The sequence below is a fragment of the Campylobacter showae genome, from assembly GCF_900699785.1.
GTDB classification, from domain to species: domain Bacteria; phylum Campylobacterota; class Campylobacteria; order Campylobacterales; family Campylobacteraceae; genus Campylobacter_A; species Campylobacter_A showae_D.
Genome location: NZ_LR535679.1, coordinates 1,946,397 through 2,060,684, shown reverse-complemented (window position 1 = coordinate 2,060,684; position 114,288 = coordinate 1,946,397). Strand labels below are relative to the sequence as shown.

108 protein-coding genes, 3 tRNA genes, 3 rRNA genes and 1 pseudogene (1 of these 115 cut by a window edge) are annotated in these 114,288 nt (G+C 45.9%); 24 read left to right on the top strand and 91 right to left on the bottom strand.

Annotation, left to right across the window (positions count from 1 at the left end; translation table 11 throughout):
• Nucleotides 1-30: 30 nt before the first annotated feature.
• Both E4V70_RS10125 and E4V70_RS10120 read right to left on the bottom strand, forming a co-directional pair.
• Nucleotides 31-1,494: pseudogene (locus E4V70_RS10125) on the bottom strand (DNA translocase FtsK); the annotation flags it as partial.
• A gap of 823 nt (nucleotides 1,495-2,317) precedes the next feature.
• Complete coding sequence (locus E4V70_RS10120; protein ID WP_232037863.1) at nucleotides 2,318-4,567, bottom strand: flagellin N-terminal helical domain-containing protein; 2,250 nt, start codon at nucleotides 4,565-4,567, stop codon at nucleotides 2,318-2,320.
• 126 nt (nucleotides 4,568-4,693) lie between these two features.
• On the opposite strand from E4V70_RS10120, the gene E4V70_RS10115 reads away from it, so the two are divergent.
• From E4V70_RS10115 to E4V70_RS10105, 3 genes are all read left to right on the top strand, one after another.
• Complete coding sequence (locus E4V70_RS10115) at nucleotides 4,694-5,431, top strand: YaaA family protein (RefSeq protein WP_122862798.1); 738 nt, start codon at nucleotides 4,694-4,696, stop codon at nucleotides 5,429-5,431.
• 120 nt (nucleotides 5,432-5,551) lie between these two features.
• The gene (locus E4V70_RS10110; protein ID WP_002950674.1) at nucleotides 5,552-5,854 is read left to right on the top strand and encodes an HU family DNA-binding protein; all 303 of its coding nucleotides are present in this window, start codon (nucleotides 5,552-5,554) and stop codon (nucleotides 5,852-5,854) included.
• Nucleotides 5,855-5,944: 90 nt separating this feature from the next.
• Nucleotides 5,945-6,031, top strand: a tRNA-Leu gene (locus E4V70_RS10105).
• A gap of 474 nt (nucleotides 6,032-6,505) precedes the next feature.
• On the opposite strand, the gene E4V70_RS10100 is transcribed toward E4V70_RS10105, so the two are convergent.
• The 33 genes from E4V70_RS10100 to E4V70_RS09940 all read right to left on the bottom strand — a co-directional run bounded on the left by E4V70_RS10100 (nucleotide 6,506) and on the right by E4V70_RS09940 (nucleotide 37,121).
• Nucleotides 6,506-7,387, bottom strand: coding sequence for an EamA/DMT transporter family protein (locus tag E4V70_RS10100; RefSeq protein WP_122862797.1), 882 nt, complete (start codon nucleotides 7,385-7,387; stop codon nucleotides 6,506-6,508).
• Nucleotides 7,388-7,637: 250 nt separating this feature from the next.
• Nucleotides 7,638-8,291 carry a thiamine phosphate synthase gene (locus tag E4V70_RS10095; protein ID WP_122862796.1) on the bottom strand — a complete coding sequence of 218 codons (654 nt, stop codon included), beginning with the start codon at nucleotides 8,289-8,291 and terminating at the stop codon, nucleotides 7,638-7,640.
• 64 nt (nucleotides 8,292-8,355) lie between these two features.
• The gene (gene thiH, locus E4V70_RS10090; protein ID WP_232037891.1) at nucleotides 8,356-9,489 is read right to left on the bottom strand and encodes a 2-iminoacetate synthase ThiH; all 1,134 of its coding nucleotides are present in this window, start codon (nucleotides 9,487-9,489) and stop codon (nucleotides 8,356-8,358) included.
• Nucleotides 9,490-9,729: 240 nt separating this feature from the next.
• Complete coding sequence (locus E4V70_RS10085) at nucleotides 9,730-10,506, bottom strand: thiazole synthase (RefSeq protein WP_122862794.1); 777 nt, start codon at nucleotides 10,504-10,506, stop codon at nucleotides 9,730-9,732.
• Between the two features lies 1 nt (nucleotide 10,507).
• Nucleotides 10,508-10,702 (bottom strand): sulfur carrier protein ThiS, encoded by a 195-nt coding sequence (gene thiS, locus E4V70_RS10080; protein WP_122862793.1) that lies wholly within the window; start codon nucleotides 10,700-10,702, stop codon nucleotides 10,508-10,510.
• Nucleotides 10,703-10,790: 88 nt separating this feature from the next.
• Complete coding sequence (locus tag E4V70_RS10075) at nucleotides 10,791-13,022, bottom strand: MMPL family transporter (protein WP_122862792.1); 2,232 nt, start codon at nucleotides 13,020-13,022, stop codon at nucleotides 10,791-10,793.
• Nucleotides 13,019-13,540 (bottom strand): LolA family protein, encoded by a 522-nt coding sequence (locus E4V70_RS10070; RefSeq protein WP_122862791.1) that lies wholly within the window; start codon nucleotides 13,538-13,540, stop codon nucleotides 13,019-13,021. Before E4V70_RS10070 ends, E4V70_RS10075 begins: the two co-directional genes overlap by 4 nt.
• Nucleotides 13,515-13,946 (bottom strand): acyl-CoA thioesterase, encoded by a 432-nt coding sequence (locus E4V70_RS10065; protein ID WP_122862790.1) that lies wholly within the window; start codon nucleotides 13,944-13,946, stop codon nucleotides 13,515-13,517. Before E4V70_RS10065 ends, E4V70_RS10070 begins: the two co-directional genes overlap by 26 nt.
• Nucleotide 13,947: 1 nt before the next feature.
• On the bottom strand, nucleotides 13,948-15,645 hold the full coding sequence (locus E4V70_RS10060; protein ID WP_122862789.1) for a glycosyltransferase family 2 protein: 1,698 nt from the start codon (nucleotides 15,643-15,645) through the stop codon (nucleotides 13,948-13,950).
• The gene (locus tag E4V70_RS10055) at nucleotides 15,642-17,330 is read right to left on the bottom strand and encodes an AMP-binding protein (protein ID WP_122862788.1); all 1,689 of its coding nucleotides are present in this window, start codon (nucleotides 17,328-17,330) and stop codon (nucleotides 15,642-15,644) included. The genes E4V70_RS10060 and E4V70_RS10055 overlap by 4 nt, the downstream gene beginning before the upstream one ends.
• On the bottom strand, nucleotides 17,320-17,856 hold the full coding sequence (locus E4V70_RS10050; RefSeq protein ID WP_122862787.1) for a COG4648 family protein: 537 nt from the start codon (nucleotides 17,854-17,856) through the stop codon (nucleotides 17,320-17,322). Before E4V70_RS10050 ends, E4V70_RS10055 begins: the two co-directional genes overlap by 11 nt.
• Entirely contained in the window at nucleotides 17,840-18,091 is a 252-nt protein-coding gene (locus tag E4V70_RS10045) for an acyl carrier protein (RefSeq protein WP_122862786.1), read from the bottom strand. The genes E4V70_RS10050 and E4V70_RS10045 overlap by 17 nt, the downstream gene beginning before the upstream one ends.
• 2 nt (nucleotides 18,092-18,093) lie before the next feature.
• Complete coding sequence (locus E4V70_RS10040; RefSeq protein WP_122862785.1) at nucleotides 18,094-18,351, bottom strand: phosphopantetheine-binding protein; 258 nt, start codon at nucleotides 18,349-18,351, stop codon at nucleotides 18,094-18,096.
• Nucleotides 18,348-19,100: a lysophospholipid acyltransferase family protein gene (locus tag E4V70_RS10035; protein ID WP_122862784.1), complete on the bottom strand. Its 753-nt coding sequence runs from the start codon at nucleotides 19,098-19,100 to the stop codon at nucleotides 18,348-18,350. The genes E4V70_RS10040 and E4V70_RS10035 overlap by 4 nt, the downstream gene beginning before the upstream one ends.
• Nucleotides 19,078-19,758: a beta-ketoacyl synthase chain length factor gene (locus E4V70_RS10030; RefSeq protein WP_122862783.1), complete on the bottom strand. Its 681-nt coding sequence runs from the start codon at nucleotides 19,756-19,758 to the stop codon at nucleotides 19,078-19,080. Before E4V70_RS10030 ends, E4V70_RS10035 begins: the two co-directional genes overlap by 23 nt.
• 16 nt (nucleotides 19,759-19,774) lie before the next feature.
• Nucleotides 19,775-20,194, bottom strand: a complete 420-nt coding sequence (locus E4V70_RS10025) for an excinuclease ABC subunit A (RefSeq protein WP_122862782.1) — start codon at nucleotides 20,192-20,194, stop codon at nucleotides 19,775-19,777.
• Between the two features lie 9 nt (nucleotides 20,195-20,203).
• Entirely contained in the window at nucleotides 20,204-20,656 is a 453-nt protein-coding gene (locus tag E4V70_RS10020) for an excinuclease ATPase subunit (RefSeq protein WP_122862781.1), read from the bottom strand.
• Nucleotides 20,657-20,672: 16 nt separating this feature from the next.
• Nucleotides 20,673-21,914, bottom strand: coding sequence for a beta-ketoacyl-ACP synthase (locus E4V70_RS10015; protein WP_122863152.1), 1,242 nt, complete (start codon nucleotides 21,912-21,914; stop codon nucleotides 20,673-20,675).
• A complete protein-coding gene (gene fabG, locus E4V70_RS10010) occupies nucleotides 21,914-22,627 on the bottom strand; it encodes a 3-oxoacyl-ACP reductase FabG (protein ID WP_122862780.1) in 714 nt (237 codons plus the stop codon). Before fabG ends, E4V70_RS10015 begins: the two co-directional genes overlap by 1 nt.
• Nucleotides 22,620-23,060: an ApeP family dehydratase gene (locus E4V70_RS10005; protein WP_122862779.1), complete on the bottom strand. Its 441-nt coding sequence runs from the start codon at nucleotides 23,058-23,060 to the stop codon at nucleotides 22,620-22,622. The genes fabG and E4V70_RS10005 overlap by 8 nt, the downstream gene beginning before the upstream one ends.
• A complete protein-coding gene (locus E4V70_RS10000; RefSeq protein WP_122862778.1) occupies nucleotides 23,057-24,223 on the bottom strand; it encodes a beta-ketoacyl synthase N-terminal-like domain-containing protein in 1,167 nt (388 codons plus the stop codon). Before E4V70_RS10000 ends, E4V70_RS10005 begins: the two co-directional genes overlap by 4 nt.
• Nucleotides 24,210-24,605, bottom strand: coding sequence for a hypothetical protein (locus tag E4V70_RS09995; RefSeq protein WP_122862777.1), 396 nt, complete (start codon nucleotides 24,603-24,605; stop codon nucleotides 24,210-24,212). Before E4V70_RS09995 ends, E4V70_RS10000 begins: the two co-directional genes overlap by 14 nt.
• Nucleotides 24,606-25,192: 587 nt before the next feature.
• Entirely contained in the window at nucleotides 25,193-25,774 is a 582-nt protein-coding gene (locus tag E4V70_RS11245) for a helix-hairpin-helix domain-containing protein (protein WP_122862776.1), read from the bottom strand.
• 795 nt (nucleotides 25,775-26,569) lie between these two features.
• Nucleotides 26,570-26,688, bottom strand: a 5S ribosomal RNA gene (gene rrf, locus E4V70_RS09985).
• Nucleotides 26,689-26,857: 169 nt separating this feature from the next.
• Nucleotides 26,858-29,763, bottom strand: a 23S ribosomal RNA gene (locus E4V70_RS09980).
• 482 nt (nucleotides 29,764-30,245) lie between these two features.
• Nucleotides 30,246-30,321, bottom strand: a tRNA-Ala gene (locus tag E4V70_RS09975).
• A 12-nt stretch (nucleotides 30,322-30,333) separates the two neighbouring features.
• Nucleotides 30,334-30,410 (bottom strand) — tRNA-Ile (locus E4V70_RS09970).
• 306 nt (nucleotides 30,411-30,716) lie between these two features.
• Nucleotides 30,717-32,227 (bottom strand): 16S ribosomal RNA (locus tag E4V70_RS09965).
• Together the 16S, 23S and 5S rRNA genes with 2 tRNA genes alongside form the textbook arrangement of a ribosomal RNA operon.
• A 268-nt stretch (nucleotides 32,228-32,495) precedes the next feature.
• Entirely contained in the window at nucleotides 32,496-33,809 is a 1,314-nt protein-coding gene (locus E4V70_RS09960) for a DUF945 family protein (RefSeq protein WP_122863627.1), read from the bottom strand.
• A complete protein-coding gene (locus E4V70_RS09955; RefSeq protein WP_122863626.1) occupies nucleotides 33,806-34,378 on the bottom strand; it encodes a DedA family protein in 573 nt (190 codons plus the stop codon). Before E4V70_RS09955 ends, E4V70_RS09960 begins: the two co-directional genes overlap by 4 nt.
• A 9-nt stretch (nucleotides 34,379-34,387) precedes the next feature.
• On the bottom strand, nucleotides 34,388-34,978 hold the full coding sequence (locus E4V70_RS09950; protein ID WP_122863625.1) for a lipid-binding SYLF domain-containing protein: 591 nt from the start codon (nucleotides 34,976-34,978) through the stop codon (nucleotides 34,388-34,390).
• A gap of 18 nt (nucleotides 34,979-34,996) precedes the next feature.
• A complete protein-coding gene (rny, locus tag E4V70_RS09945) occupies nucleotides 34,997-36,550 on the bottom strand; it encodes a ribonuclease Y (protein WP_122863624.1) in 1,554 nt (517 codons plus the stop codon).
• On the bottom strand, nucleotides 36,483-37,121 hold the full coding sequence (locus E4V70_RS09940; RefSeq protein WP_122863623.1) for a 5-formyltetrahydrofolate cyclo-ligase: 639 nt from the start codon (nucleotides 37,119-37,121) through the stop codon (nucleotides 36,483-36,485). The genes rny and E4V70_RS09940 overlap by 68 nt, the downstream gene beginning before the upstream one ends.
• A 52-nt stretch (nucleotides 37,122-37,173) precedes the next feature.
• Between E4V70_RS09940 and E4V70_RS09935 the strand changes: the two genes are divergently transcribed.
• The 3 genes from E4V70_RS09935 to E4V70_RS11170 all read left to right on the top strand — a co-directional run bounded on the left by E4V70_RS09935 (nucleotide 37,174) and on the right by E4V70_RS11170 (nucleotide 39,149).
• Entirely contained in the window at nucleotides 37,174-37,755 is a 582-nt protein-coding gene (locus E4V70_RS09935) for a TlpA family protein disulfide reductase (protein WP_122863622.1), read from the top strand.
• On the top strand, nucleotides 37,755-38,624 hold the full coding sequence (gene ftsY / locus E4V70_RS09930) for a signal recognition particle-docking protein FtsY (protein WP_122863621.1): 870 nt from the start codon (nucleotides 37,755-37,757) through the stop codon (nucleotides 38,622-38,624). Before E4V70_RS09935 ends, ftsY begins: the two co-directional genes overlap by 1 nt.
• A gap of 108 nt (nucleotides 38,625-38,732) precedes the next feature.
• Complete coding sequence (locus tag E4V70_RS11170; RefSeq protein WP_314300625.1) at nucleotides 38,733-39,149, top strand: suppressor of fused domain protein; 417 nt, start codon at nucleotides 38,733-38,735, stop codon at nucleotides 39,147-39,149.
• Nucleotides 39,150-40,010: 861 nt separating this feature from the next.
• On the opposite strand, the gene ftsZ is transcribed toward E4V70_RS11170, so the two are convergent.
• From ftsZ to E4V70_RS09905, 4 genes are all read right to left on the bottom strand, one after another.
• Complete coding sequence (gene ftsZ / locus E4V70_RS09920; protein WP_122863620.1) at nucleotides 40,011-41,159, bottom strand: cell division protein FtsZ; 1,149 nt, start codon at nucleotides 41,157-41,159, stop codon at nucleotides 40,011-40,013.
• 17 nt (nucleotides 41,160-41,176) lie between these two features.
• Nucleotides 41,177-42,610 (bottom strand): cell division protein FtsA, encoded by a 1,434-nt coding sequence (gene ftsA / locus E4V70_RS09915; protein ID WP_122863619.1) that lies wholly within the window; start codon nucleotides 42,608-42,610, stop codon nucleotides 41,177-41,179.
• 22 nt (nucleotides 42,611-42,632) lie between these two features.
• Nucleotides 42,633-44,096 (bottom strand): peptidylprolyl isomerase, encoded by a 1,464-nt coding sequence (locus tag E4V70_RS09910; RefSeq protein WP_122863618.1) that lies wholly within the window; start codon nucleotides 44,094-44,096, stop codon nucleotides 42,633-42,635.
• A gap of 122 nt (nucleotides 44,097-44,218) precedes the next feature.
• On the bottom strand, nucleotides 44,219-44,806 hold the full coding sequence (locus tag E4V70_RS09905; RefSeq protein ID WP_122863617.1) for a class II aldolase and adducin N-terminal domain-containing protein: 588 nt from the start codon (nucleotides 44,804-44,806) through the stop codon (nucleotides 44,219-44,221).
• Between the two features lie 54 nt (nucleotides 44,807-44,860).
• Between E4V70_RS09905 and rsmH the strand changes: the two genes are divergently transcribed.
• Together rsmH and E4V70_RS09895 are read left to right on the top strand one after the other, a co-directional pair.
• The gene (gene rsmH / locus E4V70_RS09900) at nucleotides 44,861-45,793 is read left to right on the top strand and encodes a 16S rRNA (cytosine(1402)-N(4))-methyltransferase RsmH (RefSeq protein ID WP_122863616.1); all 933 of its coding nucleotides are present in this window, start codon (nucleotides 44,861-44,863) and stop codon (nucleotides 45,791-45,793) included.
• Entirely contained in the window at nucleotides 45,783-46,067 is a 285-nt protein-coding gene (locus E4V70_RS09895; protein ID WP_122863615.1) for a hypothetical protein, read from the top strand. The genes rsmH and E4V70_RS09895 overlap by 11 nt, the downstream gene beginning before the upstream one ends.
• Here the strand turns inward: E4V70_RS09895 and E4V70_RS09890 are convergent, their stop codons facing one another.
• Nucleotides 46,068-46,577, bottom strand: coding sequence for a hypothetical protein (locus E4V70_RS09890; protein ID WP_122863614.1), 510 nt, complete (start codon nucleotides 46,575-46,577; stop codon nucleotides 46,068-46,070).
• A gap of 130 nt (nucleotides 46,578-46,707) precedes the next feature.
• Between E4V70_RS09890 and E4V70_RS09885 the strand changes: the two genes are divergently transcribed.
• From E4V70_RS09885 to E4V70_RS09875, 3 genes are all read left to right on the top strand, one after another.
• Complete coding sequence (locus tag E4V70_RS09885; protein WP_122863613.1) at nucleotides 46,708-47,562, top strand: D-amino-acid transaminase; 855 nt, start codon at nucleotides 46,708-46,710, stop codon at nucleotides 47,560-47,562.
• Between the two features lie 152 nt (nucleotides 47,563-47,714).
• Nucleotides 47,715-48,212 (top strand): 2-thiouracil desulfurase family protein, encoded by a 498-nt coding sequence (locus E4V70_RS09880; RefSeq protein ID WP_122863612.1) that lies wholly within the window; start codon nucleotides 47,715-47,717, stop codon nucleotides 48,210-48,212.
• Nucleotides 48,190-48,513 (top strand): hypothetical protein, encoded by a 324-nt coding sequence (locus tag E4V70_RS09875; protein ID WP_122863611.1) that lies wholly within the window; start codon nucleotides 48,190-48,192, stop codon nucleotides 48,511-48,513. The genes E4V70_RS09880 and E4V70_RS09875 overlap by 23 nt, the downstream gene beginning before the upstream one ends.
• Before the next feature lie 333 nt (nucleotides 48,514-48,846).
• Here E4V70_RS09875 and E4V70_RS09870 read toward each other — a convergent pair whose 3' ends face one another.
• A complete protein-coding gene (locus tag E4V70_RS09870; protein WP_122863610.1) occupies nucleotides 48,847-50,916 on the bottom strand; it encodes a bifunctional C40 family peptidase/M15 family metallopeptidase in 2,070 nt (689 codons plus the stop codon).
• Nucleotides 50,917-50,966: 50 nt separating this feature from the next.
• Here E4V70_RS09870 and E4V70_RS09865 point away from each other — a divergent pair, with 50 nt between their 5' ends.
• Nucleotides 50,967-52,289 (top strand): ATP-dependent DNA helicase, encoded by a 1,323-nt coding sequence (locus E4V70_RS09865; protein WP_122863609.1) that lies wholly within the window; start codon nucleotides 50,967-50,969, stop codon nucleotides 52,287-52,289.
• A complete protein-coding gene (locus E4V70_RS09860) occupies nucleotides 52,286-52,789 on the top strand; it encodes a hypothetical protein (protein WP_122863608.1) in 504 nt (167 codons plus the stop codon). The genes E4V70_RS09865 and E4V70_RS09860 overlap by 4 nt, the downstream gene beginning before the upstream one ends.
• Before the next feature lie 553 nt (nucleotides 52,790-53,342).
• On the opposite strand, the gene lolA is transcribed toward E4V70_RS09860, so the two are convergent.
• The gene (gene lolA / locus E4V70_RS09855; RefSeq protein WP_004321189.1) at nucleotides 53,343-53,855 is read right to left on the bottom strand and encodes a LolA-like outer membrane lipoprotein chaperone; all 513 of its coding nucleotides are present in this window, start codon (nucleotides 53,853-53,855) and stop codon (nucleotides 53,343-53,345) included.
• 89 nt (nucleotides 53,856-53,944) lie between these two features.
• Between lolA and secA the strand changes: the two genes are divergently transcribed.
• Nucleotides 53,945-56,530, top strand: coding sequence for a preprotein translocase subunit SecA (gene secA, locus E4V70_RS09850; protein ID WP_122863607.1), 2,586 nt, complete (start codon nucleotides 53,945-53,947; stop codon nucleotides 56,528-56,530).
• 242 nt (nucleotides 56,531-56,772) lie between these two features.
• The gene (locus E4V70_RS09845) at nucleotides 56,773-57,969 is read left to right on the top strand and encodes an ABC transporter permease (RefSeq protein WP_122863606.1); all 1,197 of its coding nucleotides are present in this window, start codon (nucleotides 56,773-56,775) and stop codon (nucleotides 57,967-57,969) included.
• Nucleotides 57,970-58,367: 398 nt separating this feature from the next.
• On the opposite strand, the gene E4V70_RS09840 is transcribed toward E4V70_RS09845, so the two are convergent.
• From E4V70_RS09840 to rpmH, 18 genes are all read right to left on the bottom strand, one after another.
• Complete coding sequence (locus E4V70_RS09840; protein ID WP_122863605.1) at nucleotides 58,368-58,661, bottom strand: metal-sulfur cluster assembly factor; 294 nt, start codon at nucleotides 58,659-58,661, stop codon at nucleotides 58,368-58,370.
• Nucleotides 58,658-59,860 (bottom strand): peptidase M50, encoded by a 1,203-nt coding sequence (locus E4V70_RS09835; RefSeq protein WP_122863604.1) that lies wholly within the window; start codon nucleotides 59,858-59,860, stop codon nucleotides 58,658-58,660. The genes E4V70_RS09840 and E4V70_RS09835 overlap by 4 nt, the downstream gene beginning before the upstream one ends.
• 8 nt (nucleotides 59,861-59,868) lie before the next feature.
• On the bottom strand, nucleotides 59,869-60,207 hold the full coding sequence (locus tag E4V70_RS09830) for a hypothetical protein (RefSeq protein WP_122863603.1): 339 nt from the start codon (nucleotides 60,205-60,207) through the stop codon (nucleotides 59,869-59,871).
• A gap of 235 nt (nucleotides 60,208-60,442) precedes the next feature.
• Nucleotides 60,443-60,628 (bottom strand): peptide ABC transporter ATP-binding protein, encoded by a 186-nt coding sequence (locus tag E4V70_RS09825; RefSeq protein WP_122863602.1) that lies wholly within the window; start codon nucleotides 60,626-60,628, stop codon nucleotides 60,443-60,445.
• A gap of 218 nt (nucleotides 60,629-60,846) precedes the next feature.
• Nucleotides 60,847-62,385, bottom strand: a complete 1,539-nt coding sequence (purH, locus tag E4V70_RS09820; RefSeq protein ID WP_122863601.1) for a bifunctional phosphoribosylaminoimidazolecarboxamide formyltransferase/IMP cyclohydrolase — start codon at nucleotides 62,383-62,385, stop codon at nucleotides 60,847-60,849.
• 410 nt (nucleotides 62,386-62,795) lie between these two features.
• Nucleotides 62,796-63,551: a TerB family tellurite resistance protein gene (locus E4V70_RS09815; RefSeq protein ID WP_122863600.1), complete on the bottom strand. Its 756-nt coding sequence runs from the start codon at nucleotides 63,549-63,551 to the stop codon at nucleotides 62,796-62,798.
• A gap of 4 nt (nucleotides 63,552-63,555) precedes the next feature.
• On the bottom strand, nucleotides 63,556-64,614 hold the full coding sequence (locus tag E4V70_RS09810; protein ID WP_004320299.1) for an SDH family Clp fold serine proteinase: 1,059 nt from the start codon (nucleotides 64,612-64,614) through the stop codon (nucleotides 63,556-63,558).
• Between the two features lie 209 nt (nucleotides 64,615-64,823).
• Nucleotides 64,824-67,013, bottom strand: a complete 2,190-nt coding sequence (gene purL, locus E4V70_RS09805; RefSeq protein ID WP_122863599.1) for a phosphoribosylformylglycinamidine synthase subunit PurL — start codon at nucleotides 67,011-67,013, stop codon at nucleotides 64,824-64,826.
• A gap of 312 nt (nucleotides 67,014-67,325) precedes the next feature.
• Nucleotides 67,326-67,892 carry a hypothetical protein gene (locus E4V70_RS09800; protein ID WP_122863598.1) on the bottom strand — a complete coding sequence of 189 codons (567 nt, stop codon included), beginning with the start codon at nucleotides 67,890-67,892 and terminating at the stop codon, nucleotides 67,326-67,328.
• A gap of 82 nt (nucleotides 67,893-67,974) precedes the next feature.
• Nucleotides 67,975-68,727 (bottom strand): hypothetical protein, encoded by a 753-nt coding sequence (locus E4V70_RS09795; RefSeq protein WP_122863597.1) that lies wholly within the window; start codon nucleotides 68,725-68,727, stop codon nucleotides 67,975-67,977.
• A gap of 2 nt (nucleotides 68,728-68,729) precedes the next feature.
• Nucleotides 68,730-69,476, bottom strand: a complete 747-nt coding sequence (locus E4V70_RS09790; protein WP_122863596.1) for a hypothetical protein — start codon at nucleotides 69,474-69,476, stop codon at nucleotides 68,730-68,732.
• A 32-nt stretch (nucleotides 69,477-69,508) separates the two neighbouring features.
• Nucleotides 69,509-70,246 carry a hypothetical protein gene (locus tag E4V70_RS09785; RefSeq protein ID WP_122863595.1) on the bottom strand — a complete coding sequence of 246 codons (738 nt, stop codon included), beginning with the start codon at nucleotides 70,244-70,246 and terminating at the stop codon, nucleotides 69,509-69,511.
• Nucleotides 70,247-70,274: 28 nt separating this feature from the next.
• A complete protein-coding gene (gene mnmE, locus E4V70_RS09780; RefSeq protein ID WP_122863594.1) occupies nucleotides 70,275-71,594 on the bottom strand; it encodes a tRNA uridine-5-carboxymethylaminomethyl(34) synthesis GTPase MnmE in 1,320 nt (439 codons plus the stop codon).
• The gene (locus E4V70_RS09775; protein ID WP_122863593.1) at nucleotides 71,591-72,718 is read right to left on the bottom strand and encodes a Jag N-terminal domain-containing protein; all 1,128 of its coding nucleotides are present in this window, start codon (nucleotides 72,716-72,718) and stop codon (nucleotides 71,591-71,593) included. The genes mnmE and E4V70_RS09775 overlap by 4 nt, the downstream gene beginning before the upstream one ends.
• Nucleotides 72,718-74,268 (bottom strand): membrane protein insertase YidC, encoded by a 1,551-nt coding sequence (gene yidC, locus E4V70_RS09770; protein ID WP_232037890.1) that lies wholly within the window; start codon nucleotides 74,266-74,268, stop codon nucleotides 72,718-72,720. Before yidC ends, E4V70_RS09775 begins: the two co-directional genes overlap by 1 nt.
• Before the next feature lie 11 nt (nucleotides 74,269-74,279).
• Nucleotides 74,280-74,621: a membrane protein insertion efficiency factor YidD gene (yidD, locus tag E4V70_RS09765; RefSeq protein ID WP_232037862.1), complete on the bottom strand. Its 342-nt coding sequence runs from the start codon at nucleotides 74,619-74,621 to the stop codon at nucleotides 74,280-74,282.
• Between the two features lie 2 nt (nucleotides 74,622-74,623).
• On the bottom strand, nucleotides 74,624-74,968 hold the full coding sequence (rnpA, locus tag E4V70_RS09760) for a ribonuclease P protein component (protein ID WP_390886757.1): 345 nt from the start codon (nucleotides 74,966-74,968) through the stop codon (nucleotides 74,624-74,626).
• Complete coding sequence (gene rpmH / locus E4V70_RS09755) at nucleotides 74,956-75,090, bottom strand: 50S ribosomal protein L34 (RefSeq protein WP_002946826.1); 135 nt, start codon at nucleotides 75,088-75,090, stop codon at nucleotides 74,956-74,958. The genes rnpA and rpmH overlap by 13 nt, the downstream gene beginning before the upstream one ends.
• 136 nt (nucleotides 75,091-75,226) lie before the next feature.
• On the opposite strand from rpmH, the gene E4V70_RS09750 reads away from it, so the two are divergent.
• Genes E4V70_RS09750 through E4V70_RS09740 form a run of 3 tightly spaced genes read left to right on the top strand, consistent with a single transcriptional unit; the run spans nucleotide 75,227 to nucleotide 77,568 of the window.
• Nucleotides 75,227-75,703, top strand: coding sequence for a GNAT family N-acetyltransferase (locus tag E4V70_RS09750; protein ID WP_122863589.1), 477 nt, complete (start codon nucleotides 75,227-75,229; stop codon nucleotides 75,701-75,703).
• 39 nt (nucleotides 75,704-75,742) lie between these two features.
• Nucleotides 75,743-76,372 (top strand): uracil-DNA glycosylase, encoded by a 630-nt coding sequence (locus tag E4V70_RS09745; RefSeq protein WP_122863588.1) that lies wholly within the window; start codon nucleotides 75,743-75,745, stop codon nucleotides 76,370-76,372.
• Nucleotides 76,369-77,568: a hypothetical protein gene (locus E4V70_RS09740; protein WP_122863587.1), complete on the top strand. Its 1,200-nt coding sequence runs from the start codon at nucleotides 76,369-76,371 to the stop codon at nucleotides 77,566-77,568. Before E4V70_RS09745 ends, E4V70_RS09740 begins: the two co-directional genes overlap by 4 nt.
• Here the strand turns inward: E4V70_RS09740 and E4V70_RS09735 are convergent.
• The 19 genes from E4V70_RS09735 to E4V70_RS09645 all read right to left on the bottom strand — a co-directional run bounded on the left by E4V70_RS09735 (nucleotide 77,556) and on the right by E4V70_RS09645 (nucleotide 97,615).
• Nucleotides 77,556-77,954, bottom strand: coding sequence for a YbgC/FadM family acyl-CoA thioesterase (locus E4V70_RS09735; RefSeq protein ID WP_122863586.1), 399 nt, complete (start codon nucleotides 77,952-77,954; stop codon nucleotides 77,556-77,558). The genes E4V70_RS09740 and E4V70_RS09735 overlap by 13 nt on opposite strands.
• Before the next feature lie 9 nt (nucleotides 77,955-77,963).
• Nucleotides 77,964-79,052 (bottom strand): hypothetical protein, encoded by a 1,089-nt coding sequence (locus tag E4V70_RS09730; RefSeq protein ID WP_122863585.1) that lies wholly within the window; start codon nucleotides 79,050-79,052, stop codon nucleotides 77,964-77,966.
• Nucleotides 79,053-79,061: 9 nt separating this feature from the next.
• Nucleotides 79,062-79,880, bottom strand: a complete 819-nt coding sequence (locus tag E4V70_RS09725) for a cell surface protein (protein ID WP_122863584.1) — start codon at nucleotides 79,878-79,880, stop codon at nucleotides 79,062-79,064.
• Nucleotides 79,881-80,157: 277 nt separating this feature from the next.
• The gene (locus E4V70_RS09720) at nucleotides 80,158-80,685 is read right to left on the bottom strand and encodes a threonine/serine exporter family protein (RefSeq protein WP_122863583.1); all 528 of its coding nucleotides are present in this window, start codon (nucleotides 80,683-80,685) and stop codon (nucleotides 80,158-80,160) included.
• The gene (locus E4V70_RS09715; RefSeq protein WP_122863582.1) at nucleotides 80,678-81,460 is read right to left on the bottom strand and encodes a threonine/serine exporter family protein; all 783 of its coding nucleotides are present in this window, start codon (nucleotides 81,458-81,460) and stop codon (nucleotides 80,678-80,680) included. Before E4V70_RS09715 ends, E4V70_RS09720 begins: the two co-directional genes overlap by 8 nt.
• Nucleotides 81,457-81,924, bottom strand: coding sequence for a DUF4149 domain-containing protein (locus E4V70_RS09710; protein ID WP_122863581.1), 468 nt, complete (start codon nucleotides 81,922-81,924; stop codon nucleotides 81,457-81,459). The genes E4V70_RS09715 and E4V70_RS09710 overlap by 4 nt, the downstream gene beginning before the upstream one ends.
• Nucleotides 81,925-82,076: 152 nt before the next feature.
• A complete protein-coding gene (prmC, locus tag E4V70_RS09705; RefSeq protein ID WP_122863580.1) occupies nucleotides 82,077-82,925 on the bottom strand; it encodes a peptide chain release factor N(5)-glutamine methyltransferase in 849 nt (282 codons plus the stop codon).
• Nucleotides 82,912-84,117 (bottom strand): M48 family metallopeptidase, encoded by a 1,206-nt coding sequence (locus E4V70_RS09700; RefSeq protein ID WP_122863579.1) that lies wholly within the window; start codon nucleotides 84,115-84,117, stop codon nucleotides 82,912-82,914. Before E4V70_RS09700 ends, prmC begins: the two co-directional genes overlap by 14 nt.
• Nucleotides 84,118-84,125: 8 nt before the next feature.
• On the bottom strand, nucleotides 84,126-85,256 hold the full coding sequence (locus E4V70_RS09695) for a WD40 repeat domain-containing protein (RefSeq protein ID WP_122863578.1): 1,131 nt from the start codon (nucleotides 85,254-85,256) through the stop codon (nucleotides 84,126-84,128).
• A 5-nt stretch (nucleotides 85,257-85,261) separates the two neighbouring features.
• Entirely contained in the window at nucleotides 85,262-86,623 is a 1,362-nt protein-coding gene (locus tag E4V70_RS09690) for a sodium-dependent transporter (protein WP_122863577.1), read from the bottom strand.
• Between the two features lie 169 nt (nucleotides 86,624-86,792).
• Nucleotides 86,793-88,733, bottom strand: coding sequence for a BCCT family transporter (locus E4V70_RS09685; protein ID WP_122863576.1), 1,941 nt, complete (start codon nucleotides 88,731-88,733; stop codon nucleotides 86,793-86,795).
• A 138-nt stretch (nucleotides 88,734-88,871) separates the two neighbouring features.
• Nucleotides 88,872-90,329, bottom strand: a complete 1,458-nt coding sequence (locus E4V70_RS09680) for a DKNYY domain-containing protein (protein WP_232037861.1) — start codon at nucleotides 90,327-90,329, stop codon at nucleotides 88,872-88,874.
• An 8-nt stretch (nucleotides 90,330-90,337) separates the two neighbouring features.
• Nucleotides 90,338-90,559, bottom strand: coding sequence for a hypothetical protein (locus E4V70_RS09675; protein WP_122863574.1), 222 nt, complete (start codon nucleotides 90,557-90,559; stop codon nucleotides 90,338-90,340).
• A gap of 401 nt (nucleotides 90,560-90,960) precedes the next feature.
• Nucleotides 90,961-92,256, bottom strand: coding sequence for a histidinol dehydrogenase (hisD, locus tag E4V70_RS09670; RefSeq protein ID WP_122863573.1), 1,296 nt, complete (start codon nucleotides 92,254-92,256; stop codon nucleotides 90,961-90,963).
• Entirely contained in the window at nucleotides 92,253-93,287 is a 1,035-nt protein-coding gene (locus E4V70_RS09665; protein WP_122863572.1) for a 1-aminocyclopropane-1-carboxylate deaminase, read from the bottom strand. The genes hisD and E4V70_RS09665 overlap by 4 nt, the downstream gene beginning before the upstream one ends.
• A 40-nt stretch (nucleotides 93,288-93,327) precedes the next feature.
• Complete coding sequence (locus tag E4V70_RS09660) at nucleotides 93,328-94,395, bottom strand: OmpA family protein (protein ID WP_122863571.1); 1,068 nt, start codon at nucleotides 94,393-94,395, stop codon at nucleotides 93,328-93,330.
• Complete coding sequence (locus E4V70_RS09655) at nucleotides 94,382-95,719, bottom strand: MotA/TolQ/ExbB proton channel family protein (RefSeq protein ID WP_122863570.1); 1,338 nt, start codon at nucleotides 95,717-95,719, stop codon at nucleotides 94,382-94,384. The genes E4V70_RS09660 and E4V70_RS09655 overlap by 14 nt, the downstream gene beginning before the upstream one ends.
• A gap of 8 nt (nucleotides 95,720-95,727) precedes the next feature.
• Nucleotides 95,728-96,792 (bottom strand): class II fructose-bisphosphate aldolase, encoded by a 1,065-nt coding sequence (gene fbaA, locus E4V70_RS09650; protein ID WP_122863569.1) that lies wholly within the window; start codon nucleotides 96,790-96,792, stop codon nucleotides 95,728-95,730.
• 10 nt (nucleotides 96,793-96,802) lie between these two features.
• Nucleotides 96,803-97,615, bottom strand: a complete 813-nt coding sequence (locus E4V70_RS09645; protein ID WP_122863568.1) for a peptidylprolyl isomerase — start codon at nucleotides 97,613-97,615, stop codon at nucleotides 96,803-96,805.
• 109 nt (nucleotides 97,616-97,724) lie between these two features.
• Here E4V70_RS09645 and nth point away from each other — a divergent pair, with 109 nt between their 5' ends.
• Nucleotides 97,725-98,360: an endonuclease III gene (nth, locus tag E4V70_RS09640; protein WP_122863567.1), complete on the top strand. Its 636-nt coding sequence runs from the start codon at nucleotides 97,725-97,727 to the stop codon at nucleotides 98,358-98,360.
• Nucleotides 98,361-98,749: 389 nt separating this feature from the next.
• Here the strand turns inward: nth and E4V70_RS09635 are convergent, their stop codons facing one another.
• The 8 genes from E4V70_RS09635 to E4V70_RS09595 all read right to left on the bottom strand — a co-directional run bounded on the left by E4V70_RS09635 (nucleotide 98,750) and on the right by E4V70_RS09595 (nucleotide 105,799).
• Nucleotides 98,750-100,027 (bottom strand): M20/M25/M40 family metallo-hydrolase, encoded by a 1,278-nt coding sequence (locus E4V70_RS09635; protein WP_122863566.1) that lies wholly within the window; start codon nucleotides 100,025-100,027, stop codon nucleotides 98,750-98,752.
• Between the two features lie 15 nt (nucleotides 100,028-100,042).
• A complete protein-coding gene (locus E4V70_RS09630) occupies nucleotides 100,043-100,303 on the bottom strand; it encodes a heavy-metal-associated domain-containing protein (protein WP_122863565.1) in 261 nt (86 codons plus the stop codon).
• Nucleotides 100,296-100,625 carry a hypothetical protein gene (locus tag E4V70_RS09625; protein WP_002946762.1) on the bottom strand — a complete coding sequence of 110 codons (330 nt, stop codon included), beginning with the start codon at nucleotides 100,623-100,625 and terminating at the stop codon, nucleotides 100,296-100,298. Before E4V70_RS09625 ends, E4V70_RS09630 begins: the two co-directional genes overlap by 8 nt.
• On the bottom strand, nucleotides 100,622-101,695 hold the full coding sequence (locus E4V70_RS09620) for a transglutaminase-like domain-containing protein (RefSeq protein WP_122863564.1): 1,074 nt from the start codon (nucleotides 101,693-101,695) through the stop codon (nucleotides 100,622-100,624). The genes E4V70_RS09625 and E4V70_RS09620 overlap by 4 nt, the downstream gene beginning before the upstream one ends.
• A 726-nt stretch (nucleotides 101,696-102,421) precedes the next feature.
• Entirely contained in the window at nucleotides 102,422-103,294 is an 873-nt protein-coding gene (locus E4V70_RS09610) for a carbon-nitrogen hydrolase (RefSeq protein ID WP_122863562.1), read from the bottom strand.
• 100 nt (nucleotides 103,295-103,394) lie between these two features.
• Nucleotides 103,395-103,862, bottom strand: a complete 468-nt coding sequence (locus tag E4V70_RS09605) for a low molecular weight protein-tyrosine-phosphatase (protein WP_172603257.1) — start codon at nucleotides 103,860-103,862, stop codon at nucleotides 103,395-103,397.
• 14 nt (nucleotides 103,863-103,876) lie between these two features.
• Nucleotides 103,877-104,797: a cation diffusion facilitator family transporter gene (locus E4V70_RS09600; RefSeq protein WP_122863560.1), complete on the bottom strand. Its 921-nt coding sequence runs from the start codon at nucleotides 104,795-104,797 to the stop codon at nucleotides 103,877-103,879.
• Nucleotides 104,798-105,799, bottom strand: a complete 1,002-nt coding sequence (locus E4V70_RS09595) for an agmatine deiminase family protein (protein ID WP_122863559.1) — start codon at nucleotides 105,797-105,799, stop codon at nucleotides 104,798-104,800. It lies immediately after the preceding gene.
• A 155-nt stretch (nucleotides 105,800-105,954) separates the two neighbouring features.
• Between E4V70_RS09595 and E4V70_RS09590 the strand changes: the two genes are divergently transcribed.
• The 4 genes from E4V70_RS09590 (at nucleotide 105,955) to E4V70_RS09575 (ending at nucleotide 109,171) form a co-directional block, all read left to right on the top strand.
• Nucleotides 105,955-106,608, top strand: coding sequence for an amino acid ABC transporter permease (locus E4V70_RS09590; protein ID WP_122863558.1), 654 nt, complete (start codon nucleotides 105,955-105,957; stop codon nucleotides 106,606-106,608).
• A complete protein-coding gene (locus E4V70_RS09585; RefSeq protein WP_122863557.1) occupies nucleotides 106,595-107,269 on the top strand; it encodes an amino acid ABC transporter permease in 675 nt (224 codons plus the stop codon). Before E4V70_RS09590 ends, E4V70_RS09585 begins: the two co-directional genes overlap by 14 nt.
• 8 nt (nucleotides 107,270-107,277) lie before the next feature.
• Nucleotides 107,278-108,012, top strand: coding sequence for an amino acid ABC transporter ATP-binding protein (locus E4V70_RS09580; RefSeq protein WP_122863556.1), 735 nt, complete (start codon nucleotides 107,278-107,280; stop codon nucleotides 108,010-108,012).
• A 322-nt stretch (nucleotides 108,013-108,334) separates the two neighbouring features.
• A complete protein-coding gene (locus E4V70_RS09575) occupies nucleotides 108,335-109,171 on the top strand; it encodes a cysteine ABC transporter substrate-binding protein (protein ID WP_122863555.1) in 837 nt (278 codons plus the stop codon).
• Between the two features lie 27 nt (nucleotides 109,172-109,198).
• Here E4V70_RS09575 and E4V70_RS09570 read toward each other — a convergent pair whose 3' ends face one another.
• Nucleotides 109,199-110,410 (bottom strand): Wzz/FepE/Etk N-terminal domain-containing protein, encoded by a 1,212-nt coding sequence (locus E4V70_RS09570; RefSeq protein WP_122863554.1) that lies wholly within the window; start codon nucleotides 110,408-110,410, stop codon nucleotides 109,199-109,201.
• A 451-nt stretch (nucleotides 110,411-110,861) separates the two neighbouring features.
• Between E4V70_RS09570 and E4V70_RS11010 the strand changes: the two genes are divergently transcribed.
• Nucleotides 110,862-111,434 carry a sugar transferase gene (locus E4V70_RS11010; protein WP_232037860.1) on the top strand — a complete coding sequence of 191 codons (573 nt, stop codon included), beginning with the start codon at nucleotides 110,862-110,864 and terminating at the stop codon, nucleotides 111,432-111,434.
• On the opposite strand, the gene E4V70_RS09560 is transcribed toward E4V70_RS11010, so the two are convergent.
• The 3 genes in view from E4V70_RS09560 to E4V70_RS09550 are tightly spaced (each overlapping or abutting the next) and all read right to left on the bottom strand, a layout consistent with a single transcriptional unit that may run on beyond the window.
• On the bottom strand, nucleotides 111,431-112,639 hold the full coding sequence (locus E4V70_RS09560; protein WP_122863553.1) for a glycosyltransferase family 4 protein: 1,209 nt from the start codon (nucleotides 112,637-112,639) through the stop codon (nucleotides 111,431-111,433). The genes E4V70_RS11010 and E4V70_RS09560 overlap by 4 nt on opposite strands.
• Nucleotides 112,636-114,159 carry an alginate lyase family protein gene (locus tag E4V70_RS09555; protein ID WP_122863552.1) on the bottom strand — a complete coding sequence of 508 codons (1,524 nt, stop codon included), beginning with the start codon at nucleotides 114,157-114,159 and terminating at the stop codon, nucleotides 112,636-112,638. Before E4V70_RS09555 ends, E4V70_RS09560 begins: the two co-directional genes overlap by 4 nt.
• Nucleotides 114,152-114,288, bottom strand: the 3' end of a protein-coding gene (locus E4V70_RS09550; protein ID WP_122863551.1) for a bi-domain-containing oxidoreductase. It continues 2,005 nt past the right edge of the window; 137 of the gene's 2,142 nt are visible here — the last part of the coding sequence; its start codon lies off the right edge, out of view — the gene reads right to left on this strand; it ends in the stop codon at nucleotides 114,152-114,154. Before E4V70_RS09550 ends, E4V70_RS09555 begins: the two co-directional genes overlap by 8 nt.

The following is a 114,288-nucleotide window of genomic DNA, read 5'->3' as shown; positions in this document are numbered from 1 at the left end:
GCCGATACTCGCCTGTAAATTTGAGCAAATTTACAAAATATCCCTCTGCCCTTTTGCGTTTACCGGGCCTAGCACGCCCATTTGTTCCATCTGTTCGATGATCGTAGCTGCGCGGTTATAGCCGATTTTTAGGCGGCGTTGCAGATAGCTGATCGAGGTTTTTTGCTCGCTTAATACGATCTCTTTGGCCTCTTCGTAGAGCTCGTCTAGCTCGCCCGCTACGGCGCCGGAGCCTGTACCCGCACCGCCGCTAGAGCCCTCTTCGGCTAAAAATCTCTCGTCATAGACAACATCTTGCTGAGATTTTAGGAAATTTACGATCGTGTCAATCTCTTTTTCGCTAGCAAACGGCGCGTGCAGTCTGATGACGCCGGGGCTTCCCGGAGGCGTAAATAGCATATCGCCGCGTCCTAGCAGGCTCTCCGCGCCCATTTGATCTAGGATTACCTTGCTATCGATGCGCTGACCGACGCGGTAGCTGATGCGGCTAGGTAAATTTGCCTTGATTAGCCCCGTCACGACGTCCACGCTCGGGCGCTGGGTGGCGACGATGAGATGTATGCCGCTAGCCCTAGCCATCTGAGCTAGACGCCCGATGTATAGCTCCACGTCCTTACCGCTAGTCATCATGAGATCGGCTAGCTCGTCGATGATAACGACGATGTACGGGAACTGCTCGCCGCCCTCCTCTTTCATTTTTTCGTTGTAGCTTTCGATATTTTTGGTGCGCGTATGACTCATGATCTTGTAGCGGCGCTCCATCTCGGCGACCATATTTGATAGCGCGGTGATGGCCTGCTTGGCCTGCGTGATGACGGGCGTTAGCAGGTGCGGGATGTCGTTATAGATGCTAAACTCAAGCATCTTTGGATCTATCATCATCAGGCGCAGCGTCTGCGGACTGTTGCGATATAGCAGGCTTAGCAGCATCGCGTTTATACCCACGCTCTTGCCAGATCCCGTCGTGCCCGCGATTAGCAGGTGAGGCAGCTTTTTTAGATCGGTGACAAAGGGCGCACCGACGATATCCTTGCCTAGCGCGATAGTTAGCGGACTGCTCGAGTTTTTAAAAACTTCGCTATCTAAAATTTCTTTTAGGTATACGGTCTCGATGTTTTTGTTCGGAACCTCGATGCCTACGACGTCCTTGCCCGGTATGGGCGCTTGGATACGTATAGTCTGCGCGCGCAAAGCCATCGCGAGGTCGTCTTGTAGGGTTAAAATTTTACTCACCTTGATATGAGGCGCCTGACGAAACTCAAACGTCGTAACGATCGGACCCGTGTAAGTGCGCACGACGTCGCCGTCTATTTTAAATTTGCGCAGCTTATCGAGCAGATCGGAGATCTTTTGATCGATCTCGGCTTCGTTTACGCTGTGCGAGCGCTTTGGCGGATCGTTTAGAAATTTAAGCGGCGGCAACGCAAAATCCTTAGGCTTTTCGACCTTGCCTTTTTCCATTTGTTCGAGTAGCTTTTTATTTTCGGCGACTTCGTTTAGGATCTCGACGCCGTTTATCGTGACCGTACTTTTTTCTTCTAAATTTAACTCGACCTCATCCTGCGCTTCGTTTTCTTCGCCTTGGCTATCTTCGTCCTCTAGCTTTTCGCCGTTTTCCTCGCTCAAATTTGACTCGCTTTGAGCTTTAGGCTTTTTGATTTGCCTAGGCTTTTTTTGCGTTTTAGGCTTAACCTCGCCCGCGTTTTCAAATTTATCTTCGTTGGTACTAGGTTCAACGAAAGCCTTTTTTAGTATAGCTATGATGTTATCTTGCGCGATAAGGCCAAAGCTCAGCACGAAAAGCATCACGATAAAGACCCACATACCTATCACGCCCGCAACGTCTTTTAGCGCCTCGTTTGCGCTATTTGCAATCAGTCCGCCGTAGTTAGCGTCCGCGCCTGATTGAAACATCAAAAACGCCAAAAACAGTAGCGCCGCACCAAGCGTCGTCTGGGCAAATTCGGCATTAAAACCGTTAAAGTATTTGTAAATATAATACGCAAAAAATATAAAAACAAAAGGATAAACGTAAGCTATAAAGCCGAAAAGCTTGAAGTTCCAAAGTCCGATCGCATTGCCGAAGCTACCGACGAAATTTGCCGCAGGCGCGATGGTAGCGATCCCAAAAAATATCAAAAAACAAACGACTACGACTAAAACCGATTCTCTTAAAATGGCGCGTCCTTTTAAATTTAGTAAATTTAAATTTGAGGGAAAGCGAATTTTAGAGCCGAATTTACCAAATTTGACCCCATTTTCGCTCCACCCACTTTGATAACGAAACTTTAATAAAACGGTAGATTATAGCGAGTTTTTACATATAGTTTAATAACGAGAGCTGATTTATCTTCGCCACGGACTGCAACATCGCCTGATACGACATCATTTTTTGCATGAGATTCATATAGGTCTCGCCGTAGTCGGCGTTTGTGATGTCGGCTTTGACGGTTTTTACGTTTACCTCCATGATGCTAGCGCGAGTGTTGGTGTCTGCTAGTGCCGCGCTTTGAGCGCCTACCTTGGTGTGGATTTTACTCACGTGATCGGCGATGTGGTCTATCCTCTCGATCGCGCCTTGGATGCCTGAGTTTCGCGGATGCTCGCCCTCGCTATCGGCGCGGTACTGACCACTCCTAACGGCCTCTATCATCCTATCTAAGTCATCAAAAATATCCACGCTCGGGCTATCTATCTCAACGCCGTTGTTTGCAGAAAAGCTCCACAGCGAGCCGTCTCCTTGCTTTGTTGCAGGAGTCGTGCCGGTGCTATCTCCGTAAAATTGATCGGAATTTGCCTCGTCGTAAATTCCGACTTTTATCGGAGTAACGGCGTTTTGTTTGTCGGTTACTTTTATTCGGCCCCTATGATCCATATTTGCCTCGACGCTACCTTGTGAATTTGCGATGGCTTGCTTGTAGGCGGCATAGTCGGCTTGCGTGTTGCCGCCGGCGCCTGCAGGGACGCTATCGCTAGCAACCATACCTATGATATCGTTTAGCTGCCTAAAGGTCATATTTTTTGACTGGGTAGTTCTACCCTCGGTAGTCGGCGGGTTTGTAGTGTCGTTATAAAAGCTATCCCAAACCTCGGTCGTATATGTGGTGCCGTCAGGCCTTGTTATATTTACCCGCGCATTGCCTGAGGTCGTAGGAGGTACGGCGGTACCAAAAAGCACGTCGACCTTATAATCTCCGCCGCTTTTAGATTTGATCTGCATTTTTAGGGCTTGGTCGTTTATATCGTATTTGTCTCTTTCGCCAGGATATAGCTCTTTTGAGGCCACAACTTGGCTTAGAGTCGTGTTATCGTCGGCAAATTTACCGCTGCCCCGTTCTACTTGCGATACTGTGCCTACTAGATTTCTACCCTCTTGTTTAAAGTTTATCTTGTCGTAGTCGTAAGCATTTGTAACGGCTCCGCCCAGGTCTTCGTATTTACTTTTTACAAATTCCGTGATTTCATAGTCGTCAGGGTTTGCTCGCACCCTAGCTTCAAGCGAATTTGCAGGATTGCCACCCGTGAGATTCGTAATGTTATTAAACGCATTTGAGGCTGCATTGATATTTGCCGCAGTCAAATCTCCGGCGTTTGCCACCTTTTTCGTCGCCGCTATCATGTGAAAATCAATAACCTGATTGCCTTTACTTAGGTCTTTTACGTTGATTTGACCTTGGTTGTTTATCGTTACCTCGACGACTTTATTAGTCGGAGTGTTGCCGTATTCGGTGCCGATTTTTTCTAGCAAGTCATTTATCGAAGCGTCCGAAGTCATCTTAAATTTGCTCGTAAAGCTCGTACCGTTTGGCTTTTTACCCTGCAAGAAAAACGTCGTGTCCTGAAACCGCCTCACGCCGGTGCCGGTAAAATCTTGATTGGTTAGTGTTTTTTCGTCTTTTACGTATTTAAAACCGATTAAATCGCGCATTTTATGCTCGCTATCGATATAAACGGTCTTGTTTCTATCGTCTAAATTTTGCGCTTTTAGCATCGTATTGGATGTAACTTTTTTATTATAATCGCCGTCCTTGCCCAAAAATAGCTCCTGCCCGTTTTGGTTGTAGGTCAAATTTACCTGAGCTCCGCCTACCGTTTTCATCGCCTGCGCATTGCCATAATACTCGTTTGTATCGCCGTTTACAGGCTTTGTATTTATCGCGCTTCCAGAAAATAAAAACTGCCCATTGATCGAGGTGTTTGCGATATTTACCAAGTGATTTTTGATACCTTGAAGGTCATTTGCGATGGCTTCGCGCGATGTTTTGGAGTGGATTTCATTGGCGCCTTGAACCAGCTTTGTTTTAAAACTCTCAAGCTGCTGCTTAAATTCGCCCAAAGCCTTGTCGGTATTTTTTGAAAAGTGCTGCGCTTTCGACGTCGCCGTTTGCACCTGCTCAAGCGTCGCAACCTCGTAATCAAGCCTCATGCCGTCGTTATAGACGCTGCTGTCCTCGAAAGAATTTTGGATTTTTAGACCGGTTGACATTTGGTTATTTAGCTTGTAAAGCGCTTTCATATTGGTCTGGTAGTCGTAGTTGTTCATAAATTTCATCAACTGATTCGTCATTCTCATTGAGTTTTTCCTTAAATTTAATTAAGCTCTTACAAGCAAATAAAGTTCCACTCGCTATATCGTCAAATTTCAAAATTTATTTAGTTTTAGATATGATTTTGCCAAATTTAAGGAGCATCAATGAAAATACTCTTTTCGCCGAGCGAAGCCAAAACCGCCGTGAGTCCAAATAAATTTATAGATAGGGGCGACTTTGTTTTTCCTAATTTATATGAAAAGCGGCGCGAAATTTTAAAAATTTACGATGATTTTTTACAAACGGCAAACTTGGAGAAAATTTCAAAACTTTTCGGCGTAAAAAATTTGACCGACGAGCCGAGCTTGCGCGAAAGTCTTTTTAAAAAAGGCGCGGTAAAAGCCATCCTGCGCTACGACGGAGTAGCATACAAGCACCTTGACTACGGCAGCCTTGATAGCGCGCCGCAGGAGTTTATAGATAAAAATACGCTGATTTTTTCAAATTTATTCGGCCCCGTGACTGCGGCGGATATGCTGCCCGAATACAAACTAAAACAAGGCGAGCGCATAAACGGGCTAAATTTGGAGGAATTTTATAGGCAAAATTTTAGTGACGAGATAGATGAGTGGCTGGGGGATGACGATATTTTAGACCTTAGGGCTGAGTTTTACGAGAAATTTTACCGCATACGAAAACCGTTTGCGACCTTTAAATTTCTAAAAAACGGCAAAGTCGTCAGTCACTACGCCAAAGCTTACCGCGGAATAGTTTTGAGACAGGTTGCGCAAAACGGAGTAAACAATTTCGGCGAACTTTGCAAAATGGATATAGAAAATTTGCGCCTCATAGACGTCAAAAAAACGGGGCTAAAAAGCGAGTTTTTGGTGCAAATCGTCTAAAATTCGCTACTTTTTGTCAAATTTGCGTGAAATTCGTTAAATTTTCGGCTAAAAACTATTGTATTTTTTATAAAAACGTTGTAAAATGCCCGCATATCACTTCTTATTAAGGATGGTTCAATGAAAAAAGCTGATTTTATTCAAGCTGTTGCCGAAAAGGCTGGTCTTTCTAAAAAAGATTCTCTAAAAGTCGTTGACGCGGCACTAGAAGTAATCCAAAACGCACTAGTTGCAGGAGATAGCGTTAGCTTTATAGGTTTTGGTACATTTGGTACAGCCGATAGAGCAGCTAGAAAGGCAAGAGTACCTGGAACTAAAAAAGTTATCGACGTTCCTGCTAGCAAAGCCGTTAAATTTAAAGTGGGCAAAAAACTAAAAGAAGCCGTAGTAGCCGGCGCAGGCAAAAAAGGCAAAAAGAAATAATCCCCCTTTCATGAAAGCTCAAATTTGAGCTTTCATGTTTTTTTAATCTCTTTTTTATATCTTTCAAGGTAAAATCTCAACTCTTTATTGGCCCGAGTGGTGAAACTGGTAGACGCGCCAGACTCAAAATCTGGTAAGGGCAACCTTGTGTCGGTTCGAGTCCGACCTCGGGCACCACCACCCCCCCCCCCAAAAAAAAACGCCTAGAAACGCTGTAATGCATTCGCTATTTTTACGGTTGTCGCAAGAATTATTGTGCTATTTATTATACCATCAAACCTGCCTCCAATCCTCAAAGACCATGTCAGCTTTTTCTCTTTTTTGTTCTTGGCAAGATTAAAATTAAGATGCAAATTTATACACTAGAGATACCAAGATGGACGATTGTGTTTTTCGGCCTTCTTTTTCTTACTGTTTGCGCCTTTTGGTGTATTTCTATCACGCTATTTTGTATTTACGTATATTTTAATGAGGTTAGAGTTTTAGCGCCTTAAAGCTCTAAGGCGGTTTTACAAGGCGGTACCATAAAAATCGTATCTGTAAAATACCGTCCAAACAAAAGAAGCAAATTAATTGCAACAAAACATATAGCGGCGAACTCAAATGCCGCCGCTAGTTTTAAATTTTAGCTAAATTTGACTTCAAATTTAACTATTTTGCCGCTACGCTTGCTCGCTCGTAGTGCGCGATGATTTTGTTATGGATTAGTAGCGAGACATAAATCACCGCACCGCCAAGGCAGAGTCTTAGTATATCCGCATCCTTATGCCAAAATACTAAATTTACGATGATGGCCGCAGGTATGAGAGCGTTGTTCATGATAGCTAGGGTGCCGCTATCTACCTCGCATGCGCCTTTGTTCCATAAAAAGTATCCAAGACCACTAGCTCCGATACCAAGCCAGAGCAGCACTGCGCTTTGCGTGAGGTCGAGGTTGATTTTTTCCGGATTTCCAAACATGGCAAAGGCTACGCCCGTAACCGCCGCGGCTCCGACGAAAAAGTAGCCAAAAACCCCTCTTTGCTCGTTAAAATCACGCTTTTCTAGTAAAAATTTATACGCGCTCTGTCCGACGCCAAAGCATAAATTCGCCCCCTGCACGAGCAAAAATCCATGCCAAAAGCCGCTGTTTACGTTGCCGTACTTGATGATGAGCGCACCCAAAACCGCCGTGCCTACGCTAAACAGATACAGCAGCCTAAGCCTGCCCGCCAGCACATCGTAAACCACGCTCACGTAAAACGGCGTAAATATCGTAAAGAGTGCGACCTCGGCGACGCTAAGATAGGCAAACGAGTTGTAGTAAAAAATATACATCGCGCCGATCTGAATCGCGCCGATCGCGGCTACTTTGGCGTATAAAGCTAGGTTTTGCGCGGCAAAATCCTTAATCATAAATGGCAAAAACACGCCAAGCGCAAGCACGACGCGCGAAAACGCGGCGAAGTAGCTATCCACTCGCCCCGCCAAAAACTCGCCGATGAGGCTAAAGCTAAACGCCCAAAGCACTGTAACAAAGATCAATTTTTTCACGTATTCTCCATTTTGAGTTAAATTTCGTCTGAAATAGTAGCAAAATAGTCTTAAATTTGGCGGATTTTACGGCGGTGATTTGAGAATTTTACGCAAAAACAGAGATTTGCAAATTTGAGATGATTTTACGTTTTTGCGCGGTAAATTTTACTCGCAGTCGAGGTTTGCTTTTTTGCAAAATCCAAATTTAAAGAAATTGCCGCCGACTCAAATTTAACCGCCAAATCAATAAAACATCGGCAACTAAATTTTAACTCAAAAATCCCCGCATCATATACGCTCCGGCTACGCCCGCATCCTTGATCTCGCTTAGATTTTCAAAATTTATCCCGCCGATAGCGTAGGTTTTTATGCTTAAATTCTTGCAAATTTCCTGTAAAAAATTAAGCCCCCTGCCTCGCTCTGGCGCGTGAGAGGGCGTATCAAAAATATGCCCCGCCACGACGTAATCAGCGCCTAGCTCCTGCGCCGATAAAGCCTGCTGCAAAGAGTGGACCGAAACGCCGACTTTAAGCTTTTGCGTTAAATTTGACGCACAAATGCCGCCGTCTTCGTCTTTATCCGTGCAGACGCCGTCAAATTTAACCAAATTTCTCAAATTTGTAGCCCGCTCGCCTCCTAACGCCATAAATTTAGCAAAAGGCAGATGTAGTTCACCCACACCAAGCCTACTTGTAACGTTTGCGTAAGTATGTAAAACGAGCCGCGCGCCAGAGCCGCACTCAGCGATGATATCAAGCATTTTTTGGGCTAAATTTTCATATTCGCATTCGGGCAGATCGCTCTCCCTGAGCAAAATTTTATCCGCCTTACCGCCCTGCGCTACGCGCCTAATATCAGCGAAAAAATCCTCGCTCAAGCGGCGGTTTGTCACCCAAACGAGCTCAAATTTGTCAAATTCCATCGCTCTTTACCCTAAAAGCCAAATTTTACGTCCGCAAAAACGCGCGACCGATAGCCGACCGACCTCAAACGTAAATATGCTCGCTCATCACGGGCTGCAAATTTAGCCCTCGCACGGCGCCTAGTATCTCCTCGACCGAGCGCGCGTCGCTGATCTCAAACTGCTCGTCGCCCTTTTTGGCCTTATCCGAGTGCGTCCCCACGCCCGTGCTAACGCCGGCCGAGATTTTGTTCGCGGCGACTGCGATGACCCCGTCTCGAAAGCGCGCCGACTCGCGCGTGGAGATCGTGATATTTGCGTACGGCAAAAAGAGGCGGTACGCGCAAATGACCCGAAACAGCGCCCTCTCATCGACGTCCCTCGGACCGACGTGAGCCTTGTTTATCGCGGGGCGAAGGCGCGGGCAAGATAGCGCGATCTCGGCGTGCGGGTACTTTTGCTGGATGAGATGCGCATGCAGAGCTGTGGCTAGAGCGTCCTTTCTAAAGTCGTCAAGCCCCAAAAGCGCGGCAAATCCGACGCTGCGCATACCGCCCATGAGAGCGCGCTCCTGGGCGTGGAAGCGGTAGGCAAACGAGCGCTTGACACCGCCGAGGTGAAATCTCGCATACGCCGCTGGGTCGTAAGTCTCCTGAAAAACCACGACGTAGTCCGCACCGCAACCGTGCAAAAACGCGTATTCGTCGGCATTTAGCGGATAGATCTCGACGCCGACGTTGCTAAAAAGCCTAGACGCCTCCTTGCATACCTCGCCGATATAGCCCAGGTCGCTTTTTTTCGCGCTTTCGCCGGTTAAAATCAGCACGTCTTTTAGCCCGCTTTTTGCGATATTTGCTAGCTCCGTTGCAGCCTCGTCCGCCTTTAGCCGCACGCGAGAGATCTTGTTTCTCGAGCTAAAGCCGCAGTAAACGCAGTCGCTATCGCAAAAATTTGAGATATAAAGCGGCGTAAAAAACTGCACCGAGTTGCCAAACTGCCTGTGCGTCCTATCTCGCGCCGCCTCAGCCATCTCGCCTAAAAATGCGCTCGCAGCGGGGCTTAGAAGCGCTTTTAGGCCCTCTACGCTTAGATTTTCTTCGCCAAGAGCGCGCTTTACGCTGAGGGCGTCAAATTTCTCGTAGTCGTAGCCCTCGCGCGCAGCTAGTACCCGCCGCATCAGCGTTTCGTCGATACGCTGGGCGTCCGCCGCATACTCCATCACGTCTATATTTTTCAAATATTTCTCCGTTTTTTCGTCTAAATTTTAGGCGTTAAATTTGATCGTTTTTAGAGCGCAAGGCGGCAAATTTGACGCGCCCAGACCCGTGCTTTTCGGCGCTAAATTTAAAACTCGGCAAATTTATCAAATTTAAAATTCGCAGAATTTAACGAGGCAAATTTAATCCTCGCCCGCCTCAAATTTGACGCCGTTTTTATATCATCAAATTTAAAGCCGAATTTACTCCAAAAATCCCGTCAGCGGACTCGACGCCCTAGCACTCTCGCTTACATTGCCAAGCCCCGATAGGTACGCCAGCCTGCCCGCCTGTATCGCTAGCGCAAATGCTCGCGCCATCGTTTTTACGTCGCCAGCAGTCGCGATAGCGGTATTTGCCATCACGGCCGCGCAGCCCATCTGCATCGCTTCGCACGCTTGCGCGGGGCTGCCGATACCCGCGTCAACGATCACGGGCAGGTCTATCTCGTCGAGCAAAATTTTGATAAATTCGCGCGTACAAAGGCCTTTGTTCGTCCCGATCGGAGCGCCCAGCGGCATCACGCACGCAGCGCCCGCAGACGCCAGATCGCGCGCGACGTTTAGGTCGGGATACATATAGGGCATCACGACAAAGCCCATGTTTGCGAGCTTTTCGGTCGCTTTTATCGTCTCGTAGTTATCGGGCAGCAGGTATTTGCTGTCTCTGATGACCTCAACCTTGACGAGATCGCCGCAGCCGGCCTCTCGCGCGAGCTTTGCGATACGCACGCACTCATCGGCATTTCGTGCACCAGAGGTATTTGGTAGCAGCGTCACGCCGCGCGGGATAAAGTCCAGGATATTTTCGAGTCCGCCCTCGTTCACGCGCCGAAGCGCTAGCGTCACGATCTGCGCGCCCGCCTCATGCACCGCAGCCTCCAAAAGAGGTAGCGAAAATTTACCCGATCCCAGGATAAAGCGCGAGCTAAATTTATGCCCGCCAAGCTCTAAAATATCGTTTTTTTCGTCATTTTTCATCTCAACCTCCGCCTACAAAATGCACTATCTCGGCCGAGTCGCCGTCTCTTAGCACCGCGTCAAATTTATCTTTGGGCAAGATTTCGCCGTTTAACTCGACTGCGATACGCTCAGGCTTTAGCCCCTTTGCGGCGAGCAGCTGCTCTACGGTTTTGCCGATAAATTCGCCCCCATCTTTGCCGTTTATTTTTAGCATTTTCTTTCCGTATTATTAAATTTAGCGCGCCCGTTCGGGTCAAATTTCGCGCTGCGTAAGCTCGCGATTATACCTCTTTTTGCTAAATTTAAGCCAAATTTTTCATCGCGAGTATGCAGGCGGCAAGCCCATAAAACGCGACGCAAAGGCTAACGGCTAGCCCAAAAACGCTAACTGCTGGCGTCTGGCTAAAACTAAGCGCAAAAAACGATATAAAGCTCGTGACAAACGCGGCAAATATCCCAAACAGGCGCTCCCGTCGCGACAGATCCTCATTTAGCGCAAAGATGAGATAATCGATCCCGACCGCGCTTGCCAAGATAAGCCCGAAAATCGCAAAAATATTTACGTGGACGCCGAGCGCCGTAAAACCGCAAAGCACGGCTAGCACGCCAAGCGCGATGACGCTCATAACCAAAAGCGAGCGCGCCGCCCCGAAAAACACCCACAAAAGCGCAAACGCAAGCAAAAAAGCGCCGCCCTTTAGCACCGCGGCCCAGGCCTTTGCCTCGGTCAAATTTTGATTTAGCGCGCCGACAAAATCGACGCTAAATGCGCCGTTTGCCTTTAAAATTTCATCCGTTTTTACGCCGCCCGCTAGCCCCTCGGCGTATACCACGCTGCTGTTTTTGCTCGGTAAAAATCGCGTCAAATTTTTTGCCGCGTCAAATTCTAAAATCTCGCTAGCACCGATAGTTTCGGCATTTGCGATCTTTTCTAGCTCGGGTTTTACTAGCTCGGCGGATAAGCCAAACCGTGCGTAAATTTTAAAGACCTCCTCGTCCTGCGCGGCTTCTTTAAAGATATTTTTTACATTTTCCTGCTCGGCCAGACTTAGGATAAATTTAGAAACAGAAGCATAGTCTTTGACTAGATTTGCCTGCTTTAGCTCGCGCATCAGCCGCTTTTCGTCGCCGACTTGGTCTTCGGCGCCCGTTAGTACGATGATGGAGTTTTGCGGCGCGGCGCCCGTTATCTCGCTGATCTTTTTAGACTGTTCCAGCAGCTGCGCGGGCGAGCTTGCGTAGTCTTTAATCTGCTCGGGCGCGCTTAGGCTTTTAAAATTTAGCGCCAAAATTCCCGCGCAAAGCGCAAATGCGGCGAGTAAAGTTTTTAAATTTATCGCTCCCGCCGCGCGCTCGCAAAGTCCTGCAAATTTATCAAAAAATCTCGAAAACACGGCGCTTTGCGAAAACGTCGCACCCTCAAATATAAAAGGCAGGCAAAAATAGGTAAATAAAAACGCCCCAAGCAGCGTAAATAGCGAAAATATCGAGGTTTGGCGCAGCAGCTCAAGCGACGAAAAGGCAAAAACGCCGTATCCGCTCATCGTGATGCAAAGCCCGAGCAGGAAAATTTTAAGCATCAGACGCACGCTTGCGGCTGCCACGGGCGCGTTTTGATTTTTACCCAGCCAGTGCAGCGCGAAGTCAAACATCAGCCCGACCAGGCTCGTGCCGATAACCACGACCATGACGCTAAGGCTCTCGTAGATCAAAAGCGAAGCCGCAAGCCCGCACGCAAAGCCGAAAATCGCGACGAAAACGACACAAAAAATGCGCAAATTTTTAAACGCGAGCAGCAAAAAAATCGCGCAAAAACTAAGCGAAACCGCGCTCATAACGGCACTTTCCTTGTCGCCGCCCTTTTTTCCATAGGCTCCGTATAGCGCGCCGCAGCTAGCGTAAGCCTGCACTCCGTCCTGCGCCGCGAGCTCGCGGACGCTTTCATAAAATTTGATCAAATTTCGCGGTTCGTAGCCGGGCTTTAGGCGCGCTTTTACGAGGTAAAATTTCCTACCCTCGTGCGCGGCTTCTAGCATCAAATTTGACAAATTTAGGCTGATTTTTGAGCTCTCGAGGCTCATATGCGAGCTTAAGGCGAAAAAATCATCCTTCGCGTTAAGCGGCTTAAAAGCGAATTGATTAAATAAATTTTGCGCGCTTTGTTTAAAAAACTCGTTTTTATCTTTTACCAAAAGCTCGTAGGTTTGCTCGTTTAAAAGCGCGATTTTTAGGGCGTTTAGCTGAGTTAGATAGGATGTTAAATTTACGTCCTGCTTTGCGCGGTACTCCTCAAAAACTCCGCTTTGCACGGCTAAATTTTCACTTTTTTCTAAAAGCTCAGGCGAATTTGAAGCCAGCAAAAACTCGCTAGAAGCGCTATCAAGCATCGATTTTAGCGCGGTTTGCTCGGTAGAGTTTTCAAAATTTACGAGAGAAAAAATATCCGCGTTTATCTTTTTCGCGTTTGTAAAACAAACGGCGAGCGCGGCTAAAAACGCCGCTAAAAAGATAAAAAAACGCGCGGATTTTTTCATTTTACGTTGTAAAAATCATTTACCGTTTTATCGCCGCTAACCTCGTTTAGCACGATCTTTTTGACGTATTTATCGCCTCCGACCAAAATACGCGTAAAGATTTGTTTTAGCAGCACGTTTTTGGGCGTCAGCTCGATTTTCCAGTTGTTTTTGTCACCTGAGATTTTAAAGATAAATTCCTTCTCAAGCTCGGTTTTATCGAGCTTTATGATAGATAAAAAGAGCTTTTTATCAAAATTTTGATCGATTTTTATGAGCTGGTTGCCGCTTTTTTGAAAGATACCGCGCTCGTTTATGACGATACTCACCGCGATCGGGCTTAACGTATCGTAGAGCAGCTCGCTTTGGCTGAGTTCAAATTTGCCGTAGCTTTTAAACTCCACGTTAAAACCGCTCAAAAACTTCGTCTGCGCGAAATCGCCGCTGATATTTTGCGTTTTGATTTGAGATTTTATCTCGTTAAAATCAAGCCCCATCAGGCTCGCAGCCAAACTAAAAATTATCGCTATTTTTTTCATTTACATACCTTTTTATTGCATTTTGTAACTCTTGCGGGATCTCAAAGCACGTCTGCATCGCGCGCATATCCACGGCCGCCTGCGAGCTCGCGCCCGTGCACAGCGTCTCGCCTGTTTTGGCGCTTTTTACGATGTAGCCGATCCTTAAAAAACACTCGCACTCCTTTAGTGTCGCCTCTACCTCGATCTCATCGCCGAAAAACACGGGCTTAATATATTTTGCTTCGATTTTTACGATCGGATAGGCGTAGCCGTCCGCCCTCATCGCTTCGTAGTCGTAGCCTATCTCCTCTAGCAGCGCGCATCTAGCCGTCTCGAAATACTTCACGTAGTTGCCGTGCCACACGACGTTCATGCTGTCTACGTCGTAAAACTGCGCCTTTAGCGCGACTGATTTTGATATCATCTCATCTCCAAAAATCAAAAAAATTAAACCACTGCACAGGCGTTTGCTTGCAGCGATTTTCCAGCTCGCGGACGTAAATTTGCAGATATTCGCGCGCTGAGGCGGCCTTATCTCGCCCTAGCTTTACGGCGCTTGCTAGCGGTACGAGCTCGATCCTAAATTTACCGCCGATCTTTTGGCACCACAGCGAGCTTATCTTTACGCCTAAAATCCCCGCGATCAAGTACGGACCGTAGTTAAAACTCGTCTCCTTGCCTAGAAATTTCACGCGCGCGGCCTTATCTCCGCCAAGAGGCGTCCTATCGCCCATTATGCCGATATGCTCGCCGCTTTCGACGATATTTTTTAGCTCTAGCATCGCGGCTACGTCTAGCTTATTTACCGCCATCATGCGCACGCTGCCGCCGTTTTTACTGATTTCACGCAGCACTTCGTTAAATTTACGCGAGTTCTCGTCATAAGTCAAAATCACCATCCTAAAGCCCTCGACCCGCGCAGCCAAAGCCTTACAAATTTCGACGTTTCCAAGGTGCGCCGTGAGCAAAATTTGCCCCTTTTGCGCGCCGATTAGTTCGCTTTTTATGCGCTCTAGGTCTATGATCTCTAGCTCGTCATCTTTGATCTTGCCTTTCCAGACTCTAAATTTATCGCAGATAGCGCCGCCAAACGCCTCAAAATGGCTAAAAACGCTCGTTTTTTTTAGCGTCTGCGCGCCTGCGAATTCGCTTAAATTTCGTCTAAACTCGGCGATATTTTCGCGCTCGTTTTTTGAAAATATATAATAAAACCAAACCACGATTTTAACGATAAGCTTTAGCGCGAACTCAGGCAAAATTTGAGACAAAAATAGGCTAAGTCTTAAAAAAAACGCCCCTCCTCTTTCCTGTCTTTTCCACCAGAGATTTTGCTCGGCGCTTTCTTGAGCCTCTACGGAAATTTGAGCGTTTGCCGCGTTTTTTTCGCCAAAATTTAGCCCGCACGCTCGCCAAATTTTACCCAGCGCAAATTTAGGCAATGAAAAAAAGCATTTTGCATGCATGAGGCTGATTAGCGCGTTATCGCGTAGCATCTTAAAGTGCGAAACGCCGCCATTTTCGTAGCGCACGTTCGTATCGATCCAGCGCACGCTAATGCCTTGCCTAACGGCATTTACTAGGATCTCGATGTCAAATTCCATCCTATTTGTTTTGCTTTTTGCCACCGCTTTTTTAAGCTGCTCTAAAGGATAGACGCGAAACCCGCACATAGCGTCTTTGACGCCAAGGCTTAGCGTATTTATCGCGACCCAAAAATTTGTGATCTTCCTGCCGTGGACGCGTGATTTTGGCGCGTCATCGCCGTAGATAGGATTTGCGCAGACGATACTTTGCGGGTGTGCCCGGCTCTGCCTCAAAAACTCGCCGATGAGCGCCGCGTCATGCTGAAAATCGGCGTCGATTTGCAAAACGTGGCTAAAACCGCGCTCCAGTGCAAATTTAAACCCGTCCTTCATCGCGATGCCCTTGCCGCCGTTTTGCGCGCGCGTGAGCAGCAAGATGCCCTCAGTGCGCTCAAGCTCCGCTAAGATTAGCTTGCTCGCCTCATCAGAGCCGTCGTCCACGACGATAACGGGCAGCTCGTATGTTTTTAGTGCGACGATCAGGGCTTTGATATTTTGCGGGTGATTGTAAAAGGGTACTAAAAACGCAAATTTATTCAAAGCGCCGCCCTGCCGACCGAGCACTTTTCGCCGTTACAAAATAGCTCGAAGTAAAGCTTGCCGCCGCGCTTTTCAAAACAAACTAGGAGCAAATCGCCAGGTCTTACAAACTTCATAAATTTTAGATTTTCTACAGCTCTTGCGCCGCTAACGTCGATACCCACCCTGCTAGCTAGCTCAAAGACGTAATCAAGCTGCATAAATCCAGGCAGTAGCGGTAAATTTGGAAAATGGCTCTCGAAAATCTCAAGCCCTGCGTGCATGATAGCGCTAAATTCGTATTTTTGCACCGAGTTTTCCAGCCGCTCGCCGCCCCCCTCAAATTTAGCGCAGACATCGCTTGCATTATCCGCGCCGCAGTTTGGGCCGCTAGCTAAATTTTGGCCGCTTTTATAAATTTGACTGCCGCAAATTTCGCCCGCCTCATTTACGTGCCCGCCGCTCCAGACTGGTTTGGGACTAGCAAATAGCGCGTTTTCAAATTCGCTTTTTTCAAATTTACCCTGCTGATTTCGCGGCATTTTTTCCACGATTTTAAAGTAGCGGACGCTGTTTTTAAACTCAAGCCTCAAAAGCTCTTTTAACTCGTCTGCAACGCCTTTTTTGCCGATTTTTCTAAATTTTTTTAGCCCCTCGCCGTTAAGCTGTAAAAGCGCAGCGATGCGTTTAAATTTCGGATGCGGCGCACAGTAGCAGTCCGCGAGCAGGCCGCTTTCTAGCAGCTTTGCTTCGATACTCTCTAGACTCACGCGCTTATCGTTTAGCTTGACGATGCGATCTATCCTGCCTTGTAGCGCGAGGCGGCCCTCGTCGATGCTAGCCGCGTCGTTAGTCTGAAAAAAGTCGCACCAAGGCGAACTCACGTTTAGCGCGCCCCTACCGTCTAGCCCGGCGTTCACCGCGCTAAACAGCCTAAGTCCGCACCCCTCGTCCCTAGCCACTATGCCCGTTTCCGTGCTGCCGTAGATTTCGATGATCCGCGCATCGCAGATTCGGCCTAGCTCGTCTCTTAGCTCTTTTTTTAGCGGCGAACCCGCGCTTACGATCCCGCTTAGGGCCTTTAGCGCGCTTGCGGCGGGGCTTTGGGTTAGAGTCCTAAGCAACACCGGACTAGCGATAAATACGTGATTTGCGAGATCTAAGCCCAAAATCGCCTCGGGGTAGTTTAGCTCGTCCGCGATGACGCGAGCGCCCAGCACCAGCGGCAAAAAGACCTTAAACGTAAGTCCGAACATATGCCTGTGCGAAACGCTCGAAAAAAAGGTATTTTGGCTACTAAAATTTAGATCAGCGGCTAAATACTCGCTCTCTTTCATCATCTGCGCTAGCGACTTTTCTATCATCTTGCTTTTGCCGCTCGAGCCTGAAGTTTGCAGGTAAAATTTAGCCTGCAGATCAAATTTAAGCCCCTCAGCAAGCTTGCTTGAAAGAAAATTTGAAAAATTTTCATCGTTTACGGCGGTCAAATTTGGCTCATAGATCGGCTTTGCTAGCACGTAAGGAGTCGCGCCCGCTAATAGCGAGCCAAAAAACGCGGCGTAAAATTTAAACGCGTCATCAAGATAAATTTGCAGCTCTTTTATGCCGTTTTTTTCTAAAAACGCGGCAAACCCGAGGCACGCGTCAAAGACGTCGCGCGAGTCGTCAGTAAATCTAAAATTTTTTAAATTTTCTTCAAAGCTCATTATTTTTTACAAATCTCTTTCTAAATAAAATTTCCCCGAAAAATAGCGCTCCCATCAGCGCGTAAGATACCGCGCCGCTATAAACGCTCCAGTAAAGCTTATCCTCCATCAAGGCTAGCGCAAGCGACATGGCGGCGTTAAAAACAAAAAACGCGCACCAAATTTTGGTCAAATTTCGCGTATATATCACGCCTTTTTCATCCAAATCAGGCTCTTTTAGCCTTGCGATTTTGGTGATGACGGCCTCGTTTTTTAGACTAAAAGCAAAAAAGGCAAAAAACGCCAAACTCACCAAAACGGGATAAAGATACGCTAAAAATCCGCCTCTAAAAATCATACATACTATGAAAAAAACGGCCGCTGCGATACTAAGCCTCCTCTCAAAACCGCTTGAAAACGCCCCGCGCGCTATCCATAGCACGGCAAGCGCCCAAACGACCCAAAAGGCAAAATCGCCCGCGAAAAATAGCGCGAACGGATAAAGGATGCTAACTACGCTTAGGGCGATTTTAAGCTTGCTCGTCAAATTTTTTAGCCACCGCGTTTACGATGTCTTCGAGCGTTTTTACGTTTTTAAAATCTTCAGGCATCAATCGGTGGCCAGTTTTGCGCTTGATGTGGTCTATTAGATCGATCGCGTCGATGCTATCTATCTGCAAATCCTCGTAAATGCGCGTTTGCGGCGTGATTTTAGCCTCATCTATCTCAAAAAGCTGCACTAGCGCGGACTTTAAGATCTCAAAAATTTCTTCTTTTTTCATCGTTATTTCCTGTTTTCAAAGATGTATTGCGCGAGGCTTTTTACGCTGTAAAAAATCTCTTTTAAATTTGCGGTTTTAGAATCAAGCACTAGGCCGTAGCTTTTTTGCACCGCAAGGCCAAGCTCGAGCGCATCGACGCTATCGAGTCCTAGCCCTTCGTTAAAAAGCGGCGCGTTTTCGTCGATATCGCTCGGTTTCATATCCTCTAAATTTAAGCTCTTTATGATGAGCTCTTTTATCTCCTCTATTAGTTCGTTCATTGTTTAAACTCCTTCGTATAATTTTCGCTGATAAAAGCGTGCAGCTCTCTGGCCCTGATCGGATTTGGCCTATCCGCGCAAAACCCGTCCAAATTTAGCCTAAAAAGCTCTTTGAACTCGTATTTTATCATAACGCTCGGGGTTTTGTACCAAGGCTCGTGTTTTTTGAGGCTGGGCGGATCCATTTTAATGGCGATGGCGACTAGCTGTTTTGCCGCATTTACCGCGATATAAGCGGCTGCTTTGTGAAATACGATCTCGCCGGCCGTGCGCGTGCCTTCTGGAAATATTATCAAACTCTCGCCGCTTTTTAGTGCATCCGCGCTTTTTTGCAAGAGCTCCTCGTTTACCGTGTTTAGGATATAGCCGCAAGATTTTATCGCGGGAGCTAAGAAAATATTTTTACCAAGGCCCCCTTTTACCACGCAGTTTGCGCGGCGGATGAGCGCTATCAAAAATACGACGTCTAAAAGCGACGGGTGATTTGCGATGATTATCTGCGAAGCGGTGCCAAGCCCCAAAGGAAGGTTAAATTTAGTGCGCTGATAGCCGCAAATTTGCGTAGAAAATATAAAAAATCTCCAAGCCAAACGCACCAGATCGCGGCAAAAATAACGGATAAATTTAAATTTATAAAGTCCAAGAAGCGCGACCGGGATAAAGATCAAATTCCCAAGCGCGCAGATGAGCCCAAATAGCGCAAAATTCGCCCCGACGATAAAAATTTTAAACCCGTGACGAGGGCTCATAATCCCACCGCCAAGCGGAGTTTTTATCCACGCTTTGCCAAGAGCATTTTTGCTTCGGATCGAAATTTTGCAAGAATCTAACGAGCAAATTTTCATCCGTCTTACCGCCAGGTTCACCTTGTGAGAGGCTTAAATTTTCGCCCTCGCTAACTAGCAAACAAACCATACAAGAGGGCGCAAACTCGTCAAAATACTCCTGCGAAATACTCTCGTGATAGGCTAAAACTAGAGCATTTTTGGCTCCGCTTTTTAGCATCAGATGCGCCTGCACCAAAGCGTACTCTAGCGGTGCGTATGCAGAAACGGCCGAGATCTCGCTACAATTTTTAAAATTTATCGCTAGAAGCGAGGAAAGGGCGTTGTGTACCGAGAGCGAAAACGAGGTCGGCGACATGAGTTCGCCGTGAGCTAGCGTATTTTGCAGCTCAAAACAGCGATTTATCTCGCCCTCATAAGAGCTAAAAACGATAGGCATATCAAGCGGCGCGATGTTTTTGGTTAGATCAAAGGCGCATTTTGCCGCACAGCTAAGCCTGCGGCGCTCAAGCGGGGGCACGTGCGAGACGTCAAGCTCCCTCTCGTATGCCGCCAGCTTCGCATCCTGCGCGCCGTTAAAAACTACCGCGTCAAAAAAATCGAGTTTAAATTTTAGCCTCATTCGCCCCTCTCGCCGCCTATTTTGCTATATCGCCTTTTAGCGTTACGCCCGCCATCAAAGCGCCCGCGCCGCACTGAAACTGCGTTTTGGAGTCAAAAGGCTGTTTTTTGTAGTAGCCGGTTAAATTTACCACCCTCGCGCCGCCCTCTTGCACAGCGCGCTCTTGGAAAGTTTTTATCGCCGACAAAAACGCCCACTGGCACGCCTCTTTGTCGCTTTTGTTAAAGGCGTTGGTTTTTTTGTTCGCCATTAGGCCGCTTTTGATGATGCCGCCTTTCGTGCCCGAGCCAAAGCTTAGCTTGATGTTTGGATTTAGCACCTCTTTTGCCTTCGGCGAGTTTAGCGCCTCCTCGATCGAAAAGTGATGCACATCGTCGCGCGCGCTCAAATTTAAGGCCAAGGCGCAAACGCCTGCTAAAACTAGTAATTTTTTCATTTTTTCTCCTTATTTCAAATTTGCTTTCAACGCCACCGCAGTCGCCATATTTCCGACTACGCATTGAAATTTATCCTTGCTGTCTAGTAACTTATCCTTATAGTTTCCTTGTATATTTACGACGCTGCTTTTGCCCGCGTTTTTAGCCGCCGTTTGCAGATCAACCAAGACCTTAACGAATACGTATTCGCAAGACTCATTGTAGTTATCCTCGCGCGGGTCTTTTACTATATCGCCGAAGCTATTTTCCTCTACCGCGCGATATTTGTTGCTGCGCCTTTGCGATTTTACGGGCTCTAACTCCTCGTCCGTCTGTTTAGAAAACTGCAAGCTTATATCTTTTAGTAGATATTTCTTTGCAAATTTAGACTCCAGAGCGCTTGCGATATCGTGCTCGTAAAACTCGTCCTCCGCCGCCGCAAAAGAGCAAATCAAAAGTAAAATAGCCAAAATATGCTTCATATTTTACCTTCAAATTTTAAATTCTTTTAAATATCAGCGAGGTATTTACTCCGCCGAAAGCAAAGTTGTTGCTCATAACAAAATCCGTATCTATCGCTGTTTGCTCGGTTAGATAAAAGAGCGGCGCGCACTCCGGATCGACGCTGGTTAAATTTATCGTCGGGAAAAATCTCTTCTCTCTCATCATCATCACGCTAAATATCGCCTCCAAACCGCCGCATGCTCCCAGCGTATGGCCGAGGTAACTTTTTAGCGAGCTGATAGCGATCTTATCGCCGAAAAGCTCGTTTGTAGCGATACTTTCGGCTATGTCGCCCTGCTTAGTCGCCGTGGCGTGAGCGTTTACGTAGCCGATCTTTTCAGGCGTTAAATTTGCGTCTTTTAGCGCCAAAGCCATCGCGCCTTTCATCGTCGCGCTTTGCGGGCGAGTGACGTGCGAGCCGTCGCAGTTTGAGCCAAAACCTACGACTTCGGCGTAAATTTTAGCTCCGCGTTTTAGGGCGCTCTGCTCGCTCTCTAGCAAAAGTATCCCAGCGCCCTCGCCTAGCACTAGTCCGTCGCGCCCCTCGTCAAAGGGAGCTGGCGAAATTTCGGGCGAACCATTTTTCACGCTAGTGGCATAAAGCATGTCAAACACGTACGCCTCGCTCGGGCAGAGTTCCTCTGCGCCGCCTGCTAACATCATGTCGATCTTACCGCTTTTGATACTCTCGTAGGCGTATCCGATCGCGTGCGAACCGCTCGTGCAGGCCGATGACGTCGGGATTATGCGCCCTTTTAGCGAGTAAAAAAGCGCGATATTTGCCGCCGTGGTGTGAGGCATCATCTTGATGTAGGTGTTGGCGTTACATTCGTTTTCGCCGCGCTCTAGCAGTTTTGCCATCGCGAGTATCGACTCGGTGCTGCCCGTGGACGAACCGCACGCGACCCCTAGTCTGCCGTCCTGCACGCTAGGATCGAGGCTTGCGGCGTCTAAATTTTCGCCTCGCATCAGTCCTGCGTCTCTTAGCGCTAGTCCCGCCGCCTCGACGCTATACATCGAGACTATACCTAAGCTTCTTAGCTGCTTGCGGTCCCACGAGCTAGGGCACTCGTAGCTCTCTATCGGCGCAGCCAGGCGGGTATTTAGATCCTCATATCTATCCCACTGCCGCATATATCTCACGGCGTTTTGGCCAAGCTCAAATTTAGCCCTTATCTCGCCCCAACTCTTGCCAAACGCGCTCACCATACCCATGCCGGTTATAAAAACTCGCATCAGCAAAGCCCTCCGTTTACGCCGATAACCTGCCTAGTTATGTAGGCTGCGCCCTCGCTTAGCAAAAACTCCACCAAAGGCGCGACCTCGTCTGCTTTGCCCGCTCTTTTGGCCGGGATTGCCTTTAAGATCTCCTCCATCGGCAAACCACCGTCCGTCATATCCGTCTCGATGAGCCCCGGAGCGATGCAGTTTACGGTGATATTTCGCGAGGCTAGCTCGGCGGCTAGGGATTTTGCCGCGCCGATGAGACCTGCCTTGCTAGCCGCGTAGTTACTCTGGCCGCGGTTGCCGACGACGCCTGAAACCGAGCTCATCACGACGATACGAGCCGGCTTTTTAGCGCGGATCATAGGCATGAGGGCGGGCTTTAGGACGTTATAAAAGCCGTTTAAATTCGTATCCACGACACTAAACCAATCCTCGTCCTCGATCGCTACGAACGTATTATCGCGCGTGATGCCGGCGTTTAGCACGACTGCGTAATAAGCGCCGTTAGCCTCTATATCGGCTTCGATCGCCGCCCTTGCCGCCTGGGTATCGGCTACGTCAAATTTTAAAGCACTCAAATTTAACTCGTTTTGTAGTTTTAATAGCTGCTCGCTCGCGCTTTTGCCGTGCAGCACGACCTCGTATCCCGCCACCGCCAGCCGTCTAGCCACCGCTTCACCGATGCCGCGACTCGAGCCCGTTATCAGCACTCTTTTACTCATCTAGTATCCTTTTTACGTATTCCTCATCCGGGCTTAGCACGTTTAGCGTCGCACGCGCTCCAAGCTCGCCGTTTACGTAAAGCTCGCAGTCGTAAACGCCAAAACCGCTCGCGTCTTGTATCGAGCAGGCGGCTTCGATGACGACTTCGTCTCCAACCTTTAAAAACGGCTTAAATATCTCAAATTTTCTACTGCCCAACAAAAAACCGAGCCCAAATTTCATCCCTTTTAGCTCGCGCATCTTTGAGTCGTAGATACCCAGCGACTGGGCCATCATCTCGATGGTTTTGTGCATGGCAAATTTGCCGTTTGAGAGAAATTTATTATCCTCTTTTATCACGCTTTTAGTTTTTATGCGTCCATCTTCAAATTTAAGTATCTCGTCGATAAAGACGATCGCCGTACCGTGCGGGAGATAATCTCCAAGGCTCATCTCGCCCTCCCGAACACTATCGCCGCGTTGTCTCCGCCAAATGCAAACGACAGCGACATGGCCGAATTTACAATCGCTCTTTGGCCAAATTTTGCCAAATTTACCCCCTCTATCTCATCATCGTAAACGCCGTCATATACGTGCGGCGGCAGCGCTGTTTCGCCCTTAGCACAAAGCATAACGCAAAGCGCGCTCTCGATGGCTCCTGCGGCTCCTAACGTGTGGCCGATTAGAGGTTTTATGGAGCTGGCAAAAACGCTCGGCATGAGCGAGTGCACGATCTTTGCCTCGATTTTATCGTTTGCCTGCGTGCCCGTGCCGTGTAAATTTATATAATCGACGCTGCTTAAATTTGCCGCCTGCAGCGCCTTTTGCACGCACTTTGTTTGCATATGAGCGCTAAAATCTGGCTGCGTCATATGAAACGCGTCGCAGTTTGAGTGCTCGCCCGCGATAACGACGTTTGAGATTTCATCCCTGCTCGCCACAAAAAATGCCGCACCTTCGCCGATATTTATGCCGTCGCGATTTTTGGAAAACGGATTGGTTTCGCGTGCGCTTAAGATGCCTAGGCTATCAAAGCCGTTTATCGTGAGCGTATTTAGGCTATCCACGCCGCCGCAGATAACGGCGTCGCAGATACCCGACTCCAGCAGTCTTTTTGCCGTTATGATCGCCTTGACGCCCGACGTACAGGCGGTCGAGACGGAAAACGCAACCGAGCTAAGCCCGTAAAAATCGGCGATAAATTCGGACGGATTGGCTAGAGAGTTGCGATTGATGCCAAATTTTGAAGCATCGAAAGACCCCGTCGCGGCAAAATCCTTAAACGTTTCGTAGTTTTCCTCCACGCCGCTAGTAGTCGTACCTACGACTACGCCGACGCGGTTTTTGCCGTATTTTTTGATGGTCTCTCGCACGTCTTTATCTATCTGCAAAAGCGCGCTTAAAACTAGAGCGTTCGTCCGCGTTTGCAGGTGTTTTGGCGTATTTTGACTAAATTTAGCCAGCTGCACGCCGACCTTGCCGAGGATAAAGCTTTTATCCGCCCTAAAGCCTTCGCAGACGCTCAAAAATCTCTTTTCTCCGCATAAATTTGCAAAATTTTCCTCAGCATCGGCTCCGGCTGCGCTGATGACGGCGGGCTTGCTAACGTATATCAAGAGCTCTTACCTTAAAATTTTCGTTATTTGCCGTTATGACGGCCTCTTTTTGATTTGATTTTACGATATTTAGCACTTTAACAAAAAGCTCGTTGTATGTGCTATTTGGCGGTAAAAAGCCGATAGCTTCAAATTCGCCGCTCGGCCTTAAAACTCTCCTAGCCAGCGGAGTGCCCATGGAGTTTATCATCGTAAAATAAAAATCCTCTTTTTCATGCGAAATATAGAGCAAATTTGAGCCGCTTTGCGAAGTCACTTCAAATTCGCGTTTATCGAAATTTACGATCTGCGGAACATCAAATTTAGCCTTCGCCGCACATCCGCCGAGCGCAAATGCCGCCGCAAAAATAGATATAAATTTTAAAACTTTTTTAAAACCCACCCTTTGGTCGCCTTATTAAATTTTGTTTGTTTTAGAATAATGCACAGATTATATCTTTTTAACCTTTAAAAACAACGCAGGGTGCAAAAATCGGCATGCAAGATATTTTTTAATAAAATTTGTCGGACTTTGTTAAAAAATTTAGCAACGAGATTTTGGTTTAAAAATACAACAATGTAAATTTAGTAACCGTATTTTTAAAATTGATGTATTTCAATTGTACACATAGATCATCCGTGTACGGAGAATTAAATTTGGCATTGTCAACTGTGGCACTATATTGTAATTTTCAAAATAACACTATCCAAATATATTATTTTTACAGCTATTAACTATCCATAATAAAGACAACAGCAGTTAGTTTTTAAGTTGCTCGCTGCTAGTAGGCGTTTTTATTTTTTGGCTAACATTTACTAATAATGATTAATGTCAGATATAGCACTTTAATTTTGCATTTATCGTGATTTAATCAATTCTGGAGGGCGTATATAATCAGAAAGAAGGATTGCGTAAATCCTTTCTGATTATTTTAAAAAGGATTTACGCAGTTTAAATTATAGGCTCAAATTTGAGCTGCACAACATAGATTATTCTGATTTTTTCTTTGTAGATTTTTTAGCTTCAACTTCCTTGCCCACATTTTCTTCAACCTTCTTCTTTGAAACTTTTGTCTTAGTCTTAGCCTCATCAATATCTTTTTCTATTTTATCTTCGCCAGATTTTACTTTGCTTTTAATATTTTTAGAAGCCTTTTCATCTATATCGGTTTTAGATTTATCCATATCTTTTGCAGGCGTAGCTATTTTTTCTTCTGCATCTTTTGTTTTTTTAGCGACATCTTTTTTGCTCTGCTTTGCTTTGTCAAGCATATCGCTTTTAGCTTCTTGCGCCTTCTTGGTTGCTTTATCGCTCGAAGGTATTACGCTTGCGCCGCTCGTAGAGATATCGCCTTTTAAATTTTCAAACGTCTTATCGCCGATACCGTTTACGTTTTTTATATCCTCTATACTTTCAAATTTGTTTGTTTTTCTGTATTCAATAATAGCATCGGCTTTTGCTGAACCAATGCCGTTTAAACTCATAAGCTCCTCTTTTGTAGCGGTATTTAAATTTATAGCAGCAAATACCATTGAGGCGCATGCTAACATTGATAACACGAATTTGTTCATTGTTTTTCCTTTTTTAAAAATTTAAGTCCACATTCTACCAAAAAATAATTATAAGATTATTAAGAAATATTATTAATATAAACAATCAACAATAGCTTAAAAGTTTAATAGGGCTTTGAATGTACACTTTTAAGCACTCTGCTTAATTCTTATATCAATTTAGTCTAATGCACTTCACCGCAAATAGTATAAAGTAGCATCAGCTCAGCCGTTTACATAAAATAAACCAATGCTGCTACCACTAAAAAACCCTAACATCCATTTACTCCCCGTACGATAAAGACCTTTAAAAAGTCCTTAAAAGACTTTTTTGCACTTATATGATTTCCTCACTTGCTTTATTGTTATCTTTCTTTTTATACACCTCATTCTGCCCCACTACAAACCCCTTACATACCCGCAAATAAACCACAGAACAGCCCTTCTCCATCCTTTCTTAGCAAATTAAAAGTTTTATTCATTATGCACTAATAACACCTTATTTTTTAGTTCAATCATTCTATAACACCAACTTACCCATTCTAAAAACAGAACAGTCTTACTGCAATTATTAAAAAATAGCATCCAGGCAAAACAACACACTAATCGTTTTCGAGTCAAGCAAACCAACCAACACAACTCCTAAAATTTACCAATTTGCTTCTATATTAAAGAAACAAACCTAGTCCGATAACACTCAGTCTTTCCGACAGTAAATTAAGTGCCCAAAGAACAGACAACATATTACAAGACAAACAAACTAAAGAATACAGAATGCAAAACAAGGGAGTAAATAGTATAAAAGTATAAAAACAAAGCCCGCAACGACCTACTTTCCCGACATCCCAGTAAGGGAGAGTATCATCAGCCAGGACGAGCTTAGCTTCTTGGTTCGAGATGGAGCAAGGCGTTTCCTCGTCTGTATAGTCACGGGCAGTGTTAAAGAAATAAACTATGCTAATTTACTTCTTTAACACTGCTATTTAATTGTTAAAAGCCAAATCTTATTTTAACTAAAACAAGATCTTGATAAGGTATAACTTAGATATTTTATTTCGGATTTCCGAAATAAAATTACCCTTAACAAGGAAGTGATGCTTATTAAAAGATAAGCAGACGAGCTATTAGTACTGGTCAGCTAAAGGACTTTCATCCATTACACACCCAGCCTATCAAACTTATAGTCTATAAGAGCTCTTAAAAGAAGATTCATCTTGGAGTTGGCTTCCTGCTTAGATGCTTTCAGCGGTTATCACATCCCGACATAGCTACCCAGCGCTACCCTTGGCAGGATAACTGGTACACCAGTGGTCGGTTCAACCCGGTCCTCTCGTACTAGGGTCAACTCTCCTCAATCTTCTTGCGCCCACGGCAGATAGGGACCGAACTGTCTCACGACGTTCTGAACCCAGCTCGCGTACCGCTTTAAATGGCGAACAGCCATACCCTTGGGACCTGCTCCAGCCCCAGGATGCGATGAGCCGACATCGAGGTGCCAAACCTCCCCGTCGATGTGAGCTCTTGGGGGAGATCAGCCTGTTATCCCCGGGGTACCTTTTATCCTTTGAGCGATGGCCCTTCCACACAGAACCACCGGATCACTAAGACCGACTTTCGTCCCTGCTTGACGTGTATGTCTCGCAGTTAAGCTGGCTTTTGCCTTTATACTCTGCGAACGATTTCCAACCGTTCTGAGCCAACCTTTGTAAGCCTCCGTTACATTTTGGGAGGCGACCGCCCCAGTCAAACTACCCACCAGACATTGTCCTACTTGAGGATAACTCAAGCTAGTTAGCTATCAGAATAAAAAAGAGTGGTATCTCAACAACGGCTCACCATAAACTGGCGTCTATGGATCAAAGCCTCCCACCTATCCTGCACATTTTTATCCCAATAGCAGTGTCAAGCTGTAGTAAAGGTCCACGGGGTCTTTCCGTCTTGCCGCGGGTAGGAGGAATTTTCACCTCCACTACAATTTCACTGGATCCCTCTTCGAGACAGCTCCCATCTCGTTACGCCATTCATGCAGGTCGATATTTAATCGACAAGGAATTTCGCTACCTTAGGACCGTTATAGTTACGGCCGCCGTTTACTCGGGCTTCGATCAAACGCTTCGCAGAGCTAACGTCATCAATTAACCTTCGAGCACCGGGCAGGCGTCACACCCTATACATCCTCTTACGAGTTAGCAGAGTGCTGTGTTTTTGGTAAACAGTCGGGAGGGACTCTTTGTTGTAACCTTCAATGCTTACGGAGTAAATCCTTCACAAAGTTAGGCACACCTTATACCGAAGATACGGTGCTATTTTGCAGAGTTCCTTGAAGAGAGTTCTTCCACGCGCCTTAGAATACTCATCCCACCCACCTGTGTCGGTTTACGGTACGGGCAACTATAACTAAACTTAGAAACTTTTCTTGGCTCGACAGTATCAGCAATTCGCTATCCATTCCGAAGAACTTCAAACGCCTGTGGGGTCTCGGCTTAAAAAGATCCGGATTTGCCTGGATCTTAACCTACACCTTTCGACTAGCACTACCATCCGCTAGCTTGCTTAACTCTAAGCGTCCTTCCATCGCACATTATAGTTGGCATTGGAATATTAACCAATTTTCCATCGCATACCCCTTTCGGACTTTGCTTAGGACCCGGCTAACCCTACGATGACGAGCATCGCGTAGGAAACCTTGGGTTTACGGCGTTGGGGATTCTCACCCCAATTATCGCTACTCATGCCTGCATGCTCACTTGCATTCGCTCCAGCGCTCCTTACCGGTACACCTTCGACGCTGAATGCAACGCTCTCCTACCACTTAGTAAAACTAAGTCTAAAGCTTCGGTACTCATTTTAGCCCCGTTATATTTTCCGCGCAGAATCACTAGACCAGTGAGCTATTACGCTTTCTTTAAAGGATGGCTGCTTCTAAGCCAACCTCCTGGTTGTTTAAGTAACTCCACATCGTTTTCCACTTAAATGAGATTTAGGGACCTTAGCTGTTAGTCTGGGTTGTTCCCCTCTCGACGACGGATTTTATCACTCGCCGCCTGACTGCCATGATTACACACTAGGTATTCGGAGTTTGATAGGGTTTGGTACATTGGTGTATGCCCTAGCCCATTCAGTGCTCTACCCCCCAGTGTTACTACATGACGCTATACCTAAATATATTTCGGAGAGAACCAGCTATCACGATGTTTGATTGACCTTTCACCCCTATCCACAAGTCATCCCATGGCTTTTCAACGCCAGCGGGTTGGGTCCTCCACCGGCTCTTACACCGGCTTCAACCTGCTCATGGATAGATCACATCGTTTCGGGTCTGCAGCATCTGACTAAACGCCCTATTAAGACTCGCTTTCGCTACGGCTCCGGGTTTCCTTAACCTCGCCAGACACCACAACTCGCAGGCTCATTATGCAAAAGGCAGTCCATCACACGTCATAAAGAATCGTGCTCTGAATGATTGTAAGTAAATGGTTTCAGGTTCTATTTCACTCTGATCACCTCAGTTCTTTTCACCTTTCCCTCACGGTACTTGTGCGCTATCGGTCTAGTAGTAGTATTTAGGGTTGGATCGTGGTCGACCCAGCTTCAGACAGAATATCACGTGTTCCGCCCTACTCAGGATACTGCTAAGTAAAACAAAGCTTTCATATACGGGAGTATCACCCTCTATGCTTAATCTTTCCAGATTATTCTATTAGCTAAGTTTAGTCTATATCGCAGTCCTACAACCCCGTTAGTAAACTAACGGTTTGCCCTCTTACGCGTTCGCTCGCCGCTACTAGCGTAATCTCTTTTGATTTCTTTTCCTGAGGGTACTAAGATGTTTCAATTCCCCTCGTTCGCTCCATAATAGGTAGTTAAGCTCGCGCTTAACTGGGTTGCCCCATTCAGAAATTCCCGGATCAAAGCCCCTTGACGGCTCCCCGAGACTTATCGCAGCCTGGCACGTCTTTCATCGCCTCTACTAGCCAAGGCATCCACCACTTACTCTTAGTAGCTTACCTTTTATTAGTATATAATATATTCTAATTCGCATCACTTCCTTGTTAAAGGTAACTCATAAATTTAAGATTTCATAACGAAGCCTCAAATTTAGATCTATTACGAAATTTAAATCTCTAGCTTTTAAGACGGAAAGCATTGACTAATATCTAGGTAAGTTTTAAATCCTATGATATCTTGTGACGTCAAACTTCTGCATTAAGCAAATAAGCAAGATATTTAAATCTTTAACAAGTCCTGTAAAATTGTTTTATTTATTAAAACTTGATTGTGACTTTTAACAATGATAAACTAAATAACGTTTAGACTTCGCAGACTAGCAAAGCTAGTCTTTGCGACCAAGGGCTAAAGCCCTTTGGAAACCCCTAAAGCACACCGCTTCTTTCGGAAGCGCCGTAAGAATAAAGAGTCTATTTCGACAAAGTCTAAACTAAATATTTAACAAAAATACTTAGTTTAGACTTTTTTGATGTTAAACTAATCATGGTGGAGAATAGCGGGATCGAACCGCTGACCTCCTGCGTGCAAAGCAGGCGCTCTCCCAGCTGAGCTAATTCCCCAATTAAATTCTCTGGTGGGCCTAACAAGACTTGAACTTGTGACCTCACCCTTATCAGGGGTGCACTCTAACCAGCTGAGCTATAGGCCCCTCTTGTGCCTCTTCTTGTTTTATACTTCGTCATCTTTTTTTGAAATCTACGTCACGTATTATATATACGCTCCTTGATTTCTCAAAAAGCTTCCTCGTCTAAATCAAGAACAGCCTACAATATTTTTATCTCTATAAAATTTAGAAATCCAATATAAAGATAACTAAAAAATCAAAGATAAAATCTATAAGTTTTATCGTCAATCTTTCAAAACTAAACAAGGTCGATTGAGTAGATTATCTATAGCGATAACCTAAATTTTCCTTTGACGAATATCTTGTGAGAGAATATTCGTTGTACTCTAGAAAGGAGGTGATCCAACCGCAGGTTCTCCTACGGTTACCTTGTTACGACTTCACCCCAGTCGCTGATTCCACTGTGGACCATAACCGGTTTGGTATTTGGGCTTCGAGTGAAATCAACTCCCATGGTGTGACGGGCGGTGAGTACAAGACCCGGGAACGTATTCACCGTAGCATGGCTGATCTACGATTACTAGCGATTCCGGCTTCATGGAGTCGAGTTGCAGACTCCAATCCGAACTGGGACGTATTTTATAGATTTGCTCCATCTCGCGATATTGCGTCTCATTGTATACGCCATTGTAGCACGTGTGTCGCCCCGGACATAAGGGCCATGATGACTTGACGTCGTCCACACCTTCCTCCTCCTTGCGAAGGCAGTCTCATTAGAGTGCTCGGCCGAACCGTTAGCAACTAATGACGTGGGTTGCGCTCGTTGCGGGACTTAACCCAACATCTCACGACACGAGCTGACGACAGCCGTGCAGCACCTGTCTTAACATTTCTGCAAGCAGACACTCTTCCATCTCTGGATGATTTGTTAGATATCAAGTCCGGGTAAGGTTCTTCGCGTATCTTCGAATTAAACCACATGCTCCACCGCTTGTGCGGGTCCCCGTCTATTCCTTTGAGTTTTAATCTTGCGACCGTACTCCCCAGGCGGTATACTTAATCCGTTAGGTGCATTACTGCCTCGACTAGCGAAGCAACAACTAGTATACATCGTTTAGGGCGTGGACTACCAGGGTATCTAATCCTGTTTGCTCCCCACGCTTTCACGCATTAGCGTCAGTTAAGTTCCAGCAGATCGCTTTCGCAATGGGTATTCTTCTTGATCTCTACGGATTTTACCCCTACACCAAGAATTCCATCTGCCTCTCCCTTACTCTAGATTATCAGTTTCCCAAGCAGTTTAACGGTTAAGCCGTTAGATTTCACAAGAGACTTGATAATCCGCCTACGCGTCCTTTACGCCCAGTGATTCCGAGTAACGCTTGCACCCTCCGTATTACCGCGGCTGCTGGCACGGAGTTAGCCGGTGCTTATTCCTTGGGTACCGTCATAATTCTTTCCCAAGAAAAGGAGTTTACGCTCCGAAAAGTGTCATCCTCCACGCGGCGTTGCTGCTTCAGGGTTTCCCCCATTGAGCAATATTCCCTACTGCTGCCTCCCGTAGGAGTCTGGACCGTGTCTCAGTTCCAGTGTGACTGATCATCCTCTCAGACCAGTTACGCGTCATAGCCTTGGTAAGCCATTACCTTACCAACTAGCTGATACGATATAGCCCTATCCATTACCGAAAAACTTTCCCGTACCTACTTATATAGATACGGAGTATAAGGTATTAGCAGTCGTTTCCAACTGTTGTCCCTTAGTAATGGGCAAGTTAGCTATATATTACTCACCCGTGCGCCACTAAGATTAAATAGCAAGCTACTTAATCTCCGTTCGACTTGCATGTATTAGGCACGCCGCCAGCGTTCACTCTGAGCCAGGATCAAACTCTCCATATAAAATTTACCTAAAATAAAATATCTTAGGATTTAATATGAAGTTTTAATCAAAAAACTTTAATTTTATTAATTAGTTTTATCTCTTATCTACTTTCCAGGGAAAGCCTGAAAAAAGATTGGCTCAATCGATCACTTGTTTAGATTTCAAAGATTGACTAATTAGTTTAACAGTGTTAAATTAAAAAACTCGCTTTCTGTGAAGCGGAAAGTGAAGTATATAGAAAACATGCTTAAACAAACATAAAAATTTGTCTAAGCATGCTAAATTTTATTGAAAAAGAGATTTTAGAGATAAATTTTCGTTAAAGATTAAATCTTGCGTTCTTTTATTGTATTTAAAAATAGTTACGTATTTGCCGCCGTTTTCTTTAAATAGTCCGCCGTTTACGAGCATTGCATTTATTCCCTCTTTTTCCTCGCCGCTGCCGAATATAAACTCTCCCGGCGTCGTATCAAGCTCAATTTTGCCGCTAAAATTTATAGCAGTCGGGATATTGTCAAGAAAATTTTGACTATCTACCCCGTCCGGGTCGATAGAAAACTCAAAATTTGAGGCATAACTCTTGCCGGCCGCATTTTTAAAATTTAAATTTTCAAAGGTAAGCTTCGGAGCTCTTTTTATAAATTTATCAAGTGCTTGCATTATAGCCGCAAGCTGAGCTTCAGGCTCTCCCTTGGCGTTAATAATATCTTCAAACGCGGCTTTATCTAAATTTGTAAATTTCGTTTTGATCAAAAAGTCTTTAAATTCATATTTTGCATATTTTATCTTCTCTATCGTGCTCGTATCGTCCTGTGTTAGAGTATCGCTTAGCACGGTTAGCTTGGAGTCGCTCGTTATCTTTCCGATTTGCAGAGCCTCTGCGCCCGAAATCACGTCTATAGCGCCAAGTTCAAATTTATAAGTGCTATTTACGAGCGCTTTTGAAATCATATTAAGCTCGATCGGCGTTTCGTACTTCACGTCGTAGTCGATATTTTTGATCTTTATAGCGACGCCTTGTTTGCTAGCAAAGTCGATAAAATCGTTTACGAAAGAAGCTCCGGTTATTTTCTTTTCGCCGTTTATGTCAAAATTTAAAAGCGATTTGGCGAGATTTAGTTTATTGCCGTCTTGTTCTTTTTGCACTCCGACTAGCTCAAAGACGAATTTTTTATCTCCGCCCGAAGCGCCGTCCGCGTGAAATTTGATAGGTCTAGTCGTATCAAATATCTCTTTGATGAAATTTTTATACGGGTCGTTTAAAAACTCGGCATCGCCCGCGACTTCAAATTTACCCAGCAAGCTATCAAATCCATGCGAGATATTCATGTCGATTTTTATCATTAGATCCTCTGGCGCGCCGTACTCTTCGCCAAGAGAGACGAGCTCGTTTATGTAGTTTTTAGACAAAACCACGTCGTAGTTTGCGTGCGACTTTAGTAGACCGCCCTCAAATACGCTATTTTTGACCTCCATACCGTTTGCTTTGATTAGATTCAAAGCCTCGTTATATTTTTCCTCCACCTTGTTTGCGTTAAATTTTAGCCCGCCAAAAACCACGCCGGCTATAATCACCAATACAATGAGTAACTTTTTCATTCCGACCTTCCTTTCTTTTTCGTCGCTTGTTGTAGATATACCCAGATGAGCGTCAGTAGCGAAAACATCGCAACCGGCATCAGCCAGCCGTTTTCGCCCATAAAATCCCACGCCCGCTCAAACGCCTCGCCCGCCCAAAAGCTACCAAGCCCGAGCAAAATCGCCCAAGCTGCCGCGCTAACAATGTTTATGACGCTAAATTTAGCAAACGAATACTTTGTAAGCCCTATAGCAAGCGGGATGAGAGTCTTTAGTCCGTAGATAAATTTTTTGAAAAATATTATTTTATTTCCGTGCTGCTTAAATAAAATTTGAGAGAAGGCAAGCTTGCGTTTATGTCTAGCCAGATACGGCATCACGGCCGCGCGGTTATACCTGCTGACGTAAAAAAGCAAAGTATCGCCGATAGCATTGGCGGCGGCCGCCAGCACGATACTCACGGTTATGTCCATCTTGCCCAGATGAGCCAGCACGCCGGCTGCTATGATAGCGACCATACCGCCTCCAAGCGAATATAAAAACACTATCACGTACCCGTAGGTCGATAGCGAGGTTAGCATCTCTTGCAAATTCGGCCTTTAGTATTTTGAGATAGCGCCCATTAGCGCGTTATATCCGTAGCTATCCATCCTTAGAGGCGCGTCGCTAGTTTTAGCCAGCACCGCTCCGCCAAAGCTCGCCCCCGCGAAAAACCCGTCGTTATCCGTGTATGCGTAGATATCGCTCGTAAAGCTAAAATCGCTCACTCTGCCGTAAAATTTGCCCGTATCGGCAAATGCAAACGATGCGTCGGCGTTTATCGTGATTTTGGCGTCTTTTATGTCGGCTACAAGGCTATCTTTTAGGATAAAAAGCACGAGCGAGCTATTTTCGTAACCCACCTGTAGTCCGATACTGCCGCCGCTGATATCCACGACCATCATTTCGCTGGGCGCGTACGGATTCCCCACGAGCATCACGCCTTTGCCGTGCATACCGCCCAGTACGAAGCCGACTTTAGTAATGCTCGGAAAAATGACGACCGCTTTTGCGTTTTGAAGCAATGCCTTAACCGGTGCGTCCGCGTTCTTGCGCATCGTCGTCGTAAAAGAATTTGACGCGTTTAGCACGAGCTCGTCGTTGGCGCCGAGTGCTAAAACGCAAAAAATCGCTAGTAAAATTTTTCTCATTTTCTACCTAAATTTGACCTATTTCGCCATTTCTATGGCTCTGGTTTCGCGGATCACGTTTACTTTGATCTCGCCTGGATACTGCACCTTACTCTCGATCTCTGCGGCGATCTCTTTAGCTACGAGCACCGCTTCGTCGTCGTTTATGAGCTTGGCGTTTGCGATGACGCGGATCTCTCGGCCCGCGTTTATCGCGTATGCTTGCTTGATACCTTCTTTACTTTTTGCGATGTTTTCTATCTCTTCGACACGTTTTAGGAAGCTCTCTAACACCTCTCTACGAGCTCCAGGGCGAGCCGCGCTTAGAGCGTCCGCAGCGCAAACGGCGGCGCTTTCTACGCTAGTGGCCTCCTCGTGTCCGTGGTGGGCGTAGATAGCGTTTATGACGACAGGATGTTCTTTGTAGCGTTTGCAAATTTCAGCGCCCAGATCGACGTGGCTACCCTCAAATTCATGCGTCAAGGCCTTGCCGATATCGTGCAGCAAGCCCGCTCTTTTAGCTAGCTTTTCGTCTCCGCCCGTTTCGGCTGCGATGATGCCGGCTAGATGGGCTACCTCGAGGCTGTGCGCTAGGGCGTTTTGTCCGTAGCTGGCTCTAAATTTTAGCTTGCCTATTAGTTTCATTATCTCGGGATGAATTTTGCTAAGACCTAGGTCGATGACGATATTTTCGCCCTCCTCTAGGATCGAGGCTTCAAATTCTTCACATACTTTTTTGTGCAGATCCTCTATCCTTGCAGGCTGTATGCGGCCGTCTTGTACCAAGAGCTCTATCACGCGCGTTGCGATCGCTCTTCGGTAAAGGTTAAAGCTACTTAACGTTATGGCGTGAGGCATATCGTCGATGATGATATCTACGCCGAGCACCATTTCCAAGGTCTTGATATTGCGTCCCTCTTTGCCGATTATACGGCCTTTTAGCTCATCGTTTTTGATATCCACGACGTTTATTAGGCGCTCGGCGGCAAATTCCCCCGCAAATCGCGACGTAGCCTGCGCCAAAATATAATTCACGCGTTTTTTAGCCTCGCGTTTAGCCTCCTCCTCGTGTTTTCGCACGATGTGAGCGATCTCGGCGCGGCTTTTTTCCTCTACTTTTTTTAGCACCTCTTCGCGCGCCTCTTCTTGCGTTAGGCCGGCGGCGTGCTCTAGTACCTTTAGCGCTTCTTGCAGTTTGGCTTGATAGCTTGCTTTTAGCCCAAGCCCTTCTTCATAGACGCTTTTTGCTTCGTTTCGGGATTTTTCTAGCTCGGCTCTGCTTTCGTTTAAAATTTCTTGCTCGTTTAGCAGAGTTTGCTCTTTTTTACCGATCTCTTCGAATTTTTGCGTGTACTCTTTTTGTAGTTTTACGGTTTTGTCGTCGTATTTTTTCTTGGCTTCAAATTCAGCCTCTTGGACTTGGATTTTAGCGTCTTTTAGCGTGCGCTCGGCCTCAAATTCTATCGCTTTAGCCTTTGCTTTAGCCTGCTCTAAAAATATATTGTAGTTCGCGTCGTTGATTTTTTTAGCGATGAGATAGCCTGCGCCAGCGCCCACCGCACCTGTTCCTAAGCCGATTAAAATCTCTATCATAGATTCCTCTTTTTACGTGAATTTTGCTCGGGGTCAGGTAAAAATCACAAGTAACATCGTGATCTTCGGATATGATTTCATTAGTAAAATTGTCTAAAATTTCAACGAATATCAAGGTAGGTCGGTAAGGCAAATTTGCAAAAAATCTATCGTAAAAACCTTTACCGTGCCCTATTCGCGCCATATTTCCGTCCACCCCGAGAGTCGGAACTATAGCTACGTCTATACGCTTTTTAAAAATCTTGGTACTTAGCGGCTCTTTTACGCCAAATTTCGTCCGAGACACAAGCGGTAGCCTAGATTTTACCATTTCTAAACTAATACCAAGCATAAATGGAACGAAAATTTCATACTTTTTAGCTAGCTCGCGCCTCAAAATGTAGAAATTTGGCTCATACAAAAGAGGATTAAATATCAAAATCCGTTTCGCTTTAAGCTCGGTTAGCAAATTTAAAAGCGGCTTAAACATCTTATAATGTTTTGCCCGCGCCGAAATTTGAACCTCTTTTTTCAAAATCCGTTTCGCGTTACGCCTAAACTCTTCTTTTATCAAATTTAACACTCGTTTCATAAATTTTATGTATAATTCAAGCCTAAAATCAATCTTAGGCAGGAATTATTAAATGAAAATAAATCTTTTGATTATACCATTTTTGGCACTATTTTTAAGCGGTTGCGACAATGAAAATAAAAGCGACGCAAACAAAACTAGCGACGCGACACCGCCGACAACAACCATGTCTACTCCGACTCAAAACCAAAGCGCAAGCCTAGAAGCGCCGTTTGAGCTAACGCTAATGGACGAGAGCAAGATGACGCTGCAAAAATTCGACAAAGGCTTCAAAGTCGAGGGCAATGACGAGGCGATTTTGTTTAACTTTTTTGCCACTTGGTGTCCGCCGTGCAAAGCAGAAATCCCACACCTAAACAATCTAAGCGATAAATTTAAAGGCAAGCTAAAAATCGTAAGCGTACTTATGGAAGATAAGTCAAAAGACGAAATAGACGCGTTTATGAAGAAATTTAAAGTAAATTTCGGCGTTAGCTACGGCGAAAATAACTTCCTCTTCGCAAAAGCTCTAGGCGGCGTCGTAGGCATCCCATACATGGTGCTTTATAAGCCAAACGGCGAATACGCCACGCACTACGTCGGGCTCGTGCCAGAAGAGATGCTAGAAAGCGATATAAATAAGGTAATAAACTAATGTTTGGCTTTTTAAAAAAGGGGCTTGATAAGACGCTAGCGGCGATCCGCTCGTCAAAACCAGCCGACAAAAAAATCTCAAAGGAAATTTTAGAAGAGATCCTGCTCGAAGCCGACATCACCTATGAAATCGTCGAGGAGGTCCTCTACTACCTGCCGCCGCAAAACGAGGTTAAAAAAGACGATCTAAAGCGGCTTTTAAATAACTACTTCATATACGAAAACGAGCGCGAAGCAAAAAGCGGAAGGCCTTTCGTGGAGCTTATTTTGGGCGTAAACGGAGCAGGCAAGACGACCACGATCGCAAAGCTTGCGAATTTATACAAAAACGAAGGCAAAAACGTTATTTTGGGCGCTTGCGATACGTTTAGAGCAGGAGCTATCGAGCAGCTACGTCAGTGGGCGCAGCGAGCGGACGTGCCTATCGTCGCTACGCAGCAGGGTCACGATCCGTCTGCGGTCGCCTTTGACGCGATCAGCTCGGCCGTCGCTAAAAATCTCGACAACGTAATCCTCGACACCGCCGGTCGCCTGCAAAATCAGACGAATTTAGCTAACGAGTTAAGCAAGATCGTCCGCATCGCGGGCAGAGCCTACGCAGGCGCGCCGCACCGCAAGATCCTCATCCTCGACGGCACTCAGGGCAACGCCGGCCTAGCGCAGGCAAAGGCCTTTAACGAAATCGTGAGCCTTGACGGCGTCATCATCACCAAACTTGACGGCACGCCAAAGGGCGGAGCGCTTTTTGGCGTCGCGCGCGAGCTGGAGCTGCCGATACTCTACATCGGCATCGGCGAGACGATGAACGATCTAGTCAAATTTGACCCGCAAGATTTCGTAGATACTATCGTGGATGAAATTTACGCCTAAATCTTACGGGCGTAAATTTTAGCTTTTTAAATTTATCCCCATTCCCTTAAATTTGCAAATTTTATATATAGTACTCGCGCTTAACGCAACCCGCTAAAAGGCACAAAAATGACGACGCAAGAGTACGAGGCTAAATTTAGCGAGGATGACGCGCCCGGCTGGGACGCGATAGCGCGCGGGATAGAAAAGATCTACGATCCCGCAAACGAGCGCCACTACCCGTCGCGGCTACATGCGAGTCTGGGTGGAGAGGATTATCTAGAGAGCGTTAGTATATTTGACTCCATCAAAGGCAAGCCGCACCGCCACGTCGTGAGCTTTGGCATTAGCGAGCTTTACTACGATCCGCAAAGCGCGCAGGAAGAATTTAGCGGTTGGGGCTTTGAGTTTAGTATGCGTATCGCGCCGTTTGCGGACGATCCTGGCGCGGAGTCCTTTGGCGACGAGGTGGTCCCGAACGAGCCTTTTTGGGCGATATCCCTCATGCAAAATCTCGCCGAATACGTCTATAAAAGCAAAAAATAGTTCGAGGCTTATCATTTCATACCGACCAATTCTCCCCTGCGCCTTAATACGGACACGAAACTCGTAGGCGTCGCCTTCGCGCCCGATCCGGTACTTGGCGGCATAGATACACCAAACGGCAGAGTCGAGCTCCTCCAGATGGTGAGTCCTCACGTAGCGCGAGCTAGACTGGCTACGCGAGGACCCGACTACGCAGCGCGTAGAACGGCTCATAGAGATGATGCACAAGGACAATCCTCCGCTAATCACCGACCTAAAGCGCACTAAAGAGTATATTTAATTTAAGACCGGCTCGGCAAATTTAACCCTGCCGGCAAGCAATCTCGCTAGAAATTTGCTAGCCAAATATCTCTTTTATCGTTTTTGCGACCATTTTCTAACAGCAATACATTTAGCAAATTTTCACTGTGCCTTTCCAAAATTTCACTCACGTACACTGCATGAAAACCCGCTCGTCCGCGTCCGCTCGCACCAAAATACGTACAAAATCCCGCCGAGCTTATACCCTACCCCACTGCCCTCAAGCCGCCAGGTCGGATGGTGCTTCGCCAGATGCACCGCGTAGGGCGCGCCGAAAAACTATGCGATACCTACGCTATACAGTTTGAGCATAAAAATCCTACTAAAGCACCTTCTGAAATTTATTGTTTTTACAGCCTATCGGTATCAAGCAGTTTCATAGTTAAATGCAAATGTTAAACTTTGGTGTGATGATTTCTTTGATATATCTTGATTTATATCTATTTGAATTTTAATTGTTAAAAATTTTAGTAGTAATCTTGGTAAATTTCTACAGTCTTGTAGATATTAAAAAACCAATACAGTCAAATTTAAAAAGGATTGGAGACCCAATCCTTTTAATTAATCCATTTGGTTTCTGATGTAAGATGGTGTTTCAAGAACTATCGATGCTTCTTCGCTGTTGTATCCGCCGCTGACTTTTAGTCTGCTTATCCTTTGGTCTAAAAACGAGTTTTTAGAATTTATCGTAACAGGAGCAGGAGTTGCTACAGTAGGGTTTTCATCTTCTCTGCCCTGAAAGCCGGTCGCGATAATGGTAACCTGAACTCTGTTGTTCTCAAAACTTTCATCGCTTGTTGTGCCCCATATGATATCGGCATCGTCGTCGACTGAATTTTGTATCAAGCACATTGCCTCTTCGATATCACTAAAAGGAGAATCCGGGTGGTACTTAAAGTGAACTAGAACGCCGACGGCACCGTTTATCGTGATGTCGCTTAGAAGCGGAGACTGGATTGCGTTTTTGATAGCTTCTTGCGCTGCGCCTTCGCCCTCTGATTCGCCTATACCAAGTAGCGCCATACCGCGGTGCTCCATTACCTTTTTGACGTCTGCAAAGTCAGAGTTTATATCGCTATTTCCTGAGTCAAGTACGATGGTACACATGCCGCTAACGGCACGAGCTAAAACATTATCAACTATCTTAAAACTTTCTTTGATGCCTGCTTTTTTGTCTATAAGCGCTTTTAGTCTTTGGTTTGGTATTACGACTATAGAGTCAGATTCTTTTTTGAGCTCGTCAAGGCCTTTTAGAGCTAGGTTGTAACGCTTTTTGCCTTCGAAATCAAACGGCATAGTTACGACTGCTATAGTTAGAGCGCCTATTTCTTTTGCAGCTTGCGCTACGATAGGAGCTGCGCCTGTACCCGTACCGCCGCCAAGACCAGAAGCCACAAATACGATATCTGAATACTCAAGAGCAGTTTTGATCTCCTCGTAGCTTTCTTGAGCAGCCTTGCTTCCTATGTCTGGATTCATGCCTGCGCCAAGACCCTTTGTGATCTTTTCTCCGAGCTGAAGCTTAGTAAATGCTAAAGAGCTATCTAACGCCTTTACGTCAGTGTTGGCGACTATTAGCTCGATATCCATCTCACCGCCTCTTTCTCTTATGATATGATTGATCATATTACCGCCGCCGCCGCCTACGCCCACTACTTTTATCTTAGCGCCGTATGAAGGTTTTTTCTCTTCTACCATAAAGTTACCCATCTTAACTCAGTCTCCTTTTAAAATAGTTGTGTTAGTTTGTTCCAAATTTGAGAAAATACGTTTGGTTTTTTCTCTTTTTTGCTCTCATCTTCGTTTAGTTCGTCTTGCAAAGTTCTTTCGTCGTCAATTCTTAAATCGTCTATATAGTTGTCGTCCAAAACCGTTCCGTTGAAAATTTTCTCTCCATTTTCGTCGGGCTTTTTGCTATCGTCTTTGTTTTTGGATTTCGAATCGTCTACTATATTTTTTAAATTTTTATTTCTTAAGATAGCTTCGTCTTTAAAGCGCATTTTCTTTTCGGAGTCGATCTCGTAAGGCGTAAAGTAGCCTGCGCCGTACATACAAAGTCCGATCGCGCAAGAATTTGCCGGATCTCGTAAAATCTCGTAAAGCCCTTCCATCTCTTTCGGTCTTGCTATACGGACCGGCATATTGTCAAATATAACCGAAGCAAGCTCCCTGATGCCCTCAAGCTTAGTCATACCGCCCGTGAGTACTACGCCTGCCGCTATAGAGGCTTTGTATCCGCTATCTTCGAGCATCTTGGCTAGTATCATAAGCGTCTCTTCGGCCCTTGCATAAATTACGTTTGAGATGACGTCAAGAGATACTTCCTGCGTCTTTCCGTCGTCGTTTATCGGAGGGATTTCGACTAACTCGTTTGCTTTATTTATAAGAGAACCGTAGCTTAGCTTTATCTCCTCAGCCTTTAAAATAGGCGTATGAAGTGCAGCAGAAAGGTCGTTTGTGATATTTGCCGAGCCGATACCTAAAAATTCGTTATATCTTATCGAATTTCCGGAATGAACCAGCATATTGCATGTGGCGCCGCCCATATCTATAAATGCTACGCCCAAATCCTTTTCATCTTGATTTAGCGTCGCGATAGCCGAAGCGTAGCTCGAAAGCACGATATTATCAGGCTCGACCCCAGCCAAATTTAACGCTTTCCTGAGGTTGCTCAGAGATGATTTTTGCGCCATTATGATATGAGTTTGTACCTCGAGTCTGCTTCCGTTCATACCCAAAGGATCTTCTATATGCTCCTGGTCGTCTACTTTGAAATTATAAGGAAGTATGTGTAGTTTCTCGTAATCGCTATGGATTTGCGCCCTTCGCTCAGACTCTGACATTGAGCGGTGGATCTCTTTTATGCCGATTTCGTATGTCGGTACGTTTACTACGCCGTTACTTTCGACGCTTTTCGTGTAAGCTCCCGAGATCGACACCACTACTTTTTCATAGCGGGTGCCGGCTATCCTTTGAGCATCTATTAAAGCGCTTTTTATTGATTTTGAAGCTAGTTCGATGTTCGTTATGACGCCCTTTTTTATACCCTGAGTTTTTGCGGTTCCTATTCCGATTATTTTAAGCCCTGTCTCATCATGCTGTCCTATGACTGCGCAAATTTGAACGGAACCTACGTCGATGCCTAAAATTTTAGTACCCAATTCAATACCTTTTTAAAATATTTTACTTTTTACTAACGTAATATTCTACTTTATAACGCTTAGAAAGCGCACCGCTCAAATCCCTAATAAGCTCGTTATTTTTTAAGAAACCTACATTTTGAGTTATTATCTCTTTATATTCTTTCTCTTTTTCGCTGTTTGTTAGTTTTTGTTCCGCTATCTCGTAAACTACAGCCTTATCGCCAAGCAATACATAGCCCTTTTTGCCGCCCTTTTCAAACAGGCGATTGACAAAGATATTAAACTCACCCTCGCTTAGTCCGCCTTCAGCTTTTACGGTATCTCTACTAACAAACCCTATATCGGTACCTTGAAATCCTTTTTCAAGCAACTCTTTTGCCTTCGCTTCTACGATTTCTTTGGTTTTTTGCTCTTTGTAAAGTTCTAAAATTTGATCCCTCGCCTCGTCAAAACTCATTACTCTTGGAGCCACAATCTCTTTTACTTTTACTATCATATAGCCGTCTTCGTATTCAAACGGCTTTAGCGTGTCGCCCTTTTTGGCTAGCTTTAGCTCATCCATCGGCAAGCTTGCATTATCTTCAAATGTAGATATCGAGACGTCTGCTTGCTTCTCGTCTTTTTTGATCTTTAGGTACTCTTCAAGAGCGACTTTTTTAGTCTGCTTTAGGTTGTAGTCTTTTAGGACTTCATCCTTTACAGCCTCAAAATCTTTTATCTTGTCGTCGCTACCTTTGTACTCATTTTTGTTTTCGTTGTAAAATTCTGTTAGTTCGTTAGTATTTGCATCGCTTGATATAGCCGGGATAAATTTGGTATCAAGCTTAAATTCGGTCATAGTTTTATATTCGTTCTTATGCTCTTCCCAGAGTTTTTTTAGCGTATCCTCATCTATTTTTATTTCGTCAGAGCCAGCCTCTACGACTTGCATCGAGATCTTATCCTGCATCAAAAAGCTAGCCGTTAGCATATCTATATCTTGAGCATTTGCAGGCAAATTTAAAGCGTGTCTTAATTTGTCTAAAAGTATCACGTTTTTTAAGCCCTCTTCATATTCGCTTTCGGTGATTCTAGCTCTTTTTAGGGTATTTTTATAAAGCTCTTTGTCAAATTTGCCGTTTGAGTGGAAGTTTTGATCGGCGATGATGTATTTTACTATATCTTCGTCGTTTACGCCAAGCCCTAAATCATCGGCGAAATTTAAAAGCATAGCGTCGTTTACTAATGCTTCTAATGCTAAATTTTCTATACCTAGCTCGCTTGCTTTTTCATCGCTTAGCTGCCCGTCAAAAAGCTGGCTATAGTATGCGTGAAGCTGACCGTATCTGTTTTGAAACTCTTGGATACTTATGTTTCTATGTCCGACCTTAGCTACCGAGCTAGCTCTGCTCGCGTTTAGATCGTATGCCCCCCATCCGACGAAGCCCGCTCCGACAAAGGCTATCGTGCTCACCCAGATCGTCACGACGAGGTATTTTCTATGCTTTTGCATCCAAGTTATCATCTAGTTCCTTCAAATTTATAAAAATTTTATGCATTATTTTACTGAAATTTCGTAAATATCACCTTAAAAACGCGCTTTTTATCGATAAAATTTCAAAAATTTTACTAACATTTTTAAAAACGTTAGTTTCGCTCCGACTCGTAAAGGTGCGCTACGCTTAGCAATTTGCACGTATTTTCAAGGATTGCGACGTCTTTTGCTAGCTGATACGGGGTCCTGCTATGCACGTATACGCCGTATCCTTTGATGACCATTATGTTAGTTTTATTCTCTAACATATAACGATAAATTTCCGTATCCGCACGCTCATACCAGTCATCAAACTGTTTTGGATCATAAATCGGGATCTCATGATGTTTGATATAGCCGAAATAATCCCTCGGTCGTATAAAAGAATGCCCCAAAGTATAAGCCGTTAGGTACGGCGGCATAGCGTAGCAGATATATTTTGCTTCGTTTATATTTTTGTATATATTTAGGTGGATGTCCGCGTCTATGCTCGCATCGTTCCAGCGATAATCCCTTTTTGAGTTTAGCATTATGAGATCTTCTTCTTTGAGGTTGTCGAAAATCGTCGTTCTTTTATTTATCAAAAAAGAGTCGTGCTGAATTCTAGCCGAAATAGAGCCGTGAAAGACGCCGAAAAAGTTTTTTCTAAACATCGAAAGAGCGATGTTGCTGATCTCGCTTGCGCAGTATTTTAAGTCCATTTTAACCTTTTCTAAACTTTTTTTGTTATTATACACAAAAAATAAAGGCTAAATTTGAACTCCCCACACGTTCCCGTGCTACTTGATGAAGTTTTGCAAGCTTTTGAGGATATAAAAAGCGGCGCGATTGTCGATTGTACGCTTGGATACGGCGGGCACTCTAGCGCGATTTTAGAGCAAAATCAAAACGTAAATTTGATAGCCTGCGATCAAGATGAAGAAGCGATCAAATTTAGCTCCGAAAGACTGAAAAAATTCGGTCAAAGAGCGCAAATTTTTAAGAGTAAATTTTCAGAAATTTTGGGCAAAGTAGAGCAAGGTCAAATTCGCGGTATCCTAGCCGATATCGGCGTTTCGTCGTTACAGCTGGATAAAAACGAGCGAGGGTTTGGTTTAAAAAGCGAAAATTTAGACATGCGCATGGACGCGCAGGCTAAATTTTCAGCTTACGACATCGTAAATTCTTACAGCGCAAAAGAGCTAGAGCGTATATTTGAGGACTACGGCGAGCTGCCAAACCCCGCCAAATTTGCAGCTAAAATCATAGAAGCGAGGCAAAACGGCGAGATAAAAAGCGCCGAACGCCTCGCGCAAATAATCGGGCTAAAGGGCGTAAACGGACGCAGCGTTAGCGCGGCGACGTTAGCTTTTCAGGCGATAAGGATAGAGGTAAACAACGAGCTTGGCGAGCTGCAAAATTTGCTACAAAGCATCGAGGATTCGCAGATCGACGAGTGCGTTGTGGCGATAATCAGCTTTCACTCGCTAGAAGATCGCATCGTAAAAAATAAATTTAGGCAGTGGGCGCAAAGCTGCATTTGTCCGCCGCAAGCTCTAAAATGCACGTGCGGAGGGAATAACGCGCTGGGTAAAACCGTTAGCAAAAAAGCGGTAACGCCAAGCGCTGCCGAGATCAAGGCAAATCCGCGCTCAAGCTGCGCGAAAATGAGGATTTTTAAAATTTCAAGAGGTAAAAATGCAAGATAAAAACGAGGTTTTAGAGTTTAGCGGCGGCGAGCAAAAAAAGGAACGAAATTTAGACTACAAAACGCTAGCGACGGCGTATCTCGGGCTTTTTATCGCGCTTGCTTTGTTTTTGCCTAAAATTTACATCACGAATCAAATTTATTACATCAGTCGCGAAATCGGCGATCTAAGCGGCAAACGCGACGTCTTGTTAGAAGAAAATAGAGAGCTTCGCCTAAAGCTTGAAAGAATGAAATACAAAAATCAAATTTTAGACCCGCTCATCCTGCAATAGCTAAATCCCAGCCTCCGACTGCGCGACTAAGCGCTCTAGGACGTACTGCTCCAAGTCCTTGCGCGGGATTTCGTTTTTTACCGCTTCGTTGTAGATCATCTCGACTTTCGTGGAGTATTTTTCGTAGCTAAAATATGGAAAATGCACGCTCCAAGCCTTTTTTATGAGCTCCTTGCTTACGGCTTTTCTCGCCCAAATTTTAAACATATCAAAGCCGATAAAAACCGCCGAAGTGCCCACCACTGCGCTAACGATCGAGAGGTGAAAGTCAAGCTTAGTAAAAATATGATGTGTCAAAAGCAGTAAAATAAAAAACACGACAAAGCACAAAAGCCCGTAAACTAGGTAAGTTCTTGCGTAGCGAAATTTAAAATTTAGCTTAGCAGGATCTACTAGCATGCCTTCGTTAAAAAGGCAGTTTGCTTCGAGCAGATCGCGAAATAGCACGGGTTGCTTCGAGATAACGAAGATATTTTCTAGGATTAAATTTTTTAGCGCGTTATTTTTCATTTTTCTGATTATCCTTAAATTTAGCCCCAATTATATCAAAAACTTCGTAATCCAAGCTAAAATTTGGACTTAAGGCAACGCTTTTTTAAGAGTATTTGAGCTAAAATTACTTAAATTTTAAGGAGAAAAAATGAACGGAATAGTATATCTAAACGGCGAATTTATAGACGCTGCGGCGGCTAAAGTTAGCGCATTTGACCGCGGATTTATCTTTGGCGACGGCATATACGAGGTCGTACCGGTGCTAAACGGACGGCTCGTGGATAGGGATGATTTTTGGGAGAGATTTGAGAGGAGTTTGGCTGCGATCGAGCTAAGCTTGCCGCTTTCAAAGAGCGATTTTCAGGGAGTTTTAGAGGAAGTAGTCTGGCGAAACAACCTAAAAGAAGGCGGCGTTTATATGCAGATCACCCGCGGCGTCGCCGATAGGGATTTTAAATTTATAAAAGGCTTAAAGCCGACTTGTTTCGTGTTTTGCTACGAAAAAGATATCGTCGCAAACCCTGACGCCGCGACCGGCATCGAGGTCGTTAGCGTCGAGGATATCCGCTGGAAGCGCCGCGACATCAAGTCGATCTCGCTTTTGGCGCAGTGCTACGCTAAAGAACAAGCCGTAAAATCCGGCGCCTACGAGGGTTTTATGGTCGAAAACGGCTTTGTGACCGAGGCTACTAGCTCGTCGGCATTTATCATAAAAGATAACGTCCTGATAACCAAACCGCTCTCAAACGAGATTTTGCCTGGTATCCGCCGCAAAGTGATCTTAGGTTTTGCCCAGAAGGCGGGGCTAGAGATCAGACAGCGACCGTTTACGATGCAGGACGTTTACGAAGCTGACGAGGTGTTTATCTCAGCTGCGACGCTACCGCTACTGCCCGTCGTCAAGGCCGACGGCAAGCCGATAAACTGCGGCAAAGTCGGCAAATACGTGCCGATGCTAAGGCAAATGTATATAGATAAGATTAAAAAAGAGGCCGGGCTTTAGGCTAAAATTTGACGTTTCGGGCCGGCTTTGCATTTGTGCGGGTCGGCTCAAATTCGGCTAAATTTGACGAATGCATTTAAATTTGTCGTCCGAAGCGTTAATAAATTTAAGCAGAAATAACGCTTGCCGGACTATTAAATTTGGAACCAACGATGAAAAATAAACCCAAAATTTTAATCAGCGCCTGTTTGCTCGGCGAAAACTGTAAATATAACGGCGGCAATAACGCAGACGCGATTTGCGTGGGCAAGCTTGCCAAACTTAGGCAAATTTACGAGCTAATCGCCGTTTGCCCGGAGTATCTGGGCGGACTAACGACCCCGCGCGAACCTGCCGAAATTTGCTCAAACGGGCGGGTTTTAACCAAATTTAGCGGCCGCGACGTGACTCGAGAGTTTCTTTTAGGTGCGCGAATTTGCGCCGATATCGCTAGCAAAAACGGCTGTAAAATCGCTATTTTAAAAGAGCGAAGTCCAAGCTGCGGAAGCGGCGGGATATATGACGGAAGCTTCACGGGACGGCTCGTTAGCGGCGACGGATTAACCGCAGCGGCGCTAAAAAATCTAGGCGTTCGCATCGTCGGCGAGAGCGCGCTTGCGGAGCTAAATTTAGAAAAAGAAGCGCAAAATGGCCAAATGGATAAACGTTAAAGATATAAAGGACGGCGCGAAATTTTACGCCGGAGCGGCGATAAAGATAATGTCCACGCCGCGCGGGCTGGAGGAGGGAAATTTTATCCCCGATGGAGGGCTTGTTTACCTTGTCTCGGACAATGCTTCGGATAAGAGTTATTTTAACTGCGTCTGCCTAAGCCCTGGCGAAGAAGGAAACGTGATCTGCCGCCCCTGGCAAAAGGGTAACTGCGTATTTGGAAGCGGGATCAAGCGGATGTTTGAAAGCAAGCTGCAAAGGGCGTTTATAAGTAAAAGCATCGAGATCGCGGTAATATAAGGCGGTAAAATTAAGTAGCTAGAATCAGGTTGATGGCGAGCGGCGTAAACACCGTCATAAATTTGGGCATATCAAATTTCTAGCGCGATTTTGGAAATTTTGCCGCTTGAAATTTAAAAAATCTCAAATTCGTCAAATTTGCTTAAACTAAAAAATTGACACGCGAGCTACTGTAAGGCTAGCATTAAATTTAAAATTTACAAACCGCCTATTGCCAGCTAGAACCCAAATTTTAACGGACGACAAAAACAGTGACGCCTAACTGCTAGCCAAAACATAACGATAAATTGGGGCCCAATTTGCCCAAATTTATCGTTAAAACCGCTGTCAAATTTATCTTAGATGCCCAAATTCCGGTCTATACTCGAAGTGCATCGTATCAAAGCTAACCCAGCGCCCGCCCCAGATGAAGCCGTGTTTTTCAAAAACGCGCACGATCTCCTCAGGGATTTGATTGCGGTAGCTACCGTCCTTACTCCAGCGCCAGTAGTCGCTCTTGTCGGTATTTATGTCGATCGCGATGCCGTAGGAGTGCGTGCTCTTGCGCTTGGTGCCCTCGATCACGCGCCAGTTAAACGTACCCGACGGATTGTCAAGAAATTTTAGCAGCTCGGGCTTTTGCAGGGCTAGCGCGTCAAGCTCGTTTGAGACGGCTTGCAGAGCCGCTGCCGCGCCGTTTTTAGAGTTAAATTTAAACGTTTTGCCGCCGTGATTTTTTAGCCAAACGACGTCGGTTAAATTTGCCTTCACTTCCGCCTCGCTCGCGCCGTAAATTTTATCTAAAAGCTCGTAGTTTCGGTATCTGCCCGCGTCATTGCTAGGTAGAGCCAAAGGCTTAAAGAGCAGATAAGGCTGCGCAAAAGTATCCTCGACGTCGGCTAGATTTAGCAGATGCGCCGTGTCCTTTGCCTCGCCGTCGTCAAATTTGATCTTAGCGCCGTCTGCAAAAATCACCTCGTTGCCGACGATTTTCACGCCGTAGGCTTTTTCGATCGCCGATTTTTTCGCGCGCGACGCCTCCTCGCCGCTAGCAACCTCAAAGGTATTCATCGAATTTATCCGCGAGACCAGCAAGCGTTTTGGATCGATTCCCGCTACGTCCGAGCCGATTTTTAGCGTCGTGATCGCCACGCCGCCGATCATGGCTCTGCCGTTATCTTTCGTGCGGATGCCCCAGACGTCGTGCACGGCGAGCGGTTCGTCGCCGCGCAGACCCGCGTAGAGCATGATGTGCCCGTTCATGTGAAATAGCGTTCTATACGGCACGGCTTGCGTTTTTATGACGCGTAGTTTTTCTTCCGCGCTTAAATTTGCTAAGCTCACGACCTTGCCGATTTGGCCTTGCGCCTTTGAGTTTCTGGGTAGCCACACGCCAAAGCTACCGAGGAAATCCTGCAAAAACAGCGAGCAGTCGCGCTTGCCGCCGAATCCGCCCCAGCCGTAGCTTTGCCCGAGCAGCGACGACGCCAGCGCCCTTACGTTTTCGTCGCTAAATTTAAGCGGAAAGCGGCTTGCGCTTTGTTTTGAGATCTCGTAGTTTTTTAGCCCGCTTTGGGTTTGGATTTTACCGTAAAATTTAAACTGATCCTCGCTTTGAAACGGCAAAATCGCGCCTATGCGTCCGTAAAATAAAAAGTTACCGTTTTTGTCGTAGACGGGTTCTTCGTCTTTGATAACGCTTAAAAATTTAGAATTTTTTAGCTCTTGCACGGCCTCTGCGCTTAAAATTTTGATTTCGGTCGATTTTATCCAGGCCCAGACGTTATCGCTACCCACAAATGCCCACGCGCCGTCTGCCGAAAAGTGCGAAACGTAAAGCGGATATCCGATAGAGACGAAAGATAGCTGAGCGTAGTCAAACGGTAGTCCCTCGCCGGCGCGTGCCGGATTATAAAGTACGGCTTCATCGGTAGGTATGTTTCGCAATCTCGCGTTTGCCGTCGTTACCGCAGGCAAAGAAACCTTGCCGAAGCTCTCTACGCTTGCGTTTTTTCGCACTTTTTCAAACCATTCGTTCGGGATTTTGCGCATATTTGAGAAATAATACTGCCTTTTTGACGTGTTTTTATAGTAATCTAGCGCCCAAAAAGCGTCTTTTGCAGTGGTTGAGGGCGCTTTTAGATCAAGTGAGTTAAAGCGTTTTTGCAGTAGCGTTTCGCCGCTACTTTGCGCTTCAAAAGGCAGTATCGGTAGCGCATTTACATTTTGATCGACGTCAAATTTTAGATAGCTGATGTGGCCTAAATTTTCGTCCAAGCTCTCCTCGGGCATGTCGTATGCTGGCGCCGTATTAGCGCCTTGACCCTCTAAATTTACCGCGCCCGGGGTATCTTTTGACGACGCGCAGCCGCCCAGCATCGCTAACGCCGTCGCTACGGAAAATATAAATTTATAAAATTTCAATCTAGCTCCTTAAAAATAAGCTATAATTTTACAAAAAGTTAGGGAAATTTGTGCTAAATCAGCTCTTAGAAATATTAAAAAAATCAAATGTTTTTCTCACCGGGCGCGGCGGAGTAGGCAAAAGCCACCTCACGCAAGCGGTCATCAAGCACTATAAAAGCGAGCTAAAAAACGTCGTGGTGCTGGGCAGCACCGGCATCGCGGCGGTAAATGTCGGTGGAGTGAGCGTACATAGTTTTTTTAAATTCGGCATTTGCTCAAGCCTTGAGGAGCTTCGCGGCTACGACCGCAAACAACGCGGGAAACTCGGCGAACTAAAAAAGATGCTAGACGCCTGCGATCTCATCGTGATAGACGAGATCTCGATGATCAGCGCGGGGCTCATGGATATGATTTATTACCGCTTGATGAGTTCGCGATTCGTCGGGCGCGTGATGCTCGTGGGCGACTTTTATCAGCTGCCGCCTGTACGAAAAAACGGAGATGACGGCAACTCGCTGTTTAAATTTCTTTATGCTTTTAACTCTAGTTCGTGGCATGAATTTGAGTTTAAAAATATCGAGCTAGTCGTCTCAAAACGTACGAAAGATAAGAAATTTTACGATATCTTATCCATGCTTCGCGTCGGGCGGCTGAGCGAAGAGGTGTTTGCCTATATAGAAAATTTACGCGTGCCAAGCGTGCAGGTAGATGACGATACGAGCGTGCTTTTTGGGCGAAATTACGAAGCGGACGAGCTAAATAACAAGATGCTCTCTAAACTATCCGCGCCGCTTGAAAGAGCCGAGGCGCTAGTGGAAATTTACGATGAAAATTTAAACGAAAACGCGCTGGATCGTTGGATCGCAAACCTCTACGCGCCTGAAATTTTAAACATAAAAATCGGCGCGAAAGTTATATTTACCGTAAATAAATGGGGCGAGTACTATAACGGCGAGCGCGGACAGATAATGCAAATTTTAAAAGAAGGCGGCGAGATAAAAAGCGTCATCGTGCAAAAAGCTAACGGCGAGATCGTCGAGGTGGAGCGCGCGAGGTTTGACATGAGCGAGTTTGTGATGGCGGGCGAGCATCTCGAGGAGCGCGCGAGGGCGTCTTTGACGCAGTTTCCGCTAAAGCTAGCCTACGCGATCACGATACATAAATCCCAAGGCATGAGCATAGAAAATTTAGTCTGCGACCTAAATCATATCTTTGCCAACGGGCAGCTCTACGTCGCGCTCTCGCGGGCGATAGATCCAAAAAAGCTGAGGATATTTTACGGCAAAAGTCGGCCGTTTAGAGAGTATTTGCAAAGCGTCGTTAAAATAGACGAGGAGGTCGAGAAATTCTATCTTGAAAACAAATTTGAAAACATTAAGGAAGACGTATGAAAAAGATTTTTGCGCTGGCTTTTGCCACGGTTATGGCCTTTGCCGAGACGCTAAATATCGACAACTTTGAAACCGATCTGTACTCCAGAGACGCTAAAAGCTCGATCAAAAAAGTAAGCGTAAGCCTGCGTCTAGAGGGGCGCGACGTCGCGGATAACGAAGCATACGTACTTGACGCGCTAAACGTCGTTATAGGCAGCTTTTACGTCGAGGATCTGCTAACCTCGCTCGGTAAGGAAAAATTTAAAGACACGCTGGTTAAATACACCGCCAAAAAGCACTCGGTCGATATCGACGAGGTGCTCATCATCTCGCTAAAAACCGTGCGCGAACCAAACATCGAAGAGCTGCTTGAAGCGCTAAAAAACGTCAAAACCACAGGCTCTAAAAGATCGCAAAAAGAGCAGGTCGAGGATATACTTAGAGGAAATAAAAATCAGCTAAAACCGATGGATTTAAATCAGATAGATGATTTTGGTAAAGACTTCGGAGAGCGGTAAATTTAATAACGGCTTGTCTTTTTCCGCCATACTTCGTTACCGACTAAGTCGGCTTCGGTAACGGACGACCTGTCCGCTCACTCGTCTGACGAAAAAACAGTTCGCCTTATCATTTTACATTCAAATTTAAAGTCAAATTTGTAAAATTTAAGCTTTTTCTTTTTTCTTTCGGGAGAGGAAGGGGATTCTACTTACGAAGCGTCGCCCCTTCCTCTCCCAAGCCCTCTCTAACCCCACTGCACGTTCAAGGTGGCGACATAGCTTTGCTCTACAAGCAAAGCGCCGCTGGGGTTTAGAAACTAATTTTTGTTTGTCAAATTTGTATTTTCAAGATGCGGGTCTCGGCGAATAAAATTTTGAGGCTAAATTTGTAAATTTGATTAAATTTGAGTTTTTAAACTTTGAGTGTAAAACGATAAGGCAAAGTATCGCGAGATGATTTTTAGGGTTGTGCGGTAAAATTTTGGCGAAGATAGAACATGTAGTTCATCGAGCCAAAATTTTAAAACTCCGTAAAAAGCGCTCGCGAGACAAGCCGCTTTTTGCTAAAAGTTTATTGGTTTATAACGTCATAATACGACGGTATCACCGGCGTCAGCAAATCATCGCTTATCTTAAAATCTTTTTTGGTATTGCTCAGCGTGATTTTGATCTTGTTGCCGAGCTTATCCTCATAGTCGATCCTTGTCGGGATGTAGTTTTTGACGGTGATTAGGTACTCTACGCCGTCGTATTTGGCCTTGTAGAGCGTGTCGGTGATCTTAACCGCGTTTCTAACGACGTCGATCAAATTGGGCGCCTTTTCAAATTTAGAGATGATCGCTTGCTCGAGCGCATCCTCGATCACGACGACGCGGTTTTTATCAAAGTAGATTTTTTTAGGCGTCGGGCGCTCGTAGATCCAGTAGGCGCGGTTGTTGCTTTTTGCGTAAAATTTACCGAAATAATCAACCGTTTCGTTCTCGCTCGTGATTGTTTGCACGAAGTCGCTTTGAAGCGTGACGAAATTTAACGTAACTCCGAAAGCCGAGGCGCAAAAGAGCAAAAATGCTAAAATTTTTTTCATATATTTTCCTTTATCGGGCGAAATTCTAGCTAAGTTTAAATAATAAAATGTTAAAATCCAAGCTTTAACAAAATTTAAAAAGGCTAAAAATGATAACGGCGTTTATGCAGAAGGTATTCGGCACGAAAAACGACAGGGAAGTAAAAAAATATTTCAAACGAGTCGCTTACATAAACTCGCTCGAGAGCAAGTATCAAGCGATGAGCGATGATGAACTGAAGGCTAAATTTAACGAATTTAAAGCGCAAGTGCAAAACGGCGAAAAGAGTCAGGATGAGCTGCTGGACGATGTGTTCGCCATCGTGCGCGAGGTCGGTAAAAGGACGCTAAATATGCGCCATTTCGACGTTCAGCTAATCGGCGGCATGGTACTAAACGACGGTAAGATCGCCGAGATGAAAACGGGCGAAGGTAAAACCCTCGTAGCAAGCCTACCCGTCGTGCTAAACGCGATGAGCGGCAAGGGCGTACACGTCGTGACGGTAAACGACTACCTCGCCAAACGCGACGCGACGCAAATGGGCGAAATTTATAAATTTCTAGGCCTTAGCGTCGGCGTGATACTAGGCGGCGAATACGACGACTCGGCGCGCAAAGCCGCATACGACAGCGACATCACATACGGCACGAATAACGAATTCGGCTTTGACTACCTGCGCGATAATATGAAAATGGATTTCAAAGACAAGGTGCAAAGAGAGCACAACTTCGTCATCGTGGACGAGGTCGATAGTATCCTCATCGACGAGGCTAGAACGCCGCTCATCATCTCAGGCCCTACAAACCGCACGCTAGACGGTTACATCAAAGCAAACGAAGTCGCGCGCCAGATGAAGCGCGGCGAACCGCCTGCGACTCCGCAAGAAAAAGCCACCGGCGACTTTACCGTCGATGAGAAAAACCGCACGATAGCGATCACCGAAGAAGGCATCTCAAAGGCTGAAAAGCTCTTTGGCGTGGCAAATCTCTACGACATGGAAAACGCGATTTTGAGCCACCACCTAGACCAAGCTCTAAAGGCGCACAACCTCTTTGAAAAAGACGTTCACTACGTCGTTCGCGACGGGCAAGTCGTCATCGTCGACGAATTTACGGGGCGTCTTAGCGAAGGACGAAGATTTAGCGAGGGCTTGCACCAAGCGCTAGAGGCCAAAGAGGGCGTAAAGATACAAGAAGAGAGCCAAACGCTAGCGGATATTACGTTTCAAAACTACTTTAGGCTTTATAAAAAACTATCGGGCATGACGGGTACGGCGCAGACGGAGGCGACCGAGTTTTCGCAAATTTACAAGCTTGACGTCGTATCGATCCCGACAAACGTGCCTGTTATCAGAAAAGACAACAACGATCTTATCTACAAAACAGAAAACGAGAAATTTAAAGCCGTGATCGACGAGATCAAAAAGGCTCACGACCGCGGTCAGCCCGTACTCGTGGGCACCGCCTCGATCGAAAAGAGCGAAAAGCTACACAACCTGCTCGTAAAAGAAAAGATCCCGCACTCCGTGCTAAACGCTAAAAATCACGAAAAAGAGGCCGAGATCATCGCTCAAGCCGGCGCTCGCGGAGCGGTTACGATCGCTACGAATATGGCCGGACGCGGCGTAGACATCCGTATCGACGACGAGGTGCGAAACCTAGGCGGTCTATACATCATCGGCACCGAAAGACACGAAAGCCGCCGTATCGACAACCAACTACGAGGCCGCTCGGGACGCCAGGGCGATCCCGGAGTTAGCCGCTTTTACCTAAGCCTTGAGGATAATTTGCTTCGAATATTCGGCAGCGACCGCATAAAGGCGATAATGACGCGCCTTGGTATCGAAGAGGGTGAAAGCATCGACTCGAAAATGGTCACTAGAGCTGTCGAAAATGCGCAAAAAAAGGTCGAGAGCCTGCACTTTGAAGCGCGAAAGCATATCCTCGAGTACGACGACGTCGCAAACGAGCAGCGAAAAACCGTGTATAAATTTAGAAACGAGCTGCTTGATCCGAATTTTGAAGTCGGCGAAAAGATCAAACAAAATCGCGCCGAATTCGTCGAGCACCTGCTAGCCCAGGCTGAAATTTACGCAGGCGAGCCAAAGAGCGAGTATAACCTCGAAAAACTAAGCTCCGTGATAATCTCAAACGGCGCGCTAATGCAGCCTGACGAGCTAAAAGATCTCGACTACGCCGAGCTTGCCGAGAAGATAACGGCTAAATTTGAGTCCGACTACGAGGAAAAAATGGGCGTCATAGGCGAAGATCAGCGCAAATACCTAGAAAAGGTGCTTTGCCTACAAGTGCTAGATACCGCGTGGCGCGAGCATCTATACCAGATGGATATCCTAAAAACCGGCATCGGACTGCGCGGCTACAACCAAAAAGATCCGCTCACCGAGTATAAAAAAGAGAGCTTTAACCTCTTTATGGAGCTCGTTAGCCGCATCAAATTTGAAAGCATAAAGCTGCTAACGGCCGTGCGCTTAAGCTTCTCCGAGCCTACCGAGTCTGTGCCGCATGAAGCGCAAGATACTGAGGCTGCTAGCGCGCCCGAGAGCGAAGAAAAGCCTGGTAAAAAAGTATCCAGAAATGACCCGTGCCCGTGCGGAAGCGGTAAAAAATACAAAGACTGCCATGGCAAAAGCGGCCCGAAAAAAGGAGCTTTTGCGGAGGATTGGGATAAAATTTAGCTTTGGAGTTTTGGCGGCGGCTTGCTAAATTTAGTATTTAAGTTAGCCGCCGTTTTTTATAGCGGCGCGAAGTCGTAAATTTAAAGCGCCTAGATTTTGCAAGCGGTTTTAAAATTTGGCGTCAAATTTGCGCAGATAGACGATTTAAATTTTAAACTCGCCTCGGCGCAAATTTAAACAAGACAGAGCGACGCAAAAGTAGCGAGCAAACCAAAGCCCAAATTTAAACAACGGAAAATCAAATGAGCCTAACCAAATATCTACTTTTTAAATATCTACGGTTTGATAAAACCCAGCCATTTATCATGCTTTCAGCGCTTTTGGCTTTTCTGGGCGTCGGCGTCGGGCTCATGGTGCTCATCGTCGCGATGGCGATCATGAACGGCTTTGACAAAGAGTTTGAGCGCAAACTTTTTACCATGAACTACCCGATCACGATCCTCTCCGCCATACGCGGCAACATCGACGAGAGCGATGTTAGCGAACTAAAACAAAAGTTTCCGAATCTCAAATTTAGCCCATATATCATGAGTCAAGTTATCATAAAGGGGGCAAATAGCTTCGAGGGCGGACTGCTTTTTGGCGTAAATTCGGCCGACGAAAAGCAGATAAACTCTGTCGTGGCGGCAGGTCTTGAGGACCGAGAACTAGACGGATATGGCCTGCTCGTAGGTCAAGGCGTCAAAAACGAGATGATGATAAACGAAAACGACAAACTCACGCTCATTTTTACTAAAAACGATCCGAGCGGTTTTGCGCTAACGCCTAAAATGAAGCGCTTTGATGTCGTGAGCTCGTTTAGCTCGGGGCTAGTGGCCTACGATAAAAGCTATCTATACACGAGCGTCGAGGCGCTACGCAAGATACTTGAGTACGATGAGGGCAAATTTGACGGTATACACGTGTTTTCAGACGATCCGTTTACCGACATCAAAAAGATCTCGCGCGAGCTACGCCTAGGACAAAAAGCTATCGGCTGGTGGCAACAAAACGGCAACTTTTTCTCTGCTTTGGCGCTCGAAAAGCGCGCGCTTTTCATCGTTTTGATGCTCATCATCCTGGTTGCCTCGCTAAATATCGTAAGCTCGCTACTCATGACCGTCATGAACCGCCGCCAAGAGATCGCGCTACTGCTCTCACTCGGTGCTAGCAAGGCCGAGATAAAAAAGAGCTTTTTTGCTCTCGGCGCCACGATAGGCGGAGGCGGGATAGTGTTTGGGCTCGTGCTCGGACTCTTTGGCGTGTGGTTGCTCGGTAGCTTTGATATCGTAAATTTGCCGGCCGACGTCTACGGCAGCGCGAAGCTTCCTATGGAGTTATCTTTGATCGATCTTGTTATGATTTTGGTCGGGGCGGTCGTTATCGTGGCGTTTTCGTCGTTTTATCCGGCCAAAAAAGCCGCGCAGATAAACGTGCTTGAGACGCTCAGGAATGAGTAGTTATTAATTTAAAATATGTATCGGGGTATTGGGGCTTTACGCTATTTGCTAAGCAAAGCGAGTGATCCGATTAAAACAAGCAGCTTGGCAGAAAAGTACGAAAAGTTTAAAAGAATAAAATATTAAAAACAGATCAAAAACTCGGTAAATTTTGCGCACTTTAGGCGATTGGCGTCAAATCCCAGCGAGTCAGTCAGATCATTTAAAAAACTCGACTTTGCCATTGACATATCTATACCGCCAGAACATGATCGGACGCGAAGGCGAGCCATATCAAGGCGCAAAGACGAGCTTGTCCGGATAAAACAGTACGCGCCCCGGACAAGCTTATAAACAGATCAAATCGTATCAAATTTAGCCGTTAGCTAAGCAAAATTTGATCTCGTCTAGCACCAAAATCACGCTCCTAACGCCGCCCTCACCTCGTCGCTCGCCATCTCAATACTCCACGCAGGCTCCCATACGAGATCTATCTCGCACTCTTTTACGCCGTCGACATTCAGCACCGCCGTCTCCACCCAGCCCAGTATCATCTCGTGCAGCGGGCATGAGCGCGTAGATAGCGTCATCGTGACCTTCGCCTTTCCGTTCTCGTCGCAAACCGCGTCGTAAATCAGTCCCAAAGATACGATATCAAAGCCCACCTCGGGATCGACGATGTTTGAGAGCGCGCCGTAGATTTTTTCTTTCATTTTTCTTCCTTTACTCCAAATTTCGTAAATTTAAAAACATTTATCATATTTATCGCGACCAAAACGATACTAACGAGCAGGCAAGCCACGCCGCAGTGCGCGAGCGATTTTATCTCCAGCCAGGCTCCAAGCTCGTAGAGCGCAAGCCCAAGAGCATTAAAGCCAATGCCGATATATGCGGGCCTTTTGAGGATCATCTGATCTAGTAGCGGCACTTTTGTCTTGCCCACAAAGGGCGCTACGTAGTGGTACCAGATGAGAAACGGCGCGATCTTGTAAAGATGAGCCGCGATAAATGCAAACAAAAAGCCGTAAATCAGCATAAACACCGCCATATCGTATCTACCCGCCGCGATAAATGCGCAAAACAGCACGAAGGCCGCGAGCGAAAGAGCGATATTGACGTTCCAGTAGTCATACGCTTTGCGAACGCGCTTTTTTAGGATATGTAGCGCCTCCGCGACAAAGCAAATAATCGCCGCCCCAAAAGCAAAGTACGCGTAAATCTCACCAAAAAAGAGTAAAACTCCTGCCAAAATATAAAATCCGAAGGCAAATTTGCTAAGCGTAAATTTTAGATCGTGCGCCAGGGCAAACATCGGTAGCAGCACGGTCGCTACGCCTACGATGATGAAAAAAACAAACCCGAGCACGAAATAAACGTGAAATTTAAGCGCGAACATAAAATCCATCGGCAAAGTGCCCGAAAGTATCATCAAAAGGCAAAATCCAAGCGAGATACCCGCGAGTAAAAATATCGCCGAAACAAAAAGCATAAACGCCGCGAAGCTCTTTTTTTCATTGTCCATAAAGCTAACGATATAGGTCGTGCCGAAAAACAGTAACGCCAGAAAAAGCGCCATGCCGCCGCCGTGCAAAAAGCCCGTCTTGCCGCTGATCATCCCGTAGCTCATCGAGGCAGTACCCGCGCAGTAAAGGGCCAAATTTGCCACCGCGCCCTTGATCGTCGAAAACGGCTTTTCTAAAATCACCGAAGTGAGCTGATAAAGCGCGCCGATGATGATGCTCATAACAAAGCCGACAAAAAACACGTGTAAAAATCCCGCCGTCTCAAGCCCCGCGATCGTCTCAAAATCCGCCGCGAAAAAGGCGGGAATGCTCGCGATCAAAAAACAAATGCCCGCGATAAAATAACCGCCCACCAGCTTAAAAGGCGGCGCAAAGGTGTTTAAAAGCATAGCCTATCTCAGTGACAAAGGCTTGTGTCTACGTTCTTGACGTCCGCGCCCTGCTTTAGGCTAAAGGTCATCTTGACCGCCCCGCCCTCCAGATCCTCGCGCTCGACGTCAAACTGCTCCTTTATTTTAGGGATCAGTCCGGCGGGGAATTTATGATTTACCATCACGATTTTGGTGTTTTGATTTGCAAATTTGATCGCTACTAGCGCATTTACCATAGGCTCGGGCGGCACGCACGGACGGCTGTCAAAGCCGACGAAATCCACTCCGCCTTCGCTATATTTATAAAACGGAACCGTCGCGCCCTCGGCATTAAACTGTTCGGCGCCTTTGAAAAAATCGCTCATTTTTTTATCCTTGTTTTAAATTTGGATAATTATACTCTTATTTTGCGCGCGGGCGTCTTGACCTTGCTTAAGGGGTTAAATTTTAAATTTGACGGTCGCGGAGTTAAATTTGAGCGGCGAAACCCGAGCGTCGAAGACGTGAAATTTTAAGAAAAGATAAATTTGGCGGCGTAAATTTGACCGCCGAAGGGCAAATTTTGCGTCTTTAAATGGCATAAAATTTGAGGCAAAACGCCTAGCAGTACTGCTTGTAGCCTTTTTTACAGAGCTGTTTTTTGCCCTCTTGTTTTAGGATTTCGTTTTTGCTCTCACCGTTATAGGTCGAGTTTTGATCGCTGCCGCCGACCTTTTCGCCGTTTACGTAGATATTGGCCGCATAAAGCCCCGCCAAAAATACCAAGAAAACTAAAATTTGCTTCATAAATCGCTTTCAATTAAATTTAATCTCCAAAGCGCAAGCAAATCGCAGTCCAAATTTAAAGGCTAGTAAGTCAAATTTTAAAAAATATCGTTCGCGTAAGATCGGCAAATACAAGTAGAGCTGGGCAAAAGCGCCGTCCGCTATGCGGGCTAAATATTCTAATGCAGCAAAACGGCGCAGTCAAATTTACGCCGCCTCGCCGCAAAAACGATCAAATTTTAGTGTAAAAAGTGGCGTACGCCGGTAAAATACATCGCCATGCCGTGCTCGTTTGCCGCCTGTACGACCTCGTCGTCGCGGATGCTGCCGCCAGGCTGTATCACGGCCTTCACGCCTGCCTCGCTTGCGATATCGATACTATCGCGGAACGGGAAAAACGCCTCGCTAGCAAGCGCGCAACCGCGCAAATCAAGCCCCATATCGCGCGCCTTAGCCACGGCCGCACGTGCGGCGTCCACGCGGCTAGTCATACCCATACCGATGGCAACCACGGCGCTGTTTTTCACATAGACGACGCAGTTGCTTTTCGTGAGCGCCGCGACCTTCCACGCGATCTCAAGGTCTTTTAGCTCAGACTCGCTAGCCGCGCGCTTGGTTTGTAGTTTCATATTTTCTAGCTCGCTAGCTTTCACCTCGTCGCTTTGCTGATAGACAAAGCCGCCGTCAACGTGCTTGAAGTCGTATTTGTCGTTTGCGCGCTGTAAAAATTTATTGCCCTGGGTGAAAATTTTGATACGCTTTTTCGCTTCAAATACTGCAAGCGCGTCCTCGTCCACGTTTGCGGCGATGATAACCTCGACGTAGATTTCGTTGATTTTCTCGGCCAAGGCGCGATCAAGAGTGCCGTTTATCGCCACGACGCCGCCGTATGCCGAGACAGGATCGCATTTTAGCGCTTCTACGTAGCTCTCGAGTAGATTTGATTTTACGGCAAAGCCGCAAGCGTTGGCGTGCTTTACGATGGCGACCGCAGGCACGGTATCAAAGCTGCTCGCTAGTGCCAAAGCGGCGTTTATATCGGTGATGTTGTTAAAGCTAGCTTCGCCTTTTAGTGCGGTGAAGTTGTTGCTGAAAAAATAATCAAACTCGTATAGCGCGCCCTTTTGGTGCGGGTTCTCGCCGTATCTCGCATCAAAAACCTTGCTGCCGGCGATAAATTTCATCTCGCCAAAGCCGTCGTTAAAGCGCTCGTTCATGTAGTTTGCGATCATAGAGTCGTAGGCCGCGGTGTGCTCGTAGGCTTTTATCATCAAATTTCGCCTAAAAGCGGCTTTCTCGCTCTCATCCGCGCCTCCTATGACGCGTAAAACCTCGTCATAATCAAGCGGACTCGTGACGATATAAACGCTAGCGAAATTTTTAGCCGCCGATCGCACCATCGCAGGGCCGCCAATGTCGATGTTTTCGATAATCTCGTCAAAATCATCGGTGCGTATGGTGGTTTGCTTAAACGGATATAAATTTACGCAGACCAGATCGATGCCGCCGATGCCGTGTTGTGCGGCTTGGCTTACGTGGTTTGCGTCGTTTCGCTTGTGCAATATCCCGCCGTGAATCTTTGGGTGCAGGGTTTTTACGCGCCCCTCAAACATCTCGGGTGAGCCGGTGTATTCGCTCACTTCGACCGCTTTTACGCCCTGCTCTTTTAGCAGTTTGTGCGTGCCGCCCGTGCTTAATATCTCAAAACCGAGTCGCTCGAGTCCTTTTGCAAACTCTACGATGCCTTCTTTGTCGCTGACGCTGATTAATGCTCTCATTTATATTCCTTTCTTTTTTGGGCTTTTCTTTTTCTACTTATGCTTTGTTAGTTTTTAAATTTTAAGCTCGATGAACGATATGTTCTATCTACGCTTAAAATTTAAAACTCGCCTCGCATAAGCGAAAAATAATGCGCCCAGTTATTGCCGGTTTGTTTTTGGGTGCTTTTTTGATACTTTGCAAAATCCATCTCGTCCGCTCGCGGCTACGAGCGTAGCGAAGTAGAAAATACCGCACCGAAATTTGGCTGAATTTTACAAAAACCTGGCTAAAATTTACGAATTTAAAAGGCGAAGTATCGTGAGATGATTTTGAACGTTGCGCCAAAATTTTCGACTGAAGATAGAACACGTAGTTCATCGAGGGAGAAAATTTTAAGCTCGTTCAAAAGCGCTCGCGAGACAAGCCTCTAAGCCGCACGTTGTTTTATAGTTTCATACGCCTCATTTATCTCTTGCAGTTTTCTGGTACTCTTTTCTATCATCTCTTCGCTCTCGCCGCGCCCCATAAGGATATCGGGATGATATTTTTTTACGAGTTCGCGGTAGCGCTTTTTTACCTCGTCAAACGGCGCGTCCTCTTTTAGTCCAAGCACGTCGTAAGGGCTTTTAGCGCGTTTTACGTACGGATCGCTTCGGCCTCCCCTATCTTGCCGCCTTTGCCCGTAAAAATCGTCAAATCTCTTTAAAATCGACCAAAAATCGATCTCGTTAAGTCCAAATCCCAAAGCGATCTGCTCGATGACATTATGCTCGCTTTTACTAAATTCGCCGTCTATATAGGCCAAATTTAGTAAAAAAGATAGCTTCGCGGCCGCGGCGTCTTGACTAAGGCGGAAGCGATCTTTGTACTGTCTCGCGATAAAATAAGCATTATGCACCGTCTCTTTTTCGCGGTTATAGATCTGCTTTAGCTCCGCCCTCATCGCAGCGTCGTTGCCGAGCCTTAGAGAGATATCGTCTAGCGTCTCGCTGATGAGGCGAGCCTCTAGCTCGTTTACCCTGCCGTCGCTTTTGGCGACTTTAGCAAGCAGGCTAACTAGAAATTTAGCCTCTTCAAACATCGCCTTTTTTTGCGAGCCGCCTAAATTTACGGGATTTTGACTAAAATTTGAAACCAGATAATAAATCCCGTAAAATATCAAAAACCAAAAAATAAAACTCAAAATATCACCATAAATGATAAATCGTATTTTTGAGTTTGCCGCCTACTAGCTCGTTTTTACGCCACGAGCTCTCGTCGTTCATCACGTTCCAGCGGCGCTCGTCGGGGCGATAAAACCAGTCTTTGTCGATCTGATAATAAATCTGCTTGCCGTTTGCCTCGATGATGTTTGCGATGTTGTTGTCGTGGTAACTGTTCTCGTCGTAGTCGGTAAACGCGCGCTGCCCCATCTCGGAGTAAAGAAGCGTAAGCTCCTGAAGCATCTCGTTTAGCTCGTTGTCCATCTTTTGCACGTGCAGTCCGATCTCCTCGGCCTCGCGGAAAAGTATCGGATAATCATGCGCCGGATAGTCGCTGTTTAGGCGCTCGGAGATGTTTTGGATCTTTGCCTCGTCGTTCATGTGGTAGCGCAAAAGTTCGCAGCAAATCTTTAGCGAGAGCGAGCTAGCGCGGTCTACGGCGCCGAAAACCAGCGGATGGATGTAGTTGTATAGCGATTTATACGGGTTTTCGTCGTTGTCTTTTTCGTGCATTTTCCACAGCTTTATCACGCGGTTCAGCTCGTCCATCGACACGCTAACGCGCTCGTTGCCGTTATCTATCGGGCTCATCGCGTGCTTTAGCGAGGTATCGACGGCCGTTAGATACGCTAGCGGCCCCATCACGATTTCGTTTGCGCCAAGAGCCATCATCGTCGCTGCCGACGCACAGTTAGCAGGGATGAGAGCAGTGATGTTTTTGCAGTAGTTTCGCAGAGTGCTGATGATACGAAGTGCTGCGATACCGCTGCCGCCGTCGCTTTTGATAAACAAAAACGCATTTTCTATCTTTTTGCCCTTTAAAATTTCATACATCGCGCTCGCGTCGTTGCCGCAGACGCTGCCCGCGTTTGAGTTGTAGTATGTGATGAGCGTGCCGCCCAGTTTGGCCTCGACCGCCTTTAGTACCTGCTGAGTCTCGCTAAATAACACCGGCGGCTTAGCTACGCTTTTTTGATCCATTCCTCTGCCCTCCTTTTGCGGCTGTTCTTCTTCTTTGTTGTTTAAAAAGTCCTTCCAAGACATCTACTTTTCCTTTCAAATTCGTGTTAAATTTTACTTTTACGGTCGCCTGCAAGCTCGGCAAGATACGCGAGCTGATTAAATTTGATCAAATTTGACGCCAAGGCGCGCGGATAAATATCGCCCAGGCAAGCTAAATTTAGCAAGCGTCAAATTTACGCCGCCAAATTTAGTCCGGCTAAACCCGCCTCGCCAAAATTGGGCGTCAAATTTTAATCCTCTTGGCGGATGATTGCGGCAAATTTGTTAAAATAAACCTCGCTCACGTCGCTTAGCTTTTCCTCGATATCGTTTAGTTTAAATTTATCTCCGCCTACGCTGCCAATTTTTTCAAATTTGACGCCGTGTTTAGCGGCTAGAGATTCAAATTTAGCCTCGTCTTTTACGCCGACGATCGCGCGCGAAAAGCTCTCGTCAAATATAAAATCGGGCTTTTTAACGTCAAATTTGCACTCCGCGCCAAGTCCGCTTAGGCACGCCATTTTTGCTAGCGCTATGGCTACGCCGCCCACGCCTACGCTGTTTGCAAACTCTAGCGCGCCCGATTTATTTGCCTCGATGACCAAGTCCCACAGCGCGCGCTCTTTTTTATAGTCCACCGAGGATAGCTCGCCGCCCACCGCGTCAAATAGCGCCTTAGCGTAAAGCGACGCGGCAAATTCGCCCTTCGTCTCGCCAAGCACGTATATCGCCGTGCCGGCGCGCGTAAAGACGCTCGGAAGGCTCGCGTTTGCATCCTCGTTTACGCCCACCGTCACGATCGCGGGCGTCGGATAGACGCTCACGCCCTCGGTGTCGTTATATAGGCTCACGTTGCCGCTGACAACGGGCGTATTTAGCTCGCGGCAAGCCTCTTTGATACCCTCGCAGCCCTGTGCGAACTGCCACATGACCTCGGGTTTTTGCGGATTGCCGTAGTTTAGGCAGTCGGTGATGGCTAGAGGCGTCGCTCCGCTCATAGCGACCTTTCGTCCAGCCGCCGCAACCGCTCTAGCCGCGCCGTTTTTAGGATCGACGAAATTCGCCCGCGGGTCGCACTGCGCCGCCATCGCGATCGCCCTACCCGTTTCTTTCACGCGGATAACCGCAGCTCCGAGGAGTCCTGGCTGTTTGATCGTGTTTGTTTGGATATTTGCGTCGTATTGATCGTAGATCAGCGACTTGTTTAGCACCTCTGGCTCGCCAAGCAACTTCCAAAACGCGGTTTTATTATCCGCGTTCCCCGGGATTTGCAAATTTTTGATTTCGTCTAGGTATTTTGGGCGCGCTGTCGGTCGGTCAAGCACCGGGGATGCTTCGCTAAGCGGCGCTATGGGTATCTCGCCCGCTAGCTCGCCGTGCCAATAAAGCTCCATCACGCCGCTGTTTGTTACCTCGCCGATGATCTCGGCGTCTAGATCCCATTTTTTAAATATCTCAAGTATCTTTTGCTCGCAGCCCTTTTTTGCGCAGATGAGCATACGCTCCTGAGATTCGCTCAGCATTAGCTCGTACGGCGTCATGCCCGTCTCGCGCATAGGTACGCGGTCTAGATACATCTTCATGCCGCTGCCGCTGCGTCCGGCCATCTCAAAGCTGCTCGAAGTAAGCCCCGCCGCGCCCATATCCTGGATACCTACGACGTAATCGGTTTTAAATAACTCCAAGCACGCCTCCATCAGCAGCTTTTCGGCAAACGGATCGCCCACCTGTACGGTAGGGCGCAGGGATTTGTTCGCGTCGTTAAAGCTATCGCTCGCCATCACCGCGCCTCCGAGCCCGTCGCGACCGGTCTTTGAGCCGACGTAGATCACGGGGTTGCCGATACCTTCGGCCCTTCCGTAAAATATCTCGTCGCTCTTACAAAGCCCCAGCGCAAATGCGTTTACTAGGATGTTGCCGTTAAAGCTAGGATCAAACGTCGTCTCGCCGCCGATAGTAGGTATGCCCATGCAGTTGCCGTAATGAGCGATACCCGCGACCGCGCCTTTTAGCAGATAGCGCTGTTTTTTCGCGTTTTCGCTCTCGCCGCGCACCTCGCCGAATCTCAGCGAGTTCATATTCGCCACGACCCGCGCGCCCATCGTAAATACGTCGCGCAGTATCCCGCCCACGCCCGTCGCTGCGCCCTGAAAAGGCTCGATGAAGCTCGGGTGGTTGTGACTCTCCATCTTAAACACCGCCGCGACACCGCCTCCGACGTCGATGACGCCCGCGTTCTCGCCGGGACCCTGGATCACCCACGGCGCCTTGGTCGGGAAGCCGTTTAGGTACTTTTTACTCGACTTGTAGCTGCAGTGCTCGCTCCACATCGCAGAAAATATCCCAAGCTCGAGCAAATTGGGCTCTCTGCCTAGGATCTTTAGGATCTCCTCATACTCTTGATCGCTGATCTTGTGCGCTTTTACGGTAGCTTTGTCCATTTTTAGCCTTTAAAAAATTTTGGTTGATTTTACTTAAATTCGCATAAAAACTTGATAAACCAAAGGGACGAAAATGAGGCAAATTTGACGGGTGAAATTTGACGCTGCATGCAAAATTATACTACCGCCTTTTTATAATATTTGTGCCGCGTTACAAAACCAAACGATTTAAAAGCGCCCAACTCTTAATTAAAAAATAAATTCGGCTCTAAATTTAGACAAATAAAATTAGCATTTTTGGGGTGCGGATCTTGGCAAGTAGCTCAAATTTTAAGCAAAAACCGCATTTTACATTAAATTTTATCCCGCGGCTCAAAGCTCGCGCAGTTTTTCAAACTCCTTGCAGCCCTCTTTTTCGCCCGCATCGCACGCCTTTTTGAGATATTTTTTCATCTTTTGCACATACTCGTCAGTCATCCTGTCCCGAGCCTTATCAAAAAATTTAGCATACAAGCAGTCCATCCCGCCGCGCTCGTCGCAGCTCTTTTGAAAAAACGCCGACGCCGCCACGCCGCCGACAAGCAAGACTTGATAGTATTTAGCGACGTTTAGGCATTCGCGGCTCTCGCCCGACTCGCACGCTAGCTTCGTGCAGGCAAGCTTTGAGTCGCGCTCGTCCTTCGAGACGCAGACTTTTTGCAGCGCCGCTAGTCCATTTTGTCTGTCGTAAAATGCGTTGTTTTCGTCCAAACGCTTGTCCGCTAGTTGCATGCATGAGGCCATGCTAAAGGGGAAAATCGATCCGCAAAGCGTCTCTAGCATTTTTACTTCTTTTTGGTTGCGAGCGGCATCTGCGGTCAAATTTATATCCTTTGACGCGTCGCCGGCAAAAGCCAAATTTACGACAACCGCAAAAATCAAAATTTTAAACGGATTCATGTTTTTCTTTTTATATCGTCAGTTCTACGCAAGAGCGTCCGACGCTATGTAAATTCGGCGGGCGATTACCCGCCGCAAATGCCTACTCGCTCGGCATACTATAGTAGCAAAGTATGTTTAGCAGGATGCGTCCTTGCTTTTTGACATCTTGCTCGATGACGTCTTGTCTAAATTTCGCAGAGGTCGCCTGCTCTTTAGCTTCGGCCAGCTTGCTGCTAGGCAGGTTAAATTTAAAGTCTAAATTTTTTATCTCAAAGCCTTTGTTTCCGACTATCTTCGCGTCGATCACGGTGGCGAAAAACTCGTCAGACGCGCCCACGTAGTAGTTCGTCACGCTTCTAGCGCTTATAGGTTCGCCGCTAAAAAACGCCTTGCAAACGGGAGATTTTTGCGCGCTATAAATCACGCTCTCAAGGATCCCGCCGCCAAATTCATAAAACTTAAATTTCTTTGAGTTTTGTAGCTTTTTTATCTCGTCTTTATCGCTCAAGTCTACATTTTTACCGCTATCTAGATCAATCACTATCAGAGTTTTTACGCCGTCGCCGCTTGAGTAAACCCAGCCTAGATTTTGGCTCGCCGAGTCGCTCTCGCCCGGCGCCTTCACCTCGGCCCTACCCATGTAGTCGCCGAATTTTTCCTCGGTTTTACCGCCGCTAGTCTCGTAAACCGTAGTCTCGGTTATAAATCCGATCTGCTGTATACTAGCGTCGTTTTCCATATACGTACGCCACGCTCTCTCGCCGCCTATGTCGCCGGTGATGGCAGCACAACCGCTAAATGCCAACGCCGCGACAGCCGCCGCTACCGTCTTAAAAATCATCGTATTTTTCATTTTTATACTCCTTGCTTCTCGCTCAAAGAGCAAATTTGATTAAGCCTCGGCTCATACCCGCGCAACTCGTTTTGGATTTTTTCCTCAAATTTAGGCGTTTTTTCGGCTACTTCTCGCGGACTGTCTGGATTTGTAAAATTTTCTATATGAGATTTTAAAAGTAGCGCGCCGCCTTTGGACGAAATTTTTGCCTGCGTTATAACGGCCGTAAAATACCGTTTTTCTAAATTTTGCGTATCATAGTAGCTAGATACGGACTTCACGCTAACGTCGCCGCCTTTTTTAAATGCCTCGCAAACCGAAATCGGCGCCTCAAAAACCGCTACCGTCGTCAAATTTGAGCTAAATTCATAAAATTTGATCCGCCGAGCATCCCAAAGCTCGGTCGCGCTCGCTTCGTCTTTTAGATCAAACTCCGCCTCGGTATCGGCGTCCTTTAGCATAAACGCTCTATCTCCGCTTTTATGGACAGCCCCGAGCCTAAAAGGCAGCCTGCTGCCCTCTTTTTTAGTAAGAGCAAAGCCTGTAGTCTCGCCGTCAGCCGGCTGCACGCGAAAATCGCGCGAGAAAAACGCCGTCAAAAAGGCGACCTCCCTAACGGCGCCGTCCGTATCAAGATATCTCGTCCAGTTATCCTCGGGAACGTCGATATTTGAGATGTCGCGCTCGGCTATATTTGCGTCGCCGGTAATGCCCGCGCAACCGCTAAATGCCAAGGCTGCGACAGCCGCTAGAAATAAACTTTTCATCTCGCGCTCGCGTTTAAATTTGATAAAAACGATCAGTTTTTAGGCGCGGCGCAAACGATGTTTGATAGGATTTGCTCCTGTTTTTTAGCGTCGGCGTCTATGACTTTGCTCCTAAATTCCGCTGATCGAGCCCGCGTCTGCGTGTCAGCTAGCTTACCGTCGCTGACGAAAAATTTAAAGTCTAGATTTTTGATCTCGGCGCCTTTGCCCTTTTTCACTCCGATATCCATCACGGTTGTGAAAAATTCGCTATTGTCGGCGCTTTCTTTATCGTAATAATTAGTCACCGCACGAGCTTTTACCGTCTTGCCCGCTGCAAAACTCTCGCACACGGCGCCCGAGTCCGCGCTAAAAACCACGCTCTCTAGCATACCGCCGCCAAACTGATAAAATTTGACCTTTTTAGCCTTTTTTAGGTCTTCGTGCTCGGCTTTATCGCGCATATTTATGTACTGGTAACCAAATTTTTCCTTATCGTTAAGCTCCAAAACTATAAACGAAATACCGTTTTGCGAGTACATATCGCCAAGTTTCAAATTTTGACCGTCTTTTTTTATGAGCGCCATGCCGATGATATCGCCGTTTTTTTGCGCGTAGGTTGCGCTCAAATTTTCTGAGAAAAATGCGACATCGCCGACGCTGCCGTCATTTTCTAGATATTTGATCCAGTCCGGTTCAGGCGATACTACGCTAGCCGTTAGATGATCCTGCGAAGGCATGCAACCGCCCAGCAACGCAGCTAGAGCGGCTATAGATAGGATTTTTTTCATTATTCTTCCTTTCTTAAAGTGATTTTGATTATTTGCCTAGGCAAAAGTTGCTAAACATTTCGTCTAAAATTTCGCTTCTCTCAAACGGTTTCGTGATCGACGAGATCTGCTCTATTGCCGTATTTAGCTCATAAGCAAAAAGCTCGAGCTCGGACTCGGCGAGCAAATTTAGAGCTCTTTTTATCGCCTCGCTAGCCGCCTCGCAGCTTGAAATTTGACGAGTGGAGTTTAGTAGTATCTCGCTCGTCTCCTGTGCATCTAGATAGGTTTTTAGATTGCTTATTATCTCGTCTGTTCCTTGCTTTGCGCAAATTTTTATCGGATTTTCGGGACTTGTAAATTTAACGCCGAGGTCGCATTTATTTAGAACGTAAAAAATCTTTTTTTGCGAGTTTTTTAAAAGCTCCAGGATCTCGTTATCCTGCTCGTCGGCCTCCTGCGACGCGTCAAAAACAGCCAAGATAACATCGGCCTCCTCGATAGCCCGCAGCGAATACGAAATGCCGATCTGCTCAATCTTGCCCGCGTTTTTACGGATGCCTGCCGTGTCTATGATGCGCACTAGATGAGTGCCGATTTTTAGGGCTTCTTCGATACTGTCTCTAGTCGTGCCGGCCTCGTCGCTGATGATCGCGCGCTCGTAAGATAAAAGCGAGTTTAAGATCGAGCTTTTGCCGACGTTTGGCTTGCCGACTATCGCGATTTTAAAGCCCTCGAGCAACCCTTTTCTGCTCTGACTTATGGCGACGATTTTATCTAGTTTAGCGCTGTTTTGTTTTAGCATTTGGCTGATACTCTCCAGCAGATCGGCAGGCAGATCGTCGTCGGCATAGTCGATGCTAGTCTCCACGAATGCCAGAGTTTTTACGAGCCCGGAGCGGATTTCATCCGCAAATTTAGCCAGGTCGCCTCTCATAGTGCGGGCGATGATTTTTACGCTATCCTCGCTTTTTGCGTTTATGAGCGAGTTTATCGCCTCGATCTTGCTAAAATCCATCTTGCCGTTTATGAGCGCTCGCTTGCTAAACTCTCCTGCGCGCGCGAGTCTAGCGCCGTTTTTGATGAGCTCGCCTAGGATCAAATTTGCCACCACTAGTCCGCCGTGGAGCTGAAACTCCACCACGTCCTCGCCCGTGAAACTGTGAGGAGCCTTGAAATAAATAAGTAGCGCTTCGTCGATAAGCTCGCCTTCGGCGTAAATTTTAGTTAGAGTAGCATAACGCGGAACAAGAGAGGTGATTTTAGTGAGTTTTAGAGCTAGACTAAGGGCGTCCGCGCCGCTTAGCCTGATGATGGAGATCGAGCCTACGCCGTGCGCGGTGGCGACGGCGGCTATGGTCTCGTTCATTTTTTGATAAAGTCGTTCACGACTACGAACTGCCCGTCGCTATTTGACTTTACGCTTACGTATTTGTCGGGGAATTTTTCGCGCAGTTTTTCAAGAGCGATTTTAACCAAAACGCCGTCTAAAGACTTGGTTTTGGCTTTGCCAGTCTCCTCCACTCGCTCGATTATGCCTTTTAGATATTGATCGATCGCGGCTTCTTGATTTTGCAAAAACTGCGCGATCTCAAGGCGCACCACTAGGCCGTATTTTGAGCTGATCCAGTTATAGAGCAGATATGAGATCGCCTTGTATCGGTAGCCTTCTTTGCCGATGAGTAGCGCCGCATCCTCGCCGTCAAGCTCGATTATTACGGTCTCGTCGTCAAATTTGCGCACGCCTATCTTATCTATCGTAAAGAAATTTCCGCCAAAGAGCTTTTCTACGCCCTGCTTTATCTCGGGCAATACTTTATCGATGTCGGCTTTTGGTTTTTGAGCCAAGCCGCGGTCGGCACGAGAGTCTTGTTTTTCTTTTTTAGCCAAATTTGGCGCAGTCTGCGTCAAATTTGCCTCGCTGCCGGAAGCTTGCGAGCCTAAATTTTCGCTGCTTCCCGCTTTTTCCTCACCCTCGTAAAAGTCGTTTTTATTAAAGGTATCGATGATCGAGTGATCAAGGATGCTTTTGCCGCTCTCTTTTTTGGGTTGTTCTTTTTTATGCGACTCTTTTTCTTTTACTTGAGATTCTTTTTGCGGTTGCGATTCTTCTACTTTAGACTCGTTTGCCGCGTTAGTTTCGCTTTGCTTTGCCGCATGATTTTTGTGATGCTCGTGGCGATTTTTATGATTTTTTTTCTTTTCGCTTCGGTGATTTTGCTCTTCGCCGGAGTTCTCTTTTTTCTTAAATTCCTTCTTTTTTTCGCCGCCGTTTTCTTTATGACCGTTTTCGCGAGTAGCTTGAGGAGCTTTTTTGGCTTCTTTATGCGCGCCCTCTTTTACGGCTTCGATGATCGCCGTTTTTTTGAAAAATCCCAAAAAACCCGCGCTTGGATTTTGCAAAATCTTGATATCAAGCTCGGTAACGGAGCAGTTTAGCTCCTCGGCAGCCTTTTGAAAGGCCTCTTGTAGATTTTCGGCTTCTATTCGCATCAGGCCTTTACCTCCGCTTTTTTATGTTTTTCAAAGAGCTTGTTTACAAAAATTTGCTGAATGACCGAGCAGACGTTGTTTACAAACCAGTAAAGCGTAAGTCCCGCAGGGAAGGTCACGAAGAAAAACGTAAAGATAAGCGGTAAAAATTTCATTATCTTTTCTTGCATCGGGTCGCTAAACGTGGTCGGCGTGAGCTTTTGCTGAAGGAACATAGTCGCACCCATCAAAATAGGCAGTACGAAATACGGATCCATCACCGAAAGGTCGTGTATCCATAGTATCCACGGCGCAGCTTTTAGCTCGATCGCGTTTAATAGTACGCGGTAAATCGCAAAGAAAATCGGTATCTGCATAAGTATCGGCAAGCAGCCTCCCATAGGGTTCGCGCCGTTTTTCTTATATAGCTCCATCATGTGCATATTTAGCTTTTGCGGATCGCCTTTGTATTTGGCTTGCAGCTCTTTTACCTTCGGCGCTAGATCTTTGAGCTTGTTCATCGATAACATACCTTTGTATGTAAGAGGGAAAAGTACGATCCTGATAACCAGCGTTAGTACCACGATCGCCCAGCCCCAGTTACCGATGTAGCCGTAAAGCAAATTTAAAAACGCAAACATCGGTTTTGCGATAAAGGTAAACCAGCCGTACTCGATGACGTCCACGAGCTCCTCGTTTATCTGGCTTAAAGTCGCATGATCTTTAGCACCGATGTAACCTTTGGCTTTAAAATTTTGCTCGCCTTTTACAAATATCACTGCATTGCCCGCGCCGTCTTTTGAAACTACGGGATTTAAAAGTCCGTCAAATTTGAAAAACAAAGCCGTATAGTATCTGTCGCTAGCTGCGGCTATGTTTACGTTATTAAAACTCTCGGTCGCGTCTACGTCGCCATCCTCGATGATAGTTAGCTTGCCGTCGTTATGCTTAAGTAGCGCACCGTGGACGGTATAGCTGTCGATAGCGACGTTTGGACGAAAGCCCGGAGTCACGTAGTATTCGCCTGCGCTCACGCTAAGATCTAGGTCGTAGCTTCCGTTTGGATAAAACGTGATTTTCTTGGTTACGCTAGAGCCTTCCAAATTTTGCGTTAAAACTATGCTTTTTGGCTCGCTAGTTAAATTTATCTCACTAACGTCGCTAGCATAAGCTACCTTGAAGGCCTGCTCGTTTAAAGCCTTGTCGCTAAAGCGAACCTCAAGCGGTAGCGGCTGAGCGCCTGCCAGCTCGATGCGCTCGCCATCGGCATTTTTATATTTTTCGTCATTTAGATAAAATTTAGAAATCCTGCCAAGCTCGTCGATGCGCGCCTCAAAGTGTTCGCCCTTTATCACGGCGATCTCGCGGCTTTGCGTCGCTACGGCTTGCGGAGCGCTAGCGGCCGATGCGGTATTTGCGCTCGGAGCGGCGTTTGCATGGCTAGCTTGCTGCGCAGCTACGGTTTGATTTTGATCTAACGGCAAATTTTTAGGAATAAAAAAATAATCGTAAGCGATAAAAAAGATAAAAGATAAAACGGTCGCTAATATCACGCGTTTTTGAACTGACATATTGTCTAACACTATTTTTCCTTTTGAAAGTCTAAATTTTTAATAACGTAGAATTTATTTTTTTTATACGGGACGAACCAAAATGCGATGTGTGATTTTAAATTTTGATTGGATATAAAAAAAGAGTCGAAATTTTTACTGATGACGGGGTAGTCGATGCCGCCTTTAAAGAGTTGATTACAGCGTAAAATTCTAAAAATAACCGCAAAAAGCGCCGAGAAAAAGCCGTTAAATTTAAACTGCCAAACGGCAAATTCCGAGCATGAGGGATAGTATCTACAAGACTTCGGAGTAAATTTGGAGATATAATCTTGATATGCTTTTATCAAAAATAAAATAGCTTGTTTTATCATTTTCATATGCCTGATTTTATACATCCGAGTTTTTTCATAGCCCAAGAGATATTTTTTTTGAGCTTTAAAAACGAGCTTTTCTCTAGCCCGTTTTTAACGACTATCACGTAAATGCCGTCCGCAAGCTCATTTGAAATCTCGACTACAACCGCTCGCAAAAGTCTTTTACATCGGTTGCGAACGACGGCTTTGCCCACCTTTTTGCTGGCTACGACGGCTAATTTGTTTTCATTGCAAGGCTTAAAAAAGACTATCGCCTCCTCGCAGTGCCATTTGACGGCCTCTTTGTAGACGCTTGAAAACTCCTTTTGGCTGCTTATAGAGCCAAATTTGCTTAAACGGCCAATCTTGCTCTGCCTTTTGCGCGTCTTGCGTTTAGCACTTTGCGGCCGTTTTTAGTTTTCATGCGGACGCGAAACCCGTGAGTGCGTTTTCTAGGGGTTTTATGAGGCTGGTATGTTCTTTTCATAAATTTTTCCTTATGGTGATTTTGATATAAGTCGGTGATTTTATCAACAAATCGCTTAAAATCCTTTTAATAAATTTTTAAACTTCGTTTTAAAATAATAAAAATATAATCGCTCATTAAAATTTAGGAGAAAAAATTGTCTTACGTTATTAGAAAAGCATCCAGGGCCGACATGCCAGCCGTTTGCGAGCTGGTTAAAGAGCTGGCCGCATACGAAAAAATGAGCGATGATATTAAATTTACGCCGGAAATTTTTGCCGAGTCTATTTTTAAGAAAAACTACGCCGAGATTTTAGTCTGCATAGCAGAGGGTAAAATCATAGCTTACGCGATATATTTTTACACCTTTTCCACTTTTTTGGGACTTGGCGGGATGTATTTGGAGGATTTGTACGTCCAAAAAGAGCATCGCAACAGAGGCATAGGAAAAGAGTTTTTTAGGCATCTAGCTCAAATTTGCAAGGACGAAAACCTCCAACGCCTCGAGTGGGCGTGTCTGCACTGGAACGAGTCCGGCATCAAATTTTACGAAAAAATGGGCGCGAAAAACCAGTCCGAACAGTGGCGAAACTACCGCTTGGAGGGCGAAAATTTAATCAAACTAGCGCTTTGATTTATCTGTTTTTAACGCCCTTTTGGATATCATCGCGCGATGAGTTACGCAAACGAAATTTTAAGAGAGCTTTACTATCTAAGGGCATTCGGGTATAAATTTGCTGATTTTTCGCCTTCGTCCGTAGCCTTGCCGAGCAGCCTTGCCGAGCTAAACGCGAGCATCAAAGAGTGCAATCTATGCGAGCTTTGCAAGAGCGCAAATCACGCGCTAACGGGCCTTGGAGATGAAAGCGCTAAAGTTGTTTTCGTATTTGACGCGCCAAACGCCGCCGAGGACGCGAGCGGAGAGTTTCTAGCCGGCGACGATAATTTTTTGCAAAATTTAAAGGATTTAGCGGGTCTTGACAAAAACGAAATTTACGTCACTAGCCTGCTAAAATGCAAACCCGCCGCCAAAGCTCCGGCAAGCGCTTACGAGCTTTGCGAGCCGTATTTTAGCGCAGAAGCCCGTCTAGTAGCGCCAAAACTCATCGTAGCGCTTGGCGAAGAGGTTTTTTACAAAATGATAAAACAAAGCGCGCAAAGCTTTGAGGCAATAAGGGGAAACATAATGAAATTTAAACACTCAGCCCTGCTGGCGACTTATTCGCCAAGCGTAGTAGCGAAAAATCCAAGCAAAAAAGAGCTGTTTTTTAGCGATCTAAAAAAGATAAAAGAGTGCCTATGAGAAAAATTTTAACAGTTTTACTGATCTGCTCGGCACTATTTGCCAGGAGCGACAAGCCATCGGACATCCCGCCGGCAAGCGAAATTTATATAAATTTAGAACCCGTCAAATGTAACGACATATGTTTGCTAGAACTCGTTAGAGAAGGTCTTTTGCACAGCTTTTTGGCTCGCTACGAAGGTAGCTCGAATCAAGAAATTTTACAAGCTTTTAACGCACTAAACGGCTCATACGTAAACGCCGGTACCGAGAGCCTGACGCCAAGCTCAAACGCCGAGTTTAAGATCGCCGTCATCATCCCGCAGGATAGCATAAAAAGCTACGCCGGCGTCGTCTCAAACGCGGTTATCGCCTACGTCGTCAGGCAAAACGCTGCCATCGACGTTAAATTTTACAACATCGGCAACGAGGCTCCAAGCGCTATCGACGGCGCCCTAGCACGCGCTAGAAGCGAAAATATCGCCTATATCATCGCGCCGTTTACGCCTGTTGGCGCAAAATATCTAAACGAGGTTTTAGACCCCGCTATGACGGCTTTCGTGCCGACCCTACACATCTCTAGCGTCGATTCGCCGCAGGACAATTTGATATTTGGCGGTATAGACTACAAAGGACAAGTCGAGAAGCTGCTAAATTTCTCAAACGGCCAAGTCGCGGCGTTTTCTGACGGCAGCGCGCTAGGAGCGGCGCTAAATCGCTACGCGGACGAGTTTAGCGGCGGACTAACCTACGAAAACGAGATCGCAAACGGCGTCACCGACCTAAAGTCAATGCTCTCTGGCAACTCCAGGCTAAGCGGCGCGACCGTTTTCCTAAACGTTCCGCTCGTAAAAGCTTCGATGGTGAGCTCTCAAATGCGCCTTTACGACGTCAAATTTAACGCCCTTTTAAGCACGCAGATCAACTACGCGCCGAGCATCTTTAAACTCATGCAACCGCAAGATAGAGAAAAGCTCTATATAGCCAACTCGATTTCTAAAACCGACGGCGCGCTGGACTCAAATAACGAAATTTTGGGGCAAAATTTGAACTTTAACTGGGTGGGCTACTCCGCTAGCGTCGGGCTTGACTACATCTACGCGACCTACCTAAACCGCGGCGCGCAGAGGCTTTTTAGCGAGAGCGTCGAAGACTCGCAAATCATCTATGATACGAAGGTTTTAAAAGCCGACGAATACGGCTTTTACGAGCAATAAGAGGAGAGAAAATCCACTGTCTCCTCGCTCATCTTAGCAGGCCTTAGGTTGCTAACAAACGCAACCTCGACATCGGCTTCAAAAACGAGCTCAGGCTGGCATTCTCCGCTTAAATTTGCGATTTTATAAATTTTTTGATTTATGAGCGCGGAGGCTTTTTTTAGGCTTGCCACGCTTGTTTTTACCCCGAGCAGATCGCCAAGGACGGCCGGTTTTTTAAATTTCGCCCGAATCTCGCTCACGACAAAATGTCCGTCCTTGCTAAAAGGCTTAATCTCCGAGCCGAAAAACATCTCGCTGCGCGCCCTTTCGCAGTATTTTATATAGTTTGCGTGATAGACTATGCCGCCCGCATCGGTATCTTCGTAGTAGATTCGTATTTTCACGGTATTTCCTTAGGCTTTTAGATCAAGTCCTATTTTACCTAGTTTTCTTAAAAGCTCCATTATATCCGCCCCCTTTTCCTGTTCGGCTTTTAGGAAATTCTCGAAAAATTCGCGCTTTATATCCTTATAAACATAGGTTTGGCTTTTGCTAGTGGCTTGGATAGGTTTAAATTTATTCTCTTCGGGCGTTTCTTTGGGAGCTTGATCGCTTGCTGCACCCTCTTTTAGAGCCATGTTTTGTAGCACGTCTGCGATACTCTCGCCTTTTTTAAATGCATCTTTTAAGAAATTTAAAAACTCTTTTTTAGTTGCTTCATCTGCGTAGCTTACCTGCTTTACCATCTCTTGTCCCCAAAAGACCGCAGGCCGTTTTCCTGATATCCGGTCAAAATTTAGCTTGCCGTCTTTGAGTGAGATTTTGACCTTTGTGTTCTCTCCTAGTATCTTTTCGGCGGCAACCTCAAGCCATTTATCTTTAAATTTTTCCAAATCCATATCGGAGTCTAGTAGGTTTGTCATATCGACCGCCATTTTAAGTCCGGTACCCTTCGTATGACCAACGCCAAAGCTTCCTAGATCCACATTAAACACACCCATAAATCCATCTACGCTAAAAACATCGTTTTCCATGTTTGAATTGTTTTGCAAGACCTTCGTGCTATCTATAAATTTCTTTAGCTCTGCGACCTCGCCCTTACTAATGCTTGAGTCAAGCCCGTTTATCTTGCCCCAAATGCTGATTTTATCATCTTCCGTATAGCCGCTTAGCGAATACGCCTTACGCGCAACCACGGGATCATAAGGTTTATATACCGGTTTTTTAAAGCCCATTTTTATAGCAAGAAGCCTATTTTGCTGCTTGTCGTTTAGTTTTGAAAACTCCACATTTTGCGCCCAAACGGCAAGCTCGTTTTCGTCCAGTTCGTCAGGATCGAGAGCATAATAATCGATCGGTTCGGTCAAATTTGATCGAGACGGCGCCGAATTTGAGGTTAAATTTATAGCCTCTTTTTCCTCATGCGGTTTTAAATTTCGCTCGTGAGCGCTACTAAAATCATAATTTACGTTTGCGTTAAATCCGTTTACGCCGCTTATCATATTAACCCTTTATGCTTTTACGTCAAATTTGCCTAGTTTTGCTAGTTGATTTAAAATTTCAGTTATATCCGTTCCTTTTTCGCGTTCGGCTTTCAGGAAATTTTCAAAGAATTCTCGCCTGATGTCTTTATCTACGTATGTTTTGCTTTTACTAGTGGCTTGGATGGGTTTAAATTTAACTTCTCTATTTTGCTTGGCTAAATTTGCGTTATATTCCTCGAGTTCTTTGCGCATTTGCTCGTTCATCTCTTTGCGTGCCTTCATAGTTTTTTCGACGTCCTGCGCATAGAGTCTTTTAAATTCCTCTATGCTGATGTCGGCGCGATCCATAAGCCTAGAGCCTTCCACACTACTTGCAGCACTTTTACCGAGCGAATCTCTGAACGCCTTTAATTCCTCTTGCTCTTCTTTGGTTCCAAATCCTAAAATTTTACCCCAGATAGTGGGTTTACCGTCTCTGGAGTTATCCATCAGCATCCACATATAGGTTTGCAGATTGGCGTCGATGACGTCTTCTTTGCTCTCAGGCTCTTTTTGTCCTATACCGCGCAGCTCTTCGGTCGTATACTTTTTGGATAATATGCCGTCTATCTTATCAATCGTCTTTGTTATCCAGTTTTCGTCGCTTTCGTCTATCTCGATAGCATCTTTTACGATTTCTATGATGGTTTTACTTCTGTATTCTTGCAGTTCTTTTTGGATTTCTTCTTTGCTTTTCGGAGCTTGCGTTTGCTCGTTCGCCAGGTTCGTCTTAGCGGTTTTATCTGCAGGAGTTAAATTTGACTTAAAATTTGACGTAGAAATATTTAAATTTGAGCCATTTATCATTTTAATCCTTTAAAACGAGTTTTAAGCTATATCGGCAAATTTGAGAAAAAATTTAGGGTAAAGATAAGAAAGGCTATCAAATTTAGCCACCGTTTCGAGAGCTAAATTTGATCCAAATTTGACGGATTGCTAATTTTTAACAAAACAATTAGCGGAAGTATTTTAAGATGTATTTAAATGCTGCGACGAAAATTTAGCCCAAGACTAGGTATGTAGTCTGTCGCAGGGCAAAATTTTCTAGCTTATTTAAGGACGCTTAAAAGACGCCGCACAAAATTTACTTTTCGCTGGGCTTTCTCGTCGCCAGATCGCATTTAGCGCCGCGGGTAATCATCAAGGACTGATCGTAAAATAAAATCAGCACCACCGAAACCCCGACGCCAAGCGCTAACGAGACCGTCGTGGTCGTGATCGCGTTATCGAAAAATATGATTAGATATTCGTTTTTCTTAGCGATATCTGGCTCGTTTAGAAACGAAAACAGCGCCAAAATGCCCTTGTACGCGTAGACTCCCGGCACCATCGGCAAAAGCGCGGGAAACGCGATAATCTCGGCCGGCACTTTTAGCCGTTTGGCAAAGAGCATACCTAAAATCCCGCTTAAAAAAGAGACGATGAGAGTGGCGACGCTGATGTTAAAAAATCCCATCTGCATGATCCAAAAGCGGCTAGCGTGCGCAAACGCCGCAAGCAGCGCGCAAAATGCGAGAGTCCTTTTTGGCGGAGAGCTAGCGTAGGCAAAGCCAAGCCCCGCCACCGCGGCAAAAGCGCCGTCTATGAGAGTCGCGGTAAAAAGCTCAAACATGTAAAATCTCCGCATTGCTAAGCGAGAGCGTAATATAGACGCCCACTGCTATGCAAAGTATCAGGATGCCCGTGCTCACGGCTCTGCTGATGCCTACAAGCGTGTTGTCGTTTAGGATATCAAAGACCGAGTTTATGAGAAAAACGCCCGGCATCAAAAATAGTATCGACGAGCCGATCGCGACGTCGCTAGTGTGCGTAAAGCCGTAAAATACGCCAAGATAGGCGATAAAAGAGACCACAAACGAGACCAAAACGTACTGGATTTTTAAATTTACGCCCATTTTAGCAAGCGCAAATCTAAGGCTATACCCCACGAGCGTCGCGAAAAATACGCAAGCCACCGAGCCCGCGTCGCCGCCAAAAAGCCTGCAAAACGCCGCATTTGCAAGGCTTATTAAAATAAGCGAGCTTGCAAATTTATTCGCCCCGATACGCATGACGCCCTCAAACTGCTCTTTGGCCTCGTCCAAGCTCAAATTTTCATCCAAGATCCGCCAACTAAGCGACGAAAGCTCGGAAATACGGTTAAAGCTTACCTGCCCTATTGGGATCTTCTTCACGTAGGTTCGGCGCAGGGAGTTGTCGGCCGAGTCCATGACGCTAATGGTAAAATACTTCACGAAAATCGTCACGCTAACGTCGTATCCGTAGCGCCTAGCCACGCGGTCTACGCACTTTTCGACGCGCGCCGTGTAGGTGCCGGCGCTCACCATCGCCGTCGTGTAGTCAGATAGAAAATCGGTTAAAATTTGGATGTCGGGCTTTGCGCTCATTTTTCGGCGGTTTTAAATTTGATAAAAAACAAAGCAAGCTGCGCAAACAGCATCAGTTTCATCGTCCACTCGCTAGCCGCGTGCATCTGTGCAAACTCGGCCGTGCGCGTCGCCGCCTCGCCCGCAGCCTGTGCGTCCATGACAAAAGGCGTGAAGTAAAACACAAACGAGAGCGCGAGGGCTAGATTTATCACGCAAAGCATACCCATGCTAAATTTAGCGGCGAATTTGACGCTGTATCTAAACGAGGCAAGCTCGCAAAGTGCGATCAAGACGCTAACTGCTAGCAAGGCGTAGTTAAATTTAACAAATATCGTAGCCATCAGTTTGCCGCTTTGAAAATGCGTAAGTACGCCGTCGCCAAGAATGCTCTGCGGATAAAAAATCGTGGGCGCCACTAGTACGCCCAGAGCTAGCTCCGTGCCGATGAGCGCGCCAAGAAGCAAAAAATAAACGCTTTTCATAATTTTCCTTTTTTTGATTTACCGCACCCATTTTAGGGTTATAGCATTTAAAATTCGCTAAATTTGAGTTAGAAGGACGGAAATTTGCAAGCCCAAATTTGACGCAAGCTAGGTCAAATTTGGTTTTTCGCCAGAGCCCAAACCGCGTAAATTTAAAAATTCGCAAATATATTTTTAGCGACGAATCCGCGGTCAAATCCGGCTAAATCCTTGTAAAACTCCGCCTCGAAGCCGTTAAATTTAAGCGCGTTTTGCATGCTTTCTTTTTGGTCATAGCCCATCTCGCAGGCTAGGTATTTCACGCCGCAATTTCGCGCGAGAAGCACGATATTTTTTAAAATTTCATCACCTTTTGCGCCACCAAACAGCGCCTCGTGCGGCTCGTTTAGTACGAATTTATCAAGCCTGTAGTCCCGCGCGATATATGGCGGATTTGAAACTAGCAGGTCAAACCGTCCGTAAATTTCGTCCAGATACGCGCATTTTACGAACTCTATTTTGTCCTCTACGCCAAATTTCGCGGCATTCTCGCGAGCCAAATTTAACGCATCGTCGCTGATATCGGAGGCTATGACTTTAGCGTTTGAGTTTAGCGCGAGGCAGATGCTGATTATCCCGCTTCCCGTACCTATCTCGGCAACTAGCGGCGGGCCATTTCGCGCGGGCAAATTTGATAAAATTTCAAGAGATTTTTCGACTAAAATTTCAGTCTCGGGGCGCGGGATCAAGACGCCCTTTTTTACGTTAAAGCTAAGCCCATAAAAGCCCGCCTCACCCGTGATATACTCTAGCGGCTCGTGATTTGCGAAGCGCTTTGCCAGCGCAAAATATCCGTCCGCTTCATCAAGCTCGCGGGTTAAATTTAAAAATATCCACTCGATTTTTACGCCAAGATGCCGCATCAAAAGTGCCTTGGCTACGCGCGCGGGATTTGCGCCGTTTATCTCGCACGCTGGAGCTATCTGCGAGGCGGCGGCTTTTAGCGCGTCATTTACCGTCATTTTCCAGCTCGTTTATACGCTCAAAGAGACTTGGGTGCGAGTGATAGAAAAAGGCGTAGAGCGGATGAGCCTTCGGGAAAGCCTTATTTTCGGAGCCTAGCTTTTTTAGCGCGCTTATCATATCGGCTTTGTTTGAAACCTCGCCTGAGAATTTATCGGCGCCAAATTCGTTTGCACGGCTAAAATACGAGCTAATAGGCGAAAATAAAAACCCGAAAATCGGCGAAAAAAGCAGTAAAAACACGATCACTCCGCCGCCTGCCGGACTGAGCCCTAGCGCGTCGTACGCCGCGTCGGGGATGTTGCCGAATATAAAAAATATCACAAAAAGCATAACCGCGCTTAGAGCGATCATTTTTAGGATATCTTTGTGCTTAAAGTGCCCCAGCTCATGGCCTAAAACGGCGATTATCTCCTCTATGCTTAGTTTTTTAACGAGCGTGTCGAAAAGTACCACGCGCTTAGTCGCGCCAAGGCCGCCGAAATAGGCATTTAGGCGGTTGTCGCGCTTGCTGGCGTCTATCGTAAAAACGCCGCTACTTTTAAACCCGCACCGCGCTAAAAGCCCTTCTATACGGCTTTTTAGCTCGCCCTCTTCTAGCGGCTGCATTTTGTTAAAGATAGGCGCGATGAACGTCGGATAGATGAGATTTATAACAAGCGCGACCGAGAAGCTCAGCAAAAACGCCCAAAACCACCAAAAATCGCCCAAAAATCTAATGCAAAGCAGCACCAGCCACACAAACAGCGTACCGAAAACCAGCGTTAGCGCGAGCGTTTTAAGTAGATCAAGCGCGAAAATTTTGGGCGTTACGTTTGAAAAGCCGAGCCTTTTATCTTTGACGAAGGTTTCGTAGATATTTAGCGGTAGCTCCAGCAGCGACGAGATGATCAAAAAGCCCATCACAAAGATGATATGATCTCTCAGCTCTCCCGTTTTATAGGCGCTTTCATACATCTCGCCAAGCCCCCAGCACGCCCACATCATAAATATCGCGGCGTGATAAAACAGGCTAGCTATCTCAAATTTTTGATTAGTTATCGCTGCGGCGGCGGCGGTTTCATACTCCCCCTGCTCTAGCACGACGGCCGGCTTTTTAGCCTCCGAGCGGATAAAGTTTATCTGTAAAATCGCCAAAATCGCCTTTGTGGCAACGTAAAAAAAGTAAATACCAAGCAAAAAATAAAACATATCTTCCCTTAAATTTTATAAAGACTAAAGCAGCCGTAGTCGGTGCGCACGGCCAAAAACTCCTCGCCGTTTATGCGCTCAAATTTCGCCTCGCAGCGCTTCACGACGTGCGAGAGCTCAAAGCTAAGCTGCAAGCTTCCGTTTTTTAGATCGATGATGCGACCCTTGTCGTAGCTAATTAGCGCTATCCGCGAACCGTCCGCACTAACGCAAAACTCGTCCGCCTCGCCGCATTCGCCTCGAAGCCATGCAGGATCAAGCTGCTCGCCGCTTGCGGCATCAAGGCAAACTAGCTTGCCTGCGTAGCGCTCCATGCCCAGCACCGAGCCGTCCGCTAAAAAGCAAATTTTATCAAAAATGCCGAAGTCGCCCCTGATCTCGTTTAAAATTTCTCCATTTATCGTGTTTAAAATTTTAATCTCGTTTTGCTTGCAGTGAAGCGCTAGCCGCGCGCCGTCATCGCTAATCGCGGCGCAAAGGATCGGCGTATAGCTTTTCATTTCGGATTTGTATTCAGCAAGTGGCAAAATCTCGCCGCCTCGAAAAGTAAAAATTTGACCGAACATCGCAAACGCCGCCGTATCTTTTGCCGCGCAAACGAAACTCGTAAATTCTTTGCTATTTTTAAAGCTCAACCATTGAGAGAGATCGCTAAATTCACCGCTTGCCGGGTCAAATTTAAAGATAAAATGATCCAGATCCAAAAGCAAAACCTCGCCCGCGCGCTCAGCCTGCCACGCAAGCGGCTTTGGCAGGACGATCTGCTGCTTTACGGCGCCGCTTGCGTCCAGCCTGATGAGAAAATCGTCCAGCACGCCGCCCTCTTTGTAGCCGCCGCATTTATAGACAAAAAGCTCACCGCCCGCGCCAGCAAATGCTAGCGCGCCCGTGTATCCGCCGCCGATATAGACGTGCAAGTTCGCCTCTCCCGCTTTGGCGCCGATGTTTTGCAGGACGTAGCCTTTTTTCAGGCTCTCCCACTCCTTTTTCACGCAGGCTTTTTGCGCCTCGTCTATGCTTTCAAGCTCCTTTTGCGTCTGCCTAGTTTTGCCGTTTTTGACGCTCTCGCTGAGTAAAATTTGACCCTCTACGCGCAAATTTAGGCGGTCGCCGTTAGCTAAATTTACGAGATTTGCCATCAAATTTACTTTAAAAAATTATCGTAAAACGAGCTGATAAAAAGCACCAATATGATAAACGGCACGACGAATTTGATATACCAAAACCAGATATTTACGAGTTTTGCGTATTTTTCGCTGCCTTGCGTTATCTCGCGTTTGGCTTCGTCTTTTAGCACCCAGCCGACAAATATCGCGCATCCCAGCGAAGTCAGCACGAAAAATATCGTTGCGCTGATGGCGTCGTATGCGTCAAAGATATTTTTACCGAAAATTTTAACGTCCGCAAGCAGGTTCGTAGCCATCAAGGACGGCAAATTTCCAAATATAAATATCGTGCCAAGCACCAGCAAGATCGCGCTTTTGCGTTTTATCTTAAATTTTTCCTGAAGCGTCGTGATGATGACCTCGTAGATCGGTAGCGAGGTCGTGAGCGCGGCGATCATCAGCAGCGCAAAAAAAGCCACCGCGAAAAATCCGCCAAAAGGCATATGCGAAAAAACGATCGGCAGGCTCTTAAACACGAGGCTTGGGCCACTATCGGGCGATACGCCGTAGCTAAAGAGCGACGGAAATATCATAAAGCCCGCAAGCACGGCGATGAGGGTGTTTAGAATGCCCGTGATGATCGAGATTTTAACCAGCCCTTCGTCCTTTTTAACAAAGCTTGAAAGCGTAATCATCACGCCAAAACCAAGCGAAAGCGCGAAAAATACCTGCCCCAAAACCTCGACGAAAAGCTTTAAATTTATCTTTGAAAAATCGGGCGTGAGGTAAAATTTGACCCCCTGCGCCACGCCATCTAAGGTTAAGTTTTTTACGATCATCACGATCATGAGCACGAAAAGCAGCGGCATGAGGTACTTCGCCGAGCGCTCGATACCACCGACCGCGCCCTGCACCAAGATCGCGTAGTTTACGAGTACGAACACGAGCGTGGCAAAGCTGATAGCCAGCGGATCGCTCACGATATTTTGCTCGTAAAACGCGCTGGTGGCCTCAAAACTCAGCACTTGCGAGAGATCGAGCAAGCCAAATGCGATCTGCGCGATGTAGTTTAGCACCCAGCCGCCGATAACCATGTAGTAGGCCATGATGCCAAAGGCGCCAAGCAAGCCCATCCAGCCAACGATTTTCCACGCTGGGCTGATATTTTTACCGCCGAATGCGTCCACGGCGTTGCATTTTAGGCGTCTGCCGATCGCGTTTTCGGCTAAAATCATCGGTATGCCGATCACGATCATCGCGATACAAAACACGAGCACGTAGGCTCCGCCGCCGTTTTGCCCGACTAGATACGGGAAGCGCCATGTCGCGCCAAAACCGACCGTAGCTCCTGCAACGGCTAAAATGTATGTGAGCTTTGAACTCCACGATTTTCTATCCATCTGTATACCTTTACGAAAAAGAGAGATTATATAAAAATTTTATTTAAAGTTTTTAGAACCATCTTTGAAATTTAAAACAAATCTGGATTAAAATCGGTAAATATTATTAGAAAAAGGCTACTGGGCATAAATTTAAAGGCGTAAATTTATGCAAATTTACGCCGAATTATTATTTTCTAACAACGTGTAAGAACTGCATGTGTTTGCGGTATTGCTCGATGACGTCGTTTATCAGCGTGGCCTCGCTCCAACCAAGCACGTCATAGTCTTGACCGCCCTCTTTTAGATATACCTCGGCTCTGTAATAAAGATCGTCGCCCTCAAGCTCTCTAGTGTAGTCCGGGCTCTGGCTTTTGGTGAGATATACGCCGTATCTAAAGTCCATCTCGTCGCCAAGTCCGACGTTTAAATTTACGAAATTTTCAGCTTTTGTTACATTTGCCTCAAGTCCGTTTTTGGCAAATTCCTCTTTTAGCTCGTTAAAGGCTTTTAGCACGACTTCGTTTATAAATTTACTGCCGTCTTTTTTGCTAGATAGCGTGATGATCGCGCTTAGTCGCTCTTGCCAAGGCTTTGAAAGATCGCTAAGAGGCATATTGTTAAAGTTATTTGTCTCTTTTTTGGTCACATCGACGCGTAAGGCTTTAAATAGCCCGTAAATGGCGCCAAGTAGCACGATAGCAAACGGCAACGCCGTAGTTATCGTAAGTGCTTGAAGCGAGCCAAGACCGCCGGCTAGCATCAAAAATGCCGCCACGACGCCCACTGTAACGCCCCAAAAGACCTTTTGCCAAACCGGCGTATCGTCCTTGCCGTTTGAGCAAAGCATGTTCATCACGATCGCCGCTGAGTCGGCCGAAGTGACGAAAAATATGACGATCATAAAGACTGCGATCGTGCTTAGCACGCCTGAAAAGCTAAATTTTTCTAAAAACATAAAGAGCGCCGAAGCCGAGTCGGAATTTACGGTCGTCGCAAGCTCGCTAAATCCACTTTGCACAAGCGCAATCGCCGAGTTGCCAAAAAAGCTCATCCAAGCAAATGTAAAGCCGGTTGGCACGAAAAGCACGCCGATCACAAATTCTCTTATCGTCCTACCCTTTGAAATTTTGGCGATAAACAGCCCCACAAACGGCGACCAAGATAGCCACCAAGCCCAGTATAGCAGCGTCCAACCGCCAAGCCAGCTCTCATTTTGTCTCTCGTAGGCGTAGAGATTAAAGGTGTTTGAGATCAGAGTCGAGACGTAGTCGCCGCTGTTTTGCAAAAACGACTTTAAAAGCTGCGTCGTGTCGCCCAAAAATAGTATCAAAAACATAAAACATATAGCTAGCGCGATGTTTGCGTTTGATAAGATTTTTATCCCCTTATCCACGCCGCTTGCCGCTGAGACGGTCGCTGCAAAACAAAGCACGATAAGAAGCGTGATATGCATGGTCGGCAGGGCAAAAACGTGCGTAAGGCCGGCATTTACCTGAAGTACGCCGTATCCCAGCGAGGTCGCTACGCCAAAAAGCGTCGCCACGACGGCAAATGTGTCGATAGCGTTGCCGATCTTGCCATAAATTTTATCGCCGATTATCGGATAAAACGCCGATCTAAGCGTGAGCGGCAAGCCGTGTCTGTACGAGAAAAAGGCAAGGATTAGCGCCACGATAGCATAAACCGACCATGCGCCCATGCCCCAGTGAAAGAAGGTGATGTTCATCGCAAGCTTTTGCGCTGCGATAGTTTGTGCGTCGCCGAGCGGCGGGTTTAGATAGTGCATGAGCGGCTCGGCCACGCCAAAAAACACAAGCCCGATGCCCATGCCGGCGGCAAAAAGCATAGAAAACCACGAGATATTTTTGTGCTCCGGCTTTACATGATCGGCTCCTAGTTTGATCTCGCCAAGCTTGCTAAAGCCAAGGATAATGATGCTTAGAAGTATGACGGCGACGGCCAGGATGTAAAACCAGCCGAATTTGGCCGCGATGTAGTTTTGCATACCTTTAAAAAACTCATTTGAGAAATTTGGAAATATCGCTGCAAATGCTGTTATTAAAAATATGACGACAAGCGATGGGATAAATACCGAATTGTTAAATTTTGACTTTTGAAATTTGATCATTTTTCTCCTTTTTGTAAATTTCAGCTTCCTTTCAAAATAACAAAAAAGAGTAAATGGGTCAAATTTGCCCCTTAAATTTTGGGCCAAATTTAAAGAACAAAGCACCTAAAAAAGCGCTTTGAAAAATTTACGTTAAATTTATCCGTAATTCCTCTTTGCGCCTCTAGCTTTTGAAACGCCAAAGATGATCGCGAGAATAAAAACGATACCAAATGTGATATAAAGTATGACGGTCGGCTTCTCTACCTCGATGCGAGATAGCGCCGTCTCCTCGCCGCTAGCAGGCACTAGCGCGCCGGTTTTTATAAGCTCATAAATATCTTTTGCCTCCAGCTTTTTACCCTGAAAGCGAGGCGGCCTGGTTAAAATTTCAACCGCTCTAAGGTCTGCTATCTCGTAAACGCCCTCCTTCATATAAAACCTGTCGTAGTAGCTACCGACAAAATAGCTCTTGTTATTATCCGCAAAGACTGCGCCGTACTCGCCGCCGTTTACGTCGCCGATCTTGCGAAGCTCGCTTTTGCTGGCTAGCCTATAAAGCCCTACCAAACGCGCGCTAACTTGCCTACCGTGTCTAGAACGCGTCCACTCTTCGCTATTTTGCAAGAAATAAAGGCTTTCATCGTCGGCAAATAGATCGGAGTAAAATCTGTAAATTTCGCCTTTGGGCTTAAAATTTGAGATCTTTTCAAGCGCCGGTTTACTCTTATCCCAAAAGTAAACCCCGTCTTTGCCCGCAAAAATAGGCCAAAAGATATATGAGTCGCCCTCGTTATAAATAGGCGTAAAAGGCATCGCCTGCTCGCTAAATTTATGCCCGTTTGCAAAGACAGCTCCGCTCTCTGGCTCAAAAAGATAGTGCGTATCTCGGTAAAGATCGGTCGCTATCTCCTGCATCTCGTCCGTGTAGCTCACGTCAAGCTTCACCCCGTCCAAAAATACGCTTTTGCCGTCTGTGAAATAGTCCGTTTTTTGCTCTTTTGTAGTTTTTATAAATTTTAACCCGCTAGCGTTTGCGTCTAGCTTTTCGCCCTTATAATAAAGTGCGTTGCCGTCTTTTGCAAAGCCCATGTCAAAAATAGGCTCTAAATTTACGCTATCAATGCGTACGTTTTTATAAAAATAAGAGCTGTCCTCGTAGCTTTTTATAAAAAGATTAGCAACGCTTTTCATAACGGCGACAAACTCGTTAAATCCTGGCTTTTTCTCGCTTTTTGCGCTGCAAAAGTAGCTTATCTTGCCATCGGTTAGATAGCCGTTGCCAAGCAGGCGAGCGTTTTTAGGATCGAGCCCTTGCAAGATCTTTGTCGAGCAGTAGACGTTGTTTTTATCGGCGCCAACGTTTGAGTAGTAGTAAAGATGGGGTAAATTTAAGACGCGAAAGCTATCTTTATCCGCGCCCTTTAGCAAATACCTACCACTATGCGCGATCTCAGCGTAAATTTCACCCTCAGGCGAGCGGTAAAAGCCACTCCCGTCGATATTTTCAAATTTGTTTTGACTCTGTGCTACGCAGTAGAAAAAAATAAGTATCAAGTATGGCGCTACAAAAGCCGCGCCGAGTAATATCACCCACCTTTTCTTACTCATTTTCATAAAATTTCTTATAACCTTTCCTTGGCCTTTTTATAAGAGCTCCAAACCGAAAAAGCAAAGCCAAAAACTATCAAAAATATCAAAAACCATAAAATTTTATAGCTCTTGTTGTGCTCGCTAACTGCCTCCGCTACAAGCTTGCCGCATGCCCGCACCATAGCGCCGATACAATAGGTCTTATCGCCGTTTGCATAAACATCGCCGTATGAGCCGTTTGACGCGAAGTCCATCGACGGGCAAAACTGACTTTAAACAAAAAAGGCGTTACATCTTGAGATGATTTTTGAAGTCGCGACGTAAAAATAAAACGAAACGGACCGATCGTCCGTGAGTATTTTTTTACTAGCCCTTCAAAAAGCATCCGAAAAATCACTTCATAAAAGCCTTCAAATTTCGCACGCCAAACTCGCGGCAAAGAATTTTTGAGCAAATTTAAATGTTTTTATCAAATTTAGTCCCAAGATAGGACGCAAAGTCCATCGACGGACAGAAACAAATTTAAATACAAGGCGTTATATCTTGAGATGATTTTTGAAGTCGCGACGTAAAAATAAAACGGAGCGGACTGGTTGTCCGTGAGTATTTATTTTTACTAGCCCTTCAAAAAGCGTCCAAGAGATAACGCCGCAATTTATTTAAGAGCTTCGAGCCTAACTGCGACCGAACGCTTATGCGCCCCAAGCCCCTCGGCATCGGCTAGCTTCATGCATGCGTTTCCTAGCTCGCTTATGCCTTTTGCGTTTAGCGAGATGAGCGAGGTGCGCTTCATAAAATTTTCAACTCCGAGCGGCGAGTAAAATCTCGCGCTACCGCCCGTAGGTAGCGTATGGTTCGGCCCGGCTAGATAGTCGCCCATCGCTTCAGGCGTAAAATGTCCGATAAATATCGCGCCTGCGTGCCTGATCTGCCTAGCCAGCTCCATCGCGTCGTTTGTCGCGATCTCTAAATGCTCGGGCGCTAGCTCGTTAGCCAGCCTCACGCACTCATCAAGGTCGCTAGCTACGATGATAGCGCCCTTTTTATCGATACTAACCTGCGCGATGGGCTGCCTAGCTAGAGTCTTGATCTCCTCGTTGATATGCCTTTGCACCGCCGCGCCGAAGGCTTGATTTGGCGTGATGAGCACGGCGCTAGCCATCTCATCGTGCTCGGCCTGCGAGAGCAGATCCACGGCGATGTGGCGAGGGTCGGCGCTCTCGTCGGCGATGACGCAGATCTCGCTAGGGCCCGCGATCATATCGATATTTACCTCGCCGTAGACGAGCTTTTTAGCCGTCGCGACATATATATTACCGGGGCCCGTGATGACGTCTGTTTTTTTGATAGTTTGCGTGCCGTAGGCCATCGCCGCTACCGCCGAGGCGCCGCCTACTTTATAGGCCTCCTCGATGCCGCAGACATGCATGGCGGCTAGAAGCAGCGCGTTTACCTTGCCTCCGACGGCAGGCGTGCAGACTGCGATCTCACCAACTCCCGCGACTAGAGCCGGGACGGCGTTCATGAGAAGCGAGCTAGGATAGGCGGCCTTGCCTCCCGGGATATATAGTCCGGCGCGGTCTAGCGGAGTGTACTTGGCGCCTAGTAAAACGCCGTGCTCGTCGTGCTCCATCCAGGTTTTAGGCAGGCTTTTTTCGTGGTAGCTTTTGATACGATCAAAGGCTAAATTTAGCGCGTTTCGCAGGCAGCTATCTATGCCATCATAGGCCTTTTGCATCTCGTCGGTGCTGATTTTTAGGCTATTTGCATCGGGTTTCCAACGGTCAAATTTATCTATCTGCTCAAAAAGCGCCTCGTCGCCTCTAGCGCGCACGTCGTCCAGTATCTGCGAAACGGCGGGCATAACCGCGCTCATATCGCCGTTTGAGCGGTTCACCAAAGTCGCGAAATAGTCCTTAAAATTTTCGTTGCTAGTAAGCAAAAACTTCATCTCGTCTCCTTAAATTTTCTTTCGTATCTTAGTTTTTGACTGATATTTCCGAGCGCGCCGCCTTGATGGATGTATAAAATCTCGTTTTTAAACGTGCCCAGGTTTGCCATCATCGTTAAAAAGCCCACCGGATCGTAAATGAGCTCAAATTCTATCCCCGTTTGCTCGCATACTTCGCGCCAAATTTGATAAAGCTCCGGCTTTAGATCGCCGAAATGATATTTTTTGGGCGGCTGCAAAATGCGCGCCTTCGAGTTTGGCGTCAGCGCCTCGATCTCGCTTTTTAGGTAATCCGCGTCACCCACGCAAGGACAGGTATAGACGTCAAATTTGACATGCTTAGCCAAAAACGCCGCCGACGTGCCGGTACCTGAAGGCAAAAATATATCCACGGTTTTACCCTCCGCCTCCGCCCAGCGCTCTATCTGCCTAGCCTGCGAGATAAAGCCCATCTCCGCCTGCGGCTGCCAAACGCCCTCGTTTATAAAAAGCGAATCGCCGATGAAGCAATCCTGCGCGGCAGGCAAATTTGAGCTTGTTTGATCTGCGGATTTTTCAAAATTCGAGCTTTTATGGCTTATGCATTTGCTGGATTTTACGCCCGCGAGCTCCGTTTGTTCGTCAAATTTGCTCAAATTTAACCCGCCGGAGTCTTTTAAATTTGACCCGTTTTGGCTGCGATTGTCCGTTAAATTTAACGTCTCGCCGCCACAAATCTCGCTCTCTTTTAGCCCGGCAAGCTCATAGGCTAAAGCCCTAGCCCGCGCCCATCTATCTTCATCTACATAGATTTTCATCCCGTTTTCAAGGGCGAATTTAAAATTTCCGATCGGATTTGACGCCAAATTTGAGTTTAAATTTGAAACTACGTAGTGAAGCTCGAGGCCCTTTATCTTTGCAAAAACGCTTAGGCTATACATCGCGTTTGACTGGCTTGAGCCGTAGCTAACGACGCGCTTTATGCCGCCAAGACCGGCATGCAAGAAATACTCTAGCTTTCTAGCCTTGTTGCCGTTAAATTCGCCATCCATCAGGTCGTCGCGAAGTACGTAAAACTCGAGTCCGTTAAATTTAGTCTTTTGAATACTTTTGATTTTGCCGCTCCAAGAGATCTTGCATCTCTTTTATCGACTCTTTGTCCGAGATCGAAAATTTGATCTCGATGCGCCTTGAGGCGTCGGGTTCTTCTTTGCCGTTTTTCATCACCAGATCGCTAAAACTACGCCCGCTAGCGATGAGATAGTGCTCTAGGCGCTTATCCTTGTTCCACGAGTAGATAAAATCCAGCACCGAATACGCGCGCTTTTGCGACAGATCAAGGTTGTACATGTAGCTACCTACAGAGTTCGTATGCCCCTCGATCACGATCCTATCGATGTGTTTTGCGATCTCTTCGTTATTTAAAATCGCTTCGAAATAAGTCTGCAAAATTTCTTTTAGGCGCGCTTTTGCTTCGTCCCTTAGCTCGTACGAGCCCGTGTCAAAAAGTATAGACTCAGGCAATGACACGACGCCCGAGCTAGGATCTATGCTAACCTTGTTTCCGAGCTTGGCGCGTAAATTTGATATGACGTTTGAGCGAAGCGAGCTAATGTCTTTGATCTTGTCTTTTGTTTTATTAAAATCCTCTTCCAGCGCGGCAAATTTTGAGATTTCATCGCCGTATTTTGCGTTTAGCTCGTTTAGCGCCTCGTCTTTTTGTGCTAAAATTTGCCCTAGCTGCACCACTCTATCCTGCAAATCCGCGATAGTTTTGTTTGCGTCGTTTAGATTTATCTCGTAGGTTTGGGTTAGATTAGTGAGTTCGTTTTTCTCTTTTTTGACGCCTTCAAGCATCTCGTTTACTAGCCTGTTTATGTCGGCAAGCTCTTTATTTTCGCTCTTTGCGCGGTCCAAATTTGAAAAAATTTCTTTTATGACGTTTTCTTTGCGAACGAGCTCGCTTTGAGATGAGGCGATTTGCTTTTCGCGTTCGCTCAAGTCTTTTTGCAGTTTTGCTAGATCGCTTTGGCTAAGGACGTATTTTACGACGACGGCGCCGATGATGAGCATAAAAACAAACATCAACCCGGCCATCAGGTCCGCATACGATATCCAAAAGGTCTGGTCGCCGCTTTTGCCCTCGCTACGCGTTTTCATCTAGCATACTCGCCTTTTCGATGGTTTGCAAGACTTCGTTTGCCTCTTTGTCGAGTTCGTCGATGTCTTGCCTTAGTCCTTCAATGAGCGCGCTATTATCCTCGTAAACTTCGCCGGCTTCGGCATCAAAAGCTTTTTTAAACGCCTGCACGCCCTCGATCAAGCTCTCTTTAAAGCCCTCCATCGCGAGCTTTTGTTTTTCTAAGATTTCGCCGCTAAATTTAGAAAGCGACTCGCTAAAAATTTTGATGTTATACTCTAGCTCGCCCACGCTCTTTTCGAGCCTTGCCATGCGCTCGCCGCCCACGTCGTAGAGGCGGTTATACTGCTCGGCAAATTTTAGCTGCATATCTTTGATATTGCCGTTAAATTTATTGATAACGTTTAAAATTTCGGCGTGAACCTTGATCAGATCTTTTTGATCTTTTGAGGATTTTAGTAGCGTATTCATAGTTTGCTTGATGTACTCGCCGCTTAGTTTGACGGCCTCTTCCTCGTTTTTCAAGATATTTGTAAAAGTTTTAAATTTAGCCTCGATAGTCTTATCCAGCTCCTCAAAGAACTCGGCGTTACTAACGTGTTCAAATATCACTCCGATCTTCTCAAAGTGCCTTAAATTCTCTTGCAAATACCTTCTATCAAGCTCCTCTTTCGTCCAGAAAAAGTCGCTCGTAGCGTTTTTTTGTCTTCGCACCAGCGTTTCAAATTTGCTCGTTCCGTATTTTTCAAAAAATATCCACCAAAGAGCCAGAAAAATACCGTAGATAGAGACGTAAAATGCAGTCGCCACACCGCTAAGAAGGGTCGAAATTTCAGCCTCAAGCTCCATCGTATTTGATGAGTTAAACTCCGGCATAGAAACCGCGATACTGATAAACGTTCCTAAGATGCCCAGCATCGGAAAGATGCCCGCACCCACGGAGGCAAAATTTTCGTTACGTAAATTTCTGGTGTAATAGGCGACAAATTCGTCAAATCCGGCGTTTGACTTCGTATCTTTGCCGATAACTAAAAGATGTTTGATGATGTATTCTTTTAGATTTCGCTTAAAATCAGCCCCGCTTTGCTCGAAATAGCAGCAAGCAAGCTCGGCGCTATTTTTAGCAAAGATTAGCGAGATCAGCCAAATAACGCCCATCATAACGACCGTGTGTAGGCCGATCTGGAAATTTATATACCCAAAATACCCAAGAAGCGCGACGAGATATATCGCCGTCGGCAAAAATACGATTTTCGCATAAACGAAAAATGACCGCCTGCTTTTTACTTCAGGCAGCGCCAAATCGGTGAAATTATCGTTTCTCGCTTCTTTTTTGGGTTCCATTATGGGCCTTAATTTCTATTTAAGCAGTTTAAATCTTCAAATGCGGTTAGTAGGCGTTTTACCATCGACTCCTCGCCGCTTCGTAGCCATTTGCGCGGATCGTAGTATTTTTTGTTAGGCTTATCGTCGCCTTCGGGGTTGCCGATTTGACCTTGCAGGTAGGCTCTGTTTTTGAGCTCGTACGCCCTCACGCCGTCCCAAAACGCCCACTGCGTATCCGTGTCGATATTCATTTTTACCACGCCGTAGCTGACGGCGTCTTTGATATCCTTTAGCTCGCTACCGCTACCGCCGTGAAATACGAAATTTACGGGTTTATCAGTTGGGGTTTGAAACTTATCCGCGACGTATGCTTGCGAGTTTTTCAAAATTTCCGGTCGCAACACGACGTTGCCCGGCTTATACACACCGTGAACGTTGCCAAAGCTAGCCGCTATGCTAAATCTATCGCTGATTTTACTTAGTCGCTCGTATGCCTGCGCGACGTCTTCAGGCTGCGTATAAAGAAGCGCGTTATCGACGCCCGTGTTATCCACGCCGTCCTCTTCGCCGCCGGTTACTCCAAGCTCGATCTCTAGGCTGATACCAAGCTCGCTAAGCTCTTTTAGATACTTCTCGCAAGTGCTTAAATTCTCCTCCAAGCTCTCCTCGCTAAGATCAAGCATATGCGAGCTAAAAAGCGGCACGCCGTGAGCTTTTTTGTATTCGCGGCTAAATTTAACCAATTCGTCGATCCACGGCAGTAGCTTTCTAGCCGCGTGATCGGTGTGAAGGATCACCGGCACGCCGTAAGCCTTGGCTAGCAGATGCACGTGCTGCGCGCCCGCTACCGCTCCTAGTACGTCGGCATTACCGCAGGCTTTGCCGGCGTAAAAGCCGGCTCCGCCGTTACTAAACTGGATGATAACGGGTGAGTTAGCCGTCTTCGCCGCCTCTAAAACAGCATTTACCGAGTCGCTTCCGACCACGTTTACCGCAGGTATGGCAAAACCATGTTCCTTTGCGTATTTATATAGCCTAGTTACGTCATCGCCGCTTAAAACGCCGGCTTTTACTACGTCTAAAACACCCATTTTACCGACCTTATTTATATTCTACTTTAGCTTTAGCGCGAAGCTCGTCGCCTCTTTTTTTGATGTCGTTTCTAAATTTCTCCATCTTTATGCTACCTTCGATCTGAGGTTTTACCTCGTTTAGGCTAACCGTACCGGCAGCCCTACTATCCTCTTTTAGGATTACGTGGTAGCCGAAATTCGATTTAACAGGTTTTTGAGTTACTTCGCCTTTTTTAAGAGCAAATGCAGCGTCTGCGAAAGGTTTTACCATTTGAGACTGCTCGAACCATCCTAGCTCGCCGCCGTTTGCCGCAGAGCCTTGGTCTATCGATTTAGATTTTGCTAACTCTTCGAATTTTTTAACTAGCTCGTCGCCTTTTAGTCCTTTTAGCGCGGCTATTACGTCGTTTGCGTCTTTTTCGGCAGCTACTAGGATATGTTTAGCTTTTGCGCGCGCAGGCATTGCAAATTCGGCTTTATTTTTATTGTAAAAGTCGCTGATTTCGCCTTCGCTCACTTTGATATTATCGAAAATTCTCTTCATCCAAAGATCAAGCGCGAGGTTGTTTTTTAGCTCTTCAAGTGCGGCTTTGTATTCGTCGCTCTTATCTAGCCCGCTCTTTTTAGCCTCGTCTAGAAGTAGTTTTCTGTTGATAGTTTCGTCGATCACTTTTTTTTGAGTGTCTTTAGGTAGTTGCTCCAAAGTAACGCCAGGCATAGCAGCAAGCGTGAAAGCCACGTCTTTATCGGTTATGGCAGTTCCGTTTACGGTGGCGTATTCCGCCGCGTTTAGGCTTAGAGCCGCAGCCAAACTAAGAGATGCGAATAAAATTTTATTCATCTTTGTTCCTTAAATTTAGATTTTTGCGAGGGTGATTATAGCAGGAAAGTCATTAAATATAAGTTATAATTCATCGAAAATTTAAATAAAAACGGCTAAAATCGGCGCTATGAGAACGAAAAAAGATATAAACGCTATCAAAAATTTATTTTTAGAAAATTTCAAAGACGCAGGCAGCGAGCTTAAATTTCAGAGCCTCTACGAGCTGCTCGTTTGCGTGATGTTAAGCGCGCAGTGCACCGATAAGCGCGTAAATTTGATAACGCCCTCGCTTTTTGAGGCATACCCGGACGTCGCGAGCCTAGCGCAGGCAAATCTAGCTAGCGTAAAGGCACTCATAAATTCCTGTAGCTTTTTTAACAACAAGGCCGAAAATTTGATCAAAATGGCAAAGAGCGTGATGAGCGAATTTGACGGTGAGATACCGACAACCGAAAAAGAGCTGATGAGCCTAGCGGGCGTGGGCCAAAAGACCGCTCACGTCGTGCTGATCGAGCATTTTGGATCAAATTTGATGGCGGTGGACACGCACGTTTTTCGCGTGGCGCATAGACTTGGTCTAAGTAGAGGCAAGACGCCCGAAGCCGTCGAGCTTGACCTAACCAAAGCCTTTAAAACACAGCTAAATACGCTTCATCAAGCGATGGTGCTTTTTGGCCGCTACACCTGTAAGGCGATCAAGCCAAACTGCAAAGAGTGCTTTTTAAACGAGCTGTGCAGCAGCAAGGATAAGAATTTTCCGTAAAATTTTAACTCAAGAACGCGGGCTTAAATTTAGAGCTGAAATTTGGAAAAATTGGATTTCTAACGCTTGACGGATGAGTTTGCGGCTGTGTTTTAAAAAATCGCTGCAAATTTAAATCAAATTTGGATGTAAGAAGCTAAGACGAAATATTTTTGTTCTAGACGAGGCGGATTTAAATTTAAGGGCGGGAGCTACCTCATCGGTAGTGACCGAGTAAAATCTAAATACAACGAATCATGGGGCAACAAGAGACAAGCCACCACAAGAATTTTAAAGGCGAAGTATTTTTGAGACGGATTTGAATGTTGTGCGGAAATTTTAAGTCAAGGCTAGACAAGTAGTCTGCCGTAGACTTAAAATTAGATGCTCAAAAGACAAGCCGTTCCGAGCTACTGAAGCCTAGCGATGATGTTTCTCACCACCTCCGCCATCATCTCCACCGACGCTATCTCGCAGTGCTCATTCACCGAGTGAGGCGAGTGGATATTCGGGCCTATAGAGCAGGCTTGCAGTTCGGGCTGTTTTGCGACCAGTACGCCGCACTCAAGGCCTGCGTGTACGGCGGCAAATTTAGCCTGCGGCTTTTGTTTTTGCAGCTCCTCAAGCACCAGATGCGCGAAGTCGCTGATGCACGGCGCCCAGTTCGCCGAGCGGTCGGCTACTCTCACATCAAAGCCCAGCGCGCTAGCCAGCGTAGCAGTCTCAAAGCCCAGATTTTCAAGCCCCTCGCGCTTCATCGCGCGTCCGAAAAAGTCAAACTCGATCACGCCCTCTTTTTGCTTAACGGTCGAGAGATTTATGCTTTCGTTTACCATGTCAAGCTGCGTGTCGTAGCTGCGCACGCCCTGAGCGAAGGAGTTAATTAGCGCCAAAATTTTGCCGCTGTTTACCAGCACGTCCGCTTCGCCTTCGCCTAGGCTCTTTACCCACGCTAGGCCGCGCTGCTTTGGCTCATGCGCGCACAGCACCTTACACACGGCGTTTGCGGGGATCGAGTTGCTCCTCTCGCCAAAATCCAGACTAATAAGCTCGCAGCCCTCCTCGGCGAGAAATTTCGCCAGCAGCTTCGTCGCGTTTGGGATATTTTTATGTATCTCGTTGCCCGAGTGCCCGCCGCTAAGCCCGGTAACGCCGATCTCGTAGATTTTACCGCTCTTTTTGACGCTCTGCGCGCCGATTTTCGCGCTTACGTTTATGCCGCCGGCACAGCCCAGCGTCACGCGGTCATCCTCCTCGCTGTCTAAATTTAGCAGATTCGGCGATAAAATTTTACCCTTAAATGCATTTGCGCCCACGAGCCCGACCTCTTCGTCATTGGTAAATAGGCACTCTAAGTTCGCAAACTCCCGCATCGCGCCCATCATCATCGCCACGCCGATGCCATCGTCAGCACCTAGGGTCGAGTTTTTCGCCCTTAGTATGCCGTTCTCTTCGATCAGCTCTAAATTCGGCGCCGCGCCCACGCAAACCATGTCGTAGTGGCTTTGTAGGCAGATTTTAGGTTCGCCCTTTACGGCGTGGATGTTGCCCGCCTGATCGACGTTTACGCTAAAGCCCAGGCAGCGCGCAAAATCCGCCAAAAACTCCCTCATCTGCTCTGTTTCGCAGCTGCAGTGCGGTATCTCGCACAGCTTTTTAAAATCGTTCATAACCTCGTTTTTTTGCATGTTTGCTCCTTAAATTTACTTAACGATCTCGCCCGTGTAGCCCGTTGTAGCCACCGCATCCAGTAGCTGCTTCTCGCTCACGCCGTCTTTCGTCTCGACGCGGGCGGTTTTGTCGTGCAGGCTAGCCTTGGCGCTGATGACCCCATCTACCTTTAGCAGGGCTTTTCGCACCATTGCCGTACACAGCGGACAGTGCATCCCATCGACTTTGATGATGAAATTTTGATTTGCAAAGGCCACGCTTGCAAGCAGTAAAATAGATAGAATTTTATTCATAAATTTTTCCTAAAACTTCGGGGTATGATAGCAGAATAATCACAAAAACAGCTAAAAAAACGTAGATGAAGATCCATTTTTTGCGGCGATTTGCAAGATCGCAGGATTTTGGTTTTTTGAAAAAATAAAATGCGCTCGCCGCAAAGCAGATCGCGGCAAGTGCCGTAAAATAGGGTCTCAGCTCGGTTAAGCTCTCTATCGCTTCCGAGCTAAGCAGGCTAAATGAAGCGCCGAAAATCAAAAACAAAAGCGCGGGCAGGCAGCAAAGAGTAGCCGCTAGCGCGCTTGCAACCGACGCTAGAGCTAGCCAAAAGCCCTTCATTTGACCTCTTGCGACTTGTAGTCGTAGCTAAATTCTTTCGGAGAATAGTAATTTAGCACGTTATCGTCCACTTCGCCGTAAGGATAGCCGAAGTTATTTAGCGGGAATTCCGCAGGTTTTGGCGATAGCACGAAGTCGCGCGCGTCATTAAAGCCGATCCAGCACATCTCCCAGTTGCCAAACAAAAACTCGCGTACTTTGGCAAGCTTGCTATCGTCGTTGCTTAGCTTCTCGCCTAGGCGCACCTTCGCAACATCCGCAGGATCTACAGGAATCCAGCCGTGACCTTTGAGATAAAATTCCGCTCTGCAGTGCTGACCGCCAGAGATCGCCGCAAGGCCCTTTTCGTCGGCCTTTCCCATCTCGTTTGAAAATCTGCTCTGCCCTACTCTGATACCGAAAATCTCGCGCGCAGGGATGCCTACGGCTCTGCAAAGCCCCACGAATACGGAGTTTATGTCGGTGCATTTGCCCACCAGCTTGCCGCTCTCAAGGATAGCTTTTACGTCGCCCGTACCGCAGCCTAGGATACTGTTATCGCGCTGCATGGTGTTTGCCACCCACGTGTAGATCGCTTTCGCGCGCTCCAGATCGCCTTTTACGCCTTTAGTGATATCCCCCGCTTTTTGCTTTACGATGCCGTCGTTTGGGATGTGCTGGGTCGGTTTTAGATAAAATTCCGTCTCAGGGCTTAGCTTTTCGTTCGGGTTAAATTTAACCTTGCTAAAATCGGTGTTTCGCTCGAAGGTCTGGGCTCTAAATTTAACGCTAAGCGTAGGCTTTGCCACCTCGGCGTAATCCACGTAAAGCGTCGGAACGCCTTTATAATCGACGGAAGGATTAGCGAAGTTGCCGTCAAATTTGATGTCGCTCACGCTCTGATACTCTCTGATGAACGGCAGCGGTATCCACAGCCTGGTTTTCTTGCCCGCCTCTAAAATTTCGTGATTTAGAGTTACGTCAAAAACCCTCTTGTTGCCCACGGCCTTGCTCCCTCCAAAAACGGTGCTCGGAGTTGCCATAACGGCGCCTAAAATCGCAGTGTTTCTTAAAAAATCGCGTCTTTGCATGAAATGCCTTGTATAAATAATAGTTGCCCCGCAACTCTTGGGCGGTATTTTACTAAGAAAGGCTAAATTTGGCTTTAAACAGCGGTATTTTCGCGAGTCGTTTGAGCGTGGTCAAATTTGGATAATTTTTTAAATTTTACGGGCCGAGACCTGTATCTTGAAAATATAAAATTTGGTTTGATTAAATTTGCCTTTGCAAGTTCGGCTTTCTTGCGTAAAAAAACAACCGTTTGAGGTTGTTTTTTTACTTTGTTGTAAAGGGGGTGGGGGCTTAAATTGCGAAGTCGCTCCCCACCCCCTTTAATCCCCCTCCCCCTACGACGCTTTTAAGGTGGCGACACTGCTTTGCCTTACAGGCAAAGCGTCGCGAGTTTAAATTTGGAGTTTTAAAGGTACGGGTCTCGGCGGGTAAAATTTGTAAATTTGACTATAAAAAGTCAAGGCGAAGTATCGTGAGATGATTTTTGGGGTTTTCTGCTTCGCAAGCTCGCAGCTGCAAGCAGAAGAAGTTAAAATTTGACGAAGATAAGGAATGTAGCCTACCCGGTCAAATTTTAACGAAATCCGCAAAAAGCGCTCGCGAGACAAGCCGCCAAGATAAAATAAAGGCGAAGTATTTTTGTGGTTTTAGACGAGGCGGATCTAAATTTTACGATGGGAGCTACCTAGTCGGTAGTGACCGAGTAAAATTTAGATCCAACGAAGTATAAACCAAAAAGACGAGCCTTAATCAATAAATCTTTTTGTTAAATTTGCATACGCATCTATCCTTCTATCTCTCAAAAACGGCCAAATCCTGCGCACTTCCTCACTCCTGGTCATATCGATCTCGACGATGCGGCACTGCTCGCTCTGGCTATCGGCGCGGAAAAGCTCCTCGCCCTGAGCGCCAAAAACAAAGCTGTTGCCCCAAAATTTGATCCCCTCCATCACGCCGCTTTCGTCGCCCTCAAAGCCCACGCGGTTTACGGCGATCACGGGCAGGCCGTTTGCCACCGCATGTCCGCGCTGCACGGCGACCCACGCCTCTAGTTGGCGCGATTTTTCCTTTTCCTCGTCGCTCTCGAACCATCCGATCGCGGTCGGATAGATGAGTAGCTTCGCGCCGCGCAGAGCCATGAGGCGCGCAGCCTCGGGATACCACTGATCCCAGCACACCAAAAGTCCAAGCCTACCTACGCTCGTATCGATGGGCTCAAAGCCGATGTCGCCCGGAGTAAAGTAAAATTTCTCGTAAAAGCCCGGGTCGTCGGGGATGTGCATTTTGCGGTATTTGCCCGCGACGCTGCCGTCTTTTTCGAAGACGAACGCGGTGTTGTGATACAGCCCGTCCGCGCGCTTTTCAAAGAGTGAAGTAACGAGCACGACGCCGTTTTGACGCGCTACCTCGCCCCAAAATTTGACGTCGTTTTCCCAGCCCTCGGCAAGGTCGAAAAACCTCATCTCCTCGCTCTGACAAAAATACTGCGTCTGGTGCAGCTCCTGAAGCACGACAAGCTCCGCTCCGCCGCCGCTAGCCTCGCGCACGAGCTCGAGCGTCCTTTGCACGGTCGCGTCTTTGGTGCCGTGAAATTTTTGTTGGATTAGCGCTACTTTCATATTTTTCCTTACGATTTAAATTTTTAAAATTATATCAAAGCGGGGATAAAATAGGGCTTGAACGGCTAGTCGGGCGAGTAAATTTCGCCGCGCTGGCCGCTTATAAAATTTGCTTTAGCCTCTTAAGCAAGCCCGCGCAAGAGCGCGAAACGTCGTCGTAGCAACGCTCAAAATCGCGAGTGTAGTATGGATCGGCGATTATCTTGCCGCTTGGCGAGTCGCTAAATTCGAGCAGGAATTTTACTTTTTCGTCAAATTTAGCCTCAGCGCCGAATTTACGCTTTAGAGTCCTTAAATTTTCATCGTCCATTATCAAGATAAGGTCGCTGCTATCAAAATCTTTTTGCGTTATCAAGGTTGCTTTGTGAGGCGTCACGGGCACGCCGTTTTGCTTCAAAACCCGCACCGTCTCGTAATACGGCGGCTCGCCTATCTCGTCTTCGTGCGTGGCGCGCGAATCGATGCTAATACGCTCCGCCAAACCCGCCTTTTCGCTCAAATTTTGCATAACGGACTGCGCCATAGTCGAGCGGCAGATATTTCCGTGGCAGACGAATAAAATTTTCATATTTTTCCTTTGATTTAGCATTCGCACGAGCCGTTTTGATCGTCGCACGGATCAAGGTGCGTCGTGATCTGCCATTCAAACTCGCCGTATTTAGCCCTGATAGCGGCCTCTATCTCGTCTGAAATTTTGTGCGCGTCGTAAAGCGAAATTTCGCGGTTAAAGACTAGATGAACAGCGACGTAGCAGATGTTTGCGCTCTTTCTGGTAGCTAGGCCGTGATAGCTTGCTATCTGAGGGCGCGAGCGGATTATCTCTTCGATTTGCGCCGTTATCTCGGGATCTAGCGCTCGGTCAAGCAGCACGCCTACGCTTTCTTTCATTAAATTTATCGCGCTAACGGCGATGTAGCCGCTAATCACTATACCAAAAACGGCGTCTATCGCGGCAAATCCCGTAAATTCGACCAAGATAAGCGAGGCGATAACGGCTAGGTTGCTAAAAAGGTCACTTTTATAGTGCAGAGTGTCGGCCCTAACGATCAAATTTCTCGTGCGGCGAGCGACGCGAGAGAGGTAGGCGACCAGCAGCCCCGTAACCGCGACCGATAGCGCCATCGCATAGAGCGAAAAAGCCGTATCTACGGGCGCTTGCTCCGTTTGTAGCTTACGCACGCTCTCGTAAAATATAAACGCGCCAGCACCCACGATCAAAACGCCCTCAAACATCGCCGCAAGCGCTTCTAGCTTGGCGTAGCCGAAGTTAAATTTAGCATCAGGCGCAGCTTGAGATTTACGGATGGCGAAGAAATTTAGCACGGAAACCAGCAGGTCAAGCATCGAATCGATCGCCGAGCTAAGCACCGCCACCGAACCGCCGATCAAACCCGCGGCAAATTTAACCACAGCTAGCGCAAATGCCGTCGCACCCGCGACTATCACGGCTCTACGGCCTAAAATTTCATTTTGCCTTTTTATGCTAGCATCGTTTAGTTGCATTTAGATTTCGCTTTCGGCTTCGCTCACGCTTCTTGCGCCTAAAAATCTATTCTGTGAGGAACAATGTAGCGAGCCGTTTTGACGCACAAAAACAAGCGAATCCACGCCGATTATCTTATGATTAGGCAGCTCCCGTGCTAGTCGCTCGAGCGCGATTTTATCGTTATCGTCGCCATACGTCGGCACGATAACTGCGCCGTTTATAAAGATAAAATTCGCATACGTGCAGCCAAGCCTCTTGCCGCCGTAAAATTTAGCCTTCGGAAGCGGCAGCGGCACGAGCTTAAAGCCCGTGCTTTCAAGCTCTTTTTTCATCGAGGCAAGCTCATCAAAATGCTCGTCGGCTGGATCGTCGCAGGAGGCGTACGCTATGGTGTCAGCAGCGATAAAGCGCGCCAGAGTATCGACGTGGCTGTCGGTGTCGTCGCCTTTTATAAAGCCGTTTTTAAGCCATATCACGCACTCAAGGCCGAAAAGCTCTTTAAGCCGCGCTTCGATCTGATCTTTGTTTAGATGAGAGTTGCGGTTGTCGTTTAGTAGGCACTTTTGCGTCGTTATCAGCGTGCCGCGCCCGTTAAAATCGATACTGCCGCCCTCAAGCACGAGATCGATACTTCGCAAATCGCTTTTAAAACGCTTAGCTAGCTCCAAATTTACGGCGTTATCTTTCGAGCTTTCAAATTTGCCGCCCCAAGCGTTAAATTTAAAATCGTAGCTGACGATTTTAGCGCCGTCCTCTACGTCTATCATGCCGTAGTCGCGTATCCACGTATCATCGGTATCGATTTTTACGAACTCCACGTTATCAAATTTCGCAAATCGCTCCCGAAAAATCCTCTCCTCAGGGCAGATCAAAACGACCTTTTGAAACGGCACGATAGCTGCCACGAGCCTCTCGTAAGCGTCTAAAATTTCGTCCAGATACGGCTTCCAGTCGGTGTTTTCGTGCGGCAGCGATAAAAATATCAGCTCTTGTTTTTCCCACTCTGCAAACGCTCTCAAATTCGTCCTTTATTTAAATAATTTCTATCAAAATTTAGGGGTTATGATACCTTTTGCAAGCTTAAATTTTAAAATAAATCATACAAAATTAGTTTTAAATTTAGTTTGCTTTCGCTACAATCTCGCGAAATTATCAAAAAGAAGCTAAAAAATTTATGGATTTTGAGTTTATAAAAGAATTTACGCCGATGTTTGTAAAAGCGGGCATTTTCACCGTCAAGCTCTCGCTTTACGGCATCTTGCTCTCGCTTGTTATCGGTATATTTTGCACGCTGGTTAAATTTTACAAGGTCAAGCTCCTAACGCCTATCGTAAACGGCTACATCGAGGTTTCTAGAAACACGCCGCTGCTTATACAGCTTTTTTTCCTCTACTACGGACTTAGCAAATTCGGGCTAAATTTGAGCGCCTTTACCTGCGCGGTCGCGGGACTTGCGTTTCTGGGCGGCAGCTATATGGCGGAGAGTTTTCGCCTTGGTTTTGAGGCGGTAAAAAAGACGCAGATCGAGGCCGCGCTTAGCGTCGCACTCACGCAGGGGCAAATTTTACACTACGTTATCTTGCCTCAGGCTTTTAGCGTTTCGATCCCCTCTATTGCCGCTAACGTCATCTTTCTCATCAAAGAAACCTCGGTCATCAGCATCATCGCCCTACCCGACTTGGTCTATGCGACCAAGGACATCATCGGGCTTTACTACATGACCGACGAGGCGCTTTTTATGCTCGTAGTTAGCTATTTGATTATCATTTTGCCGATATCTTTGGCGTTATTTTGGCTTGAAAAAAGGATGAGAGTTGGACGGAGTTAGTATTTTATTCGACCCGCTGGTCTTAAAGCGGCTAATTTTCGAGGGGCTGTGGATGAGCGTGCAGATTTCGGCCATCTCGATCGCGATCTCCCTTGTTTTAGGCACGTTTTTGGGCGTGGCTATGAGCTCGAAAAACAAATTTATCTTTTTCGTGCTCAAAATTTGCCTAGAAATCGTTCGTATCATGCCTCAAATCGTCTGGCTATTTTTGTTTTACTACGGTGCAAGCAAGGCGTTTGGGCTTGATATCTCTAAATTTAACGCCTCGCTCATCGTATTTAGCTTGTGGGGCGTGTTTGAGATGATGGATATCGTGCGCGGCGCGATCGTCTCGATACCGCGGCATCAGTTTGAAAGCGCGGCGGCTCTGGCGCTTAGCAAGACTCAAATTTATCTTTACGTCGTGATCCCGTTAGCCACGCGCCGCCTAGTGCCTGCGGGCGTAAATTTGCTAAGTCGTATCATCAAAACCACCCCGATCGTCGCTCTCATCGGCGTGCCCGACCTGCTAAAAGTCGGCCAGCAAACGATCGAGACCGCGAGCCTAACGGCAAATCCGACAGTGCCGTTTTGGATATACGGCTTTATATTTTTATTATATTTTCTCATCTGCTATCCTATCTCAAAACTATCCAAGATACTTGAAAACAGATGGGCATAAGGAATCAAATGAGCGAAATTTTAAAACTCTCAAATTTAAGCAAATCTTACGGCGACTTGCAGGTGCTAAAAGGCATCGACCTTAGCGTCAAAAACGGCGAAGTAGTCGTGATCCTAGGACCCTCGGGCTGCGGCAAGAGCACAACTCTGCGCTGCATAAACGGCCTTGAGCCATTTGACGGCGGACAGATAGAGATAGCCGGCGAAAAGATCGATAAAGACTACAAAGACTGGATCAAAATCCGCCAAAAAGTGGGCATGGTTTTTCAAAACTACGAGCTGTTTGACCATATGAACGTCATCGAAAATATCGTGCTAGGCCCGGTAAAAGCGCAAAAAAGAAGCCGCGAAGAGGTCGAAAAAGAGGCCGAGGCGTGGCTAGAAAAAGTAGGCCTAAAACACAAAAAATACGCCTATCCAAAGGAGCTTAGCGGCGGGCAAAAGCAGCGTATCGCCATCGTGCGCGCGCTTTGCATGAGGCCCGAGATTATGCTGTTTGACGAGATAACGGCCTCGCTAGACCCCGAAATCGTGCGCGAGGTGCTGGACGTCGTCATAAATCTCGCAAAAGAGGGCATGACGATGCTAATCGTAACTCATGAGATGGGCTTTGCGCGCTCGGTGGCGAATCGTATAGTCTTTATGGATGAGGGCAAAATCGTCGAGGAGAGCAAACCTGAGGCGTTTTTCACGCATCCAAAAAGCGAACGCGCGAAGAAATTTTTAAATTTATTTTCGTTTTAGCGGCTTAAATTTGACGTTTTTACGCTAAATTTGAGAGCTTTTCGTCAAATTTGGCTTTTAAACCTTGCGCCTTTATCATTTAAGCAACTCAAATTTACTCAAAATAACCGGCCCAAATTTGATCCGCTAGCCATTTCTTAAATTTAAAATTAAATTTGCAAATTTATATTGAGTAAATTTTACACTCCATTTTAAATCTAGCGTTACGTTTTTAAACAAAATTTGATTATTCTCTGCGCCAGTCGTCCGAAAAAGTACAAATTTAGTCGCATTTTAGCCAAGCTTTTGTATATTTTGCGCACTTTATTTTAAAGGAGAAAGAATGAGAAAACTTCTGTTTTCATTTTTGGCAACATTCGCCGCCGTCTTTCTAACGGGTCAGGCTAATTTGCAGGCTGCCGAAGCGGACGCTTTGGCTAAAATCAAAGAGCGCGGATACGTGCGCGTGGGCGTTTTTAGCGACAAACCGCCGTTTGGCTACGTCGATAAAGAGGGCAAAAACCAAGGCTACGACATATATTTCGCCAAACGCATCGCAAAGGATCTGCTAGGCGACGAGAGCAAGGTAAAATTTGAGCTCGTAGAAGCAGCAGGCCGCGTAGAAGTGCTAGTAGCCGACAAAGTCGACATCACTTTGGCAAATTTCACCAAAACCCCTGAGCGTGCTAGAGTCGTTGATTTCGCACTTCCGTATATGAAAGTATCCTTAGGCGTAGTTAGCCCTGACGGCGCAGTCATAAAAAGCGTGGACGAGCTAAAAGGCAAAAAACTAATCGTCAATAAAGGCACGACCGCGGACGCGTATTTTACGAAAAATCACCCTGACATCGAGCTTATAAAATACGACCAAAACACCGAAACCTTCGCCGCTTTGGTCGATAAAAGAGGCGCGGCGCTAGCGCACGATAACGCTCTGCTTTTTGCGTGGGCTAAAGAAAATCCTGGCTTTACCGTCGGTATCGAAGCCCTAGGCGAGGTTGACGTCATCGCTCCTGCGGTCAAAAAAGGCAACAAAGCGCTACTTGAGTGGCTAAATAACGAAATCGTGGAGCTTGGCAAGGAAAATTTCTTCCACAAAAACTACGACGCTACGCTAAAACCGATCTACGGCGATAGCGTAAATCCAGAATCTCTCGTCGTTGAAGGCGGGAAGCTGTAAAAATAGAGGGCAACTTAGCCCTCTATTTTAAATTTCTTTTTCTTTATTTATCCTATTTTTTATAGAATCATAAACAAGAACTCCAAAAATTGAAAGCATCAAGCTTGACAAAAATGCGATCGCTATAATAATTGCCTTTTTTGGCTTAACTGGGTTTCTTGATACGACTATATCGGAAACTATTTGAGTATTTTGATAGTTATAGGGATTAAGCGAAAGCTCAACGAGAGATCTTTGGTCCAAGAGTTTATTTAGCTCCTCTATTTGTAAATTTACCAGCTCTCTTTGTAGTGTCGGCAACCTATCGTTTATTATAGTATCCTTTTCAGCCTGCATATTCTCTAGCTCTACACTAGCGAGCCTATCCAATCTATCTTGTGCATTAGGTTTGGTTTGCGTCAGCAACACCTCTTTTTGTTGCTCAAGAGATATTATGCCTTGTTCCAAATTTGTAATTTGACTATAAAAACCCTGCTCCAGCATTTGTTTAAGTATTAAATTTTCGCCCATCTTTATATTTTTATTTGCTTGAAGTTCTTCAAGTTTGGCCTCATACGCCTTTAGCCTTTGTTTGTTTAGTGCGATATTTGTTTCTACAGATGGTATGTTTATATTATCTATCACGGATATGTTTCGTTTTGCTTCAGGTATGGTAACCTCGCGCATATATGTTATTTGCCTGTCTATACGCGGAATTTGTATAGACTTTAAATATTCCATCTGCTGTTCTTTTGCAACTACCGTATTATTTTTTAGAAAATTTATTTGACGATCAATATTTGCAAGCTGAACCCTCTTAGTTTCTAAAAATGCATCAAGAATACTACGATGCTCATCAGCCAGATCGCCCACTATTTTATTCACCTGCTCTTTGGCAATATCGTTTGATACAGCAACAACTTCTATATTTAGAAATTTTTTATTATTTTTCTCTTCAGATATTTTTTGTACTCTATACTCAACCCCCTCGACATCTTTTTGTAAATTAATATATTTTACGGTTAATTTTTGTACAACTTCTGCGGTATTGGCCAATAAAACCTCTTCACCTTTGTCATTTTTATAGTATCCAGTTTCAACTAGTGCGGCAACTTTATACCAAGGAGTAGTTACGGAAGCATACAATACAGCCATTAATGAAGTAGTGCCGGCAACCAAAAAAATAAACTTTTTATAACCCCACATCTTCTTAGCCAACTCAAACAAATCTATCTCGTCATTCAAATTTTCTGATTGCATTTTCATCCTCGCTAATTAGTATATATTTAAGATATATTATACTAAAATAGTAATTAAATTTCTACTGTGTTTAAAGGGTGACTTTGTCTTTAATAATTCTTGGAGAAAAATATCATTTCGACGACTTGGAGTTTATTAAGGTTAATAAAAAATTTAAAAAGATAGATTCTATAAAATACAAAAATAGAGACTCCAGAGAAGTGAGAAAAGATATAGAAAGTCTATTAAAGCAAAGTTTTTATAAATATTTGGTAATAAACACAAAAGTCTATGTAGACCCCAAAATGATAAAATATCTCACCTTACTTCAATTTCGCCTACAAAAGAGAAAAATCCAAATAATAACCATAGAAAATTTTTTAGAAAAATTTCTATACAAATGCTACATACCGGACGACAACTCCGATCTAAAATTTTTAGCCGATATAAGGCCCTACAACAAATTTGAGTTTTGCCTAAAAAAAATAATAGACTATACCGGCGTGAGTATTTTATTTTTAGTGCATTTTTTGCTAAATTTTTTATAAACCATAAATTATCCGTAGAATCTCCCGGCTCATTATACTTCATACAAAATAGGGTCGGACTAAATGCAAAAACTTTTAAATGCTATAAATTCCGTACAATGCATGAAAATTCATACCACAATCCTTATACGAGCGAAGACGATGATAGAGTTTTTAAATTTGGTAGATTTATGCGAAAAACCAGGATAGATGAGATACCGCAATATAAAAATATCCTAAAAGGAGATATGCACCTAATCGGGCCTAGGGCAGAATGGGATATACTAGTCAAAAACTACGAGAAAGAGATCCCGTACTACAATGAACGGCATTTGGTTAGGCCGGGCATAACAGGCTGGGCGCAGGTAAATTACCCATATGGATCAAATATTTATGATACCAAGCAAAAACTAATGTATGATCTTTATTATATAAAGCATTGGTCCTTATGGCTTGAGCTAAAAACCATAACAAAAACGATTTTAGTAGTGGTCGGCAAAAAGGGCTTTAGCTTTTAAGACAAGGTTTTTAAAATCTCAAGCATAGTTTTAGCTAACTTTTTTCTATCATAGTCGCTTGCAAGCCTTAAGCAACCAGCCCTACATTCATTATAAAAATCAACGTCTGTTAAAATATTTAACTTTTCTAAAAAATCCTTCTCATTTTCAGGCTCAAAGCACACCCCTGCGCCATATGCTTCTAAAATTTCTTTAGCCTGTCCTTCTACGCCCAGTAAAACTGGTTTTTGCATGGCGCTTGCTTCAAAAATTTTAGACGGAATTACGGTTTTAAAATTATCGTCTTTTTTTAAGGGCGCAAGCATTGCGTCACAAATCGATAAAAACCTTGGCACCTCATCTTTTGACACCGAGTCCAAAAATGTTACATTTTTTAGGCCAAAATCGGCGGCAAGATTAACTATTTTTTCTTTTACCGCACCGTCCCCCACAAATAAAAAGTGAAATTTCTCATCTTTTATTTTTGAGATAGTCGTTATTATGAAATCCAAGCTATGCGCCATGCCGTGAGTGCCTATGTAGCCTACAATAAATTTATCTTTTAACCCAAGTTGATTTAAAAGCTCTCTATCCTTGTCTCTGGGGACAAAAAGATCCAAATTTGAACCATTAGTTATAACTTTTATTTTATTGCCATCCATTCCCCTTGCTATCAAATTTTGTCTAAAGGCCTCAGTAACCGCAATCACCAAATTTGAGCTTTTATATAGACCAAGTTCGATTTTTTCTAAAATTTCTATTATTTTACCCTGCTTCATGGCACCCACAGTTTTAATCGACTCAGGCCAAAGATCCCTAAGTTCAAAAACCCAGGGTCTTCTTTTGATTTTTGCCAAGCCGCATCCCGCCCAAGTAGTAAAAAACTGCGGAGACGTGGCGACTATTACGTCAAATTTCTGAAAAAGTCCGACAAAAAAAGCCATAAAAGCAAAGCTAATATAATCAAGCACTCTCTTTACGAAGCCCTCATTTTTACTCATGTAACTCCACACCCTGATCACGTCTATACCGTCAAATTTTTCTCTTTGATATAGCTTATTTTTGTATCCATTATAAACTTTACCGTGAGGAAAATTCGGAAAGCACGTAAGCACGGTCACCTCTACGCTCTCATCCTTTATCCATTCTTTTATATGCTCGTACGTCCTGGTTGCCGGAGCATTGACCTCGGGAGGAAAGTTATCGGTTATAAATAAAATTTTCATATAGCTATCTTTAATTCTAGTTCTTTCGCAAAGCAGATCTCCAAAACAAATGCGCTTTGAAGCCTATTGTATCCTAGCGCATACATGTATTCTTTTATCTGAAAATCTTTGTCTTCTAAATTTATGCATTTAAATATCTCTTCTTTTGTGATACTTGGGTGAAAATGCAGCCTTGAAACAGCCTGCGTATTCTTACTTAATCCGTCATTTATAGTTATGAGATTTTCATCAAATTTCCAGCTTCTGGTATGCAAAATTCCAAATTTTTTATATCCGTCGTGCGTTGCGCTAACAAAATTGTCGCCCGTCTTCATGTTTACTATTTTAGCTCTATTTGCAAGCCTAAAAGAACCCCACGTATCGCTACTGCTACAAGAACTTATCTCTATGGTATTATGGGCACGCGTACTTTTTTCATACGCCCTTCTTTGATTGTTTTCGTAGGTACTAATGCCGCAATCCACAATAAAAGGTTTGCCATCAATATAAATTTCAAAAGAAAACGTATCTGCATGCGTATGCCCTGCTATATAGCTAGCTTTTACGTCTGCAACATCCAAAACGCACTCATATCTACCCCTGCTTACTTTTTTGTATCCGCTAGCAAAGCTAGACGCCTCAAATTTATCAATACCTAAATTTTTAGCATATAAGAAAAGATCGCTTGAGGCCGGAGCAATGCCGCTTGTGCTATCGTTTAGCATTGGCATATCGCCGTTTTTATAAGTGATAGCCTTTAAGTAGCCCAACATCAAAATAGCTTTTTCTTTTAAAAAATTTAAAAAAACTAAATCTTTGCCGTTATTTTGAATCAAATTTATAACATCAAGAAGCCTAAAAAGCATAAGCTGATGATACATAGGGCTTAACTCAAAATGAGCGCCGTCTGATAAAATTTGCTCGTTCACTTCGTCATAAAGTATCTTTTTGCCTATATTTTTTAAGTTATCATCGTTAAAATAATACCCTCCAAAAATAAGACTAAAACCATTTTCCAGCAAGTGATTCCCAAGCAGATGATACTCCAAGTTGTCGAGCAAAATGTAGTACTGAGCATAGAGGCTGTCATTTATGACACTATCATTTGTGTCGTATTTTATTAGAAATTTTATCCAGTTTATGGCGCGCAAGCTTATAGGAAACGGCTCCAAACCATCCTTTGCAAAAGGAATTTTTTCTACAAAATCGTATATCAAGCGCATATCGTCTTTTTGATTTAAAAATTCAAAATAGTTAAGATTATAAGTCCAGAGCTTGCCGTAGCTACTAAAATTCCAGTCGATTTTATCTTTAAAATCATGCTCTAAATTTAAAAAACAAAATTTAGAGCCATCAGTAAAATCGGCATTTTTAATGCTCTCTTGTAAATTAAGCTTCACGACTTCTGACTGTCTTGCAAGCTGGTATTTAAATCCGGTAGCTTTTCTAAATTTAGCTCTTAAAAAATAAAATAATCTATAATATACCTGAATAAATTTTAGATATTTTACCGTATTTACAAGCCTAAAAATTTTATCCATCTACGACGACCAAACCATTTGTCCTCAAGGATTCCAATATTTTAAAGGTCGTTTTTGTCGTATTGTAAATACTTTCAAATTCTATGGCGTTTTGGCCGTTTTTTACCGATTCTTTAAATGCAACAAATT

Excerpts from the sequence above, each read along its gene's own strand:
- E4V70_RS10120 (WP_232037863.1), bottom strand. The coding sequence starts at position 4,567 with ATGACGAATCAGTTGATGAAATTTATGAACAACTACGACTACCAGACC.
- E4V70_RS10115 (WP_122862798.1), top strand. The coding sequence starts at position 4,694 with ATGAAAATACTCTTTTCGCCGAGCGAAGCCAAAACCGCCGTGAGTCCA.
- E4V70_RS10110 (WP_002950674.1), top strand. The coding sequence starts at position 5,552 with ATGAAAAAAGCTGATTTTATTCAAGCTGTTGCCGAAAAGGCTGGTCTT.
- E4V70_RS10095 (WP_122862796.1), bottom strand. The coding sequence starts at position 8,291 with ATGGAATTTGACAAATTTGAGCTCGTTTGGGTGACAAACCGCCGCTTG.
- thiH (WP_232037891.1), bottom strand. The coding sequence starts at position 9,489 with ATGGAGTATGCGGCGGACGCCCAGCGTATCGACGAAACGCTGATGCGG.
- E4V70_RS10085 (WP_122862794.1), bottom strand. The coding sequence starts at position 10,506 with ATGAAAAATGACGAAAAAAACGATATTTTAGAGCTTGGCGGGCATAAA.
- thiS (WP_122862793.1), bottom strand. The coding sequence starts at position 10,702 with ATGCTAAAAATAAACGGCAAAGATGGGGGCGAATTTATCGGCAAAACC.
- E4V70_RS10075 (WP_122862792.1), bottom strand. The coding sequence starts at position 13,022 with ATGAAAAAATCCGCGCGTTTTTTTATCTTTTTAGCGGCGTTTTTAGCC.
- E4V70_RS10070 (WP_122862791.1), bottom strand. The coding sequence starts at position 13,540 with ATGAAAAAAATAGCGATAATTTTTAGTTTGGCTGCGAGCCTGATGGGG.
- E4V70_RS10065 (WP_122862790.1), bottom strand. The coding sequence starts at position 13,946 with ATGATATCAAAATCAGTCGCGCTAAAGGCGCAGTTTTACGACGTAGAC.
- E4V70_RS10055 (WP_122862788.1), bottom strand. The coding sequence starts at position 17,330 with ATGAGCTTTGAAGAAAATTTAAAAAATTTTAGATTTACTGACGACTCG.
- E4V70_RS10045 (WP_122862786.1), bottom strand. The coding sequence starts at position 18,091 with ATGAAAAAAGAAGAAATTTTTGAGATCTTAAAGTCCGCGCTAGTGCAG.
- E4V70_RS10040 (WP_122862785.1), bottom strand. The coding sequence starts at position 18,351 with ATGAACGAACTAATAGAGGAGATAAAAGAGCTCATCATAAAGAGCTTA.
- E4V70_RS10035 (WP_122862784.1), bottom strand. The coding sequence starts at position 19,100 with ATGAGCCCTCGTCACGGGTTTAAAATTTTTATCGTCGGGGCGAATTTT.
- E4V70_RS10030 (WP_122862783.1), bottom strand. The coding sequence starts at position 19,758 with ATGAGGCTAAAATTTAAACTCGATTTTTTTGACGCGGTAGTTTTTAAC.
- E4V70_RS10025 (WP_122862782.1), bottom strand. The coding sequence starts at position 20,194 with ATGAAAAAATTACTAGTTTTAGCAGGCGTTTGCGCCTTGGCCTTAAAT.
- E4V70_RS10020 (WP_122862781.1), bottom strand. The coding sequence starts at position 20,656 with ATGAAGCATATTTTGGCTATTTTACTTTTGATTTGCTCTTTTGCGGCG.
- E4V70_RS10015 (WP_122863152.1), bottom strand. The coding sequence starts at position 21,914 with ATGCGAGTTTTTATAACCGGCATGGGTATGGTGAGCGCGTTTGGCAAG.
- fabG (WP_122862780.1), bottom strand. The coding sequence starts at position 22,627 with ATGAGTAAAAGAGTGCTGATAACGGGCTCGAGTCGCGGCATCGGTGAA.
- E4V70_RS10005 (WP_122862779.1), bottom strand. The coding sequence starts at position 23,060 with ATGAGCCTTGGAGATTATCTCCCGCACGGTACGGCGATCGTCTTTATC.
- E4V70_RS11245 (WP_122862776.1), bottom strand. The coding sequence starts at position 25,774 with ATGAACAAATTCGTGTTATCAATGTTAGCATGCGCCTCAATGGTATTT.
- E4V70_RS09960 (WP_122863627.1), bottom strand. The coding sequence starts at position 33,809 with ATGAAAAAGTTACTCATTGTATTGGTGATTATAGCCGGCGTGGTTTTT.
- E4V70_RS09950 (WP_122863625.1), bottom strand. The coding sequence starts at position 34,978 with ATGAGAAAAATTTTACTAGCGATTTTTTGCGTTTTAGCACTCGGCGCC.
- rny (WP_122863624.1), bottom strand. The coding sequence starts at position 36,550 with ATGATAGAGATTTTAATCGGCTTAGGAACAGGTGCGGTGGGCGCTGGC.
- E4V70_RS09940 (WP_122863623.1), bottom strand. The coding sequence starts at position 37,121 with ATGAAACGAGTGTTAAATTTGATAAAAGAAGAGTTTAGGCGTAACGCG.
- E4V70_RS09935 (WP_122863622.1), top strand. The coding sequence starts at position 37,174 with ATGAAAATAAATCTTTTGATTATACCATTTTTGGCACTATTTTTAAGC.
- ftsY (WP_122863621.1), top strand. The coding sequence starts at position 37,755 with ATGTTTGGCTTTTTAAAAAAGGGGCTTGATAAGACGCTAGCGGCGATC.
- E4V70_RS11170 (WP_314300625.1), top strand. The coding sequence starts at position 38,733 with ATGACGACGCAAGAGTACGAGGCTAAATTTAGCGAGGATGACGCGCCC.
- ftsZ (WP_122863620.1), bottom strand. The coding sequence starts at position 41,159 with ATGGGTAACTTTATGGTAGAAGAGAAAAAACCTTCATACGGCGCTAAG.
- E4V70_RS09910 (WP_122863618.1), bottom strand. The coding sequence starts at position 44,096 with ATGATAACTTGGATGCAAAAGCATAGAAAATACCTCGTCGTGACGATC.
- E4V70_RS09905 (WP_122863617.1), bottom strand. The coding sequence starts at position 44,806 with ATGGACTTAAAATACTGCGCAAGCGAGATCAGCAACATCGCTCTTTCG.
- E4V70_RS09895 (WP_122863615.1), top strand. The coding sequence starts at position 45,783 with ATGCAAGATAAAAACGAGGTTTTAGAGTTTAGCGGCGGCGAGCAAAAA.
- E4V70_RS09890 (WP_122863614.1), bottom strand. The coding sequence starts at position 46,577 with ATGAAAAATAACGCGCTAAAAAATTTAATCCTAGAAAATATCTTCGTT.
- E4V70_RS09885 (WP_122863613.1), top strand. The coding sequence starts at position 46,708 with ATGAACGGAATAGTATATCTAAACGGCGAATTTATAGACGCTGCGGCG.
- E4V70_RS09880 (WP_122863612.1), top strand. The coding sequence starts at position 47,715 with ATGAAAAATAAACCCAAAATTTTAATCAGCGCCTGTTTGCTCGGCGAA.
- E4V70_RS09875 (WP_122863611.1), top strand. The coding sequence starts at position 48,190 with ATGGCCAAATGGATAAACGTTAAAGATATAAAGGACGGCGCGAAATTT.
- E4V70_RS09860 (WP_122863608.1), top strand. The coding sequence starts at position 52,286 with ATGAAAAAGATTTTTGCGCTGGCTTTTGCCACGGTTATGGCCTTTGCC.
- lolA (WP_004321189.1), bottom strand. The coding sequence starts at position 53,855 with ATGAAAAAAATTTTAGCATTTTTGCTCTTTTGCGCCTCGGCTTTCGGA.
- secA (WP_122863607.1), top strand. The coding sequence starts at position 53,945 with ATGATAACGGCGTTTATGCAGAAGGTATTCGGCACGAAAAACGACAGG.
- E4V70_RS09845 (WP_122863606.1), top strand. The coding sequence starts at position 56,773 with ATGAGCCTAACCAAATATCTACTTTTTAAATATCTACGGTTTGATAAA.
- E4V70_RS09840 (WP_122863605.1), bottom strand. The coding sequence starts at position 58,661 with ATGAAAGAAAAAATCTACGGCGCGCTCTCAAACATCGTCGATCCCGAG.
- E4V70_RS09835 (WP_122863604.1), bottom strand. The coding sequence starts at position 59,860 with ATGCTTTTAAACACCTTTGCGCCGCCTTTTAAGCTGGTGGGCGGTTAT.
- E4V70_RS09830 (WP_122863603.1), bottom strand. The coding sequence starts at position 60,207 with ATGAGCGATTTTTTCAAAGGCGCCGAACAGTTTAATGCCGAGGGCGCG.
- E4V70_RS09825 (WP_122863602.1), bottom strand. The coding sequence starts at position 60,628 with ATGAAGCAAATTTTAGTTTTCTTGGTATTTTTGGCGGGGCTTTATGCG.
- purH (WP_122863601.1), bottom strand. The coding sequence starts at position 62,385 with ATGAGAGCATTAATCAGCGTCAGCGACAAAGAAGGCATCGTAGAGTTT.
- E4V70_RS09810 (WP_004320299.1), bottom strand. The coding sequence starts at position 64,614 with ATGTCTTGGAAGGACTTTTTAAACAACAAAGAAGAAGAACAGCCGCAA.
- purL (WP_122863599.1), bottom strand. The coding sequence starts at position 67,013 with ATGGACAAAGCTACCGTAAAAGCGCACAAGATCAGCGATCAAGAGTAT.
- E4V70_RS09800 (WP_122863598.1), bottom strand. The coding sequence starts at position 67,892 with ATGAATCCGTTTAAAATTTTGATTTTTGCGGTTGTCGTAAATTTGGCT.
- E4V70_RS09795 (WP_122863597.1), bottom strand. The coding sequence starts at position 68,727 with ATGAAAAATACGATGATTTTTAAGACGGTAGCGGCGGCTGTCGCGGCG.
- E4V70_RS09790 (WP_122863596.1), bottom strand. The coding sequence starts at position 69,476 with ATGAAAAGTTTATTTCTAGCGGCTGTCGCAGCCTTGGCATTTAGCGGT.
- E4V70_RS09785 (WP_122863595.1), bottom strand. The coding sequence starts at position 70,246 with ATGAAAAAAATCCTATCTATAGCCGCTCTAGCTGCGTTGCTGGGCGGT.
- mnmE (WP_122863594.1), bottom strand. The coding sequence starts at position 71,594 with ATGAACGAGACCATAGCCGCCGTCGCCACCGCGCACGGCGTAGGCTCG.
- E4V70_RS09775 (WP_122863593.1), bottom strand. The coding sequence starts at position 72,718 with ATGCGAATAGAAGCCGAAAATCTACAAGAGGCCTTTCAAAAGGCTGCC.
- yidC (WP_232037890.1), bottom strand. The coding sequence starts at position 74,268 with ATGTCAGTTCAAAAACGCGTGATATTAGCGACCGTTTTATCTTTTATC.
- yidD (WP_232037862.1), bottom strand. The coding sequence starts at position 74,621 with ATGATAAAACAAGCTATTTTATTTTTGATAAAAGCATATCAAGATTAT.
- rpmH (WP_002946826.1), bottom strand. The coding sequence starts at position 75,090 with ATGAAAAGAACATACCAGCCTCATAAAACCCCTAGAAAACGCACTCAC.
- E4V70_RS09745 (WP_122863588.1), top strand. The coding sequence starts at position 75,743 with ATGAGTTACGCAAACGAAATTTTAAGAGAGCTTTACTATCTAAGGGCA.
- E4V70_RS09740 (WP_122863587.1), top strand. The coding sequence starts at position 76,369 with ATGAGAAAAATTTTAACAGTTTTACTGATCTGCTCGGCACTATTTGCC.
- E4V70_RS09730 (WP_122863585.1), bottom strand. The coding sequence starts at position 79,052 with ATGATAAGCGGCGTAAACGGATTTAACGCAAACGTAAATTATGATTTT.
- E4V70_RS09725 (WP_122863584.1), bottom strand. The coding sequence starts at position 79,880 with ATGATAAATGGCTCAAATTTAAATATTTCTACGTCAAATTTTAAGTCA.
- E4V70_RS09720 (WP_122863583.1), bottom strand. The coding sequence starts at position 80,685 with ATGTTTGAGCTTTTTACCGCGACTCTCATAGACGGCGCTTTTGCCGCG.
- E4V70_RS09715 (WP_122863582.1), bottom strand. The coding sequence starts at position 81,460 with ATGAGCGCAAAGCCCGACATCCAAATTTTAACCGATTTTCTATCTGAC.
- E4V70_RS09710 (WP_122863581.1), bottom strand. The coding sequence starts at position 81,924 with ATGAAAAGCGTTTATTTTTTGCTTCTTGGCGCGCTCATCGGCACGGAG.
- prmC (WP_122863580.1), bottom strand. The coding sequence starts at position 82,925 with ATGACGGTAAATGACGCGCTAAAAGCCGCCGCCTCGCAGATAGCTCCA.
- E4V70_RS09700 (WP_122863579.1), bottom strand. The coding sequence starts at position 84,117 with ATGTTTTATTTTTTGCTTGGTATTTACTTTTTTTACGTTGCCACAAAG.
- E4V70_RS09695 (WP_122863578.1), bottom strand. The coding sequence starts at position 85,256 with ATGGCAAATCTCGTAAATTTAGCTAACGGCGACCGCCTAAATTTGCGC.
- E4V70_RS09690 (WP_122863577.1), bottom strand. The coding sequence starts at position 86,623 with ATGGATAGAAAATCGTGGAGTTCAAAGCTCACATACATTTTAGCCGTT.
- E4V70_RS09685 (WP_122863576.1), bottom strand. The coding sequence starts at position 88,733 with ATGATCAAATTTCAAAAGTCAAAATTTAACAATTCGGTATTTATCCCA.
- E4V70_RS09680 (WP_232037861.1), bottom strand. The coding sequence starts at position 90,329 with ATGAAAATGAGTAAGAAAAGGTGGGTGATATTACTCGGCGCGGCTTTT.
- E4V70_RS09675 (WP_122863574.1), bottom strand. The coding sequence starts at position 90,559 with ATGGACTTCGCGTCAAACGGCTCATACGGCGATGTTTATGCAAACGGC.
- hisD (WP_122863573.1), bottom strand. The coding sequence starts at position 92,256 with ATGAAGTTTTTGCTTACTAGCAACGAAAATTTTAAGGACTATTTCGCG.
- E4V70_RS09665 (WP_122863572.1), bottom strand. The coding sequence starts at position 93,287 with ATGGATGGCGAATTTAACGGCAACAAGGCTAGAAAGCTAGAGTATTTC.
- E4V70_RS09660 (WP_122863571.1), bottom strand. The coding sequence starts at position 94,395 with ATGAAAACGCGTAGCGAGGGCAAAAGCGGCGACCAGACCTTTTGGATA.
- E4V70_RS09655 (WP_122863570.1), bottom strand. The coding sequence starts at position 95,719 with ATGGAACCCAAAAAAGAAGCGAGAAACGATAATTTCACCGATTTGGCG.
- fbaA (WP_122863569.1), bottom strand. The coding sequence starts at position 96,792 with ATGGGTGTTTTAGACGTAGTAAAAGCCGGCGTTTTAAGCGGCGATGAC.
- E4V70_RS09645 (WP_122863568.1), bottom strand. The coding sequence starts at position 97,615 with ATGAATAAAATTTTATTCGCATCTCTTAGTTTGGCTGCGGCTCTAAGC.
- nth (WP_122863567.1), top strand. The coding sequence starts at position 97,725 with ATGAGAACGAAAAAAGATATAAACGCTATCAAAAATTTATTTTTAGAA.
- E4V70_RS09635 (WP_122863566.1), bottom strand. The coding sequence starts at position 100,027 with ATGCAAAAAAACGAGGTTATGAACGATTTTAAAAAGCTGTGCGAGATA.
- E4V70_RS09630 (WP_122863565.1), bottom strand. The coding sequence starts at position 100,303 with ATGAATAAAATTCTATCTATTTTACTGCTTGCAAGCGTGGCCTTTGCA.
- E4V70_RS09625 (WP_002946762.1), bottom strand. The coding sequence starts at position 100,625 with ATGAAGGGCTTTTGGCTAGCTCTAGCGTCGGTTGCAAGCGCGCTAGCG.
- E4V70_RS09620 (WP_122863564.1), bottom strand. The coding sequence starts at position 101,695 with ATGCAAAGACGCGATTTTTTAAGAAACACTGCGATTTTAGGCGCCGTT.
- E4V70_RS09610 (WP_122863562.1), bottom strand. The coding sequence starts at position 103,294 with ATGAAAGTAGCGCTAATCCAACAAAAATTTCACGGCACCAAAGACGCG.
- E4V70_RS09605 (WP_172603257.1), bottom strand. The coding sequence starts at position 103,862 with ATGAAAATTTTATTCGTCTGCCACGGAAATATCTGCCGCTCGACTATG.
- E4V70_RS09600 (WP_122863560.1), bottom strand. The coding sequence starts at position 104,797 with ATGCAACTAAACGATGCTAGCATAAAAAGGCAAAATGAAATTTTAGGC.
- E4V70_RS09590 (WP_122863558.1), top strand. The coding sequence starts at position 105,955 with ATGGATTTTGAGTTTATAAAAGAATTTACGCCGATGTTTGTAAAAGCG.
- E4V70_RS09580 (WP_122863556.1), top strand. The coding sequence starts at position 107,278 with ATGAGCGAAATTTTAAAACTCTCAAATTTAAGCAAATCTTACGGCGAC.
- E4V70_RS09575 (WP_122863555.1), top strand. The coding sequence starts at position 108,335 with ATGAGAAAACTTCTGTTTTCATTTTTGGCAACATTCGCCGCCGTCTTT.
- E4V70_RS09570 (WP_122863554.1), bottom strand. The coding sequence starts at position 110,410 with ATGCAATCAGAAAATTTGAATGACGAGATAGATTTGTTTGAGTTGGCT.
- E4V70_RS09560 (WP_122863553.1), bottom strand. The coding sequence starts at position 112,639 with ATGAAAATTTTATTTATAACCGATAACTTTCCTCCCGAGGTCAATGCT.
- E4V70_RS09555 (WP_122863552.1), bottom strand. The coding sequence starts at position 114,159 with ATGGATAAAATTTTTAGGCTTGTAAATACGGTAAAATATCTAAAATTT.